The following is a 115343-nucleotide window of genomic DNA, read 5'->3' on the forward strand; positions in this document are numbered from 1 at the left end:
ACGGGCTGTTGCGCCCGCGCAGAAATACTTCAAAAGCTCGGCCTGAATGCTTACCGGAAGCCTGCTCCGGCGCCTGAACTTAACCATCTGACAAAAATAGCCTTTCCTAGCTATCTATGTCAGCCCCTAGTTGAATTTCCCATTAAGTCAACCTTCGGTCGCTGGGGTGCGGTTAGAACAGCGGATTCCGCCGCATGTGACGCAACCGTCCCAGGCCGGTGGGGCCGGTCCGCGCATTATCCCTGAGCTGAATTGATCAATGCGGCGATGCGGCACCGCATGAGGGCGGAGCAGAATGAAGTGCTGCCGCGGATTGCCCGGGGACGGCGCTCCTGTATGGTCTGGGTCTCACGCCAGCTGCAGGGTCTTTCTGCCGCGCGAAACAGTTCGGGAGACATCGTGAGTGATCTCGACGATGGCCATGTTCTCCCGGAGGTGCTGTGCTTCGATCAAGCTGCGTGCCAGAGCCCAGGCGGACTGGTCAAGACCGCTCAAGGCCTCGTCAAGGAGCAGGATTTCAGGATGGACCAGCAGAGCCCGGGCGAGCGCAACCCGCTGAGCCTGACCTTTGGACAGGCATCTGGCCGGAGTATTGGCCAAGGCGGCAATATCCAGCGCTGCCAGCAGAGCTTCAGCTTCGGAGGTGGAGCGGGGCGCAACAAAGCGCAGATTGTCCAGCACACTCAGGCCACCAATGAGCCGGGGCTCTGCGAACGCCATGCCAATGCGTTTGGGCCTGGTCATGATGCGGCCGGATGTCGGCCTGGTGACCCCGGCAATGACCCGCATCAGGCTTGTCTTGCCTGCACCGCTCGGGCCGGTGATATGCAGGCAATCTCCTGTCTCAATCGCCAATGATATGCAGCCGAAGGCTGGCGCAGGACGGCCGGGAAACTGCAGCCCGATCTTGTCGCAGGCAAAGAGACTCATGACTGGTGCCGTTTCTTGACGATCAATGAGAGCAGTGTTTCTGCGAGCCCGATCAGCAGGAGGATCACTATAACCAGTGCAAACAGGCGGTCCGTCTGCAGCCAGCTTTGCGCCCGCTGTACAGCCGCGCCGAGCCCTTCGGCGCCGGAAAGGAGTTCTGTCAGCAGGGTCACGCGCAGGGCATTGGCCACTGCAACCCGGAGCGCGGGGCCGAAGGCTGTCCACACGGCCGGCAGCACGATCCGCCGCAGCCGGGGCAGCAGTGGCACCTGGAATACGCGCGCCATTTCGGCCAGCTGCGGGTCGATGGCGGACATTCCCTCGGCCACTGCGATCTGGAACACCGGAAGCAGAAGGACGGATACGGTCAGAACAACCGTAACGGTGCCTCCGTCAAACCAGAGAATACTGAGAATGGCTAGGATGGGCGCAGGGATACCCATCAGCAGCAGGCGCAATGGGCCAAGGAAGGCGGAGACAAGCCCCCAGCGCCAGGCAAGAAGACCAAGTGGCACCCCTGCTGCCAGGGCCAGTGCCAGTCCGGCTGCAGCGCGGGCGAGACTGGGTAAAAAGGTGTCCCGCCAGAAGCCGGTGTCGGAGAAGAGGCCGCAGAGCGCCTGGAGAACTGCCAGCGGCCCAGGTAGAACTGCAGGCAGGGTTTCGCGCGCTGCAAGCGACCAGAGCAGCACCAGGGCCGCCAGTCCTGCCAGAAAGCCCAGCTGACGTGTCATTGGCCGTAGAAGTCCGGCTGTGGCAGAACAGCGCCGATGGCAGCAGGTTCAACTGACATTAACTCGGCGTAGAATGCCGCAAGCGCTGGCGCATGTTCCGGCATGGGCAGATCCCGCGCGATGATGCGGCTATAACCCTCCTGTGCCAGCCCAAGTTCGGGGAAGAAGCGGCTCAGCAACGCTGCGGCTGAGCCCGGGTCATCAGCCATACGTTTGAAAGCGTCCTGATAGGCGCGCCTGAGCTCTGGCCGTTTGACCAGCGCCGGGTTCATGGCGATCACGCCTGCAGTTGGGCAATCGGGCAATGCAGTTGCGTTCCGCCACAGCTGGCAAAGACCGACCAGACGGACGAGCCCTGCGTCCTGCGCGATGGCGAGGGACGCCATGGGCTCCGCAAGCAGTGCGGACTCCACCTTGCCTGCGAGCAGCAGCTGCATGCCTGCATTCAGGCTGCCTGTGTAGTATGGCTGCCAGCTTTCAGGCCCCGGCGCCTCGATCCGCCGCATCAGCAAGTCCGGAAGATAGCCCTTGAATGGCAATGCCAGGCTCGCTCCCTTGAGGTCTGCGAGCGAGCTGACTGGAGCGCCCCGGCCGACCACCGACAAGCTGCCCTCCGTCACAGTGGCTGACAGAAGCGTAAGGCGGATGCCATTGGCCTCAAACAGCGCTGCGGTTGGTGCTGGCATCACCGCCATGGCTGGCGCGTCGCCCTGCATCAGCTTGCGGAGGCCTTCCGGGCTCGTCCACGGGCGGAAGATGAAGGTCACTCCGGCAACGGGCTGTGTCTCGGAGAGGGCTACGAGCGGCGCGCTTTCCCAGATCGGGGGACCCGATAGTACGATCTCTTCAGCTTCCGATCTCAGCGGAACCAGGAAGGCCAGGGCAAGCAGACAGCCGGTCAGGAATGGGCGGCGGCTAGGCATGAGTGTCATTCTTGCGTGCTGCATCCAGCCGGAACCGGCCGAAAGGCGTGTCGTGTATGGAATGGCTGGCGCGGACAAGGCCTGCCGCTGCCATCGCCCCGGCGATCTCACCATCGGTAAAGGACACGTCTCCTTGCCGCAGGGCAGGGAGCAGCCGTCCCAGAACATGCTCTGGCGGGCTGGTCCGCCGATCCGTAAGAGCCTCGTGAAAGCTGACGAGCACGCCGCCAGGCTTCAGGCTCTGTGAGAGCCTGCCGATCAGTTCGGGAAGGCCTTGATCGTGGAAATAGAGCGACATCGAACACCAGATGATGTCGAATGTGCCCTCTGGTAGTGCCTGTGTGTAACTGCCCGGCCAAACGCGAAGGGGTAGACCGGCTGCCTCGGCCTCGATCCGCTGTGCCACCGGCGGCAGGTCGAAGAGCGTGATTTCAAGGTCCGGACGTTTTGCCAGTAAACGGCGCGCCAGAACCGCGGAACCTGCTCCGACCTCGAGAATATCCCGGGCAGTTCCCCATTCGGGCAGTCCGGTCAGGCATGCGACCATGCATTCGGCCGCCAGCGCCTGATGGAAGGCACTGAGCGCCCGATGGCTTGCATCCCAGTGTGCATCGTCGAACAGCCGCTTGTGGCCGGTTACGCTGCGGCCGGCTACAAGCGCTCCGAACTGATCCAGACCCGTGAGCCGTGTCTGGACCATGGAGCGCAACGTTTCGGCCATGTTGCGGCTGCTTCCGCTGGCAACGAAGGGCAGAATGTCCGCGGCGGTGCAAAATCCGTCCCCGCGCTGTTCCAGAAACCCGGCCGCCACTAATGCCCGCAGGACAAGACCCAACTGGCGCTCCGGCAGGTTCATGGAACGGCTGAGTTCTTCCTCTCTCACCGGGGTGCAGCAGCGGTTGAAGAGGTCCATGTCCAGCGCCCACATCAGCAGCGTGTGCCGCACAGGCCCTTCCAGGGTGGCGAGCAGGCGTCCGGCGCCTGTTTCCCGTTGTAGGTTTACCATGTCAGCCGCCAGGTCATGCCGATCTTGCGCGGACTGCCATCTTCTGCCACCACGCCGCGCGGTGTGCTTGCGGCCGCGCTGTAATAAGCCTCATCAAACAGGTTCTTTGCCCAGAGCGTCAGCTCACCGTTGCCGGTCTTGCGGGAAATTTCTGCATCAACGGTCATGTATCCCTTCTGCTTGATGCTGTTGCCCGGATCGAACCAGTAGCTGCCTGACCCGCTCAGGCTGACACGGCCACTCCAGACTTCGCCCCGGTGGGAGAGGGCGAGGCCCCAGGTTACATCCGGGGCTAGCGGCAGGGCGTTGTCCGACCAGTTGACCGGCATCAGCATACCGGTGGCAACATTGACCGACGTGGTTTGGAGCGATGTTGCGCGAGCCCGTTGCCAGCCAGCATTCGCAACCAGCTCGAAACCGTGGCCAAGCGGTGCAACGGCTTCTACCTCGATGCCGTAGATTCTGGCTTCGCCGGCATTTGAAATGAACTGTGCTGCACCAGGGATCGTTTCGGCGATCTGCTTGTCTTTCACCGTGGTGTGGAAAGCCGCGAGTGCCAGCGAGCCCCCGTTGCCGAGTTCATGTTTGATGCCTGCCTCGGTGGTCCAGCTATGCTCGGCGTTATAGCCAAAGCTCGCTTCGCTGTTGGCAAAGCCGTAATTGTAGCCGGCCGGCATGTATCCCCGCGCCAGGCTTGCATGCACCGTGGTTGCTCCGGTCACGTCATATGCAGCGGTCAGTTTCGGCAGGACTGCGGTCGAATGGTCGCTGCCGCTGTAGCGCAGCCTGGACCGCGGCGAGGTGAAACGCTGCCAGGCCCTTGAGGATACATGATCAATCCGCAGGCCTGAGCCCAGGCGGAACCGGTCGCTCAGTGCATATTCGGCAAAACCGAACAGGGCGGCACCCGTCTGGTCGATCTCCGTGTGCCGGTCTGTGCTCATGGAGCCGAGATTGAAGTCAGCCCTGGTCCATTGGCGGAAGCCGCTCACACCGAGAGTCCATTTCAAGGGCTCAGCGCCCGCTGAGGTGAGGCGGATTTCCTGCGACACTGTTCTGTCGCGCAGGTCCAGACTGGTTACACCCAGCCGCAGCGGCGAACCGTCGAAATCGAGCTGAAAGTCCCGGTCGAAAGTGGCAAGACCGGTGATCGCAGTGAGATCAAAAGTGTCGAAGACGGTCTGAAACTGCAGGGCCGAAACGGTGCTGCGCCGGTTCTCCGAGGAGGGGTCGGAATAGGCGCTTTGAAACCGCTCCGTCGCCAGCGGTCCGGCAACATAGCGGAACTGTTCCTTGTTAAACTTCTGGTCTTCGGCCATGGTTGTGAGGCGCAAATGGCCGCCGTCGCTCAGTTCCCACTCAAGCCCGCCGAAACCGGTGGCACGCCGGGACTTGCCGCCATCCTTCCTGCCGGTCAGCGGGTTGCTCACTACGCCCGGATCGTGTGCTGCTTCCAAGCCAAAGGCCAGTCCCGGGCCGTCCTCGATACGGCCTGACCAGATGGCTGATCCGTTGCCGCCCACAGGCGATGCTCCGGCATCCGAACCCTCGGCCCCGATGCGCACCGTGACACCTTCCCGTGTGCCCGGTCTGATCGTATCGAAAGAGAGAAGCCCGGCTTCAGAGTTGCGGCCGAAGGCCGTTCCCTGAGGCCCTTTGAGCAATGTGACTGTTTCGGCACCAAAGAAATGCGGCAGCTGGATCGTACCCATGGGGAGAGGCACGCCATTGACAAGATATCCGACCGGGTCCGACAAGGCATTGTCGAAGGCGGAGACACCCCGCACGACAAGGCGCGCCTGCGAATTGGCCCGCTGGAACACCGTGTTGGCCGACCGCTCTGCCACGGCATCAAGATCGGGTGTTGCCGGCCGGTCGAGGTCTCTGCCTGTCAGAATTGTGGCGGTGGTTGCCGATTTTGACGCCATCTCTTCCCAGTAGTTGGCAAAGATCGTGATGGCCTGCAAGTCTGTGACAGCTTCCTCTGCTTGCGGGCTTGCCGGTAGTGCGCTGCTGGCAAGCACTGTTGTCAATGTGAGGATGGCAGCTGGACGCAGCCGCGAGCGAAAGCGGGTATCAAGGGACATGGTCGGCCTCCTTTTCGGAGGGAACCTGTCATGCGTTCAGCATCAAGGCTTGTAGCTGGCGAAAAAGAACTTGCATCGGGCGAAAGTTTCAGAGTTTTTGCCTCATATTTTGCCGCCAGGCGCTTGCCGTTGAGCCGAAGCGCTTGCGGAAGGCATTGGATAAATGACTGGCATCGGAAAAGCCGCAGTCGCCCGCAATCTCCGTCAGGCTGCGGTCCGTGAGACGGACCATGCGTTCTGCAGCCTCCAGGCGCAAGGCGCGCAGCCGTTCGAAAACGGTCATCCCCGTTGCCTTGCGGAAGATCTGGTTCAGCGTGACATGGCTCAGCCCGGCTTCGCGTTCGATGTCTGCCATGGAGATGGTCTCTGCCAGCCGTTCGGCAAGAAGGGCCGTCAGGCGTTGTACCAGCAACGCTGTATCGCCTGTCACGCAGCCTGGCCGTGGGCACGCGGACAATTCCTCGATGGCATGGCCGATCAAGGCGAGACACTGTCCCTCCTTGCGCAGCATCGCGGCCGGAGTCGTGCGGCCATCCAGAAGGTGCTCGAGCGCCGATCCGCCCGGCACTGGCAGGCGCAGGCGGCGGAACGGTGCGCTCGGTGGCAGGGTCAGATCCAGCAGATGCAGCAGTTCCGGGGCAAGCATATGGACCGATTGTGAAATCACGAGGTTCGAGCAGCCAACATCCTTTTCCACAACCCGGTGCAGGCGGCGGCCGCCCGACCGGATGATCCAGCCTTCACCCCCGCTGATTTCATGGCGTGCGCCGTCGGGACCTGTAAGCACCATGCGGCCGCTGAGATTGAAGGCAAGGATCAATTGGTCTTCGGGCCGCCGGATCTCATCTTCGTGCCGCTGTGCCGGGGAGAAATGGCTGTGCGCCAGCACCAGCCCGCGGCCGATCCGCAAGACATCTACATGGGTGTCACGATGCAGGCCTGGCAAGGTGACGCTGGTGGTGCGGCCGTTTTCATGGGGGGTGAAACGATGTGGCTCGATCAGGCTCATGCAAGTATCCCCTGGCGGCAGCGCCAGCCGGTTCCGGCCGCGCGCAGTCCATCTGGCTGTCTCAACTGGTCTGGGAAAGCTGGCTCGTGGGCTTGCAGTTCCACCATCCGACATCTTGCATTCATTGACAAGTCACGCGCCACGGCCATGCCGCGCTCTCTCCGTGGTGGCCCCAGAGCACTTGCGATGAAGGCGGAGCCAGCGGAAGTGCTCCATCTATTGGTTTTCACGCAGTTCCGGACGTAAAACCGCTTCCCGCTTTTGCTAGGATTGCTCTCCTGTCCTACGTCTGGGCACTTGCTGCGGCAGAACTGGACTGTAGGACTACAGCCGCATTCTGCAGGATGCGGGTTCTGCTTGGATAGGAGGAAGATGGCCGGGAGAGGAACAAACCAGCGCCTCGGTCTCCTCGGCTGAAGCCGCTGATAACGGAGCGTCTCAAGGTGAACGTCAGGTTTCACCGGGAGGAGGCAGAACTACCCCGCTCAGGTCTTTTTTTGCAGATTACTCTTGCGTTGCAGCTGTGTGTTGCGCGTTCCGGCGAGGCACATCGTGCAGCCCTGGCTGGCATGCAGGCCCGGCGATGAACGGCACTGCATCTGCGACCTCTTTTTCGCCCTTCAACTCTTATATTTCCCGCCGCAGTGCATAGATACAAAAGGAGCGTGATTGCTTGCGGTATGACATCCATGCGGCGGAGCGGTTGCGCGAAATGTATTCCGGGCGCGTGAGCCAGAGGCTCGAGCGTAAAGTCACTGCAACTCGCAAAAGAGAACGTCCATATGCTCTATGTCGATATTCCAACGCACTCCGAGATCACCAAACTTGTTGCCGAGCGCGGGGAGGCTCTGGTCAGTATCTACGTAAAAACCACAGCTGAGACCCAGCACATTGACGCGGCACGGACACGTCTCAAGCAGCTGGCCGCAGATGCGGTTGCCCAGCTTGAGGCGGCAGGCGTTGCCAAGCGGACAATCTGGCCCATCGAAGAACAGCTGCATGATCTGATGGATGATGACGAATTCTGGCGCCTTCAGGCCAACAGCCTCGCGGTGTTTGTGACCCCGGACTGGTTGCGCAGCTACCGGCTGCCGAACCACTTGAGCGAAACCGTTCAGGTGGCTGACCGCTTTCATCTGAAGCCCCTTCTGCGCGCCGTCTCGCTGCCGCAGCATGCGTTCATTCTGGCGCTGGCCGAGAACGAGGTGCGCGTGATCGAACTGCTGGGTGACCAGCCCGCGCAGGAGATCCGTGTGCCCAATCTCCCGAAGGATGCCGCTTCGGTTGCCGGTACCGCCAATGTGAATTCCCGCAGCTATTCAGGCCGCTTGGGGGGAGGCGAGGGCCAGAAGCATCATCTGCGCCAGTATTGCCGCCAGATTGATGCCGCCCTCAGGGGCTTGCTGTCCGGACGGTCCGAGCCTCTGATCCTTGCCGCGACGCAGCCGCTGCTGTCGATCTACCGCTCGGTCAACAGCTACGGCCATCTCGCTGGCCCGGCGATCGAGACGAGCCCGGTCAATCTGCCGGCCCATGAGCTTGGAAGCCAGGCGCGCGCCATCATGGATGAACTGAATGCGGCGGCCATCGCCGGGTTCGGCACGCTCTTCAGTGAAAGAGGGGCGGAGAACCGGGCTGTCTCGGATGTGGGCCGCGCCGCGCGTGCGGCAACCTTTGGGGCGGTTGATACCCTTCTTGTGGACATGGACAGCGTGGTTCCGGGCCTTGTCGACGAGACAACCGGAGCTATCTCGCTCGAAAAGACGGACAGCGCCGCCAGCTACGATGTGATCGACGAAATTGCCGGACGCGTGCTTGCCAATGGCGGCCGGGTGCTGGCCGCCCGCAGGGAGGATATCCCGGAAGGGGGCGAACTGGCCGCAATCCTGCGCTATGCCATCTGACGCTGCCGCCTTGAGGCACCGGGCAAAATGAATGAACAGGCAGGGCCGGGGAAACTCCGGCCCTGCCGGTCTTCGGCAGGAACCGGGTGAGACCCTTGTGCTGCCAGAGCCTTTTCAAGGCTGATGCGCCTGCTGCCAGGCGCTCTGGTTTTGCCGGTCGTGGATTGCGGCCGGCAAAACCGGGGGCAGTCTGAGGGCATTGTTGCTGGGGCCGGCCCGTCCCGGTATGTTGCTGCGATGCAGCATGAGGATGACATGGGCAACACCAAGACTTGCAAGAAGATGAAACTGACGCCTCAGGGCAGGGGGCTTTAGGCCATGACGGGTATCCTTGTCATCCTGCTGACCCTCGCTGTCCTGATCTTTCTGGCCTATCGCGGGGTGAGCCTGCTGCTGCTGGCCCCGGCCATGGCGGTGCTGGCGGTGTTCCTTGCCGAGGGTGGCCCGCTCCTGGCCAGCTACACGCAGATCTTCATGCAGGCCACCGGCCGCTTCATCATCCAGTATTTCCCGTTGTTCCTGCTGGGCGCGGTGTTCGGCAAGCTGATGGAGGCCTCCGGCTCGGCGCGGGTTCTGGCCGATGGCATCATTCGCGGGCTGGGGCCAAGCCGGGCCATTCTGGCGGTGATCCTGTCCTGCGCCGCGATGACCTATGGCGGGGTGTCGCTGTTTGTCGTGGCCTTTGCCGTGTGGCCCATTGCCTCCGCGCTGTTCCGGGAGGCGAACCTGCCCAAGGTGCTGATCCCGGCGACCATCGCCCTCGGGGCGTTCACCTTCACCATGACGGCGCTGCCCGGCACGCCCGCCATCCAGAATGCGATCCCGATGCCCTATTTCGGCACCACGCCCTTTGCAGCGCCCGGACTGGGGCTGATCTGCGGGGCGCTGATGCTGGGGTTGGGCTGGGCCTGGCTGGAATACCGCACACGCGCCCTTGGCCCGGGGTACGGAGAGCCGGACAGCGAGGCGGGCGGGCCAGATGCGGGTGCCTCGCCCGCACTGCTGGTGGCCGCTGCGCCGCTGGTGCTCGTGCTGGCGCTCAATCTCGGATTCACCTTCTTCGTGATCCCGGCGATGGATACGGGCTATCTGGCGCAGCCCGAATTTGGCGCAACCGATGTGGGCGCCCTGCGCGGGGTCTGGTCGATCATCGCGGCGCTGACCCTTGCGTCGCTGGCTCTGGTGGCGCTGAACTGGCAGCGGCTCGTCAAGGGCCTGTCCGGGACGCTGGACGAGGGCGCCAAGGATGCGCTGATGCCGATCTTCAACACGGCAAGCCTCGTCGGCTTTGGCGCCGTGATCGCCTCGCTGCCGGCGTTCGGGCTGATCCGCGACTGGGTGGTCACGCTTGGCGGGGATAACCCGCTGATCTCGCTGGCGGCCGGTACAAGTCTTCTGGCGGGGATAACGGGGTCAGCCTCGGGCGGCATGTCGATTGCGCTTTCGACACTTGGGGAGACCTATCTGGCCATGGGGCAGGCGGCTGGAATATCTCCCGATCTTCTGCACCGGGTGACGGCGGTGGCGACAGGCGGACTGGATGCGCTGCCGCACAACGGCGCGGTCATCTCCCTGCTGACCATCTGCGGGCTGACGCACCGGGAAGCCTATCGGGACATTTTCATGGTCGCGGTCGCCATCCCCGTGCTGGCCCTGGTGGTGCTGGTGGCCATTGGCACGGTGTTCGGCAGTTTCTGACGGAGAGGCATGAGGGAAGCACTGTTGTGGCAGATGCTTCGTCCCTCAGCCTTTCAGGCTGGGCCAATCGTCCGCAGGACCTGCATGACATCCCGGTGGTGCCGGGTGGCGTCACACGGTTACCTGGAGGTCGAAACGATCCCGTCATTCGCTCCCTGCACCGCCGCGCGCAGCCAGCCGGTGCGATGCACCATGTGGATTTCGCAGAGGGACAGGCGGCTCATACGGCAGTTCAGGTTTGCTGTGCGGCGAGGCCTGCGGGTGAGATACGCAAGGCGCGGAGCGCGTTCAGGATGACGGCGACGTCTATCGCCTCCTGCAGCAGTGCTCCTTGCACCGGAGTGAGATAGCCGCAGGCGGCCGCAACCATGCCAAGGACCGACAGGCCGATGCCCGCGACAACGCTTTCCAGTGCAATGCGGCGCGACCGGCGGGCAATCTCGATCCCGGGGGCGATGCGGTCCACGCGGTCCACCAGCAGGACGGCATCGGCCGCCTCGGAACTGGCTGCTGCGCCACGCGCGCCCATGGCGATACCGACATCGGCGGCGGCAAGCGCTGGAGCATCGTTCACGCCGTCTCCCACCATCATCACGGGGCCGTTCTTGCGCTCGCTCAGGACCAGGAGCACTTTTTCATCGGGTGTCAGGCCCGCGCGGATGCCGTCAAGGCCAAGTCCATCCGTCACCCGTAGCGCGACCTCGGCCCGGTCGCCGGTGGCGAGCAGAATGCGCGCCACGCCCTGCCGCCGCAGGCCCGCCAGCATTGCGGCGGTACCTTCGCGCAAGGGGTCGGACATCACCAGATGTCCGGCCATGCGGCCATCGACGGCCACGGCCACCATGACCGATCCAGCCGCCAGTTCCGGGTGGTCACCCGATATCCGGCCCACGCGGCCTGCGACAAAGCCCTCACCCCCCACAATCACCTGGCGGCCCTCGATAAAGCCGATGACGCCTTCGCCCGGTATTTCGGCCACGTCCTCGGGGATTGGCAGGGGCATGCCCCTATCCTTTGCCGCCGCCACGATGGCTTGCGCGACGGGATGCTTCGACGCCTGATCGAGTGCTGCGGCAAAGCGCAGGATATCATCCGCGCCCATCCCGCCATGACTGTCGATGCTGACGATCTGCGGGCGCCCGTCGGTCAGGGTTCCGGTCTTGTCCAGGATCAGGGTGCGGATGCGGGCCATCGCCTCCAGCGGTTTTGCGCCCTTCACCAGCACCCCGAAATGCGCGGCGCGCGACAGGCCCGCCACCAGCGCCACCGGCACGGCGAGGATCAGCGGGCAGGGCGTGGCCACCACCAGTACCGCAACGGCGCGGATCGGGTCGCCCGTGAACCACCAGGCGGCGGAGCCGATGGCGATGGTGACAGCCAGAAATCCCAGCGACCAGCGGTCGGCGAGCCGCGCCATCGGCGCCTTGGATGCTTGCGCTTCCTCGACCAGCCGGACGATCCCGGCATAGGTGCTGTCCTTCGCCTCGTGCGTGGCCTCGAGGTCGAAGGCGTCGCCCGCGTTGGTCGATCCGCTCATCGCCTCGGCGCCGCGGTCCAGCCGGACGGGCAGGGACTCCCCCGTCAGCGCCGATGTGTCGAGGAAGGCCGAGGCAGACGCGATCCGCCCGTCCACCGGCACGACATCGCCCTGACGGATCAGCAGCCGGTCGCCGGGGACGATACCGGTGAGCGGCACCTCCTCCAGCCCGCCATTGCGGTGGCGCGCCGCGGTGCGTGGCACGCGGGACAAGAGGTCGCGCATCTCGCGGCGGGCGCGCCCCTCTGCAAAGCTTTCAAGGAAGGTGCCGCCCGAATACATGACGGCGACGACGGCAGCCGCCAGCGTCTCGCCAAAGGTCAGCGCCGCCGACATCGACAGGGCGGCCACGATATCGAGGCCCACCTCGCCGCGCGCAAGGCTGCGCAGGATTTCCAGCACAAGAGCCGCCAGAACCGGCACCACGCCTGCGAACCAGAGGGCCTGCGCAAGGTCTGCGCGTTTGCCGAAGTGCAACCCCAGCCCGGCCAGGAGACCCGCAAGGGCGATGCCAAGGAGAAGGCTCTTCAGCCGGTCTGTTCGTGCGTGATCCAAGGGGTCAATCTCCAAGGGCCGGGGCAGTGGCCGCAGCCTCGTCCGAAAAAAAGGCATCCAAAGCCAAGACTTTGCACGCCGCCTGCGTCATCGCGCATGAGGAACAGGGCGCCGAGGCTGAACGTCCGGGCGAGATCCGCACCCGCATCGGCACCCCTCACCATCAGCGCCGTCGCCCAGGCATCGGCCATGGCACAGGTGGGCGCGATCACGCTCACCGATGCGGGGGAGGCGAGAAGCGGTGTGCCGCGCCGTGGGTCCATGGTGTGTGACAGATTTCGGCCCTCGACCGTGACCCAGTGGCGATAGTCGCCGGAAGTGGCCACTGCCGCATTCTGAAGCGTCAGGATGGAATGAGGCGCACGGCGGTCGCGGTCCGGCGCCTCGACCGCGATGGTCCAGGGGGTACCGCCGGGGCGCAGACCCATGGCGCGCATCTCACCGTCGATGCCGGCCAGCGCATTGCGGATGCCGTGGTCATACAGAACCTCGGCCAGCCGGTCGACGCCATAGCCCTTGGCGATGCCGTTCAGGTCCAGCACGATGGGGGCAGTCTTCCGCAGCCTGTTACCGTCGACGTCCAGCACCTCATGGGCCGGGCGGCGGGGCGCCTGCATGGCGGTGCGGATCGCCTGCGGATCGGCCGTAGCGGGGCCGAAGCCCCAGGCCCGCACCGCGTCCCCCATCCCGATGTCGAAGGCCCCGCCCGAGGCGCGGCCGATCGCCAGACCCAGATCCAGCACCTGCGCCAGGTCGGAAGGGATGTCCTGCCATTCCCCAACGGGTGCTGCGTTCAGGCGCATCAGATCGCTGCCGGGCTTCCAGGTGGACATTTGCGCATCGACCAGCTCCACCGCCGCCTGAAGAGCGGCCCGCACCGGGGCGGGATCGAAGTCCGGCTCTGCAAAGAACAGCGCGCTCCACCTTGTGCCCATGACCGGGCCGTTCAGCGCGTGGCGGATCAGGTCAGTAGACATCTTCGACATAGCGCCCTCCTGCCTTCAGCATCGCGGGCGTCAGGCCCATCGGCGCAAGGATGTCCTCCAAAGCACCGTTAACGCCTTGCGCCATGTCACGCCCGCCACAGACCATGACCTTTGCGCCCTGCCGGATCGCATCCGCCACCTGCGCCGCCTCGGCCCGCAGCGCATCCTGCACATGGCGCGGCTGTGCTCCGCGCGAGACGGCCGTGGAGAGGCGTGACAGCCGCCCCTCGGCCTGCCACCCTGCCAGATCGTCACCATAGAGGAAATCGCTGTCCGGATTCCGCATGCCGAAGAACAGATGCACCGGGCGGCGGCCGGTGACGGCTCTGCCGGTGGCAGTCCTGCGCCGCCAGCAGGATGGAAGATGGTCATCGGCCATCCGTTCGCCGATGGCGTGATGCATCGGGAACAACGAGCGGCGGAACTTGAGAGCACGCGAAGATCAGCACCGGTGCCCACATCATGCCTGCATTTGTTGTGGCTGTGCGAGGATGACGCCAGACAAAAACTGCCCAAAGAGGGTGCTGGCCGGGGAAGCTGATGTCACTGAAAAGAGAAGGGTGGCAGGCCGAAGCCAACGAAACAGAGAACTACGCCTGCGCTATAGCCTCCAAATCTGAAGCAAGTGGCAGTGTTGCAATGGATGGAGACTGGTCGGGCAGCTTTCGGGATGAAACGCGGAGAGCTGCCGTCTGCGCGGCGTAGTTCACACTGCCGAAATACGAGTGGAACTGTCAAAGACGGCCACCGTCGTCCCGCACGGGATCACGTTTCGCGAGCGGGCGCCGACACCTGAGCAATCCTTCACAAGGCTCTGCTTGCTCGAAGCGTCTCCTTGAACAGTTCGAAGGCCGTCGTCCCCTTCCGGTCGGGGTAATAGAGGTGGTAGCCGGCGAATGGTTCGCACCATGGCTCCAGCAGGCGGGTGAGACGGCCATCGACCATCGGCGCCGCCACCAGATCCTCCAGGCTGTAGAGGATGCCGAAGCCCTCAATAGCGGCGGCCACCAGCAGGCCGCCGTCGTTGAATACCGGCCCGCGACCTGGTGTGACCGTCACCGCGCGGCCGTTACGCTCGAAGGACCACGGAGACAGGTCGCCCTGCGCGTTGCGGTAGGCGATACAGCGGTGCGCCGTGAGGTCGGCGGGCTCCATCGGCACCGGCTGATCGCTCAGATAGCGGGGAGCGGCCACCACCGCGATGCGAAGCGGAGGCCCGACCGGCAGCGCGATCATGTCCTTCTCCAATCGCTCGCCGAGCCGTATGCCCGCATCATGGCGCCCCGCCACGACGTCAGTCATCCCGTCCTCCACACACACCTCCACCTCGATGCCGGGGTGGCGGCGCATGAAGGGCGGGAGCATCGGCCACAGCACTGTGTCGGCGGCGTGTTTGCCCGCCGTGATCCGCACAGTGCCGGCCGCTGTCCCCCATGCCTGGGACAACGCCTCGATCTCGTCGTTCAACCCGGCCAGTGCCGGCGACAGTGTGGCGAGCAGGCGCTCGCCCGCAGCGGTCGGGGCGACGCTGCGCGTCGTGCGGGACAGCAGGCGGAACCCCAGCTGGCCCTCCAGCCGCTTCATGGTCTGGCTCAACGCCGACTGCGTGACGCCGAGCCGCCTCGCGGCACGCGTGAAGCTGCGGTCGGAGGCAATTGCCGCGAAGACGGCGAGGTCGCCGAGCTGATCCGGACGCATTGATGATCCCTGCTACTGGGGCCTATTACTGATTAGCCCATTATCTCAAATCATTAGCATGACTACCTAGTTAGAAGCAGTGAAAAGAACAGGGAGCAGGCTATGGGAAAGGTTTGGTTGGTGACGGGTGCAAGCCGGGGACTTGGGCGCGAGATTACCCGCGCGGCGCTCGATGAGGGCGAAACGGTCGTGGCAACGGCGCGGTACGCCGATGCGGTGCGCGAAGCTTGCGGAGGCGAACAGGATCGCCTGCACACCCTCGCGCTCGATATCACCGGCGCCGAAGCCGCGAAGTCGGTCGCCGCCGAGACCATCGAGCGGTTCGGTGCGATCGACGTGCTGGTCAACAATGCCGGCTATGCCGAATTGGGCTTCTTCGAGACCTTCATCGACGCGGAGGTTCGGCGCCAGTTCGAGGTCAACCTGTTCGGGACCATGAACGTCGCGCGCGCGGTCGCCCCCCACATGCGCGCGCGGCGCTCGGGTCTCATCGTTACCATCTCGTCGGTCAGCGGGCTGGTCTCCAACGCCGGAGGGGCGGTCTATTCGGCGTCGAAGTTCGCGGTCGAGGGATGGATGGAGGGCTTTGCACAGGAGCTGGCACCGCTGGGCGTCCGCTCGCTTCTCGTCGAGCCGGGGATGCTGCGCACCGGCTCGACGAGAAGCGAGCGGACGGCAAGTCGGCGAGCTTTGGCAGCCTCGGCATTCCGGACTATGCCGAGGCGGTCGCGCGTTATCGTGCGTTCGTTGACGGAGCCAACGGCAACCAGCCGGGCGATCCGAAGCAGCTCGCCGCGCGGATCGTTGCGCTTGCATCGCAGGCCGAGCCGCCATCGCGGCTCGTATTCGGCGGCGACGTCCGGCAGTGGGCTGGCGCGAAGGTCGACCAATTGCGGCAGGAGATCGCCCAGTCCGCCGATCGCGGCTGATACGGCAGACCAAGGCCGGCAAGGAAGTGATTGGCCAGCCCCGGCAGTGGCCTCCGGCGCTTCCCAAGAACGAACATCGATCAGGGCAACCAGGGCCAGACCGGAACACGCCCGGAACGGTGTAGGCTTTCTCAAGACCTGTCCCCGATTGCCATTTCCCGAAGTCGCAATCGGATGGAGCAATGCGTCTGTCTCCAGACGGACGAAACACCGCTACGGTGAGGACACCGGAGGACCCGGACGGCTGAGATGAGGTCGAAAGCTGCCGCCGCGGCTCTCACAAGACATCGGGCTCTAGCGTAGAACCGGCGGCTTACCATCCCACCCGGTGGAATACGGTAATCGGCGGCAATATCGTATCATGGAGGATAACCGGCGGTGTTTGGCAGGCCGAAGCCGACGAAACAGAGAGCTACATCTACGCCATAGCCCTCTAGATAGCTTGTCCACAACGGGGGCAGACCGCCTGCTTGTGCTCGTCTGGGGGAGCGCCGCTTGCCGTTGCTAGGCCAGAACTGCGTTCACGGGGCGGCGCGGCGAGAAAGGCAGCGTCGGGCCGTAGCCGAAGCGCATGATGATATCGGGCCGCATTCCGCGTTCCCCGATCTGCGCCGCCAATTCAGGCCGCAGCCGTGCGACCTCGACAGGCTGGTTGACGAAGGCGTGTTTGAGGCCGGAAGCGGTCGCGGCAAGCGCGAAACGCTGGCAGGCGCGACCGACCGCTATCCAGTGCGCTTTGTCCTCGTGCTCCGCCAGAAAGATCGCGATACCCGCCGAGGAGTCGATCTGACGTGCGTATTTGTCATTTTCGGCGCCGGCTGCGAAGAACGTGTCAAAGGCGAGACCACCCAGAAATTCGGGGAGCACGGGATTGCCGCTTGCGGCCGAGAACAGCCCGTCACCCGACGCCATGGCGCTGCGCGGATTGAACCGCAGCCAACGCTTCAACTCGGCCATGAAGGCCGCGTCAGCCATCTGCGCATCGTTGCCGGCAACGATCAGGTCCCGGACCTGATTGATCCGCGCACGGTCTGTAAGCAAGACGAGACGCACACCCGGCGTTTCGGCGGACTGCCGAAGCGCCTCGATATCTGCTGCAGACACCGAGCGCCCGTCATATTCCGCTCGGGTGGATTGCCGCCTGGGGATGGCGGCAAGCAGCGGATGCGGATGAGCTTCAGCTCTGGAGAAGGAATAGCGGATGCGCTCGCCTCCAGCGTTGGTTTCCAACTGCCCGGCTCGTCCGGTCGCGGTGGCGGCGATCAGCAGATTCTCGGCTGCACATCCGAGACTGACGAAGAGGTGATGATTGTCGGGATCGACGACCGGTGTGGCGCGGGAGAGGTCGGGCAGGATGTCGATCGTGCTTTCCCCCACGCGAAACCGCCAAGGCTGGGTGTTATGGCCGTTGGCGGCAAGCGTCGCGTATCGGATGAGGTCGGCGATGTTCGGGCCGGCGGGCATCGGGGCGCGAAGGCCGCTTGCATAGGAATCGAAGCCGCCCATCGACCCCACGGCCGACCGCCAACCGGCGGCGGCGCCACCAGCCAGCACGAGTGCACCGCCTGCGCCGATGAGTATGTCTCGCCTTCTCATGCCGACTCCCTTCATCGCTATTCTACGCAAGATGGCGCGCAAGCGGTTGACCTCGGTCAAAAGACCGATGGCTGACGTCGACGCCCTCATCAGCCGTACCCAGATGACGATACCCGCGCAGGAATATGCCCTTCAATGGCGTGAGCGGGGTGGCCGCTTGATAGTCAGCAACTGCGTCAGATCCCGCAGATCATCAGCGGTCGATACGCCGATCTTCAACCATTTCCCATCGCGGTATGCCGGGGTCGAATCATAAAGATCGGCCAGCTGCGAGCTCAGGCCTTTGCGCCGCGCCTCGAGTTTATCTCTTTCAGGGCGCCCCAGAACGACCACGACAGAGAACAGCTTGTATTCCGGCAGGAAAGTGCAGAAGGCCCGCGATTTCTTGTACCGCAGAGACCACCCATGCTTCTTTCCGCCATAAATCCACTCAGGAATGAAGGTCCCGGGGTATGTATTCTCGATCCAGTCTTGAAGAGCCTTCCAATGCGCAAAAGCGTCCAGCCCGGTCCAATCGCGAACGGTCTCGTCACTCGGTGGAGCGGACTTGTTCGTGAGACGATCTCCGACCTGGGGCGACTGATCCATGCCGCTTCTTTCCTTGATAGAGGGCCAGAATCGCAAATGCGCGTTCGACCAAAGGGCTGACCCTTAAAAATCCACCACCACCGACGGTGCACTCCGCTTCGCCTCGCCGTGGAAAACGGCCTCGATGTTGTTACCATCAGGGTCGAGCACGAAAGCCGCATAATATCCGGGATGATAGGCTCTCTCGCCGGGCACACCGTTGTCGCGCCCGCCATGGGTCAGCGCCGCGTTGTGGAAGGCATCCACTGTCGCGCGGTCCCTCGCCTGGAAGGCAAGGTGGTGTCGTCCTGTCAGCACACCCAGCGCCGCCGGACTTTCAGCCGAAGACACGACAAGTTCGTCAGCCCAGAAATATCCATCGGCGGTGTCGACAACAGGAATCTCCAGCACAGCCAGAATGGCTGTGTAGAAATCCCGGCTCGCCTTGAGATCCTGCACCACGAGCTGGATGTGGTCGATAAGCCGACCTCGATGCAATTGATGAATTTCGATGGTCACTCTCCTTGTGGAAGCTGGCTGACAAAGTTCATTGCTGAACATCAGTCCAGTCGATGACGGTCAGTCATTCCTGAGCCTGTGACAAAGCCGCCTTACTACCCTGAATAACGACTTATACCGACGCTCGATGAGCTTGACTCTTCGAGCGTCGGTTAAGCCCGTGCGCGCTTGAGCATTTTCAAGGCGTGATGCGTCAGCAACTCAGAGCCTTGGTATTATCCGGCACTCCATTGCGGCATAATGACTGTAACGAGGCCGCAAACTTCCTTTATCACGCTAAATCAGTTTGCGGCTCCGACCAAGATCCATCGTGCTGTAGAGTAGAAACGATGGTTCGCCAGTCCACATGGCTTTATGTGGCAATATCGCGCTGTCGCGTGCAATCGGCGGTGTTTGGCGGGACATGCGGGATAGTGATGAGAACTATATCTACTTCATACCCCTCCCAAATAGGCATACGGCGGCGGTAGAGCTGGTTGATGCCTATCAGATCTCTGCTTGGCACGCCCATCTTGGAGCTTCAGGTAACCGCAGCGGCGCCCGCGGCGGATCTCCGATCTAAGAATTACAGCCGGCTAGTTTGCGTGGGGAAATCATGGAATGCCCAACGTGCGGCTAAATTTTACTCCCGAAGCTAGATAGTATTCATTCTGAATTTCGGGTTGATGCGATTGGCTATTTGGAGACATCTCATTGTAAATAAACGGAGGAAATGGAATGTGGGTGTTCGGATATGGGTCGCTTATGTGGGACAACTGGCAAACAACGCATGGCGGCGCGAATGGGGTTTTGGCGGAGCTAAAAGGTTATGGACGATCTTTCAACAAAACGTCGCAAGTGAACTGGGGGACCAATACCACACCTGGTCCTACCTTAAACTTGGTCGAATAGGCTGACGGGACTTGCGTCGGCTATGCGTTTGAGTTTGACGGCTCGAAACAGACCGAAGTGTTCGCTGACCTTGAACAGCGTGAAGGCAAGAACTTTCCCCTACGAAAAATGAGGGTCAAACTGGCCGGTGGCCGCAACGTGGAGGCGTATTTACCAGTCTATGTTGGGAAAAACGTCATCACAGGAAAAAATCTCGACGTGTTGGTTGCGATGGCCATGGCAGCCGTTGGGAAGGATGGTAAGGCTTAGGACTACGTGCTCAATATTGCCAAAAAGCCCAACGCGTCTGGTGTTGAAGATTGTACCGTCTACGCGTTCGCAGCCGCTGTCAGGAAGGCTCAACAGTCTGACGGCTGGCCTGTTGCTGAAGAAATTGCTGATCGCAACCGACTCAACCCGGCGCGTAGTCGCGGCACGCCGAGTTTGCGCTAGGGATCGAATACTTGGATAAGAAGCCTGAACACAACAAGCGGAGTCGCGACCCAAAGCTGGCGTCTAAACCGGCCAAGGGTGCGTCTAGGGCCGGCTCCAACGCAGGACGCGGCTTTCGCTACCAAGACGCCGTGTCCGCTTGGTTGGCGGTGGAAATATGGGCCGGTCAGCGAGCGCCCGCCATCGTGATCCCGGAAGGTGGTGACGATATTGAGTTGCGTGGCGAAGCAACGAGCTTTGTTCAGGTCAAGAGCCGGCGGGAACACCTTGGGGACTATACAGAAGGCGAGACGGTCGGACACATTCAGGATCTGTGGAACCGGTCACTTGGCTCCGCACTGCGGCCGCAGCGACTGGAACTCGTTCTTGAGCGGGAGGTGGCGGGCCTCAGTCCCCTCGACGACCCCGCAGTCCGCCCAATCGAAGGTCCGATCGGCACCAGACTTGCAAAGTTCAGTGGGGCCTCTGATCTTCTCCCAAGAACATCGATTATCGTGGCGACCTCACCGCAGGAACGGGGGATCAGCCTAATCGTAGATCGGTTGAACTGCACCCCGATTGCGGCCCAGATGTGCTTTGCCGAACTGCTTGTTCGCGTGGGCTCTTTGGCAGACGCCAATGGCCGGTTGACTCCGAAGAATTATCGTGGCGTTTCGATCTCTGACACTGAAACGGCAATCCGAGATGTCTTGGCCGCTATCGACGTTGACGCGATCGAACGCGCCCTGATGGATGGCGTCTGTGAGCCGGTCGATTTCCTCACACCTCTCAACGATCCGAACTTCTATCTTGGGGTTGATGTGGAACCCGGTCACATCGCGGCAGGTTTGGTGGCTGAACGCCCCCGAAGCAGATCGGCGTTGGTGCAAGGTATTGAACAACGCCGGGCCGCGTTGATCGTCGGACCGTCAGGGGCCGGAAAATCCGCTTTAATGTGGGAGGCCGCCAACACATTGCGCCATACGGTGCGGTGGTTTCGTATCCGTCGTCTGAGTGCGGCGGATATTCCATCTCTGCGCCAGTTGGTCCGGACGTTTCGCGCTTCAGAAGACAGCCCCTTGGGTTTCGTCATGGATGATGTCGGCCGGAACGGACCGGAGAGCTGGGGCGCCTTGCTCAAACAGGTAATGTCTGGGCCCGGCGTCGTCCTGCTGGGCTCGGTCCGGGAAGAAGATGTCACGCTGATTGCCGAGCGAGCCCGGGCAGCCGAAATACGCGCCGATCCCGATGATGAACTCGCCGAACGGCTCTGGCGAGAACTGCACGACACTGAAAAGACGAACTGGGCGGGTTGGCGCGAGCCGTGGAAGATGAGCAATGGTCTTCTTCTTGAATATGTCCATATCCTGACACGCGGACAAAGGATGCACGATCTCCTCGCCGATCAAGTCGCGGCCAGAGTTTCAGATCCGAACCGTTCTCTTGAACTGGATATTCTGCGATCTGGCGCTTGGGCAGGCGTAGCGAGTGCCGAAGTCGATGCATCGCGTTTGGCGCGCGCGCTCTCGGTCAGTGAGGCCGATCTGTCACGCGCCTTACAGCGCCTCATCAAGGAACATCTGGTCCGCTCACCTGCTCCGGGCGCGGTCACCGGTCTGCACCAGCTTCGATCGGAAGAGTTGCTGCAGCTCACACACCAGACGACATTGCCGACCCTCGAAACGAGTTTCGAACGGACGATCGCAAGTGTGCACGCCACCGATCTCGGGGCCTTGGTCGCGGACACGCTATCTGCGCGGCGCTTACCTGTTTCGGCGGTGCTCAATGGCTTGATTGCCCGCTTGGAGGGCGAACAGGATGCGCGGGCGTTGGCTTCAGCGCTCCGGGGTCTGGGTTCGGGCCGCGTGTCTTCGGGCGTCGACGAATGGCTGGACACGCCTGAAGCGCGTGCGCTGCCGCGAACGCAAATCGGAAGCGCCGCAATGTTCGGGATCGCGGGTATTGATCTGAGTAGTCTCAGCATCATCCCGGAGGTCCAAGCTGCGGCGAATCGACTTTCGCAGATCAAAGGTTCGCCGGAAGATGACCCTCGCCGCCTGCTGATGGAGCGTATGTCACCCTCTGCCTTGTCTGCTCTAATCGAGACAGCGGACCTCACGAGCCTTGATGAGATTCTCTCGGCCTTGGTCGGAATGCCTTTACCAGCCATGGTACGGACCAGCCTCGTGCATGCTCCAGAAGAGCTGTTGAACGCCGATCTACATCTTGTGGGGTCGGTGATGGGGACACTCTCCGCCCTGGATCGTGAGATCGCCAGTCACTGGATCGCTGAGGTCGGGCAAGAGGCGTTGTTCGCACGGGTTCAGGCAGAGACGGCTTGGGCCGGCCCTGTAACAATCAAAAGCGCCGATGATGGAGTGATCGTCCGTTGCGATCTTTGGTACGTTGCGGGCTCCGTACAGGAAAATCCGCATGAAGCAGTTGTGAGTTTGTGCGAGTTAATCTTAGCCCTGTGTCCGTCGGCGGACATTGCGGAGGCCAACGCCATTACGGCAAGCGGCGAGTTGGCTGGCCTTGCCCAACTGCCGCTCGCAACAAAGCGGATTCCCCGAGAAAATCTTCCCCCACGCTCAGTTCCTCAGTGGAATCGGCGGTGGGGTGATCTGATTTCCCGCCGCGTCGCCGCTCCGAGCTATAGCGACTATCTTGCAAGAGGCGTGGCCATTCTCGAGGCGCTTGTGCCGACGTTGGAGAAGATCTTCGACGCGCATTTTCGAGGAAAGGATGCACTCGGCAATCTCGCCGACAGACTGAATGCGCTTAATGCTGAAACTGAAGCGCTGACACCCCCCGCTGTTTCGTCATTGGAAGCGTCGGGTGCGGGAAGCGGAGAGGCCAATACCGCCGTCACCAAATTTCAAAACCTCCTGCACAGCGCAAGCGTCAATCTTGTCAAGAGGTTTGCGATACTGCCCGACCAAGCTGGCGCATACATTGCCTGGCTGAGCGATCTCATCGCCGATGTCGACACTGCAATTGCCGAAGAGCCTTGGCAGCTCATCGCCGACGGTCCTCCGCCAATGCTTGCTCGTCTCAAGACGCTATTGGAGACGTTGCGACTTCTGGCGGGAGAAGCCCATGAAAGGAAGCAAGCGCCAGCGGTAACTTGGGCGGCACGAGGCAAAGGTGCGCGAGTAGGCAACTCCGTTCGGCTCGTATCCCTCTCTGCCAAAGCTGCCGGAGAAACACGACTAGCTCAGCGAAAGGCAGAAATTGAGCGCCTGGCAGAGGAAGCCGGGGTCGCCGCACAGTTCCATCTTCGCGTTAATGCCAAGGGTATTTTACCGTGGCCGCCAGTAGATGTTCTCTCGTTGTTACCCGCGTCCGACATTGCAGATGCGGTGGTCACGCTCGCTGAACAAGCCGAACTCGTGCGGTCGTTGGTGGACTCATCTATCCACCTGACGATCATGCCTAACATTGAGGGTGTCGCGTTCCCGGCGCTCGCAAAGTCTGGTTACCAGACCCTCCTTCCTGACGTGGAAGGCGCTGCCTTCTGGGCTGAACAACTCGGATTGCCACAAGCCCCATCTGCTATGGCAAGCATGTTTGGGGAGGTGCTGAACCTTGCCGGCGAACTTGGAGCAATGGATCAAAAATGCCTTGGCAATGAGACTCGTCCCGAAGAAGAGATTGTTGCCCGTCGGAGCTTGGAGGCCGCCTTCACAAGAAAGTACGAGGAACTGACCCGACGGCTCAATGCTTTTGACCAAGCCCTGCAATCGGATGTGTTCGAATTGACCGAGCATCTGCGAACTGGGGACGTTGACTTCGCCGCTGAAGCGCAGGCTGCGATTGGCGGGGCTTCAAGCAATATCGCCGAGGCGGCGGGATATGTGTCTCTGCTTTTGATGTCAGCCGAGATCGGCGAAATGTCCATCGACGGGCAAACTATCAAACGTGTTCACACGACCGAATCCGAGCAGATCGTCGATGACCAAGAGTAACAATAGGGACGACTTCACTCAGGCAACCAAGAATCGCCTTGCGAAGCAAGCCCGGTATCATTGTAGCAATCCTAGTTGCAGGAAGCTGACGTCAGCGCCGACCAGCGATGGCTCAAAGGAAATGAATATTGGAGTTGCCGCTCATATCTGCGCTGCAGCCCCCGGAGTTGGTGCACGCCGCTATCGCGCCGATATGACGCCCGACCAACGGAAATCGCATGAAAACGGGATTTGGCTTTGCCAAGACTGTGCAAAGGCAATTGATTCAGATGATCCCATTTTCACCGATGCATTTCTGCACTCTTGGAAGCAGAAGCACTCTGAGGACATGTGGCGCAGCGTTATCGACAAGCTGCTCTTCGGCCCGACCATGCCGCCGACGGTTGCGGAGATCAGTGCACGCTTTCAAAAAGCTGCCGCTGCAGATTTGGCCGTCTTTCGTCGAATACCCAAATGGCCGGGAACAAACGTGGCGCTCATGCTGACATTAAAGGTGAAGCATGTGGACGAGGCGCTTAGTACGCGCGCGCTTGCCAACGCGGTGACCACACTGGATGACCTCATCCTTGTCGCGGCACCCGGAATGGGAAAGACGACAACTCTTTTTCAGGTCGCCGACGGTCTGTTGGAAATCGGCAATGGCACGCCGCTTATCGTGCCGTTGGGAGATTGGGCCACCGAAGGCGACGCGTTGCTCGTATCCATCCTGAAGCGCCCTGCGTTCAACGGAATTTCCGAGCAGGATTTCCGCGCCGTCGCGACGCCCCCCGGCGTCGTGCTACTTCTTGACGGCTGGAACGAACTGGATCCCGCCTCACGCGAACGCGCGCGCGTGCAAATCACGGCCCTCAAGACTGAATTGCCGGAGCTTGGTCTTGTCATTTCCACGCGCAGGCAGGCTCTCGACATTCCTTTCGGTGGGACGCGGGTCGATTTGCTGCCGCTCGACGACGAGCAGCAAATGGAGATTGCGCGCGCCATGCGCGGCGAGGATGGCGCACAGCTCGTAGATCAAGCCTGGCGGACAGCGGGCGTCCGGGATCTTGTGACCATCCCTCTCTATCTCACGGCACTGCTGTTGCTGCCAGACGGCGCGCCTTTTCCGACCACAAAGGAAGAAGTGTTACGGCGCTTCGTTGCCGCGCACGAGCAGGAAGCCCGCCGTGCGGCGGCGCTTCATGCCGTGGCCCTCGGCTTCCAGCAGTACTATTTGGATGACCTCGCCGTGTTCGCCACGACAACGGCCAACACGGCGATCACGGACAGCAACGCGCGCAAATCGGTTGCCGAGACCGCGCGGGTCCTGATGACCGATGGGCAGATCACCATCACCACACAACCCGACACGCTGCTCGACACGCTTGTCAGCAATCACGTTCTGACGCGCTCCGGCGACACGCCGGGCTATTCGTTCCAGCACCAGCAATTTCAAGAATGGTACGCCTCGCACTACGTCGAGCGACTAATGCTACAGGCCGCCAACGACCCGGCAGAACGCGAGAAATTGAAGGCCGACGTGCTCGACCAGCGCCCGTGGGAAGAAGCTATCCTGTTCGCTGTCGAACGGAGCGCGCGCGGCGACGCCGCACATAAGGCCGCATGCAGCGCCGCCATCCGCGCAGCATTTGACGTCGATCCTGTCTTCGCGGGCGAGATGATCTTCCGCGCCACCGAGGAGGTATGGGCACCGATCGGCACCGAAATGCGGGATCTTGCTGAGCAGTGGCACGCGCCAGGCAAGGTGGATCGCGCCGTGCGTTTCATGATCGCGTCGGGCAGGCTGGAATTCGCCGATCTTCTTTGGCCGCTTATTTCGCACGCAAACACCCAAGTGCATCTGCCCGCCCTCCGGGCGGCGAAGCGATTCCGCCCATCCGTGCTTGGGAACGACGCGCCGGCGCGCATCGCAGCATTGCCACCGGAAATCCGCAAGAACGTACTGCATGAAATCGCATTGCATGGCGGGATCGACGGCCTCGACCTTGCGACCGCAATCGCGAAGACTGACAGCGATCCGGACGTGAAGGCGACAGTGGTCGATGCGCTCTCATTTCGACGGGCGGATCGCCACGTCGCCGACTTGCTCGCTGACGCGGGCGACGCGACCTACGACGTCCTCGCCGAAAAGGGTCACCTCGACGACATTGCAGTCGAAGCCGTCCAGCAGGAACTCCAGCGAGCGCGCGAACGGCGCAAGGTTGCTGGCATTTCGCACTTTCAGCGCCTGCGCACGCTCGTTCACGCGCCAGTCGGAGATGACCGCGATACCGAGGTCACTGAGATCATTGCCGAAATGGAGATCGACCGGAAACGCGATGGCGAAATACACCTGTTGTACGAAGTGCGAAAGCGATATCCGGAGGCTTTCGCTTACGGGCTGCTGCGACGCGTACGCGGGCACCGCGAACTCTTCTACGGCGCGGACAATATTCTCGCGGCCGCCGGGTTTGCCCTTGAGGACGACGCGCTGCTCGGGATCGCCCTCGAAGAAACAAGCCGCCATGACGATCGCGCCGAGGCCGCCGCTTCAGTGCTGGGACCAAACGCTGTTGGTCGGCTGATCGACGCGTATCTTGCCGCTGGGAAAGTCGTGCGCGACGCCAGCGGGAAGTACAACCAGGCGGCGGGTGATCGCTATCGCGATCTGCGCGCACGTATCGGCCACACGCCGGGCGCAAGTTTGGTGGCCGCCGTTCAGGCGCGGGCGGCAAACGCCGACAATGAGGAAACCGCGCAACTGGCCGAGCTGTTTTCACGCGAGACCTACGGCGACGAAGAGCAAGCGCGACCCTTTAATGAAGAAGGCTTGGCCGCAATCGGAGTGCTGGCGCGCGAATGGGCTGAGCGCATGCTCGCCGCTGGGGATGAGAAGCGCTGGCGAGTGGCTACCATCGCAACGATGATGAGCCACGCACCGTCCGTCGCGCATCTTCCACTCTTGAAGAGATTGCTCGACGATAACTTGCGTCGCTACCGGGCTTTCCGCGAAAGAGCGGCCGCGAGCGGCTGGAGGGATCGCGACGCTGTACACGAAGCGCAACACCCGCACATGCACGAGTATCAACGCGCGTTTTTTTCGATCAATGCGCCGGAGACCGCTGCGCTGATGCGCGAATACCTGACGGATGAGCATTTTGGCGAGTTGGCGGCGCGAGTGCTGCTCGTCCAGTGGATCAAGGCGAACGAGCCCGAGAACGACAAGAAGTTCCGCAGCAGCGTAGATTTCTCGGGCGTGCAACCCCGCCGCGAGGCTCGCGCGGCGGATCCCACCATGTCCTCGGCCGAGGCGGAAGCGATCTTCAGTGCAATCGACAAGTTGGTTGTCGAGGGTGCGACGGATGCGCAACTGAAGCTAGCGGTTGCGCTCGGCAGGGTCGGAGCACGTCTCCCGCACGGCCAGCGTGACCTGACGATCCAGAAACTCATTTCTCTCGCACCAAGACAGGCTCGCGCAGATTTGCTGTTGTCGATGGTCCTCTCAGGGGAGGACATCGACATCAAGCTCGTTGCCGACGGTATCGCTGAGACCTTCGAAGCGGCCAAGAAGGAGCCTTGGATTCTGACACAGAGCGACGCCTATCAGCTACGAGATTGGTTGCGTCTTTTGCCGTTTGGCACGCCAGTTACCGATCTGCCCGCCATCGTGCGCGGCATGCCGGACGCGCAGCGCGATCCACGAATGCTCGAAGAGATGGTCGGCGGACTCAGCAGTTCGTCCTCGGACGACGCAGAAGGCGTGACTTTCACGCTCGCAGAAGAAGACCCGCGTCTCTACCAGAACCATCAGTGGCGCGCGACCGCCTTGAGGTTCGGCACCGTATCCGCCGCGCGCCGCCTTGTTGATTTGACCCTCAGCGGTGCGCTCGACGGCAAGTCATACGATGGGTGGCGTTGGCAGCGCGAACTGGGCGGCTTAATTTCGGAGTTCCCAGAGGTGCGCGCCTACGTCTACGACCTCCTGAAGGATGGGCCGACAACGAAGCAACTTGCCTTGCTAGCCAGCGCAGTTGCCGAAGACCCTGGTACGGACGGCGTACTGATGCTGATCGATTTTGAGATAAAAACCGGACGCTCGTTCATGGCGTGGCAAGCGATCCAAAGCGCCGTCACGCAGCAGGTCCCGGCAGAGAACTGGGAAGGTGCTTACAATGTCGTGCCCGTCCCGGCTGTCGAGCTGCGCCGGAAGCTGCTGTCGATGACGGGCAGTGGCGGCAAGGATGACCCCGCCGCCCGCTGTCTCAACCTCATAGACAAGCTCCGGGACGAGTACGGTGCGCCAGAACCGGAACCACGCCATCCCGATCTTGCGTCAGGGCGCCCTTGGCCGATCTTGACGCCTGATCCCGACGCCGAGGACGGGAGCTGATTCGGTAGGCGAACGATCCGGGCGAAATGTCGGCCCGAAGGCAAGCGTGCGTCTGCATTCCGCCTCTCCTATCGCAAAGTCACCGTCCGTTCACGGCCCCAATCCGGTCATGCCGAGCAGAAGCGAAGCGCGCTATGGCGTATGATCGGCAGTTGTGACGAAGGGACATCCTGCATGGCAAGGCGTGCGCGAACCCCAGCCCGAAGCGCAATTGCTCAGAAAGGTGCTATCTATCTGATAACAAAAGATATGGTTGGATTATTTGTGCGGTAATTGGCGGTGTCTGGCGGAAGGGATGGGATTCGAACCCGCGAGACGCTTTTGTGATCCTGTTCCGCACTCTTCCCGGGAATGCGCTGGCCATGACGCAGGATGCGCCTGTCGAAGCCAGGCCCGAGCCGGATGGCATGTTTTCCGGAGCGAACGATGGGGCCGCACTTCCGTTCGCCGTCCGGACATGATGCGCCGTCACGCTCCGGTGTGCGGTTTTTCGTCCGGGCCCTCGAGTGCGGAGCGCAGCCGCCGGATCATGACGGCTCTCTGCTTCTCGCTCGGGCTTGCGGCCAATGCATCGTTGATATCAAGGATCAGGCGCGAGACGTCATTGTGCCAGTCCAGCCTTGCCACCTTTCCGGCCGGCAGCCGCGGATGGCCGGGGCTTGCGGCCCGGTGTGCGCCCGTGCCCGTCAGGTCGAAGGCTTCGTCCAGTTCGGGCTGCAGGATTCTGCCGGGGCTGACAATCCCGTTCAGGCCCGCTGCGAGGCTTTCGCGGGCCTCCGGCTCGCCATGGACAAGAAACAGCTCATGGGTCAGCGGCAGCCGCGCCTTGATCCAGTCCACCAGTTCCGTGCGGTCTGCGTGCCCGGAGTAGAGGTCAAGCGACCGGATCCGGGCATGTACACTGAATTCCTCGCCCTGGATGCGGACCACCTGTGCCCCGCTCTGTAGAATGCGCCCCAGCGTGCCTTCCGCCTGATAGCCGGTAAAGAGGACTGTTGCGGTGCTTCGCCAGAGCCAGTTCTTCAGCCGGTGGCGGATGCGCCCGGCCTCGCACATGCCGGAGGCGGCGATGATGATGTGAAAGCCCCGGACACCATCCAGCGCCATGCTTTCTTCGCGGGTTTCCGTGAAATGCAGGTTGGCGGCCCTCAGGCCGCGCATCAGGTCCGCCCCCTCCTCGAGTTCGCGGTGATGATTGGCAAATATCCGTGTTGCCTTGCTTGCAAGAGGGCTGTCCACAAAGACCGGAATGTCCGGAAGCTCGCCCTCGGCGATCAGCTGCCCGATGTCGCTGATGAGTTCCTGCGTGCGCTCCACGGCGAAGGAGGGGATCAGCAGTACCCCATCCGGATGCATTGCGGCACGCACCTCGTCCCGCAGCAGGAGGCGCCGGGACGCAGGTGTGGCTTCGGGCCGGTCTTCATCGCCATAGGTGGATTCGCAGATCAGGTAATCCACGCCTGCCGGCCCCTCCGGGTCGGCATGCATCAGCTTGCAATCCGGCCCGATATCGCCCGAGATCAGAATTTTCAGCGGCGGACTGCCATTGTCCCCGCTGATCTCGATCTCCACCGATGCCGAGCCGAGCAGATGTCCCGCATTCCATAATCTCGCACGCAGGCCGGAGATGACCGGGAACCATTCGTTCAATCGATGCGGCTGAAACAGGCGGAGGCATGCCTCGGCATCACTGGTGTCGTAAATCGGCTTGATCCGGCCCCGGTTCCGGCGTGCGGCCCTGCGATTGAATTGCTCGACCTCCATCTCCTGGATATGCGCACTGTCAGGCAGCATGACACCGGCGAGGCCGATCGTTGCAGGTGTTGCGTGGATGGGTCCGGTGAAGCCATGGCGCACCAGTTTCGGCAGCAGGCCCGAATGGTCGATATGGGCATGGCTGAGGATCACGGCTGCAATGCGGTCCGGAGCGAAAGGGAAAGGGCGGTAGTTCAGCTCCTTTTCCGTTTTTGATCCCTGAAACATGCCACAGTCGATCAGGATCTGGCCGTGGTCCGTTTCAAGCCGGAAGCACGATCCGGTGACGCTCCCGGCGGCACCGTGGAAGGTCAGGCGGGGAGGGTTCATCGGACGTTCCTTTCCTGCTCCTGCGGGCACTGTCACATCTGCAAGACATACCGGCCCGGTGCCGGGTCAAGCGGCGGCAGGCCATTTGCCGGTGCGCCGGTGGCAGGCGCCTGCCGTGAACCGCTGCTCTTTTCCCGCAGCCAGTCCTTCCATGCCGGCCACCATGAGCCATCCTGCGGGGAGGCACCGGCGATCCAGTCATCAGGCCCGGTGTAGAGGCCTCCGGCCGGACGGTGGGTCAGGCGGTAGTGACTGCGGCGGTCACTTGGCTCGTTGACAATGCCGCTGTTGTGGCCGCCGCTGGCCAGTACGAAGACCAGGTCGCAATCGGTGAACAGCTTAGTCTTGTAAACCGACCTCCAGGGCGCGATGTGGTCGGTCTCTGTCGCGACGGCAAACATCGGGGTGGAAATGTCCTTCAGGGCGATCACCCGGCCCTCGACAGCAAAGCGCCCGGCTGTCAGCCGGTTCTCCAGAAACAGGCCACGCAGATACTGCCCGTGCATCTTCGCAGGCATCCGTGTCGTGTCGGCCACCCAGACGCCCATGTCGGTGGGCAGTTCCTCCTGACCCAGGAAGTAGCGCCGCACGGCCCTCGACCAGATCAGGTCCTCGGAGCGGATGGTGGAAAAGGTCCGGGCCATCTGCGGCCGGTCGAGATAGCCCTGATCCCACATCATGTCCTCAAGGAAAGCCACCTGACTTTCATCCGCGAAGAGCAGCAGCTCGCCTGCCTCGGCGAAGTCGACCTGTGCGGCCATCAGTGTGATGCTTGCCAGCCGGTCATCGCCATTGCGGGCCATCGTTGCTGCGGCGATGGCCAGCATCGTTCCGCCCAGGCAGTAGCCGGCTGCATGGATCTTGCTGCCGGGCACGATCCGGCCCACGGCATCCAGCGCCGCCATGACACCCGCCGTACGGTAATCCTCAAGCGAAAGACCGGCCTGTTCTGCGGTCGGGTTGCACCACGAGATGATGAAGACGGTAAAGCCCTGCCGGACAAGATAGTTGACCATCGAATTGTGGGGCGACAGATCGAGGATGTAATATTTCATGATCCAGGCCGGCACGATCAGGATAGGCTCGGCCATTGTTTCTGCCGTCTGCGCGTCATACTGGATCAGTTCGAACAGATCATTGCGGAACACCACCTTGCCCGGGGTGCAGGCCAGATCCTCTCCGATCCGGAAACCTTCCGGTGCGGGATCATGGGTTTGTGTGAGGGTCTTCACCATGTCCTGCAAGAAATGCGCGGCGCCATCGGTCAGGTTGCGTCCCCCGCTGGCCAGAAAGGCCTCGATGATCTCCGGGTTCAGGGCCGGAAAATTCGACGGAGCCATTGTGTCCAGTATCTGACGGGCCATGAACCGGGTGCGGTCGGCATTTTCAGGCCGGAGGCCGCGCAGATGATCCGTCGCGTGGTCCCACCAGTCCTGAATGGCAAGGAAACCCTGCTGCCAGAGAAGGAACGGCGGAGCCTGCCATCCGGGATGCCTGAAGCGGTGATCGTAAGGCTTGGGGGCGAAGGGCAGCGGGCTGCCAAGACCCGCCTTGGATGCAAGGGTCATGAGCTTCATGGCGTTCTGCATGGCGCGTTCGGCCAGTTCCAGCTGCCGTCCCGGCGACTCGCTCATGTGAAACGCCCAGTCGGTGCTGGCCTCGATGAAGGCATGCAGCGAAACGCCTGCGCTCAGCCGGGCAAATGCGGCCCGCACGCCCCGGTCCAGGTTCTGATGCGGGTGCTCTGGCGTCCCGGCGCCATGCCGCAGGGCAGGGGCAGCAGCACGGGCACCCGGGGCAGGGTATGGCGGCATCGGTGCCAGGGATGCCGGTGGTGTTGATACAGGCCTATCGGTCATCAGGAAGCCATCCACGGGGATAATGAGCAATCCGCCCTCCCGCTGTGCAGTGACGTTCAGGTTTCGCTTCTGCGCGGGACGATCCGGCTCTGGTTCGAACAAGATAGCCCATGCTGTCTGTCCGGACGTTGATCCAGAGCAAAGGAGAGGCTGTCACCTGATTTGCGCAGGCTCCTGAAATCAGGATGTGCGAGGGCCGGCCGCGGCGGTGAGGCTCCGCAAGCCTGTCTGCAGTCTCACTGAAAGCTCGCCTGAAAGGCGGTTGCGGTCAGAGAGACATGGGCCTCAAGGGGCGGATGGAGTTCAAAGGCTTTAGGCTCGCGTGAGAAATTCCAAAGCCGCATCAGGCACCACTCGTCCCGCCGCTCATTGGCAACGTCCAGTTCGTTGCGGGAGATGTGGAAGGGCGTGCGCTCCCAGCCGTTGGTGGTCTTCACCTCGATCAGCCGCAGGCGGCCATCCGGCTGGAAACTGCCGATATCATAGCCTGCGCCGTCGCCATCCTCCTGAGAGGTCCAGCGTACTTTCCGCGCCAAATCAGTTCGTCCGGCGGCGCGCAGCGTGAAACGTTCATAGTCCAGAACGAATTCTTCCCCTGCCTTGCCGAGTGCCCGGTTCCGCTCGTCCCGTCCGGCCACGTCGAACTTGCGGGCGATGCGCAGCATCTGTTCCAGTTCCTGCGGGGGCGGCTGATTGCTCCGGGTGGGGGCGGGGCCGATCCACAGCGCGGAGGGTTCATGCAGGCCGCCGGTTGCAGCAGCATCGTCTTGCCTGCGCTCTGTCCAGTGTGGATTTCTGGCGAGCCACTCGGCCACAGCGTCTTCAAGCGAGGCCTGAAAGTTGAACGCTGGCTTGTAGCCTGAGATCCAGGTTTCCCCGAATCCCTTCAGGACGGCGCTGATGTTCTGGTGCTTGAATTCGACTGAGCCTTCGGTGCGTCCGTTCAGAAACGGCAGCAGCCCACGCCGGTGTTCAGCCTTGCTGTAGGGGCGCCCGGCACAATCGTCGGCAAGCATCGCGAAATAGTCCGCGACGATCAGCCTGTTCTCGTCCTCTGTCCAGTTTGCGCCCGCCATGACGCCAGGCTACAGAACCAAAAGGCCATTGTCATCATGAGGATGGGCGCAAGCTCTCAAGTCTGTGTTTAACAGATGGGCCTGAATTGTCTTCAAAGAAAGGGGGGTGGCGGAGAGGATGGGATTCGAACCCACGAGACGCTTTTGACGCCTACTCCCTTAGCAGGGGAGCGCCTTCGACCACTCGGCCACCTCTCCGGTGGAGACCCTGATAAAGGATCTTGCGCTGAATGCAAGTGATTTGCGCAAGGGGCTGTGGATTCTGGAAGGCGGTTCAGCGGGTTGGGGAAAACTCGTGTCTTGCGGGGGCAAGAGCGGCGGAAAAGGGCGGGCTGACGCGGAACTGGCGGTCAGCCCGTCACCTTGAACCTGAGTGATCATGCTTTGCCGGTGCGCCGGTCGCTTTGGCCGGAGGGCGCTGTCCGGTGCGCTGTGTCACTGCAGGCGCAGCCATTCGCGGGCGAGGCGCTGGGCCGTGGCGATGTCTGCGGCGGACATTTCGCCGGAGATTTCCTTCCGGTAGCGGGCAGCTTCCGTGTTGCCTTTCATGGCGGCGAGATTGAACCACTTGTGGGCGCTGACGAGATCGGCGGTGCCGGTGCGGCCGGCGGCGCAATCAAGGCCCATCTGGAAGAGGATGCTGGCCGGAGTGCAGGCGGTGGTGCAGGCGGCGGTGCCGCCCATGATGGCCATGTCGGCCTGATGCATTTCAAAACGTGCCATTTGCGGTCCCTGTCTTCAAACCCCGCCTTGCGGAGGTCCTGCCCTTGCAGTGTTTTGTCGTCGTCCCTGTTGATGACTTCGGCCCGGCGCTCTTTGAGGCTTCTGTGTGCCTTGGTCTGGAAGCGGCTCCGTCTTTGCGGAGATTGCCTGCTTCTTGAGGGAAATACTGCAGCGGGCGGCTGAAAGGGCCGTTAAAACTTTAACTTAATGCAATTCAAACAAGACTCTAACCAGATGTAAAATTCACCTCTGCTTAAGCAGGAATCGCCTGAAAACAGTTTGGAATCAGCCCCCGTTGCTTACACTTCTCCGGACCGTGGTGACGCTTTATTCACCACGGTGGAAGAAGGCGGCGGGGAAAGACATGAAAAGACTGGAAAACGCTTGGGGCAGATGTGCGGCCGGACGGTATCCGCTCAGCCGCGCGTGACCTCGAAAGGCGTGCCGAGCCAGTGCTCTTCCAGATTGGCGCTGCTGCCGATCCGGTCGATGACGGCAAAGAGGCCCGGGGCCTCCAGCGGTGTCAGCACCCCGTGCCATGTGCCGCGCAAAAGGTTGATGGCCTGACCGGGCTGCGTGAGGAAGGCACGGGGCGTACCGGGGCGGCCATTCTCGTCCTCTGCGGTGATGACGAGGAAGGACGTGAGGCTCATCGGCACAAAGGCCTGGCTGCCGTCCGGATGGCGCTCCAGCATCTCCAGCCGGTAGGGCAGGGTGCGCGGTTCGGCCTTGAAGAGGGAAAGTCCCGCCCGCCCGTCCGGTCCGAAATCTAGCCGCGCCCGGTCGTGAAAGCGGCCGCACAGGCCCTGATTGATCAGCCGGTCCGGCGCGCCCTCCGCCTCCAGCACATCGCCGAAAGGACGGAAGGCCTCTACCGTCAACGGCTCGGTGACGATCCGGGGCAGGGTGGCCCCGGATGCCGTTTCCATGGCCCGTGTCATCGGCCAAGCACTCCGGAGAGCTTGGCGTGGCGGTTCACGTCCTTGTAGAGCAGGTAGCGGAAACGGCCGGGCCCGCCCGCATAACAGGCCTGCGGGCAGAAGGCGCGCAGCCACATGAAGTCGCCCGCTTCCACTTCCACCCAGTCCTGATTGAGCTTGTAGACGGCCTTGCCCTCCAGCACATAGAGCCCGTGTTCCATGACATGGGTCTCTTCAAAGGGGATCAGCCCGCCCGGCTGGAAGGTGACCACATTGACATGCATGTCGTGGGAAAGGTCTGACGGATCGACAAAGCGGGTGGTCGCCCAGGCGTCATTGGTGCCGGGCATGGCGACGGGCTCGATCAGCTTTTCATTGGTGACGAAAGCCCTGGGCCGGGCAATGCCGGGGGCATCCTCATAGGCCTTGCGCACCCAGTGGAAATGGGCGGCCGTGCTGCCGGGGTTGGTCAGCGTCCAGCCGCTTTCCGGCGGCAGATAGGCAAAGCCGCCCGGCTCCATGATGTGGGTGGTGCCATCGACGGTGAGGCTGAGCGTGCCTTCGGTGACGAACAGCACGCCTTGCGCCTGCGCGTCCGGCTCCGGCGCGGAAGAGCCGCCGCCCGGCTGCAGTTCCATCACATACTGGCTGAAGGTCTCGGAAAAGCCGCTCATCGGCCGGGCAATGATCCAGCAACGCAAGCCCGTCCAGCCGGGCAGATAGGACGTGACGATGTCGGAAAACACGCCTTTGGGGATGACGGCATAGGCAGACGTGAAGAGGGCGCGGCCCGTGTGAAGGGTCGTCTGAGACGGAAGACCGCCCTGGGGCACATGATAACCGGACATGATGTCTCTCGAAGGTGGGTTTTATGAAAGATGGGCAGGCCCCTGGCGGGCCTTTCGCGCCACCTTAGACCGGAAAGCTGAAGGCTGGCGAGCCCCCGGCGCCTCATTCAAAGGCTGGTTCAGCGCAAAAAGGCGGCAGGCTGCCCAGCGGAAGGACGGGCTGGAGTGGCCTATGCGGCGGGCCTGTCTGCGGCAGGTTGAGCAGTCATTTGCACTCCCTGGATTTTTTGGGCCCGATCGGGTGATGGCGGTGGCAATCGGCACCGCGATTTGCCATCTTTCCGGCACGAGGCGGCGGCAGATTGCGCAGGCGGGGAAAACGGCCCGCAGCGAGGCCCGCAATGGGCGGCCGGGACGCCGGAGCAGGAAGAGATCGGACCCGATTCCGTCATGGATCATTCAGTGAAGGAAAACGTGCCCGTCACACAGGATGTGACCGGCCGTGTGCGCCGCCCGTTGATTACAGACATGGCCGCCGCACGGTGGCTGCTGCTGTTCGTGCTCGCGGCATCGATCTGGTTCTTCCACGGCTTCATTGTGCCGGTGCTGGCGGCAACCGTGATTGCCTTTGCCAGCTGGCCGCTGCTGCGGCTGATCGAGCGGCGCCTTGCTTGCGGGCGCATTCTGGCCGCAAGCCTGATGGTGCTGATGATCATCGGCTTCATCGTCGCGCCGGTCACTTATGCCATGGTCTATGCGGTGGGCGAATCCCAGTCCTGGATCAGCTGGGCCATCGCGGTGAACCAGCAGGGGGAGGCGGTGCCGGGCTGGATTGCCAACCTGCCGCAGGTGGGGCCCTGGCTCACCATCCAGTGGGACAAGTATATCGGTCATCCGGGCGCCATCGGTGAACTCATCCAGCTTGTCAGCGGTGCCAATATCGGCACCATCTACCGGGGCATTCTGACGGCCGGCACCATGGCGTTTCATCTGGCGCTGACGCTGGTTTTCATGCTGATCGCCCTCTTCATCCTCTACCGGGACGGGGAAAAGATCGCCGCGCAGATCGACCGGGTGGGCCAGCGCATCCTGCCGGAGCGCTGGGACCGGCTGTCCCGCGTTGTGCCCGCCACCATCAGTTCCACCGTCACCGGCATGACGCTGATCGCCATCGGCGAGGGCATCGTTCTCGGCATTGCCTATGCCATCGCCGGGGTGCCGTCACCGGTGACGCTTGGCGTCATCACCGGCTTCATGGCGCTCATCCCCGGAGGCGCGCCCTTGGCCTTCTCATTGGTCTCCGTCTATCTGGTGGCCAGCGGATCGACGGTTGCCGGCGTTGCCCTGTTCATCTGGGGCACGACGGAGCTTTTCATCGTCGACAAGACGATCCGCCCGCTGCTCGTCGGCGGCCCGGTGAAACTGCCGTTCCTGCCCACCTTCTTCGGCCTCATCGGCGGGGGGAAGACCATGGGCATCGTCGGCCTTTTCGTCGGGCCGGTGCTCATGGCCCTGCTGGTCGCCATGTGGCGCGAATGGCAGCGGGAGATCGATGTCTCCTCGCGGGTGAGGTGAGAGGGGCGGAGGTTGATGTCTTGCTGTCTTTCGGCGGAGCGCATCAGCCCCCTTTAGCTGGGCGTGGTACCGGAGCGAACTGGTGACCAACCGGTAACCTCACCTTCGTCATCCCGGCCAAGCGAAGCGCGAGCCGGGACCGGTGAGCCGGGTTGGGTGTTGGTTTAATGAATTCCAACTTATAGACTGTGACTCACCGGTACCGGATCTCCGCTTCGCTTCGTCCGGTATGACGATGGAAGGGGGATCAGGCGGTTGATCTCCCGGTCAGCCTGCCTCGTCAGGAACTGCAGTTTCCTTATACCAAGGCTTTCGATGCTGACGCATCATGCCTCGACATTGCTCGTGCGCCGCGCGGACTTGACCAGCTCCCGCAGTCAGGCTCATCGGGAGTTGGTGTTACTGCGGCCTTTTGATCTTTTCTGAAGCTTCCAGCACCAGCGGGCGCAGGCCTTCGCCGCCGGTGTCGATGATTTCGAAGAACTGGCGGCGCATGCGCGGTTCCCAGAAGTCATTGATATGCGACGCAACGCCCTCGACACCTTCGGCGTGGGGCTTGGTTTCCATGAATTTGGCGATCTGGTTGGCCATGTAGACGAGCTTGTCAGGCGACATGGGCGTCCTCTTGCAGCTTGATCCGGTCGGGATGGGTGAAAATCTCGAAACTGTCCGCCCGCACCAGCCCCACCAGCGTGATGCCGCAGCCTTCCGCGAGGTCCACGGCGGCAAGCGTCGGGGCGGAGACGGCGATGAGCACGGGCGCGCCGAAGCTCGCGCATTTCTGCACCATGTCGATGGAAATGCGCGAGGTGATGATGAAGGCTCCGGCGCGGCTCCGGCCGGCGTCCTGCCGCAGCAGCGCGCCGGTCAGCTTGTCGAGGGCATTGTGGCGGCCAACGTCCTCACGCGCAGCGATGATCTGTCCGCCCTGCCAGAAGGCGGCCGCGTGGACGGCGCGGGTCTCGTCCTGCAGCGGCTGATGGGCGGTGAGGCCGGCGGCGGCGGCAAGCACCTCCGCTTCGCTCATGGCGAACCTCGTGTCCGGCACCGGGGGCAGGGGGCGGCGGGCGGCCTTCAGGCTGTCGAGCCCGCAGAGCCCGCAACCCACCGGCCCGGTGACCGTGCGCCGCCGGTCAGTGTGGCGGGTGCCTGCGCTTTCGCTCAGCCAGATGCGCAGGTCGATGCCGTCTTCCGTTTCCGCAATCTCAAGCTCGCGGATTTCGTCCGGTTCCGCGATGCCTTCATTCAGCGAAAAGCCATAGGCGAAGTCTTCCAGATCCGCCGGGGTTGCCATCATCACGGCATGGGTGGAGCCATTGTAGGACAGGGCCACCGGCACTTCCGCCGGCAGCCTGCGCTCCCCCTTGCCGCCGCGGCCGCGCGAAATGCGCAGCCGCGGGATGCTGGCACTGGTCCTGCTCATTCGGCCGCCGGAAGAATGCGGCGGGACTGGGCAGCCTGCGCGGCGTAGTCCTCCTGCCAGGTGGAGGGGCCGTTGGACGGGCTGATCTGCACCGCCGTCACCTTGTACTCGGGGCAGTTGGTGGCCCAGTCCGAGAAGTCGGTGGTGATGACGTTGGCCTGCGTGTCCGGATGGTGGAATGTGGTGTAGACCACGCCCGGCGACACCCGGTCGGTGACCTTGGCGCGCAGGGTCGTCTCGCCCGAGCGGCTGGCAAGGCGCACCCAGTCGCCATCCTTGAGGCCCCGGTTTTCCGCATCATGCGGGTGGATCTCCAGGAGATCCTCCGCGTGCCAGACCGTGTTGGCGGTGCGCCGGGTCTGGGCACCCACGTTATACTGGCTGAGGATGCGGCCCGTGGTCAGCAGCAGCGGGAAGCGCGGGCCGGTGCGCTCGTCCGTTGCCACATATTCGGTGCGGATGAACTTGCCCTTGCCGCGCACGAAGCCGTCGATATGCATCAAGGGCGTGCCTTCCGGGGCCTTCTCGTTGCAGGGCCACTGCACCGAGCCAAGTTCCTCCAGCTTCTCGTAGGTGACGCCTGCGAAGGACGGTGTCGTCAGCGAGATTTCCGCCATGATCTGCGAGGGGTGGGTGTAGGTCCAGTTGGCGCCCATCGCATTGGCCAGCATCTGGGTGATTTCCCAGTCGGCATAGCCGTTCTTCGGGGCCATCACCTTGCGCACGCGGTTGATGCGGCGCTCGGCATTGGTGAAGGTGCCGTCCTTTTCCAGGAAGGTCGAGCCGGGCAGGAACACATGGGCGTAACTGGCCGTTTCGTTGAGAAACAGGTCATGCACGATGACGCAGTCCATGGCGGCAAGGCCTGCGGCCACGTGCTTGGTGTCCGGGTCGGACTGGAGAATGTCCTCGCCCTGGCAGTAGAGGCCCTTGAAGGTGCCGTCGACGGCGGCATCCAGCATGTTGGGAATGCGCAGGCCCGGCTCCTTGTCCAGCTCCACGCCCCACAGGCTCTCGAAGATCTCGCGCACGTGGTCGTTCTTCACATGGCGGTAGCCGGGCAGCTCATGCGGGAAGGAGCCCATGTCGCAGGAGCCCTGCACGTTGTTCTGCCCGCGCAGCGGGTTCACGCCCACGCCCTTGCGGCCGATGTTGCCGGTCATCATCGCAAGGTTGGCGATGCCGATGACCGTGGTGGAGCCCTGCGAGTGTTCGGTGACGCCGAGGCCGTAATAGATCGCCCCGTTGCCGCCGCGGGCATAAAGCCTTGCGGCAGCGCGCAGCTCCTCCGCCGGAACGCCGGTCAGGGCCGCCGTTGCCTCCGGGCTGTGGCGCGGATCGGAGATGAACTCGGCATAGTCCTGGAACTCGTCCCAGTCACAGCGCTCGCGGATGAAGGCCTCGTCGAACAGGCCTTCGGTGACGATGGTGTGGGCGATGGCCGAAACCACGGCCACGTTGGTGCCGGGCTTCAGCTGCAGGTGATGCGCGGCCTTGATATGCGGCGACTTCACCAGATCGATGCGGCGCGGATCGATGACGATCAGCTTTGCACCTTTGCGCAGGCGCTTCTTCAGGCGGCTGGCGAAGACCGGGTGTCCATCCGTCGGGTTGGCCCCCATGACGATGACCACATCCGTGTCCTCGACGCTGTCGAAGTCCTGCGTGCCTGCAGAGGTTCCGAACGTCTGGCCGAGGCCGTAGCCGGTGGGCGAATGGCAGACGCGGGCGCAGGTGTCCGTGTTGTTGTTGAGGAACACCGCGCGCGTCAGCTTCTGCACCAGATAGGTTTCCTCATTGGTGCAGCGGGAGGAGGTGATGACGCCGACAGACTGGCGGCCATGCTTGGCCTGGATCGCCTTCATCCGGTCAGCGGCAAAGCCCAGCGCCTCGTCCCAGGAGACTTCACGCCAGGGATCGCTGATCGCCTCGCGGATCATCGGCTTGAGGATGCGGTCCTGATGCTGGGCATAGCCCCAGGCAAAGCGGCCCTTGACGCAGCTGTGGCCGCGGTTGGCCTTGCCGTCCTTGTAGGGCACCATGCGCACCAGCTCGTCGCCGCGCATTTCCGCCTTGAAGGAGCAGCCGACGCCGCAATAGGCGCAGGTGGTGACCACGGCCCGCTCGGGCGTGCCGATCTCGATCACGCTCTTTTCCTGCAGCGTTGCCGTCGGGCAGGCCTGCACGCAGGCACCGCAGGAGACGCAGTCGGAAGAGAGGAACGTGTCGCTCATCATGCCGGCCGAGACGCGGCTGTCAAAGCCACGGCCCTCGATGGTCAGCGCGAAAGTACCCTGAACTTCCTCGCAGGCCCGCACGCAGCGGGAGCAGATGATGCATTTGGACGGATCATAGGTGAAATACGGGTTGCTCTCGTCCTTGGCCAGCCACTGCGGATTGACATCGCCCCCGGCACTGCGGGCGCGGAAATGGGTGTCCACGGCCTCATAGCGCACATCGCGCAGGCCCACGGCACCGGCCATGTCCTGCAGCTCGCAGTCGCCATTGGCCGCGCAGGTCAGGCAGTCGAGCGGGTGGTCGGAGATGTAAAGCTCCATCACCCCCTTGCGCAGGTCCTTCAGCTTGCCGGTCTGGGTGTGCACCACCATGCCCGGCGCCACCGGCGTGGTGCAGGAGGCCGGCGTTCCGGCGCGGCCCTCGATCTCCACAAGGCACAGGCGGCAGGAGCCGAAGGCATCCAGCATGTCGGTGGCGCAGAGCTTGGGCACGGAAATGCCCGCTTCGGATGCCGCACGCATGACGGAGGTGCCTTCCGGCACGCTGACCTCGAAGCCATCGACGGTCAGGGTGATCATCTTTTCGGACCGGGCGGCGGGGGTGCCGAAGTCACGGTCGAGCAAACGGGAGTCCTTCATTCCGCGGCCTCCTTCATCCTGTCAAAATCTGCGGGGAAATGGGTCAGGGCGCTCATGACCGGGTAGGGCGTGAAGCCACCCAGGGCGCAGAGCGACCCGGCCTTCATGGTGCTGCACAGGCTTTCGAGCAGCGGAATGGCGGCGGCATCGCCCCGGGCGATCCGGTCCACCGTCTCCACGCCGCGCACCGCGCCGATGCGGCAGGGGGTGCACTTGCCGCAGGATTCGATGGCGCAGAATTCCATGGCAAAGCGCGCCTGCGCCAGCATGTCCACCGTGTCATCGAAGACGACGATGCCCGCATGGCCGATGAGCCCACCGGCAGCGGCAAAGGCCTCGTAGTCGAAGATGGTGTCGAAGAGATCCTGCGGGAAATAGGCGCCAAGCGGGCCGCCCACCTGCACCGTCTTCACCGGGCGGCCGGTGATCGTGCCGCCGCCGATGTCATTCACCAGTTCGCCCAGCGTCAGGCCGAAGGCGGTCTCGTAAAGGCCGCCGTGCTTCAGGTTCCCGGCCAGCTGGATCGGGATGGTGCCATGGGAGCGGCCGACGCCGAAGTCGCGGTAGAACTGGGCGCCGCGGTCCATGATGACCGGGACCGAGGCGAGCGACATGACGTTGTTGACGACCGTCGGCTTACCGAACAGGCCCTCCAGCGCGGGCAGCGGCGGTTTGGCGCGGACGATGCCGCGCTTGCCTTCGAGGCTGTTCAGCAGCGAGGTTTCCTCGCCGCAGACATAAGCGCCCGCACCAACGCGCACTTCCATGTCGAAAGCATGCGGCGAGCCCAGCACAGATCCGCCCAGAATGCCCTCGCGCCGGGCAATCTCGATCGCCTCCTGCATCACCGCGATGGCATGCGGATATTCGGAGCGGGTGTAGATATAGCCCTTGGTCGCGCCCACTGCGATGGCGGCAATCGCCATGCCCTCGATCAGCACGAAGGGATCACCCTCCATGATCATCCGGTCGGCAAAGGTGCCGCTGTCGCCTTCGTCGGCGTTGCAGACGATGTATTTCTGGTCTGCCCTGGCGTCAGCAACGGTCTTCCATTTGATGCCGGTCGGAAAACCTGCGCCGCCGCGCCCGCGCAGGCCGCTGTCGGTAACCTGCTTCACGATCTCGGCAGGCGCCATGGCAACGGCCGCCTCAAGGCCCTTCAGGCCCTTGTAGTGGCGGTAGTCCTCCAGCGACAGCGGATCGGTGATGCCGCAGCGGGCGAAGGTGAGGCGTGTCTGGCTCTTGAGGAAGGGGATTTCCGAGGTGAAGCCATGGGCGAGCCGGTGGGCGCCGCCGGTCAGGAACCCGGCATCGAACAGGGACGGCACATCCGAGGCCTTCACCGGGCCATAGGCCATGCGGCCCTTTTCTGTTCGCACCTCGACCAGCACTTCCAGCCACAGCATGCCGCGCGAGCCGTTGCGGATGATGGTCACATCGAGATTGCGGGCAGCGGCTTCCCGTTCAATGGCGGCGGCGACCTTGTCCGCGCCAACAGCCAGCGCAGCTGCATCGCGGGGGACGAAAACGGTGACGCTCATTTGCCGATCCCTCCCAGCATTTCGTCAATGCCTTCGTCATCGAGCCGGGCAAACAGCTCGCCGTCCAGCATGGCTGCCGGGCTCTGGGCGCAAAGGCCGAGGCAGTAGACCGGCTCCAGCGTCACATCACCGTCCTTCGTGGTGCCGTGCCAGTCGATACCGAGCCTTTGTTTCAGCTTTTCGGCCAGTGCATCGGTGCCCATGGACTGGCAGGCCTCGGCCCGGCAGACCTTCAGCACGTGGCGGCCCGAAGGTTCCGGGCGGAAGTCGTGGTAAAAGCTCATCACGCCGTGAACTTCCGCACGCGACAGGTTGAGACTGTCCGCGATCACGGGCAGGGCGTCCTGGGGCACGTAGCCGAAGGCCTCCTGCACAGCATGGAGAATGGGTAAAAGCGGCCCTTCCAGAGCCTGGTGCGTCGTCACGATGTCCTGCGTCAGGGAACGAATCGTGGCGGCAGACAAATGTGCCGTCATGCGTTTCTCCTCTCAATTCCGCATGTTATGCGGAATTTCTCCCACTTCAATTCCGGCTATTCGTCAGCTGATTGAAACCTTCTATCGTTGCAGCCTCCTCCCAGAGCTGCATTGTACTTGCGGGCAAGATCGAGCAGAGCCGCCAGCATCGGCGTCAGCGGTTCGCGGTGCGCGATGACGAGGCCCACATCCTGCCCCGGCATTGTGTCTTCCGGCAGGTCTGCGGTGATGGGCACGGCGGCAAGGTCCTTGCGGTCCAGAAAATGCGCGGCGAGCTTTTCCGGCACCACCGAGACCCAGCGCCCGGTCATCACATGCGAGGCGAGCACGATGATGGAATTGGATTCCACCATCGGCATGGAGCTGATACCGGCCTCCTGCAGGTAACGGTCCACGATGCGCCGGTTCTGCATGTCGCCGGACAGAAGGCAAAGGGGCAGGGTGCCGACCTCCGCCCAGGTCAGCGAGCCCCGGCGCGCAACCTGTGAACTGGCGCGGCACAGCAGCCGGTAGGTCTCGCGGTAGAGCGGGGTCACCGTCAGGCGGCGGGCGGGCGGCGGGTCGAGATAGGTGATGCCGGCATCCAGTTCCAGCCGCTCCAGCTGTTCGAGGATTTCGGCAGAGGTGCGCGACAGGATGGAGACGCGCACATTGGGATGGCGCTCGGTGAAGGGCACGGACAGGTCCGTCACCATCGGCAGGGCCGTGGGGATGACGCCGATGCGCAGGTTGCCCGACAGGACCGATCGCGCCTGCCGCATGTCCGCCTTCAGCGCCCTGGCATCGGCGACGATGCGCAGCGCCCATTCCAATGCCTTTTCGCCTTCCGGCGTCAGCCCCTGATACCGGGAACCACGATGGATAAGCTGAACACCCAGCTGATCTTCCAGCTGCTTCATCGCAGATGAAAGGGTTGGCTGCGTCACGCCGATCACTTCGGCGGCGCGGCCAAAGTGCTGCTCGTTGGCAAGGGCGATGAACATTTCCAGCTTGTCGATCATGGGTCCGCTACCGGCAGGGTCACTGCAGTTCCATTTCCGGGAACCGGCCGGGCAGAGAGCGCCCAGCCAGCCTGTTCTAGCAGGAAAAAGCCTCAGCCGAAGAGGGCGGCAGTCTTTTCCAGCGTGATCCAGACGCCCCAGAGGATCGGGATGATCATCACGGCCCAGGCGAGTGCCGCCTTGGCGTCCAGCCCGCCCTTGCCGATGCCGAAGGAGCCATGGGTAATGCCGGAGTCCGCCGTACGGGCCTTGGCCTGCAGGGCCGCGACTTCCGCGTCGGACATGTACCATTTCTTGTCCAGCGGCCGGACGAGCGCATTGGCAATGAGGCCGATGAGCAGCATGCCACAGAGGATGTACATGGTGAAGTCATAGACCTGCGCCCGGGGGATGCCGGCATTGATCTGCGCTTCACGGATGTAGTTCACCACCACGGGGCCGAGGATGCCGGCCGTTGCCCAGGCCGTCAGCAGGCGGCCATGGATCGCGCCGACGAACTGGGTGCCGAAGATGTCGGCGAGATAGGCCGGCACGGTGGCAAAGCCGCCGCCATACATGGACAGGATCACCGCGAAGATGGCGACGAACAGCAGCTGGTTGCCAAGCTGCGCCGCCGTCGGGGCCAGGGCATAGAGCACGATGCCGAGCAGGAAGAAGGTGTAATAGGTGTTCTTCCGCCCGACCCGGTCCGACAGGGAGGCCCAGAAGAAGCGGCCTGCGATGTTGAACAGGGACAGCAGCCCGGTGAAGCCTGCGGCAATCGCCGCGATGGCGGCCTTCTGTTCACCCGACAGGTCGTTGAAGGTGAGTTCGGGCAGGCCGATCAGTTTGCCGGAGAAGATTTCCTGCAGCATGGGCGAGGCCATGCCGATCACGCCGATGCCGGCAGAGACATTCATGCAGAGCACGATCCAGATCATCCAGAACTGCGGCGTCTTGTGCGCGTTGTTCAGGTGCACATGGTGCTGGGTGATCATGGTGGTGGCCTTCGACTGCGGCGGGGTCCAGCCCTCCGGACGCCAGCCGGCCGGCGGCAGGCGGTAGCCGAAGGCGCCGCCCAGCATGAAGATGAAGTAGATCGCCGCCATGACGAGGAAGGTCTCCCACACGCCGACGCTGGTGGGCGTTGCGAAGTAGCTCATCAGCCGGTCGGCCAGCGGTGCGCCGATCATGGCGCCGCCGCCAAAGCCCATGATGGCCATGCCAGTCGCCATGCCGCGCCGGTCCGGGAACCACTTGATCAGGGTGGAGACCGGCGAAATATAGCCAAGTCCAAGGCCGATGCCGCCGATGACGCCTGCGCCCAGCCACATGAGCCAGAGCTGATGGGTCATCACGCCCACCGCCGCCACGGCAATGCCGCCGCACCAGCAGAAGGTGGAGACGACGCCCGCCTTGCGCGGCCCGGCCTTTTCCAGCCAGCCGCCCCAGATGGCCGCCGAGCAGCCGAGGAAGACGAAGAAGAGGGTGTAGATCCAGCCCAGATCCGCCACGCGCCAGTCGCAGGAGGCGGTGAAGAGCGCGGTGACGAGGCTCATGCCCTCGCAGGTGACGGATTGCTGGATGCCGATGGCGCGCGACAGCGGCAGCCAGAACACGCTGAAGCCATAGGCCATGCCGATGCACAGATGGATGGCAAGCGCTGCTGGCGGCACGAGCCAGCGGTTGAAGCCGGGTTTTGCAATGATGCGTTCCCGGTCGAGCAGTCCTCCTTCGGAGTACCCGCCCTCGACGCCGGTGGTTGTGGTCATTCCTGTCTCCTCCCGAGAGCCCCTTTCACAGGGGAACCTTGGAGGGCGCCTTCGCACGGCGGACCGGCAGCTTTTGCAAGCCATTCTCCGGACCTCAGCCCCGTTCCTCCCGAAGGCCGCCTCTCCCCGGCAAGTTACTTAGCCAGAAGCGTGCCAGTTGCCGGGGAAGGGAGGGAATTGAAGGGCAGACGGGGTTTGCATCAAGCGCGGGGGCGTTGGCGGTCGACGTGGCCTTCTGGTTAACTATCTGAAAAAAATATGACTAATTTGGCATCGGTGATGCTGTGGGGCGATCCGTCAGAATGTGCCGGTACGGGGGCCGCCCACCTTGCTCTCCAGCCCCCGCCGCAGCGTCTAGCTCCAGCCTCCGCCCGTCATGCCGGACAACTTGGGAAGCTCAAGGACAGCTTGTCCGGACAGCGGGTCTTGGGGGCGAATGGGACGCCTCACACCGCCTCCGGCAAGAAGATCGTGAACGCCGTGCCTTCGCCGGGGGTGCTCTGGACGGTGATGCGGCCGTTTTGGCGTTCGACGAGTTTCTGGCAGATGGACAGGCCAAGGCCGGAGCCGGTGGCGCTGGAACCGGAACTGGACCTGCTGCCGGAGGCAGAGCCGGGGGCAGGCCGGGTGGTGAAGAAGGGCTCGAAGATGCGGGCCTGCACCTCGGCGCTCATGCCGGTGCCGGTGTCTGCCACCGTGAAGCGCACGCCGGAATGGCCGGCTTCTTCCGCGTCCTCGCAGGCGAGGCGCAGCCGTCCGCCACCGGGCATGGCGTGCACGGCATTGACGATGAGATTGATCAGCACCTGCTGAAGCTCGGTGCGGTTGATCAGCACCTGCCGGGTGGAGAAGGGCTCCAGCGTGACGCTGACACCGGCCTTTTTCAGAAGATGCTGCACCAGCGGCAGGCAGCCTTCGAGGGCTTCGGCGGGGTCGGTGCGCTCGGTCCAGCCGGCGAATTCCTCCGGCCGTGCAAACTGCAGGAGGCGGGTGACGATGAGGTGGATGCGGTGGACCTGTTCGTCCAGCAGGCGGAACTCGGTGGCAGCTTCCACCACCCGGTCACCCATCACCTGCCGCAGCACATCGAGATTGCCCTGGATGACGGCGACCGGATTGTTGATCTCATGGGCGACGCCTGCGGTGATCTCGCCGATGGCGGCGAGTTTTTCCGAAACGATGAGCTGGCGGGTGGCGGCCTCCAGCTGCAGGTTGGACTGTTCCAGCTCGCGGGTGCGCTCGGCGACGCGGGCGTTGAGCTGTTCGTTCCACTGGCGCAGGGCCGCGTCCCGCTCCTGCACGAGATCCAGCAGGTGGTCGAGCAGATGCGCCACGCGGGTGATTTCGTCCTGACCGGCCCCGCCGCCCTGCGGCTGCTGGGCATGGGTGCGGGCGCCCATGTCGCCTGCCTCGACACGGGAAATGGTGCCGGCCATCTTCTCCAGCGGCCGGAAGATCGCCCGCGCCCAGCGCAGGAAGATGGGCACGGTGATGGTGCCGATGGCCAGAAGCGCAAGGACGACCAGCAGCACCGTCTGCTGCCGCGCCTGCGTGAAGGGCGTTTCCAGAAAGCCCACATAAAGCATGCCCACGCGCTGGCCCTCGCTGTCGAGGATCGGCTCATAGGCGGAGATGTACCAGTCGTTGACGACGAAGGCGCTGGCCCGCCAGGTGATGCCGTCATCCAGAACGGTCTTGCGCACGGCGTCCGACACCCGCGTGCCCAGCGCGCGCTTGCCCTCGAACAGGCGCACATTGGTGCTGATGCGCACGTCATCGAGAAACAGCGTCGCCGTGCCCTCGCTGCCCTCAGGCAGGCTGCCCTGCCGGTAGACGAGATCATTGATCGTGTCGATGAAGACGAGGTTCTGGTTGAGGAGCAGGCCTCCGGTGAGCGCAGCCTTGCGGCCATCGGCAAGCGTGACCGGGGTGGCGGCCAGAATGACCATGCCCCGGTCTTCGGTCTTGCGCGGGCTGGGGGCGGCGTTGGCGGTAGGGACGATGTCGAGCCTGGCACGCGCCGCAAGCTCCGGCGACAGCCGTTCAAGATCCGGGCCGGAGAGAATGGTGATGCCGGTGCGGGCGGTGCCTTCCAGCGCGCTGGCGATGACCGGGGAGGATTGCTCCGGCAAAAGCAGGTCCGGGCTGCTGGCGGCAATCAACGCGCCCGAAGCGTCGGTGAGATAGAGATAGTCGAGGCCGAGGCTGGTCTTTTCCTGCGCCAGCAGATCCGCCAGTGCCGGGCCAGAGGCGGCGCTCTGGAAGCGGGCGGACTGGGCGATGGCGGTCAGCCGCTCGCCGTTGGTTTCCATCAGCCTTGCGAGATACTGCCGGGCGATGGTGAGATCGGCGCTCACCTTGTTGATCAGGACCTCGCTGAACTTGGTGTTCCAGCGCAACATGATGCCGCCGGCCACCAGCGGCACGATGACCAGCATGGGCAGAAGCGCAATCGCCAGCAGGCGGAAACGGACGGAGCGGGACGGGCGGACGCGCTCCAGCGGCGCGGCTGGCTCAGACATTCCAGTCCCTGAGCCGCCGGTCGATGGTCTTGCGGGAAATGCCGAGAAGGCTTGCGGCTGCATCCCGGTCGCCGCCGCAGCGCTCCAGCGTGCCCAGAATATGGTTGCGCTCCATATCGGCCAGCGTCTGCGTGCCATCAGCCTGCGGTGCCGCATTGGCTTGCCCGCCGGCAATGGGCGTTGGCGCGGTGCGCAGGAAATCCGGCGGAAAGCGGCCAAGGATCAGGCTGCGCTCGATGAAATTGCGCAGCTCGCGCACATTGCCCGGCCAGTCATAGGCGGCAATCGCCCGGCGCACCTCTTCGGTGAGCAGCAGCGGAGGGGTGCCGAGCTGCAGCGACAGTTTCTGCATGAACAGATCCGCCAGATCGAGCGCATCGCGCCCGCGCTCCTTCAACGGCGGCATGTGCAGGCTGACGATGTTGATGCGGAAGAAGAGATCGGCCCGGAAGCGCCCTTCCGCCACCGCTTTCTCCAGATCCACATTGGTGGCAAAGACGAAACGCAGATCGACCGGCAGCTCGCGCTCGGCGCCGACGGGGCGCACCTTGCGGTCTTCCAGCACGCGCAGCAGCTTGCCCTGGGTCTGAAGGGGCAGGTCGCCGATTTCGTCCAGAAACAGCGTGCCGCCACGTGCATGCAGGAACAGCCCCTCACGCCCGTTCTGCGCGCCGGTGAAGGCACCCTTCACATGGCCGAAAAGCTCGCTCTCCACCATGTCGGAGGGCATGGCGGCGCAGTTGACCGGCACGAAGGGCTTGGCCGCCCGGTCGGACAGCTCGTGGATCATGCGCGCCGCCACTTCCTTGCCGGTGCCGGACTGGCCGGTCAGCAGCACGGAGGAGGGGAGCGGGGCAACGCGGGCGATGGTGGCGCGGATGTCCTCGATGGCGGGAGATTCGCCGATCAGCTTGTCGCGCAGGAGAATGAGGTCGGAGCTTGCCTTCAGCTCATGACGCAGCACCGTGTTCTCCCGCTGCAGCTGCATCCGGTCGAGGCAGCGGGCCACGGCGTTGAGGATCTGGTTGGAGCGGAAAGGCTTCAGCACGAAATCCGCCGCGCCCGCCTGCAGCGCCTGAATGGCCGTCTCAAGGTCGGCATAGGCGGTGATCAGGATGGCGGCGGGCAGAAAGCCGGTGTCACGCTGTTCGGCCAGCCAGTCCACGCCACGCTTGCCGCCCATGATATTGTCGAGAATGACGATATCGAAATGCGCTGCATCCAGCAGGCCAGTGGCCTCTTCGACGCTGGCGGCCAGATCCAGATGCCGGCAGCGCGGGCGCAGGGTCCGGTCGAGGAAGTTGCGCATGCCAGGCTCGTCATCGATGACGAGGATCGAGGCTTCCCTCAGAGCCTGATCAAAGCCCGTCTTCGGCGCAGCGCTGGCCAGTGCCGTGCTGGTGTTCATTCTCCCCTCCCATGCTGCCTGCCTGCGGTGTCTTGTCTGCACCTTGCGAGCGGCAGACCGTGACCCTCGCAAAACTGGCAGGCAAGGGCAAGGGTGGAGAGGGTCAATGCAGCCGGTCGAGTGGCAGGAACTCGACGCAGATCAGGATGAAGCCTGCGAGGAACACGGTTTCGGCCACCAGCAGCGCAATGGCGCGGCGGCCAACGCTCATGATGTTGGGCAGGGACGTCTTGACGCCGACCGCGCCGATGGCCGCCAGCAGCGCCCAGCGGGAAGCGGCATTGGCGCCTTCTGCGACGAAGGCCGGGATTTCGATGAGGGAATTGAGGATGGCCAGCGCCAGAAAGCCGAGGACGAACAGCGGCACCAGCGGCGGGCGCTTGGCATCGGAGGGCACGGAGCGGCGGAAGGCGAGGGCGATCAGCAGCACCACGGGCGCCAGCATGGTGACGCGGATCAGCTTCACCAGCACGGCCATGTCGCCAGTCGTTTCGGAGACGGAGAAGCCTGCGCCCACCACCTGCGCCACATCGTGGATCGTTGCGCCGAGGAAGACGCCGGTGACCGGATCGCTCATGCCCAGAGCGGAGGCGAGGATGGGGTAGCCGATCATGGCCAGCGTCGACAGCATGGTGACGCCGAAGACGGCGAACACCATGTCGCGCTCGGCCTCATGGGCAGACTTGCGCGGCAGCACGGCGGCGATGGCCATGGCGGCGGACGCCCCGCAGATGGCGACGGCACCGCCTGTGAGCAGGCCGAAGCGGCTTTCCTGCCCGAAGAGGCGCGAGACGGCCATGCCGAAGCCGATGGTCAGGGCAACGGCTGCGGCCAGCACCAGCAGCATGGGCAGGCCGAGATCGGCAAACATGCCGAGGCTGATCCTGAGGCCGAGCAGCGTGATCCCGGCGCGCAGGAGGTTCTTCGCTGCAAATTCCAGCCCCGGCAGCATGCGCGGGTCATCGGAGAGGAAATGCAGCGCAAGGCCGATGAGGATCGCCAGCAGCATGGCCGGTGCGCCGTAATGCTCCGACAGGAAGGCGGAGGCGAGCGCGATCAGCACGGCGATGGAAAGGCCGGGGAAGCGCAGGCGCATGCGCGCCGCAAGCGAAGTCTCTCCGTTTTTTTCGGCTGGAAAGGCCTGATCTGGAGTGGCGATGATGTGAACCTTCAGGATTGGGCGCAAAAGAGACGCACCGGATGTTCCGGTGCCTGTCTTGAGAGCCGTCGTTTTGCGGGGCAGAAATTTCGTTTCAGGGCAGGTGAAAGGATATCTTATCCGGGCCTGTTTGCGGTTGCGGTTTGTGGCTGGTATCTACGGCAAGGCGTTTCAGCCCCCTCCCTCTTGTGGGGCATTGTTTACAACGGACAGCCAGTCAGGCTCCCCGGTTACGGTTTGAGGAAAGGCTGCGTTCTGGTCATTCCTGCAAGGCGTTTCAGCCCCCCTCCCCCTCGTGGGGAGGGGTTAGGGGTGGGGGGAAGGCCTTTCCGGCTGGCAGAGTATCCGTTGATTGCAGATAGTCTCTCCTCTTCAGAAGACGTCCGGTTTTTGGGACCCTTGCAGGCTCAGTGCCCCCCACCCCTTACCCCTCCCCACGAGGGGGAGGGGGGCGGAAGCGCACTGCCATCATGCCAGACGCAGATCTGTGGGCTTCTCTCTGCAACTGATATGTAAGACCTGCCTCCTTCAGAGGAGAGGGCGCTCCAGCCACAGCTGAATGCATTCCCCAAAAGCAGGACGGAGCGGACCCCGTCCTGCAGGATCCACTATCAGTCGGCCGTTTCGGCGGCACGCTCGGCGTTGACCTGTTCTTCGGCCTCGGCCACGGCGGTGGTGAACATGGCGAAGACTTCCTCGCCGCCCGTGACCTTGGTCTTGAACCAGTCGAACACCGGCGTGACGGCCTCCTTGAAGGCGGCCTTTTCTTCAGCCGTCGGCACGTAGATCTCGCCGCCGGCTTTCAGGAAGTCCTGATAGGCGGCGATTTCCTTGCGCTTCGGGCTGGCGAAGGTGGCCTGCTGCAGCGCGGCGAAGCCATCGGCCACAATCGTGCGCTGTTCCGGCGTCAGCGACAGGAAGCGCTCGTTCGACATCCACCAGAAGGCGCCCATGTAGGAGTGGCCATCCAGCGTGATGTATTTCACGCCCGCGTCGGTGAACTTCATGTTCATGATGTCGGTGATGCCGTTGGCCGTGCCTTCGACAACGCCGGTCTGCAGGGCGGTGAAGAGTTCCGGCCACGGAACGGGCGTGGGAGACGCGCCGACGGCGGTGGCCACCTGCTGCGGCAGGTCGGCCGGGACGGTGCGCATCTTCAGGCCCTTGAGGTCTGCCGGGGTCTTCACCGTGGCCTTGGTGTTGGCATAGTTGCGCCAGCCGCCGGTGTTGCCGATGGTCATCAGGCGGATGGTGTTGCCGCTGTCGGCCAGTGCCTTGGCGCGCAGTTCGCGGGTGAAGGGGCCGGTCAGCACGGTTTCGGCCACCCGGTCATCGCTCATCAGATAGGGCAGGTCCAGCACCTGGATATAGGGGAAGAGGCCCGCCGCACCGCCGGAGGTGGAGATGTAGATATCGATGTTGCCGTCGGCGACGCCCTGAAGGCATTCCTCGCCGGTGGCGCAGAGCTGGGTGCCGATGAAGAGCTCCACGGCAATGGCGCCGTTCGAGGCATTCTCGACGTAATTCTTGAAGACGACGAGGCCGTCATAGTCCTCGTCATCCGTGTTGGAATTGGCGGTGGCGCGCAGGGTGATGTCTGCGGCCTGCGCCATGGTGGCCATGGACAGCGTGCTGGCCAGCAGCACGGTCTTCAGAAGTGCCTTGAGCATTCAGTTCCTCCCTTTCACTCAAGTCAGTTCACGAACCCCAGAAGGCGGGGGACGGTGAGGCAGATGGCGGGGAAATAGGTGATCAGGAAGATCACGGCCACTTCCGCCGCCAGGAACGGCAGCGTTGCCCGGGCAATGGTCTCCACCCTCAGGCCCGAGACGGACGAGGTGACGAAGAGTACGAGGCCCATGGGCGGGGTGAGCAGGCCAACGGTGAGGTTCACCGCCATGATGATGGCAAAATGGATCGGGTCCACGCCCATGGAGGTGAAGATGGGTCCTAGGATCGGCCCGAGGATGATGATGGCGGGCCCCGCATCGAGGAACATGCCGACGATGAACAGCAGCACGTTGATCAGGAACAGCAGCACCAGCGGGTTGTTGCTGAGGCCGAGGATGATATCGGCCAGCAGTTCCGGCGTGTGGGCAAGGCTCGCCACGGTCTTGAAGGCCATGGCGGCGCCCACCAGCAGCAATACCACGGCGGAGGTCATGCCGGCGCGGGTCAGCACGTCCGGGATCTCGCGCAGCTTCAGCGTGCGCATGACGAAGAGGCCGATGAAGAAGGCATAGCCCACCGCTACGGCCGAGGCTTCCGTCGGGGTGAAGACGCCGCCGAGAATACCGCCGAGGATGATCACCGGCGTCAGCAGCGGCCAGAAGGCCGAGAGACTGGCTTTGCCTCTATCTCCCCATGAGGCGCGAGCGGTGGCGGCGGGCAGGTTTTCCCGGTCCGCCTGCAGCCAGACGATGACCATCAGACTGAGACCAATGAGAATGCCCGGCACGATGCCCGCAAGGAACAGGGCGGCAACGCTCTGGTTCATCACATAGGCGTAGATGATCATGATGCCGGAGGGCGGAATGATCGGGCCGATGATGGAGGAGGCGGCTGTGACGGCGGCGGCAAAGCGCCGGGTGTAGCCCTGCTTTTCCATGGCCGGGATCAGCATGGAGCCCAGCGCCGAGACATCCGCCACTGCCGAGCCGGAAAGCCCGGAAAAGAGCATGGAGGACATGATGTTCACATGCGCCAGCCCGCCGCGCAGATGGCCGATCATGGCCTGCGCAAATTCCACAAGGCGCATGGTGATGCCGGCCCGGTTCATCAGCTCGCCCGCGAGCATGAAGAAGGGGATGGCCATCAGCGGGAAGCTGTCCATGCCGTTGTAGACATTGCGGTAGAGCAGGGCGATTTCGCGCTCCTGGCCATTGGCCCACAGCAGGGCGGCGGGTGCCATGATGAGGCCGAAGACCACGGGCAGGCCGAGGAACAGCAGCAGGAGGAAGAGCGGCAGGAAAAGGCTGAGCATCACTCCGCTCCCAGAGACTGAGTTTCGGTAATCGGTGCAAGCTGGCGTTCACCGCCCATGAGCGTGATGAGGCTGCGCAGGATCAGCTCGATGCAGACGGCGAACATCGCCGTGCAGCCAACCGCGAGCGAGGCCATCATCCACGCGCGGGGCACCTTCATCCATACGGACAGATCCCAGGACACCGGCACGGAAATCGCCGCCATTGCAAAGCGTCCGCCGATGCCGGTGACTTCCTTCCAGCCCAGCCGTGTGGCGTAGAACAGGAGGCCGGCAATCAGGAGGAGCAGAACGAGATTGAGCACTCCGGCCACGAGGCGCGGCAGCAGGATCACCAGCATGTCGATGCCGACGAAGCCGCCCCGGCGGAAAGCCGTGGGCACCATCAGGCCGGTCATCCAGAGCATGAGGAAACGTGCCGCCTCTTCCGTCCATGCGGGGGCGTCGTTGAGCACGTAACGGAAAAACACCTGGATCAGGATGATGATGACCATCAGCCCGACGCAGCCTGCCCCGATCCAGCGGCCTGCGGCCAGCGCCGCGCCGTTGACAAGGCTGAGGTATCTGGCAAGTGCCAGAATGAACGCCATCATTTTCCTCCCACCAGCCGCGGTCTCCCGGCGCGGCTGCCACACCCGAATGGCCTGGTCTCTCAGGTTATTCTGGCAAACCGTCCGAAAGCGCCCTGCGAGAAGCAAAGCGGTGCGCCATCGCGCTGTGCCACGCGTAGCACCCGCCCTATGACAATTGAATGGTCCCCGCCATCGTGCACGGCGTGCAGGGCACACTCGAAGCGGGCGAGGGTGCCGGGGATGACCGGCGCGCCTTCCGCATTGAACTGCCATGCCAGCCCGTCGAAGGCGGTGCCGCCCCGGGTGAAGCTGGTGCTGAGCCCGTCCTGCTCCTCACCCAGCACATGGATGGCGAAATGCGCGGCGGTGATGAAGCCGCCGTGCTTGGATGAGCTTTTTGCCGGCGACCAGAGCACCAGCGGCGGGTCCAGCGACAGCGAGGTGAAGCTGTTGGCCGTCATGCCCATGGGGCCCTGATCGCCCATCGCCGTCACCACGGTGACGCCCGTGGCGAAGGTGCCCAGCGCAGTGCGGAACTCGCGCGATGTCTCCGCGCCCGGCACGAACAGCCGCTCATCCCGTCCGGAGAGGTGTCCGTTTGCCGCCATCATCACGGAACATTCCTGCCGATGGCGAGGGTGTAGAGCTCGAACCAGGTCTGCCGGTCCATCTCCACCTTGGCTGCCTCGCCGATCTTGCTGATCCGCTCGATGTTGTTGGTGCCCATCACCGGGATGATCCGCGCCGGATGGCGCAGCAGCCAGGCGACCGCAACGGCGGTGGCATCAACGCCCTGCGCCGCGCCGATCCGCTCCAGTGCTGCCAGAAGCTGGCGGTTGTCCTCGCCGAAGAGCGAGCCGCCACCCAGCGGTGACCAGGCCATGGGCGCAATCGAGCGTTCCTGCAGATAGGCCAGATCGCCGTTGATGAAACACTCAGGCGCCACAAGGCTGATCTCGATCTGGTTGGTGACGAGCTTGCTGCTCATCGCCGACTGCAGCAGCGAGAAATCCCAGGGGCGGAAGTTGGAGACGCCGACGCTGCGCACCTTGCCTGATGCGATAAGGCCATCCAGCGCCTTGCCGGTTTCCTCGTGATCGATCAGCGGGTCGGGGCGGTGGATCAGCAGGAGGTCGATCCAGTCCGTGCCCATGTCGCGCAAGGAGGCTTCGACCGAGGCGGTGATGTGGCCTTCGGTGGTGTCGTAGTACTTCACCCGGCGGTCTGCATAGCGGCCAACCGGCGCGACAATGCCGCATTTGCTGACGAGTTCCACCTTGTCGCGCAGCTGCGGGGACGCCTTCAGCGCACCGCCGAGGATCGCCTCTGCCGTGTAGCCGCCGTAAATGTCGGCCTGATCCAGCGTGGTGATGCCCTGCGCCAGACAGCTTTCGATCTTGGCCTGAACATGCGCCGGGCTGGTGTTGCTGTCGTCGCCGATGCGCCACATGCCATAGACGATGCGGCTGAGGCTCAGGTCCTTGGTGAGGTCAATGCGGTTCATCAGCGGCGTTCTCCCACGCCCAGCGGAGTGGCGGGCGTTTCGCTTGGCACACGGCCATATTCATGGGGCAGGGAACAGGTCTTGAGCTGCGGCAGGACCTTGGTTCCGAAGTGACCGGCTTCCTCCAGATGCGGATAGCCGGAGAAGATAAAGGCACGGATGCCCATCTTCCGGTAGGATTCGATTTCCGACAGCACTTGATCGGTGGAGCCGACGAGCGCCGCCCCGCAGCCCGAGCGGGCCCGGCCAATGCCGGTCCACAGATGCGGCTCGATATACCCGAACTTGTCCGCCAGTTCGCGGGCGCGGGCCTGATGGGCAACGCCCAGCGAGATCGAGTCGTGGGCGCGGTCGCGGATCAGCTTGCCGTATTCGTCATCGAGCTTCGAGACGAGATGCTCGGCGTATTCGCGCGCTTCGGCTTCCGTGTCGCGGACGATCATGTGGACGCGCAGGCCATAGTCGAGGGTGCGGCCATGAGCGGCGGCGTGTTCATGCACGGCCTTCATCCGCTCTGCCAGCTGGTCCTTCGTCTCGGGCCACATCAGATAGACGTCGCACTGGGCGCCGCACAGCTCCAGCGCATCCGGCGAGTAGCCGCCGAAATAGAGCAGGGGGCCGCCGTTCTGCTGATAGGGCCGCGCCGGTTCCGTCGAAACGCCCTTGAACTGATAGACCTCGCCCTCATGGTCGATGGTCTCGCGCGTCCAGGCCTGCCGCAGGATCTGAACCACCTCGTGGCTGCGCTTGTAGCGGTAGGCGCTGTCGGCGACTTCGCCGGGGAAATCGGAGCTGATGACGTTGAGCGTCAGGCGGCCCTTCAGCATGTGGTCGAGCGTCGCCACCGTGCGGGCCAGCATGATGGGCTGCATCTCGCCGCAGCGGATGGCCGCCAGCATGTTGATGCGCTCCGTGATGGGCGCGCAGCCGGCCACGAAGCTCAGCGTGTCCTGCCCCACCTGATAGGACGAGGGGCACAGGATGTTGCGAAAGCCAAGGCTTTCCGCCTTCTGCACGATCGAGGAGCAGTGCTCCCAGCTGGAGCGCAGGCTGCCGTCCGGCACGCCGAGATAGGCGTAATCATCGGAACAAAGAGCCGCAAACCAGGACACTTCGGATGCGTCGAGATCGGCGGAGGTCACGGGAACAACGGTCATCATACTCCCCTTTTGAGCCGCAGTTTCCACTTGCGTAACACCTGCATTGATGTAAATCAATAGTGTATCAATTTTCTCGTGACCCACTCCTCGAACACCTCATTCCACGGCCGGAGCGTGATGACACAGAGCAAGGGCAGCCTGCCGATCTACATGCAGATCGCCGAATTGCTGGTGCGCGATATTGCTGCCGGACGGCTGATCGACGGCATGCGCCTGCCACCGGAACGGGACATGGCGGCGGAGATGGGCATTGCTGTCGGAACCCTGCGCAAAGCATTGGCAGAGTTGCAGAATCGCGGGCTGCTGGAGCGCGTTCAGGGCTCGGGGAACTACATCCGGGCGATGAGTGACCCGAAGAGCCTTTACGCCATGTTCCGGCTGGAACTGATCAAGGGCGGCGGCCTGCCGACCGCGGAGGTTCTGTCCGTCACCCGGCTGGCCAAGCCGGATTACCTGCCGCCTTTCGGGCAGGGCAGCGAAGGCCACCGCATCCGCCGCCTGCGCCGTCTTTCGGGGCAGATTGCAGCTGTCGAGGAGATCTGGCTCGACGGCTCCTATGTGCAGCACGTGACGGCAGAAGAGCTGTCGGAGTCGCTCTATCTCTTCTACCGCACCCGGCTCGGCCTGTGGATCGTCAAGGCCGAGGATCAGGTGGGGCTGGATCATGTGCCGGACTGGGCGCCTGCCAATTTCGGCCATGCGCCGGGTGCGCCGGTGCCGCACATCCTTCGCATCAGTCATGGACAGGACGGGCAGCGGGCGGAGGTTTCCCGCACCTGGTTCGATCATAACGTGGCGCGCTACGTGGCGCGTCTGAAATAGGGGGAAATACCTTGAGCCTGACGTATGGAATCATCGGCTGCGGCATGATGGGGCAGGAGCATCTGCGCAACATTGCCCTGCTGGAGGGGGCGTCTGTTGCAGCAATCTACGAGCCCGATGCAGACATGCGCGCCCGTGCCGCCGCAGCCGTGCCGGGCGCCCGGATGGTGGAGACGGTGGCGGATCTTCTGGAGGTGCCGCAGATCAACTGCCTGCTGATCGCCAGCCCCAACTTCCTGCATCTCAGCCAGCTTGAGGAAATTGCCTCCGTCCGGCCACTGCCGGTGATCGTGGAAAAGCCGCTGTTCACCGCGCCGGAAGATGCCCCGCGTCTTGCCGCCCTGCGTGCTGCCTATCCCGCGCCCATCTGGGTGGCGATGGAATACCGCTACATGCCCCCGGTCGCAAAGATGATCGAGGAAGCGGACAAGGTGACCGGCGGCATCCGCATGCTGACGATCCGCGAGCACCGCTTTCCGTTCCTCGAAAAGGTCGGCGACTGGAACCGCTTCAACCGCAACACCGGCGGCACGCTGGTGGAAAAGTGCTGCCACTTCTTCGATCTCATGCGGCATATCCTGAAGTCCGATCCGGTGCGGGTGATGGCCTCCGGCGGGCAGGCGGTGAACCATCTGGACGAGGTTTATGCGGGCGAGAGATCCGACATCTGGGATCATGCCTATGTGATCGTGGATTTCGCCTCCGGTGCCCGCGCCATGCTGGAGCTTTGCATGTTCGCGGAAGGCTCGCGCTATCAGGAGGAGATTTCCGCTGTCGGGCCGAAGGGCAAGATCGAATGCCTCGTTCCCGGGCCGGGCCGCTTCTGGCCGGAGCATCTGGGCGAACCGCCGGTGCCGCAGGTCATCGTCTCGCCGCGCCAGCCGCAGGGGCCCGTGGTGCTGGAAGTGCCGGTCGATCCGCAGCTGCTGGATGCCGGCGACCACAACGGCTCCACCTTCTACCAGCACCAGCGCTTCCAGAGGGCCGTCACCGCCGGTGCGCCGGTGGAAGTGGCGCTGAATGACGGCTGGTGGGCCGTCGCCATGGGCCTCGCCGCCCAGCAATCCGCCATGACCGGCAAGGCCGTGGACATTGCAAGCCTCGCTTATACTCCGGGGTGAAAGGTTGCGCGGTGGTCGCTTGCAGCCTTGGCTCCATGTCATCCCGGTTTGGCGCGGAGCGGCAAGACCGGGATCTAGTACCCCCTGCGTCACAGATGTGAACGCCGGGGCTACTGGATCCCCGCATGCGCGGGGATGACAAGATGAGAGGCCGCGGGCAGAACTGCTGGTCAGACAGAGTTCCCTTCTCACACCGCGTCCCCGTTGACCTCATCCCGCATCCGGCTAATCTGCCGCCCGCCCGCGCAGCTGTTCAGAGATTCCAATTCTGCGGGCAGGGAGGGTTTTCGTCATGCTCAAGGGCATTCATCCGCTCATCAGCCCGGAACTGCTGATGGTTCTGGCCGCCATGGGGCATGGCGACGAGATTGCCATCGTCGATGCCAATTTTCCGGCCGAATCGACCGCCCGCCGCACGGTGCATGGCGTGCCGCTGCGCATGGATTGCCCGGCAGTGAAAGCGGTGGAGGCCATTCTCACCCTGCTGCCGGTCGATACATTCGACGGCGATCCGGTCTTCACCATGCAGGTGGTGGGCGATGCTGCGGCCATTCCGCCGGTCGTGGCGGAAGCAAAGCCCCTGTTCGACGCGGAAAAAGCGTCCATGGCCTCGCTGGAGCGCTATGATTTCTACGCCCGTGCCAAGGAATGCTATGCCGTGGTCCTCACCACCGAACTGCGCGCCTATGGCAACTTCATCATCCGCAAGGGCGTGATTTTCGGATAGTTAACTAAGGCTGAGCGCATAGAGTGGGCCCTTGAGCTCACCTTTCGCCCATAACATTGCCGATGGTGAGCTCTCATTGCGCTGTCGGGCAAACCAGGCAGGTTAATTTATGTGAGAGGCAGATAATTTCATTGTTGCCCTTCTCCCTGTTAAGTAGGATTGCGGATAAACGGGTATAGGTAAGATTGGATCGAGTCTATGACGACACCGACAGCATTCAGTCAATATTTGCTTGAGTTGACCAATAGGGCACGTTTGGACCCGTTCGGCGAATACACGCGTCTGGTCGCCAATGCGCCGGCAAACGTGCAAAACGCAATAAACTTCTTCAAAGTCGACTTGGCGGTTCTGAAGCAGCAGTTTGATGCACTAGTGCCTGCAGCGCCGCTGGCTTGGAACGAGAAGTTGGCAAATGCCGCGACGGCTCATTCACAGGCGATGATCAATCAGGACGCACAAAGTCATCAGCTCCCGGGTGAGGCTTCTCTTGGCCAAAGAGTGCTGAGTGCAGGCTACAGCTTCAGGTATCTCGGAGAGAATGTTTACGCCTATGCTCAGGATCCGTTCCATGGTCATGCTGGGTTCTTTATCGACTGGGGGGTGTCACCAACAGGCATCCAGGCAGGCGCCGGACACCGCGTGAATATAATGGACCGCCAATTTACAGAAATTGGCATAGGGTATCTGATTGATAACGACGTCAGGACATCTGTCGGGCCACACGTTGTGACCCAGAATTTTGCTACACGCGGCGACTACAAGGCGCAGATCACAGGTGTGGTGATCAACGATTTTGATGGCGACAGATTTTACGATGTTGGTGAAGGGGTCGCAAATGTCACGATTTCTGCGACAGGTTCAGCTGGAACGTTTGTTACAAGCACGTGGGACGCTGGCGGTTACAATTTAGCACTTCCCGCAGGAACCTATCAAGTAACGTTCAAACATGGCAGCAAAGTGTGGACGTCAACCGCGTCTTTGGGCTCTGAGAATATAAAACTTGATGCCATTCTGGCGAACTTCCAGTCTGTCGTCTCCAATGGAAGTCAGGACAGCATCTATAATATTTCTCGATTCTATAATAAATCAACAGGATCACACTTCTATACTGCAAGTGATGCTGAGCGGGATGGGTTGATTTCTAGCAGTGATTTGTTTGTTTATGAAGGCAATGCCTTTGACTCAAATGCCAGCGCGGTCTCCGGTCTGGCTGTCTATCGTTTCTTTAATCAGCAGACCGGAACGCATTTTTATACAGCGAGTGAGCAGGAACGGCTGAGTGTGCAGGAAACACTGCCTCATTTTCGTGATGAGGGGCTGAGCTACTACGCATATGCAGAAGGAGGCAGTGGCCGACAGGGCTTACATAGGTTCTACAATATTGAAAATGGCACTCACTTTTATACAGCCAGTGATCAGGAGCAGCAGAGTGTCTCTTCTACGCTCCCGAATTATCGCTATGAAGGTATAGGTTACTACGTGGATATTGCCTGAGTAGCCGGATCCTGGATGAGTGCATGTGCTGGTGCAGTTCAGGCGTGCTGCCTGTATTTATGCCAGCGACAACTCCCCCGCCAGAACCTTCAACCGGTCCAGAACCTCGCTGATGCTGGCGCAAGGATCGCTGGCGGGGCGGCCGAGGTAAGGGCAGGTGAGGACGGCGATGGCGTCGCCGTCCGGGGCCAGCACGGGCACGGAAATATCCTGCACGCCGAGAAGCTGGCCGCTTTCGGCAATGCGGTAACCGGCTGACCGCACCCGTTCGAGTTCCTCTTCTACCTCATGCAGGCGGGCGGTCTGGGTGCTGCTGCCCCAGGTGGCGAGCGTTTCGGCACGCCGCTCCGGGTTCTGGAAGGCAAGCAGGGCGATGCCTGAGCCGGTGTCCAGAAGATCCAGCCTTGCGCCGATGCGCACGCGGAACTCCCAGCTGTCCATCGGGCTTGCCTGCGCCACGACAACGGCGGCAGCCCGTTCCGGCACGGCGAGATGGCAGGACTGGCGGCTGTCGCGGGCGAACAGATCCAACTTTGGCGTCGCCTGTGCCACAAGGCGGCGCACCGGCGGGTGCCGGTTGGCCAGCACGAACAGCTTCATCGACAGGGCGTAGCGGTCGCCGCCAAAGGAGCGCACCACATAGTCGCGCGCCACCAGCCGCTCCAGCATGCGGTAGATTTCCGAGGGGCTGCGGCCCATGGCCTTGACGATTTCCGCCCGCGTCATGCCGGCGGACTGCTCCGACAGCAATTCGAGAATATCGAGCCCCTTGTCCAGCGCAGGGGCGCGGTAGCGCTCAGAGCCAGTCTCCGTGTCGCTCATCTTTCAGTCCTCCCGGTCCTGCGCGGTATCTGACGCAGGGATATTCTGTTCTCTTGATCTACAGTCTTGCATATCAGTTCATTTGTGAATAGGGTGTTCGTATATGAACGGTCGCCACAAAGAGCGGCTGGTGGAGGAAAAGCCGGCGGCCGTCAGGCGGAGCCGGTATCTGGGAGGACTGCGATGCGCCTTGCAGGCAAGACTATTCTCGTGACGGCTGCCGGTCAGGGCATGGGCCGCGCTTCGGCTCTGGCATTGGCGGCAGAAGGCGCACGGGTGATTGCCACGGACCGTGATGCCTCTCTGCTAGGCGGCCTCGCCGGCCTTGAAACGCTGAAGCTGGATGTGACGGACCGGGCAGCCATCGATGCGCTGGCGCGGGACGTTGGGCCGCTGGATGGTCTGTTCAACTGCGCGGGCATGGTGCATAACGGCGCGGTGCTCGACATCACTGACGAGGACTGGGAACAGGCACTGGCGGTCAATGTAACCTCCATGATGCGCATGATCCGGGCTTTCCTGCCGGGGATGCTGGAACGGGCCGGCAAGACCGGCTCTGCATCCATTCTCAACATGGCTTCGATGGCCTCTTCCATCAAGGGATTTGTCAACCGCACCGCCTATGGCACCACCAAGGCGGCGGTGATCGGCCTGACCAAGGCCGTGGCGGCCGATTATGTGAAGCAGGGCATCCGCTGCAACGCCCTGTGCCCCGGCACGGTGGATACGCCCTCGCTGCGTGGCCGTATTGCTTCGGCGGCCGATCCGGTGCAGGCGGAGAAGGACTTCATTGCCCGCCAGCCCATGGGCCGTCTGGCAACCGTGGACGATATCACGCCGCTGGTGCTTTATCTTCTGAGCGACGAAAGCCGCTTCATGACCGGTCAGGCCGTTCTGGTGGACGGCGGCGTCACGATCTGAGCCTTGCGGGCCGGTCGAGGCCCGCAGCCATCACACGCGGACGGGAGGCCGCCGGATGGAACGAATTGATGCTCATTGCCATTTCTGGCGCCCGGCGCGCGGAGACTACGGCTGGCTGGAGGAGGGCGGTCCCGTCCTTGACCCGCTGCGCCGTGACTTCCTGCCTGCCGATCTCGCCAGCCTCAACGGCGGCCGCCGCGTTGTCGTGGTGCAGGCCGCGCCCTCCGAGGCGGAAACCCTGTTCCTGCTGGAGCTTGCCAAAGACGCGCCGCAGATCGCCGGCGTCGTCGGCTGGGTGGATCTGACCGATCCGCTGGCGGAAGACCGGCTTGCGCGCATGGCGGCGGACAAGCGTCTCAAGGGCATCCGCCCGATGCTGCAGGATATTGCCGATCCGGACTGGATCCTCACCGCGCCCGAGGCTTGCGTGATCGCAGCCATGGTGCGCCTTGGCCTGCGCTTCGATGCGCTGGTGAAGGAACCGCAGCTTGCCGCCATCACCCGCTTCGCCGCAGCCTACCCGGACCTGCCGCTGGTGGTCGACCATGCCGCCAAGCCGGCGGTGGCGGAAGGCCTGAGCGCCCACTGGAAGCACCACATGAAGGCGCTGGCGGCGGACACGCGCATCGTCTGCAAGCTGTCCGGCCTGCTGACCGAGATCCGCCCGTCCTGCCCGCAGGATGTGGAGGCTGCCGCCGCCCTGTTGCAGCCGGTGATGGATCATCTGCTTGAATGGTTCGGTCCTGAGCGGCTGATGTGGGGATCGGACTGGCCGGTGCTGACGCTGGCGGGCTCGCACGGCTTCTGGGAAGAGGTGACGGAGCGGCTGACCGGCGGCCTTTCGGCTGATGACCGTGCGGCCCTTTTGGGTGGCACCGCCATCCGCTTCTACGGTCTGGAGGAGGCTGGCGCATGAAGATCCTCGTGGAAATGCACCGCATCGACAAGCGCTTTCCCGGCGTCCATGCGCTGAAGGCCGTGAGCTTCGACCTTCAGGAGGGCGAGGTTCATGCGCTGATGGGGGAGAATGGCGCAGGCAAATCGACCCTCATGAAGATCCTCTCCGGCGTCTATCAGCCGGATTCGGGCCGTATTCTGGTGGAGGGCCGGGAAGTGACCCTGCCCAGCCCGCGCGTCGCACAGGATCAGGGCATCGGCATCATTCATCAGGAACTCGCTCTGATGAAGGATCTGACGGTCGCGCAGAACATCTTCATCGGCCGCGAGCCGCGCCTGTCCTTCGGCCGCGTCGATGATGCAAAGATGATCCGCGATGCGGAGGCGCTGTTCCGTGTCCTCAACATCAACATCGATCCGCGCCGCAAGGTGGATGGCCTGTCCATCGCCCGCCAGCAGATGGTGGAAATCGCCAAGGCCCTGTCGGCGCGCTCGCGCGTGCTGATCATGGACGAGCCGACGGCGGCGCTCACCGACAGCGAGATCAACGAGCTTTTTGCCATGATCGCCCGGCTGAAGGCCGATGGCGTGGGCATCGTCTACATCAGCCACAAGATGGACGAGATCCGCCGCATTTCCGACCGGGTGACCGTGATGCGTGACGGCGAATATGTCGGCACGGTGGGGGCGAAGGAAACGCCCATCTCGCAGATCATCTCCATGATGGTCGGGCGCACGCTGACGGATGAGGTGGTCTCGATCCCTGATCTGACCGGCGCAGAAGTTGCCCTCGAAGTGAAGGGCCTGAACCGGGGGCGTGAAATCCGTGATGTCAGCTTCTCGCTGAAGAAGGGCGAAGTGCTTGGCTTTGCCGGTCTGATGGGGGCCGGGCGCACGGAAGTCGCCCGCGCCATCTTCGGTGCCGATCCGCGTGACAGCGGCGAGATCACCGTGCATGGCCGCAAGGTGGAGATCCGCTCGCCGGTGGACGCGGTGCGGGCCGGGATCGGCTATCTGTCGGAGGACCGCAAGCACTTCGGCCTCGCCCTCGGCATGGACGTGGCCGACAACGTGGCGCTGGCCAGCATGCACCGTTTCACAGGCGGTCTCGGGCAGGTCAGGGATGAAGCCATGCGCAAGACGGCGCGGGATTTCATCAGGAGCCTCGGCATCCGCACCCCGTCCGAGCGGCAGGAAGTGCGGCTTCTGTCCGGCGGCAACCAGCAGAAGGTCGTCATTGCCAAATGGCTGTTGCGCAACTGCGATATTCTCATCTTCGATGAGCCGACGCGCGGCATCGACATTGGCGCCAAGTCGGAAATCTACAAGCTGCTGGCGGACCTTGCTGCGGAGGGCAAGGCCATCATCGTCATCAGTTCGGAACTGCCGGAAATCCTGCGTGTGTCACACCGCATCGCCGTCATGTGCGAAGGCCGGCTGACCGGCACGCTGCCCGGCGGGGCCGGCACCACCCAGGAAGACATCATGCACCTTGCCACAGCCCGGCAAGCCACGCGTCAGGAGGAACCCGCGTGACAGCACAAGACAAGTCCAAGGCCGCAGCGGGCGCAAGCTTCGTGCAGCAATCCGCATCTGCCCAGCAGAAGCTTCTGGCTTTCGCCAGCCTGATCATTCTCGTCATCGGCTTCAGCCTTGCCTCACCGAATTTCTTTCAGGTGAGCAACATCATGGCCATCCTGCAGGCCACGTCCGTCAATGGCGTGCTGGCCGTGGCGGCGACGATCATCATCCTGACGGGCGGCATCGACCTGTCCATCGGCATGCTGATGACCTTCTGCGCCGTCATCACCGGCGTGGTGCTGACATGGGGCGGCATGCCGCTGCCGCTGGGCATTCTGGCAGCCATCGGCACGGGCGCGCTCTGCGGCCTCGCCTCGGGCACCTTCGTGGCGCAGATGAAGATCCCGCCCTTCATTGCCACCCTGGGCATGATGCTGATGCTGAAGGGCCTGTCGCTGATCATCACCGGCGCCCGCCCGATCTATTTCAACGACACGCCGGGCTATACCGACATTTCGCAGGGCTCGCTGATCGGCATGGTGATCCCCGGATTGCCGATCCCCAACGGCGTGCTCGTGCTCTTTGCCGTGGCCGGCGGCATGGCCTGGGTGCTGTCGCGCACCGTGCTCGGCCGCTACACCTATGCGCTCGGCTCCAATGAGGAAGCGGTGCGCCTGTCCGGTGTCAACACCCGCGCCTGGAAGATGGCCGTCTATGCGCTGGCCGGCGGCATCTGCGGCATCGCGGGCATACTCATTTCCTCGCGTCTCAACTCGGCCCAGCCGGCCCTTGGCCTTGGCTACGAGCTGGACGCCATCGCCGCCGTCGTCATTGGCGGCACGTCGCTGGCAGGCGGCAGGGGCACGGTGCTTGGCACGCTGATCGGCGCGCTGATCATGGCCGTGCTCACCAACGGCCTGCGCATTCTTTCGGTCGCGCCCGAGTGGCAGACCGTTGTGACCGGCGGGATCATCATCCTTGCCGTCTATGCCGATCAACTGCGGAGGGAGCGCAGCTGAGGTCAGGAAAGAAGAGGGCGCAAATGCCCCGGTATCTTTGAAACCTTGAAAGTGGAGGAATGGAAATGATTACACGCCGTATGCTGCTGGGCACGCTCAGTGCCGCCGTCCTCGTTGCCTCGGCTTCCATGCCGATGGCACAGGAGAAGATGTATATCCCGCTGATTTCCAAGGGCTTCCAGCACCAGTTCTGGCAGGCCGTGAAGGCAGGCGCCGACAAGGCGGCCGCCGAGTTCAACGTGGAAGTGACTTTCGAAGGCCCGGACAACGAGACCATGGTCGACCGGCAGATCGACATGCTTTCCGCAGCCCTTGCCAAGAAGCCCTCTGCAATCGGCTTTGCCGCGCTGGATAGCCAGGCCGCCATTCCGCTGCTGAAGCAGGCGGAAGGAGCCGGTATCCCGGTTATCGCCTTCGACAGCGGCGTGGACAGCTCCATTCCGGTGACCACCGCTGCCACCGACAACAAGGCCGCAGCCGCACTGGCGGCCGAGAAGATGGCTGAACTGATCGGCGATGAAGGCGACGTGGCCCTGGTCGTGCATGACCAGACCAGCCGCACCGGCATCGACCGCCGCGACGGCTTCGTCGAGTGGCTGGCCATGAACAAGCCGAAGATCCAGGTCGTTGCCATCGAATACGGCGGCGGTGACCAGCTCAAGTCGACCGAGATCACCAAGGCCATCCTGCAGGGCAACCCGAACCTCAAGGGCATCTTCGGGGCCAATGAAGGCTCGGCCATCGGCGTCGTCAACGGCGCGCGCGAGATGGGCCGTCAGGTGGTCATCATCGGTTATGACTCGGGCACTGCCCAGAAGCAGGCGATCCGCGACGGCTTGATGGCGGGTGCCATCACCCAGAACCCGGTCGGCATCGGCTATGAAACCGTCAAGGCCGCCGTTGCCGCTGCCAAGGGCGAGCCGGTGGTGCCGAACATCGACACCGGCTTTTACTACTACGACAAGTCGAACATCGACGCGCCGGAAATTGCTGCCGTTCTCTACGACTGATTTCAAGGCGCTGAGGTGCTTGTGCAGACTCTGATGAGGCAAGTTCATCAGAGCCTGAACTGAGACTCAGCTTTGACAATCTGGGGCCGGGCGGATTGCCCGGTCCCTTTCATACCCACGGAGACTGACATGAAGTTGCTGCGTTACGGCCCGAATGGCCAGGAAAAGCCGGGCCTTCTCGACAAGGACGGCAAGGTGCGGGATCTGTCCGGCGTCATTGATGACGTTGCCGGCAGCCACCTGACGCCGGAAGGCCTTGCGCGTCTTGCTGCCATCGACCCGGCTTCGCTGCCGGTGGTGCCGGGCACCCCGCAGCAGGACCTGCGCCTTGGCGCCTGCGTGGGCCGCGTCGGCAAGTTCATCTGCATCGGCCTCAACTACGCCGACCATGCGGCTGAAACCGGGGCCGACATCCCGAAAGAGCCGATCGTCTTCAACAAGTGGACCTCGGCCATCTGCGGCCCTGATGATGCCATCGAAATCCCGCGCGGCTCGCAGAAGACCGACTGGGAAGTCGAACTGGGCATCGTCATCGGCAAGGGCGGCAAGTACATCGAGGAAAAGGACGCGCTGGACCATGTGGCCGGCTATTGCGTCGTCAACGATGTGTCCGAACGCGAATTCCAGATCGAGCGCGGCGGCACCTGGGATAAGGGCAAGGGCTGCGATACCTTCGGCCCGATCGGCCCCTGGCTGGTGACCCGCGACGAGATCGCCGATACGGGCAACCTGCACATGTGGCTGGAAGTCGATGGCAAGCGCTATCAGGACGGCTCCACCGCAACGATGATCTTCGGCGTCGCCCATATCATCTCCTACCTCAGCCGATTCATGTCGCTGCAGCCGGGTGACGTCATCTCTACCGGCACGCCTCCGGGCGTTGGCCTCGGCCAGAAGCCGCCGGTGTTCCTCAAGGGCGGCGAGACCATCCGCCTCGGCATCGCGGGCCTCGGCGAGCAGACCCAGAAGGTGGTGCGGGCATGACCAGGATCACCGGTCTGCGCACGGCGGACCTGCGTTTCCCCACGAGCCAGCATCTCGATGGTTCGGATGCGATGAACCCGGATCCGGACTACTCGGCAGCCTATGTGGTGCTGGAGACCGATGGGCCCCACGAGGGCCACGGTCTGACCTTCACCATCGGGCGCGGCAACGAGATCTGCGTTGCCGCCATCGAGGCCCTGCGTCCGCTGGTCGTGGGCCTCGACATGGCCTGGGTTGCCGAAGACATGGGCCGTTTCTGGCGGCACATCACCTCCGACAGCCAGCTGCGCTGGATTGGCCCCGACAAGGGCGCCATCCATCTGGCAACCGGCGCCGTCGTCAATGCGGTTTGGGACCTGTGGGCCAAGATCGAGGGCAAGCCGGTCTGGGCGCTCGTCGCTGACATGAGCCCGGAAGAGCTGGTGCGCTGCATCGACTTCCGCTACCTCACGGATTGCATCACGCCGGAATGGGCGCTGGAGTTCCTGACGAAACAGGCGGAAGGCAAGGCGGAGCGGCAGGCGAAGCTCGAAGCCTCCGGCTATCCCTGCTACACCACCTCGGCCGGCTGGCTCGGCTATGACGACGACAAGCTGCGGCGCCTGTGCCGCGAGGCGGTCGATGCCGGCTTCCGCCACATCAAGATGAAGGTGGGCCGCGATCTGGCCGACGACATCCGCCGTCTGACGATTGCCCGCGAAACGGTCGGCCCGGACATCAACCTGATGATCGACGCCAATCAGGTGTGGGAAGTCGATCAGGCGATCGGCTGGGTGAAGCAGCTTGCCTTTGCCCGTCCGTGGTTCATCGAGGAGCCGACCAGCCCCGATGATATCGAAGGCCACCGCAAGATCCGCGAAGCCGTCGCCCCCATTCAGGTGGCCACCGGCGAGATGTGCCAGAACCGCATCATCTTCAAGCAGCTGATCATGCGCGGCGCCATCGACGTGGTGCAGATTGACAGCTGCCGCCTTGGCGGCGTCAACGAGATCCTCGCCGTGATGCTGATGGCGGCCAAGCACGGCCTCAAGGTCTGCCCGCATGCGGGCGGCGTGGGGCTCTGCGAATATGTGCAGCATCTGTCGATGATCGACTATCTGTGCATCGCAGGCACCTATGAGGGCCGGGTGATCGAATATGTGGATCACCTGCATGAGCACTTCGTCGAGCCCTGCCTCATCCGTGATGCAGCCTACATGCCGCCGCAGCTGCCGGGCTTCTCCATCGAGATGAAACCGGCGTCCATCGCGGCCTACCGGTTCGGAGCAAACTGATGGATCTGGGGCTCAAGGGCAAGGTCATCATCGTCACGGGCGGCGCTTCGGGCATCGGGGCTGCTGTCACCGAAATTCTCGCCGAGGAGGGGGCCATTCCGGTCATCGCCACCCGGCGGGAACCGGAGGCGGCGTTCATGGCGCGGATCACCGCCCTGTCGCCTGAAGCCTCCTTCATTCAGGCGGAACTGTCGCGGGATGAGGATTGCGCGGCGGTGATCTCCACCTGCCGGGCGCGCTATGGCCGCATCGACGGGCTGGTCAACAATGCCGGCGCCAATGACAGCGTCGGCCTCGATGCCGGGCCCGAAGCCTTCCGCGCCTCGCTCGACCGCAATCTGGTGCATTACTACACGCTGATGCACCACGCCCTGGCTGACCTCAAGGCCTCGAAAGGGGCCGTGGTCAATGTCTCCTCCAAGACGGCGGTGACGGGGCAGGGCAACACGTCGGCCTATGTGGCGGCCAAGGCGGCGCAGCTGGGCCTGACGCGGGAATGGGCGGCGGAGCTTGCCAAGGACGGGGTGCGGGTCAATGCCGTGCTGCCGGCCGAGGTGATGACACCGCTCTACGAAAACTGGCTCAAGTCCTTCCCGGATCCGGAGGAGCGGCTTGCGGAAATCGAGGCGCGCATTCCCTTCGGGGCGCGCATGACGACGCCGCGGGAGCTTGCCGACACGGTGGTCTTCCTCCTGTCTGCCCGTTCGTCCCACACAACCGGCCAGTGGGTCTTCCCCGACGGCGGCTACACCCACCTCGACCGCGCCCTGCGCGGGTGAGGGGTCTGGAGCGTTGAGAGAAAGAAGCCGGGAACTGGTGGCAGTTTCCGGCTTTTTCATTCCGTGAAACTGCGGAAGTGTTGTTGAGTTGATTATTTTTACGAAAACAACCAATTTCGTCATGCCATGACTTGATCATGGCATCCACTCCATTGCTTCTCCGCTCGCTCGGGGCGTTGATTTGCTTGAGTGATATTAACCACCTCAAGCTTTGTGCAGGATCGGCATGGATGCCATGATCAAGTCATGGCATGACGAAGGTGGAGAGACTTTGCGGCGGTGGAACGTCTTTACGAAGATGGATAGTCTTTCGCAAAATCGGCGCCCCAGCGCTCGCAAATCCGCGCCCCTCACGCCTTCTGCTTTCCTGACCCTTCCTGCCTCTCCAGCACGGCCAGCGCCATTTCGCCGGTGGCATCGGGGGGGAGGGTGAAGTAGCTGGCGTCGCAGCGCATGGCGTCTTCGAGGAGCAGGCTGTAGTCCGCCTTGGGCACTTCGATGGTGCCGAAGCGTTCCAGATGGCTGGTGGTGAACTGGGTGTCGAGCAGGCGGTAGCCGCCCGCAATCAGCCGGGCCACCAGATGGGTGAGGCACACTTTGGAGGCGTCGCGCTCGCGGGCGAACATGCTTTCGCCGAAGAAGGCGCCGCCGATGCTGACCCCGTAGAGCCCGCCCACCAGCTTGCCCTCACGCCAGGCCTCCACCGTGTGGCAGTGGCCAAGCTCGAAGAGTTCGCCGTAGAGGCGGCGGATTTCCGTGTTGATCCAGGTGTTGTCCCGGCCCGGTGCCGGCTCGGCGCAGCCGTTGATGACGCCTTCAAAATCGCTGTCCACGCGGATCTCGAAATGGTCCGAGCGCACGGTGCGGGCAAGGCGGCGGGGCAGGTGGAAGCCGTCGAGGGGCAGGATGCCGCGCTGTTCCGGCTCGATCCAGAACAGATGCGGGTCGTCCGCTGATTCCGACATGGGGAAGATGCCGCAGGCATAGGCCTTCAGCAAAAGCTGCGGCGTGATTTCCAGAACGGCGTCGTCGTTGTTCTTGCGTGCCATCCCGAGGCCTGTACCGTCCGGTCTTGCGCCGGATCTGATCAGATGCAGTCTCCGCCCGGCCATGCGGGCGGAGAACTTTTCTGCGGTATCTTACTGCTCCTTGGCAGCCAGATACTTCTCCAGCCAGTGAATGTCATACTGGCCGTTGGCAATGTCCTGATTGTCCACCAGATCGCGGAACAGCGGAATGGTGGACTGGATGCCGTCGACCACGAATTCGTCCAGGCAACGGCGCAGGCGCATCATGCATTCCACGCGGTTGCGGCCATGGACGATCAGCTTGCCGATGAGGCTGTCGTAGTGCGGCGGGATCTTGTAGCCCTGATACACACCGGAATCGACGCGCACACCAAGGCCGCCGGGCGGGTGGTAATAGGTGATCGTGCCGGGCGAAGGCGCAAAGCTACGCGGGTTTTCCGCGTTGATGCGGCACTCGATGGCATGGCCTTCGAACAGCACGTCTTCCTGCTTGAGGCCGAGCGTGCCGCCCGCCGCAATGCGGATCTGCTCGTTCACGAGGTCGATGCCGGTGACCATTTCCGTCACCGGATGCTCCACCTGCAGGCGGGTGTTCATCTCGATGAAATAGAACTGGCCGTCCTCATAGAGGAACTCGACCGTGCCGACGCCGCGGTACTTCAGCTTGCGCATGGCATCGGCCACGATCTCGCCGATTTCCGCACGCTGGCTGGCGTTGAGCGCCGGGGAGGGAGCCTCTTCCAGCACCTTCTGGTGACGGCGCTGCAGCGAGCAGTCGCGCTCGCCCAGATGGATGGCGTTGCCCTGACCGTCACCCAGAACCTGGATTTCGATGTGGCGCGGCTTGGCGAGATACTTCTCCATGTAGAGAGCATCGTCACCGAAGGCAGCCTTGGCTTCGGAGCGGGCCGTGGAGAGGGCGTTGTCGAGATCGGCCTCAGTCAGCGCCACCTTCATGCCGCGTCCGCCGCCGCCAGCTGCCGCCTTGACGAGCACCGGATAACCGATCTCGCGGGCAATGGCGTGGGCATCGTCCTTCGGTGTCACGGCACCGTCAGAGCCCGGCACCACCGGAATGCCGAGGCGCTTGGCCGTCTGCTTGGCCTCGATCTTGTCACCCATGATGCGGATATGTTCCGACGTGGGGCCAATGAAGGTGATGTTGTGAGCCTCGAGAATTTCCGCAAAGCGGGCGTTCTCGGACAGGAAGCCGTAGCCCGGATGCACCGCATCGGCGCCGGTGATTTCACAGGCAGCCATGAGGGCCGGGATGTTGAGGTAGCTGTCACGGGCCGGAGCCGGGCCGATGCAGACGCTTTCATCGGCAAGGCGCACGTGCATGGCATCCGCGTCGGCGGTGGAATGCACCGCCACGGTGGAAATGCCCAGCTCCTTGCAGGCCCGCAGCACCCGGAGGGCAATTTCGCCGCGGTTTGCGATCAGGATCTTGGTGAACATGGGGGCGCCCCTTATTCGATGATGAAGAGCGGTTCGCCGTATTCCACCGGCTGCGCGTCGGTGACCAGCACCTGCTTCAGCACGCCGCTGCGCGGAGCGGGGATCTGGTTCATGGTCTTCATGGCCTCGACGATGAGAACCGTCTGGCCTTCCTTCACGGCGGCGCCGACTTCCACGAAGGCGCGGGCGCCCGGCTCGGGCGAAAGGTAGGCGGTGCCGACCATCGGCGAGGGCACCATGCCCGGATGCTTTGCGGGCTCTGCCGGTGCTGCGGCAGGGGCAGCTGCTGCCACGGGGGCGGCGGCCGGAGCCGGAGCATAATGAGAGGCAACGGAAGCCTGGATCGTCAGCTCGCGGGCAACGCGGATGCGGAAATCCTTCTGCTCCAGCTCGATCTCGGACAGGTTGGTCTCGTCGAGCAGGAGCGCCAGCTCACGGATCAGGTTTTTGTCGAAACCGTTGTTTTCTTTGGTCATCTCAAAGTGCTTTCTGTAGTCGTTCAGGCGCCGAGCTTGTGGGCCAGGGCCTCGATCGCCAGGTCATAGCCCTTGGCGCCGAAGCCGCAGATCACGCCGGCCGCAACCGGTGAGACATAGGAGTGGTGGCGGAAGGCCTCACGTGCATGGACGTTGGACAGATGGACTTCCACCGTAGGGAGCGCCACGGCACGGATCGCGTCATGAATGGCGACGGATGTGTGCGTGTAGGCGGCAGGATTGATGATGATCCCCACAGCGCCGGTGTCGGCAGCTTCGTGAATCCAGTCCACCAGCGTCCCTTCGCTGTTGGACTGGCGGAAGACGATGTCGTAGCCGAGCCGCGCGGCAGTTGCGCGTGCCTGGGCCTCGATATCGGCGAGGGTCGTACGGCCATAGGTCTCCGGCTCGCGCTTGCCGAGCCGGTTGAGATTGGGGCCGTTCAAAATGAAAAAGGTGGCGGGCATTCCTTCTCCGTCGCCGCGATTTCCGCATCCTTATAGGGATTTGCGCGCGGGAGGAAAAGCCCTGATTGGGGCAGCGCCATGGCCGCCCCCAGGGTCTTTGTGAATTTTACGGAAATGCCCGTGCTCTGCCGGATCCGCTCAGCAGGTCGCCTTGCCGCATTTGCGCACGGATTGAATGGCGGCTTTCAGCGTGTCGTAGCCATAGGCGCCCTTGATCACCGCATCGCCGATCACATAGGACGGCGTGCCGGAAATGCCGAGCTGGTCGGCCAGATCATAGACTTCTTCAACATTGGCGCGCACATCGTCCTTGGTGACCGCGCGGGCAAGATCGTCACGGGCAAGGCCCATCGCCTCTGCGACCTTCAGCGTACTGGCCTGATCGGCCTTGCCGCGCATGGTCAGCATGGCGACGTGGAATTCGCGGTATCTGTCCGGCGCCAGCGCATTCACGGCGATGGCAATCTGTGCGGCTTCGAAGGAGGGCTGGCCCAGAACCGGATATTCCTTCAGCACGACGCGCAGGTTCGGATCCTCATCCAGCAGACGTTCCATGTCGGCCATGGCGCGCTTGCAGTAGCCGCAGTTGTAGTCGAAGAATTCGACCATGGTGACATCGCCATCCGGATTGCCCAGCACCACCTGATGGCGGGAATTGAGCAGGGCGCCGTCCTTGTCCGCCAGCATTGCGCTGACGCGGGTGGCTTCGGCTTCCTTGTCGCGGCGGTCCAGTTCGACAAGAGCGTCGCGGATGACTTCGGGGTTCTGCAGCAGATAGTCCCGCACAATCTGCTCCACCTGCGCCTTGTCGAGGGCGGGGGACTGGGCCGAAGCCGTCACGGGAGCCAGGGTGCCAAGGGCAAGCGCCAGCACGGGCGCAGCGAGACAGCGGAAAAAGCGGTTCATTCAAAAAACTCCTGCGCGCATGCCGCGCGTGGTGCGGAAACGGATTGCTGCAGCTCAGCGATTCAGGACCGGCGGCGTGTAGGTCAGGATATCATCAGCCAGGATCCATGCAGGCGTTCCGGGCTTCAAATTCTTTTGAGCACGTGCGGCATATCGTTTCGCCGCCTGGAAGTCACCCGCCATCATCATGCCCTGGGCTGTGGAGACATCCGCCTCTGCCTGCTTGCCCTGGCGCCCCTGCGCAATGGCCAGCTGGCTGAAGGCGATGCCGGAATTGGGGTCGCGCTGGATGCCGTTCTTCAGGATGCGTTCCGCCTCAGCCAGAAGCGAGGGCTCGTTGGCACCGACCATGGCATAGCCGAGCCAGATCAGGAACTGGCCCTCATTGGGCCGCAACTGCACGGCGCGCTGGAAGGAGGGGATGGCCGCCTTCGGATTTCCGGATTCCAGCAGGGCCTGGCCCTTCAGCTCATGGAAATGCGGGTTGTCCGGCTGCTTGGCGATCAGCGCGTCAATGTCCTTCACCGCAGCCCGGCCGCTGCTGCGCATGGCCGCAACCGCGCGGGCATATTGAGCGGGCATGCTGGTGTCCGAGCGCGGATAGAGCCGGGCGACCGCGTTGGGATGACTGGTGAAGGCGGTCAGCTTGGCCCGCACCATGTCATGGCGTGCCTGAAGGGCAGGCGGGGCGGGCTTGTCGAAATACTTGCTCTTGCGGGCCTGCTCCTCAAGCGCATTGTATCGCTCGCGCGCCATCGGATGGCTCTGGGCATAAGGATCGGTGTATTTGGCCGAGAACAGCTGCTGGTCGGCAAAGCGCTCGAAGGTGCGCAGCATGCCTTTGGCGCTCTGGCCGGTCATTTCCAGATAGCGCAGGGCCGCCTTGTCGGCAGCGGCCTCTTCGCCGCGCTGATAGGCCAGCAGCGAGCGCTGGCCGATGCCCGGCGCGCCCATGGCAATGGCCGCACCGCCCCCTGTGGCTCCGGAGGAATTGCTGGAGACGCCTGCCGCCATGGCACCGGCACCCAGCACCATGCCGACAACGGTCATGATCTGCGCATTGGCAAGCGCGGTGCGCAGGCGCACCAGATGGCGGCCCGCGATATGGCCGGCCTCATGGGCGATCACGCCGATGACCTCGCCCGGTGTCTCGGCTTCCATCAGCACGCCCACATTGATGAACATGCGGCGCGCATCGGGAACGAAAGCGTTGAAGGTGTTCTCGTTGACGAGGATGATTTCCACCTGTCCCTGCGGCAGCCCGGCAGCCTTGAAGATCGGTGCCGCATAATCGCGCAAGAGCTCTTCGGTCTCGGCGTCTCGCACGACCGGAATCTTCCGCCCCTGGGCCGCCGATGGTGCGGTCAACGAGGGCAGGGCAATCGCCGCTGCCATGAACAGGGTGCCGGCCTTGCGCAGAATCCGGCCAAGGACAGGGGCGGCTGCCTTGCCGCCGCCGGGTTCCTGAACGGTGGAAATGTGTCGCACGGGTGCTTCCTCTTCTGCGTGTTGCTGGAGAAAGTAGGGGAGGCATCCGGGGCAGGTCAACAGGCCCGTCCGCCGCATCCGGTCACGCTCTGGTGTGCTGTGCGTTCTTAGCCCGCCAAAGCGGCGGCTGGCATATGACAGGGCAACGCTGTAAACCGCGTGGCAACAGCCATCGTGAGGATTTGCGCCGTGACCAGCCAGAAGACCATCCCTTCCGCCCGCAGTGCCGTGGACCCGTTCCTGGCCATGGATGTTCTGTCGGCGGCACGTGCGCTGGAAGCGGAAGGGCGGCATCTCATCCACATGGAAGTGGGCCAGCCTGGCGCACCGGCCCCGTCCACCGTTCTTGCCGCCGCCCGGCAGGCGCTGGAGGGCGGGCGCCTCGGTTATACGGAGGCGCGCGGCATCGCGCCCTTGCGCCAGCGCATCGCCCGCCACTACCGCGATGCCTATGGCGTCGAGGTGCCCGAAAGCCGCATCATGGTCACGACCGGGTCTTCGGCTGGCTTCAACCTGTCGTTCCTTGCCGCCTTCGATCCGGGTGACCGGATTGTTCTGACGGCGCCCGGTTATCCGGCCTACCGCAACATCATCAAGGCGCTGGGGCTGGTGCCGGTGGAAATCGAGGTGGGGCCGGACACCCGGTGGAGCCTGACGCCGGATCACATTGCTGCGGCGCTGAAGGATGGCCCGGTCAAGGGCGTTCTGGTGGCGAGCCCCGCTAACCCGACCGGCACGATGATGACGCCGGCGGCGCTCGCCGGTCTTGCCCGCTTCTGTGACGATGCGGGCATCTGGTTCATCTCGGACGAGATCTATCACGGGCTCATTTATGACGGGCAGCAGGCCTGCGCGCTGGAGACCTCGCAGAATGCCATCATCATCAACAGCTTCTCCAAATATTACTGCATGACGGGCTGGCGCATCGGCTGGATGGTGCTGCCGGAGAGCCTTGTGCGTCCGGCCGAGCGCATTGCCCAGAGCCTCTACATCTCCGCGCCCGAACTGTCACAGATTGCCGCGGCCGCCGCTTTTGACGCCACAGAAGAGCTGGAAGGGATCAAGGCCGGATATGCCGCCAACCGGGCGCTGCTGCTGGAGGCCTTGCCGAAGATCGGTTTCGACCGGCTGCTGCCGGTGGATGGGGCCTTCTACGTCTATGCCGACACCAGCCGCTTTGCCGAAAGCTCCCTCGATTTCACCCGTGCCATGCTGCAGGAAGCCGGTGTTGCGGCGACACCCGGAGCGGATTTCGATCCCGTTCACGGCGCCAGCTACACCCGCTTTTCGTTCGCCGGGTCCGGTGAGGATATTGCAGAGGCCGTGCGGCGTCTGGACGGATGGCTGAAAGGGCGCTGAGGGCGCAGGACTTCGCCGAAGAGAGAGAAAACAAAACCCCTCCGGAAGCATCCTTCCGGAGGGGTTCTTTTTTAGCGTCTGATCAGGGGATCAGAAGAAGGAGCGGCGCTGCCACCAGCCGGAGCGCTTGGGCTTGCCTTCGTCATCCGGGCCCTCGCCGTCACCGGCGGTCTGGCTGGTGACGACCGGCGTTGCCGGTGCCTTCGGGCGGGCCGGGGCTGCCGGTTCTGCGGGCGCTTCAACTTCAGGCGCCGGGGCAGCCTCTGCGGCGGCTTCGGCCGGAGCTTCAGCTGCTACGGTTTCCAGAACCGGGGCCTCTGCTGCCGGAGTTTCTGCTGCCGGGGCTTCCTGTGCTGCCTCGGGAGCGGCCGTTACGGCTTTCTCAGCCGTTTCGGCCACTGCCGGAGCTGCTTCCACCCGGGCAGGAGCGTCTGCGTCAGCCTCTGCAGCAGCGGGGGCTTCGGCTGCTTCGGGAAAGGAGCCGCCGTTTGCGGCTTCGTCCCCTTCAACGGCACCGGTCAGATCTTCCGAAGCAGCGGCTGCGTCTGCGTCTGCGTCCTCACCGGACGCATCCTCGTCGCCATCGCTGCCCTCTTCACCGTCCTCGCGCTCGCCATTGCGGCGGCCGCGGCGGCCACCACGGCGGCCACGGCGGCGCTTGCGCTTGGGCTCGTCGGAACCATCGCCCTGGGCGCTTTCACCCTGAGACGCTTCACCGTCTTCGCCTTCGCTGCCTTCTGCGTCATCGCCAGCATCCGCGTCCGAACCGTCTTCGTTCTGGCGCGGGCCGGGCTGGCGCTCGCTGCCCGGCTCGCCATTACGGCGGCGCTTGCGGCGGCGGCGCTTGCGGCGCTCGCTGTCTTCGGACTGCTCGCGGGCAGAGGGACGTGCCGAGGCTGCTTCCACTTCCTCCTCAACGTCATCCTCGTCCTCTTCCTCAGGCTCGACGATATCGTCGATCTCTTCGATCTCGACCATATGCGGCTGGATCTGCGGCGGGGCAGGGAGGGGGATCTTGTCCCGGTCGATCAGGGACGAGCGCTCCAGCACGTAATGCTGGCCATGGCCCACCTCATCCGCGACCACGGCAATCTCGAGGCCGAAACGGGCCTCAAGGTCACCCAGGTTGCGGCGCTTCTGGTTGAGGATATAAAGCGCCACGGAGGTGTTGGTGCGCACGATCAGATTGTGGGTGACGCCCTTCAGCAGGAAGTCCTCCAGCGAGCGCAGCACATGCAGGGCAACCGATTCGACCGAGCGGATCATGCCCGAGCCATGGCAATGCGGGCAGGGCGTGGTGGAACTTTCCAGAACGCCGGTGCGGATGCGCTGGCGCGACATTTCCATGAGGCCGAAATGCGAGATCCGGCCAACCTGGATGCGTGCGCGGTCGTTCTTCAGGCAGTCCTTGAGCTTGCGCTCCACCGTCCGGTTGTTCTTGTTCTCCTCCATATCGATGAAGTCGATGACGATGAGGCCGGCCAGATCGCGCAGGCGCAACTGACGGGCAACTTCCTCGGCGGCTTCAAGGTTCGTCTGGAGGGCGGTGTCCTCGATATTGTGCTCTCGGGTGGATTTGCCCGAGTTCACGTCGATGGAGACCAGAGCTTCCGTCTGGTTGATGACGATGTAGCCGCCCGAGCGCAGGGTTACCTGCGGGGAGAACATGGCATCGAGCTGCGGCTCCACCCCGAAGCGGGTGAAGATCGGCGAGGCCTCACGGTAGGGCTGGACGTTCTTGGCATGGCTCGGCATGAGCATGCGCATGAAGTCCTTGGCCTCGCGGTAGCCGTCTTCGCCGGCAACGAGAACCTCGTCGATGTCCTTGTTGTAGAGATCGCGGATCGAGCGCTTGATCAGGCTGCCTTCCTCATAGACGAGGCAGGGCGCGCTGGACTTCAGCGTCAGGTCGCGCACGTTCTCCCACAGGCGCATCAGATATTCGAAGTCGCGCTTGATCTCGGCCTTGGTGCGGCTGGCACCGGCGGTGCGCAGGATGACGCCCATGCCCTCCGGCACCTCCAGCTCGGAGGCGATCTTCTTCAGGCGCTTGCGGTCGGCAGGCTGGGTGATCTTGCGGGAAATGCCGCCGCCACGGCCCGTGTTCGGCATCAGCACCGAGTAACGGCCGGCGAGCGACAGATAGGTGGTCAGGGCAGCGCCCTTGTTGCCGCGCTCTTCCTTGACGACCTGGACCAGCAGCACCTGGCGGCGCTTGATGACTTCCTGGATCTTGTACTGCTTGCGCTGGCGGGTGCGGCGCTCCGGCACCTCTTCCATGGCATCTTCGGCGCCGACCGATTCAACATGGTCGGCATCATCGTCGCCGTCGGAGGACGGCTTGTCCGAATCCTCGTGATCGTCGTCGTCGTCGCTGTCGTCTCCGTCCTTGGCTGCTTCCGAGGCCGCAGCCTCGCGGGCGGCATGACGGGCGTTTTCGGCAGCTTCGCGCCGCTCTTCCTCGTGACGCTCGTCTTCGATCAGCGCCAGCCTGTCAGCGGCGGGGATCTGGTAATAGTCGGGATGGATTTCGCTGAAAGCGAGGAAACCATGCCGGTTTCCGCCGTATTCCACGAATGCGGCCTGGAGGGAGGGTTCGACCCGCGTCACCTTCGCCAGATAGATATTGCCGCGCAGTTGCTTCCGGTTAGCTGCCTCGAAGTCGAATTCTTCAACTCGATTGCCGCGCACCACGACGACCCGGGTTTCCTCCGGGTGCGCCGCGTCGATCAGCATCTTGTTTGCCATTGATGAAGGTCTCCACGGCAGCCGGACGCCCGGGGCGCGGCTGACGCGCTCCGTGGCTGAAGGTCCGGCAGACCGTTTTCTTGTCACTTGGATGGAAAGACGAAAGAGCTGGCGTGCGCGCGTCTATGCCTGCGGACCGGCTGTCCCGCAAAATCGGGGACACCGTTTGTGTCATTTCCGCCTGCATCGCGCTGTGCTTCAAGGCAACGCCTGCCCTTGATTAAACTGTTGTCACCGCGAAGTGCTGCCGCAAGAGGCCCGATGGCCGCCTGCGAGGCGCTTCTGTTTTCACGGATGGGGCATGCAGCCCGGCCTTGGAGCCTGACACCATGACAGGTCACTCTGGTCACCCTTCGGGCGGAGCGCGCAGGATTGAAGCCTGCTCACTGCCTTCTGGTCCGGCCAATTCCAGACTGTCCAGGGACAGCCCGCACCCGTCACACCTAATACCGCCCAATGCTTCGCCGTCTCTTAACGCCGGGCGCCGCGGCCGGGGCAAATGGCCTCCACTCCGCTCCGCGCGTCCGGCAAAGCCGCCAAGACATGTGGAAAGACTGTTCTTCCCATCATCTGAGGCAGTATCGGCTGCAAACCGAAATCCGTATTCTTCTTTTACGGGTCAGCAAGCGCCTTGGCAAGCAATGGAAATCATCTCTGCCAGCTTGCAAGCGGCGGCAAGGCCCGTTAGCACGGAGTTAACCATCCACCGGCAGGGTCATTGCATCAGGATCCGTCCTTTGACGGCACGCCACCGGAGGGATTAAAGAGCGCGGCAGGTGCCGCATCCGAGCCCGCAAACAGGACCGGAGTAAAGGATTGCCAGTCAGATTGCAGCAGAGTTTGCCTGTTTTTCTGCCAGGCCGCGAGCGGAACGCGCCCGTGGCCCGCAGAGGTTTGCGCGATCTTGTATTGCCTGCGCTGCGCCGTGTCGCGGCGAGGGGGATGCTTGCGGCCGCTCTGGCGGTACCTGCCGTGGCCGCAAGCGCTCCGGTTCGGGCGGAGACCTTGCCGGTTGCCTCGGACCTGTCTTCCGCTGCCACGGATGCCCGGATTGCCGGGGACGAGGCCCGGACCCGATTCGTTCTGGACCTGCAGGGGCAGGTGCCTTTCATCGTTTCAAATCTCGCCGATCCCTACCGGGTTATCATTGATCTGCCTTCCATGGAGTTCAAGCTGCCCGAAGGTTCGGGCACGGATGGGCGCGGTCTGATCCGGAGCTGGCGCTATGGTCTGTTGTTCGCCAGGGGAAACGCACGGATCGTGCTGGACCTCACCGAGCCGGCCAAGGTGGACAAGAGCTTCGTTCTGGAAGCCATTGAAGACCAGCCGGCCCGGCTTGTTGTCGATCTTGTGAAGACCAGCCGTGAGGAATTTCTCGCCGAGGCCGAGCGCACCCATCAGCCGCTCAGCGCCCTGGTGACGGATGGCCAGCAGGCCGCGCCCAAGGCAAACAAGCTGACCTCGTCGGCGGGCAAGACCAAGCCTGTCGTTGTGCTGGACCCTGGCCATGGCGGCATTGATACGGGCGCCATCGGCGTGCATGGCACGCTGGAAAAGGCAGTGGTTCTGAGTTTTGCGCAGGTTCTGAAAAAGAAACTGGAAGACACGGGCCATTACACGGTCTTCATGACCCGTGAGGACGACACTTTCGTGCCGCTGCGCAAGCGGGTGCAGTTTGCCCGCGGCCACAATGCCGATCTCTTCGTCTCGATCCATGCGGACTCGGTGCGCAGTTACAAGGAAGAGGTGCGCGGCGCCACGGTCTACACGCTCTCCGAAAAGGCGTCGGATACGCTCGCGGCCCAGATTGCCGCCTCGGAAAACCATTCGGATGTGCTGGCCGGGGTGGAGCTGAGTGAGGAGCCCGCTGAAGTCGCCGATATTCTGGTCGATCTCGCCCGGCGGGAGACCAAGATCTTTTCAAGCCATTTCTCGAAGATCCTCGTGGAAGAGCTGAGAAGCGCGGTGAAGCTGATCAACAATCCGCAGCGTTCCGCCGGTTTCATGGTGCTCAGAGCCCATGACGTGCCGTCCGTGCTGGTGGAGCTTGGCTATCTCTCCAACGAGCAGGACGAGAAGCTGCTGATTTCGCCGGAGTGGCGTGAGCGCACGGCAACCGCTGTTGCGGACGCGATCGAGGCCTTCTTCCAGCCGCGCTTTGCGATGGACAAGGGGGCGGCTGGAGAGACTGCGGCGGGGACAAAGGTCAAGTAATTGCGCCGCAAGGCCTGCCTGCGCTTGCCGGTGCCTCAGCATCGCCATATTGCTCGACGACTAAGGTCCCGAGGTAAACCCGGATTTCTGTCTGCTCCTGTGTCCAGCCTGCCCGGAATGTGGTAGGGGACCGGCATCAGCACTCTGGCCGGGAAGAAGCGAGCCCAAGGCATGAAATTTCTGATCAAGTTCTTCGGTTATCTGTTCGGCATCGGTACGGTGCTGGGACTGCTGGTCGCGGCCGGCGTCTGGATCTATCTGGAGAAGCTGGGCGAAGACCTGCCGGACTATACGGCGCTGAAGAACTACGAACCGCCGGTGATGACCCGCGTGCATGCCGCCGACGGCAGCCTGATGGCCGAATATGCCAAGCAGCGGCGCCTCTTCCTGCCGATCCAGGCCATGCCGGACATCCTGAAGGAAGCCTACATCTCGGCGGAAGACAAGAATTTCTACAGCCACGTGGGTATCGACCCGGAGGGCATTGCCCGTGCCGTGGTGCGTTTCGTGCAGAATTTCGGCTCCGGCCGCCGCCCTGAAGGCGCTTCGACGATCACGCAGCAGGTTGCCAAGAACTTCCTGCTGACCAACGAACTGTCGGTCGACCGCAAGATCAAGGAAGCGATCCTGTCGCTGCGCATCGAGCAGGCCTACACCAAGGACGAGATCCTTGAGCTTTATCTCAACGAGATCTACCTTGGCCTCGGCGCCTATGGTGTGGCGGCGGCTTCGCTCGTCTATTTCGACAAGTCGGTGCATGAGCTGAGCCTTGAGGAAGTCGCCTATCTGGCGGCTTTGCCGAAGGCACCGAACAACTATCATCCCTTCCGTGGCCGCGAGCGCGCCATCGAACGCCGCAACTGGGTGATCGACCGTATGGTCGAGAACGGCTATGTGAGCGCGGCCGATGCCGAGGCTGCCAAGGCAAAGCCCCTGACGGTGAAGCCGCGTGAAACCGGTTCCCAGCTGTTTGCTGCCGAATACTTCACGGAAGAGGTCCGGCGTCAGGTCGCATCGATCTACGGCGAGAACAGCCTCTACGAAGGCGGTCTCTCGGTCCGCTCCTCGCTGGACCCGAAGATGCAGGCGACAGCCCGCAAGGTGCTGATGAACGGCCTTCTGGATTTCGACCAGAAGCGCGGCGGCGGCTGGCGCGGGCCGGTGACGACGATCCCCGTCGCAGGCGACTGGGGTGTTGAGCTTGGCAAGGTGGAAGCCCTTTCGGATCTGCCGGAGTGGCGTCTTGCTGTTGTGCTGGAGGCTGGTCAGAACACGGCGCAGGTTGGCCTGCAGCCGCGCAGGCTTGTCAGCGGCGCCCTTGAGCCGGAGCGCGAGACGGCAACGCTGCAGCTGGACGACATGAAGTGGGCACGCGTGTCCGGCCGTGCCCCCAATTCGGCCAATGACGTGCTCAATCCGGGTGACGTGGTCTATGTCGAGGCCCCGAAGAACGGCGGCCGCTACCAGCTGCGTCAGGTTCCGCGTGTTTCGGGGGCGCTGGTCGCGATGGACCCGTTCACGGGCCGCGTGCTGGCGCTGGTTGGCGGCTTCAGCTTTGCCCAGAGCGAGTTCAACCGCGCGACACAGGCCTGGCGCCAGCCCGGTTCGTCCTTCAAGCCCTTCGTCTATGCCGCCGCACTCGACAATGGCTACACCCCGTCCAGCGTGGTTCTGGATGCGCCCATCGAGCTGGCGCAGGCCGGGCAGGCAACCTGGCGCCCGCAGAACTATGGCGGCAAGTTCTATGGCCCCTCGACCCTGCGCACGGGTATCGAGCTGTCGCGTAACCTCATGACCATCCGCCTTGCGCAGGACATGGGCATGCCGCTGGTGGCCGAATATGCCAAGCGTTTCGGCATCTACGACAACATGATGCCGGTTCTCTCCATGTCGCTGGGTGCAGGCGAGACCACCGTGCTGCGCATGGTCACGGCCTATTCGATCCTCGCCAATGGCGGCCGCAAGGTGACGCCGACGCTGATCGACCGCATCCAGGACCGTTACGGTCGCACCATCTACAAGCATGACAGCCGCATTTGCGAAACCTGTGATGCCAATGACTGGACCGGTCAGGCCGAGCCTGAGCTGATCGACGAGCGCGAGCAGGTGCTCGACCCGATGACGGCCTATCAGATTACCTCGATGATGGAAGGTGTGGTTCAGCGGGGCACCGCCACCAGCGTGCGCGCGGTCGGCCGCCCGGTTGCCGGCAAGACCGGTACCACCAACGAGGAGAAGGACGCCTGGTTCGTTGGCTATACGCCGGATCTCGCGGTCGGCGTCTTCATCGGCTACGACCAGCCGCGGCCAATGGGACGCGGTGCGACGGGCGGCCTTGTCGCTGCGCCGATCTTCACCGAGTTCATGAAGGAAGCGCTGGCGGGCAGCCCGCCGGTCGAGTTCCGCGTGCCGAAGGGCCTGCAGCTGATCCCGATCAACCGGCACACCGGCATGCGTGCCGTCGCCGGGGCCGAAGGTACCATTCTGGAATCCTTCAAGCCGGGCACCGCCCCGCCGGACACTTACTCGGTCATCGGCTTCGAGGACGAGATGGGCGTGCCGCGCACCGTTTCGCCGGAGGCAGGTGCTGCCGTGATGACCGGCACTGGCGGGCTTTATTGACCCTTCCGGAGATCTGCCTGCGCGGCTAGCTGTTTACATGGCTTGCCTGCGCCGTTAGTCTCCGCCCCGATTTGCGGCCACTGCCCCGGCAACGAGGCGGTGGCCGCGACATTCCTGAACCAGCTTTGAGAGGTATCCGATGCGCGCCGAGATGGAAGGCATCGTCGACGAAATCAAGCAGGCCATAAGCCTGCTGAGGAGGCATCTTTGACTGGGATCACGCTCTGGTCCGTCTGGATGAACTGAACGCCCTGTCTGAAGACCCCGCGATGTGGAATGATCCGTCCAAGGCGCAGAAGCTCATGCGTGAGCGTCAGCAGCTGGAAGATGGCATTACCGGCGTGCGCCGCCTCGAATCGGAACTTGCCGACAACATCGAGCTGATCGAGCTTGGCAGTGCCGATGGCGACAAGGACGTGGTCGAGGAAGCCGAAGCGGCAATGCGCGGCCTCAAGGCCGAGGTGATGAAGCTGCAGATGGCATCGCTGCTGTCCGGTGAAGCCGATGGCAACGACACCTACATGGAAATCAACTCGGGCGCGGGCGGCACGGAAAGCCAGGACTGGGCCAGCATGCTCCTGCGCATGTACCGCCGCTGGGCGGAACGCAGCGGCTTCAAGGTCGAGCTTCTCGAATACCATGATGGCGAAGAAGCCGGCATCAAGTCAGCGACGCTGCTCATCAAGGGCGAGAATGCCTATGGCAAGCTGAAGACCGAATCGGGCGTGCACCGTCTGGTGCGCATTTCGCCCTATGACAGTCAGGCGCGCCGCCACACCAGCTTTGCCAGCGCCTGGGTCTATCCGGTGATCGATGACTCGATCGATATCGAGGTCAACGAAAGCGACTGCCGCATCGACACCTACCGCGCCTCCGGTGCCGGTGGCCAGCACGTCAACACCACCGACTCGGCCGTGCGCATCACGCATATCCCGACCGGCATCGTCGTGCAGTGCCAGAACGACCGCTCTCAGCACAAGAACCGCGCAACCGCCTGGTCGATGCTGAAGGCGCGCCTCTATGAGGCCGAGTTGCAGAAGCGCGAAGAGGCGGCCAACGCCGAGGCGTCTTCCAAGACCTCGATTGGCTGGGGCCACCAGATCCGCTCCTACGTTCTGCAGCCCTACCAGATGGTGAAGGACCTGCGCACGGGCGTGGAAAGCTCCTCGCCGCAGGACGTGCTCGACGGCAAGATCGATGACTTCATCGAAGCCGCCCTCGCGCAGCGCGTCTTCGGCGGCAAGGATGCCGAGGTCTCGGACATCGACTGAGCCGATCCATACGGACTGCAAGACTGCAAAAACCCCGCCGGAATGTTCCGGCGGGGTTTTTTGCTGGCATCTCAAAGGAATGGCGATCAGCGTTTCAGCAGCTTGGAGACCCTGTCTCCGGTGCGGACGAAGGTCATGGGGTCCAGTGCCTCATCGTCCCGCCGCACTTCGTAATGGAGATGCGGACCGGTGGAGCGGCCGGTGTTGCCGAGACGGCCGACCTGATCGCCGGCGCGCACCTCATCCCCCACGGCGACGGAGATGGCACTCATGTGGGCGTAGCGGGTCAGATGCCCGTCCGGATGCTCGATTTCCACCAGACGGCCATAGCCGCCCTGATAGGAGGCGGTGATCACCGTGCCAGGCGCCGTGGCGCGCACGGGCGTGCCGTAAGGGGCGCGGAAATCGATGCCGGTGTGCATGGCAAGGCCGCCCAGGAACGGATCGATGCGGGGGCCGAAATCACTGGTGATCTGCGCTGCGGCGATCGGGCGGGCGAGGGGGATAGCGCCGACAGACTTGCGGACCTTGTTGCGCAGATCAAGAGCTGCTTCGGCGCGCTCGATCTTGTCGTCCAGGGTGGCCGTGGCAAGCGGCACATAGGGGCCGCCGGTGGCTTCCATGCTGCCTGCAAGATCGCTGACGCGGTAGCCCAGAGGGCGGACGGCAGAGGCCAGCTGGCTGGTTTCATGCTCGGCCGCAAGCGTCACGGCATCCAGCGCGGCATTGCTTTCTTCGCTGATCTTGTCCAATGCGGCGCCGATGCCCAGCAGATCGTCACGCGGGGCTTCCGGCTCCGGCAGAGGTTTGGCCGTCAGGCTGTCCTGTGCTGCGGGCAGGGGGGCAAAGGCGGAAAGAGGGCTGTCCATCAGGACGTTTTCGCTGCTGCCGCGCAGGCCGAGAGCCGCGAAGGGATTGTCCAGCGGGGCTTCCGGGCCGCCAATGGCCAGGAGGCTGCTGGAGGCGCCGGCATCCGAGAACTGTTCCGGCTTGGCCGCAGGAATGGCAGGGCCGGAGACCACATCAAGCCCGCTGCGGGCGGCCTTGTCGAGAATGGCAGCGACCTTGCCATGCTGATCCAGAAGCTCGTTCTGCCGCTGCAGCAATGTGTCGATCATGCCTTCGACGGAGCGGCGCTCATACATCTGGCTGCTGGTCAGGCGGTCGATTTCGGCACGCAGATAGGCGATGCGGTTCTCGTAGACGGCAGCTTCCTGGGTGCGCTGGGTCAGGCGGCTTTCGATCAGGTCGTCGCGCATCACGAAATAGGCGGCCGCCGCCATATAGCCGGTGATGAAAAGGCCGAGGGTCAGGCAGGTGCCTGCGGCGAGCCAGGGACGGATGGTGAAAGTCCGGGTGCGTTCGCCGGTCGTGATGGTGACCTGATGCAGTGCCTTGCGCTTGCCGAACCCCTGACGGGCTCTTGAAGGAAAGTCTGACATGCCGTTTTCCATGCGTCCGGAAGGGGCGAGTTCTGCCCCGGTCAGGAATCATTAGAAACGGTTAAGGTTAACAAACACCTTTCCTGCCGTTCATACTTTGCCGTCAGGACAGTTTTCCTCAAGGCGCGAGCTTGACGAGGGGGCGGTAAAAGCCCGGCGTCAGACCAGCTTCGGAGCGGGCCCGGTCGTTGAAGGGCGGCTTCAGCGGGCCTCTGAAATGGGTGCGCACCAGTTCATGGAAGCGCGGTTCGGGCCGTTCGCCGTGGCGGTCGCACAGGAAGCGGAACCACTTGGCACCGAAGGCCACGTGATTCTTTTCATCCCGGTAGATGATTCCGAGGATGCGGGCGGTTGCATGATCGCCAAGGGCGGCAGCCTTCTCGATCATCGGCGGGGTGATGTCGAGGCCGCGCGCCTCCAGCACCAGCGGAATGACGGCAAGCCGTGCGGTCAGGTCGTGCCCGGTGGCCTGTGCGGCCTGCCACAGCCCGTCATGGGCGGGCAGGCTGCCATAGGCAGCGCCGAGTTCCTGCAGCCGCTCCTCCAGCATGCTGAAGTGCTTGGCCTCCTCAAGCCCGACGCGCACCCAGTCGTCATAGTAGGAGCGGGGCATCGGCACATGCACGAAGCGGCCGATGATGTCCCAGGTCAGGTCCACTGCATTGAGTTCGATATGGGCCAGCGAGTGCAGCAGGGCGATTCTGCCTGCTTCGCCGCCAATGCTGCGCTTGGGCATGTCGCGCGGGGCCAGAAGCACCGGACGCTCCGGCCGGCCGGGCCGGTCCGGCATCTGGGCGGACGCAGATGGCGAGCCGAGGGCAAGGCTGCGCGCATACCAGAGCTTGGCGGTCTCATAGGCAAGGCGGACCTTTTCGGAAAGATCCGGCGTGCGCACGATGGCATTGGCGCGCCCGGCCAGCGTCTCCAGCGCGGAGGATGGAAATATGCCGCTCATGCCCGAAAAAGCCCTTTCAGCATCCGCAAGAGGCGGGGGGCGCCGGACGTGCCGCCCCCGTGCCTTGCGTTCAGAGCCCGCGCACTGCCTCAAGCACGGCGTCGACGTGGCCCTTGACCTTCACCTTGCGCCAGATCTGGGCGATCTTGCCGTCGGCTGCAACAAGGAAGGTGCTGCGCTCCACACCCATGTAGGTCTTGCCATACATGGACTTTTCCACCCACACGCCAAAGGCCTGGCAGACGGCTGTGTCCGGATCGGAGGCGATGTCGACGGTGAGGCCGTGCTTGCCCTTGAACCTGGCGTTCTTGGCAACCGGGTCCGGCGAAATGCCGATGACCTTTGCGCCAAGCGCTTCGAACTGGGCCCGCGCCTGGCTGAAGGCGATGCACTCTTCGGTGCAGGCGGGCGTGTCGGCCTTGGGGTAGAAATAGATCACCACGGGGCTGCCCTGGAGGCTGGAAAGCTTCACTTTCTCATCATCGCCGAGCAGCAGGTCCACGTCCGGTGCGGGGGCTGAAATTGTCAAATCGGTCATGCTGCCTTCCTCTTGTCATAGTCGGTGGATTTATCCGGAACGGTATTCAGTTGTCCGTGCTTGAGGCGCGCCTCGCGGCTGGCTTTGTTGCATAATGAAGTATCACAGCGGATCGGGGGATTCGCAGTCCCGGGACGAAAAAATGAAAAGGCTCTGAACGCTGTCTCCGCCGCAAGAACCGCAGAAAGCTCCTGTCATACGGAAAGAGCGCCGGTCTGGATTGGGCCGGAAGCTCACGCGCGTCTGCGGCTTCCTCTGCATTCTGGTGCTGGTGGCCGTTGCCGGGCTGACCGGGCGGCTCTATTGGGGGCCCGTTACAATTCCTTTTGCCCGGGAACTGGTGGAAGCCCGCGTCCGGGTTGTCAATGCCGATGTGTCCGTGGGCTCGGTGCGGCTGGACCTGTTTGCAGCCAGCGGCCCGCAGGTGGTCATTGATGATGCCGGTGTTACGGTCGGAGGGGATGTCGAAAGCCGCATTCTCCTGCCGCGCACCGAAGCCGTTCTGCAGTTTGCGCCGCTGCTCACCGGCGAGGTGAAATTCCGCAGCCTCGATATCGAGCGCCCGCGTATCACGCTGGAAGGCGGAGACGGGCCCGCCTTGATGCCGGAAATGAACAGCCTGATGGAAGCCGTTGACCGGATTGCGCTTCTGGTCGATGAGGAACTGAGCCGCCGAAATCTTGACGTGATCCGCGTCCGCGATGGTCGTCTGGAGATTTCCGGGCCGACCCCGCGCCTTATCGACAACATCGACGCTTCGCTGGGGCGGGATGCAACGGGTGCCGTCTATGCCGAAAGCACGGTCGAGGGGCGTATGGGCACCTGGCAGCTGGCCCTGCGGCGCGGCACGGATGCGGCAACCGGCGCCCGGGAACTCGGGCTCTACATCAAGGATGTGTCGCTAGCCGAACTCTTTCCGCTGAACGAGCAGGTGCGCTCCGGCCGTGGCCTTGGCCTGCCGCTGGAGTTGCAGTTCGCGGCAAGGCTGGACAAGGACGGGGTGTTTGACCGGGCAACCCTTGTGGGCCGTGCCGTGGACGGGTGGTTCCAGATCGGCACGACGACGATCCGCTATGATGAAGTGGCGGTTGGCCTTGCCTGGGAGGGCGAGGACCCGCGCATTCAGGTGATGCCGTCCCATGTGGTGCGGGGCAATACACGCATCAGCTTTGACGGCGTGGTGACGCCGCCTGCGGCCGGGCAGCCTGACTGGAAGATCCTGATCGGCGCGGACAATCCGGTGTTCGGTTCTGCCGATGTGCAGGAAGACCCGATCATGGCCGAGCGGGTGCACCTGAAGGCGCATTATGATCCGTCCGCACACAGCCTCTATATCGACAGGGCGCAGGTGCAATCCGGTCCGGCAAGCCTCAGCGCGGTTGGCACTGTGGACCTGAAGGATGATGGCCCCTATCTGGCGCTGGCGGTCGAGGTCAACGCCATGCCGGTGGCTCTGCTGAAACAGATCTGGCCCATCACCCTGACGCCCCCTGCAAGGGCCTGGATCAGCAAGCACATGCTGTCGGGCCTCATCCGCGAGGCCAGCATCGACGTTTCGATTCGTCCCCCTGCCTTTGACGAGCACCATCCGGATCCGGGCTGGGGGGCTGACGATGTGCGGCTCGATCTGACGTTCGAAGACGTGGATGTGGCCCCGCTCGACACCTTGCCGCCCATCACCGGGCTTGACGGGACGATCACCATCGACAACGAGGTCCTGACCGTCTCCGGCCGGAACGGCAGGATTGTCGAGGGCGTTGCCAAGCCTGTTGCCGTTCAGGAAGGCACCTTCACGATCCAGCAGCTGGCGCTGCGCAGCATCAAACCAGCAGATATTTCGCTGAAATTTGCAGGTGAGGCACAGGATCTCGGCACCCTGATCAACCGGCCGCCGTTCCGCGCGCTCGACAAGGCGCAGATGGGCGGCGGAACCTTTGGCGGCACCGGAGAGCTCGATGTGACGGCGCATTTTCCGCTGCGACTGTCCATTGCGGTTGCCGATGTGGACTGGAAGGCTGCGGCCCGGCTGAGCGGATTTTCCTCCACCCAGCCGGTGCGCGGGCACAAGATTTCCGGCGCGGACGTTGCCATTGAAGCCGGTCCAAGGGAGGTGGCGGTCAAGGGCAAGGGCCGTATCGACGGGCTGGAGGCCAACATTGACCTTCTGGTTCCGGTGGAGGACGGGCAGGGCGAGCGCCGTCAGGATGTGGAGCTGAAAGTCTCCGCGGAAGAACTCGGCAAACGCGGCATTGATCTGGGCTCTCTGGTCAGCGGGCAGATGGTGCTGAAGCTGGCCGAAACACCGGGCGGCCAGTCCTTTGACATCGACCTGACGGATACCTCGGTCAAGCTGGAGCAGATCGGCTGGGAAAAGGGGCCGGGTGTGCCGGCCAAAGCCAGGTTCATCTTGAGTGAGCAGGGCGACACCCGGCGGCTGAAGGAGTTTCAGCTGACCTCCGATGGTGTGGCCATCGGCGGCGAGGTGGTTCTTGGCAAGGACGGCGGCTTCCGGGAGGCCGATTTCGCCGGCTTCCAGATCAGGCCCGGTGATTCTGCCTCGCTCAAGATCACCCAGCAGCGCCGCAACCAGTACAAGGTGGTTTTCAACGGAGCCCAGTTCGACGCGCGCGGGCTGATCAAGACGTTGCTCGAAAAAAAGGGCGGGGCAGGGGGCAAGGACAAGACCGTCTACGACATAGCCATCAAGGCCGGCCGGCTGCAGGGCTTCAACGGCGTTGTGGCGACGGATGTGGACGGCAAGGTGACCGGTGGGCCGGAGGGCATCGGAACCCTGGCGCTGAAGGGCGCCACCAACAACCGTGGTGCCTTTCATTTCGAGATCAGCGGCAAGGGCGACACGCGCGCTGCCAGCGGCGATTTCGCCGATACGGGCGCTATCCTGCGTTTTCTGGACGTCTATCCGCGCATGCGCGGGGGGACCGGTACCTTGCTGATTTCCATGCCGGAGGAGACCCAATGGTTCGGCACATTCGGCGTGCGCAATCTGTCGATCACGGAAGATCCGGCGATCCGGAAGCTGGCCGAACTGCCCGTCGCCGCGCGCAGTGACACCGGGGCCGTGGTGGTCACCCAGTCGGTGCGTGCCGGGGAAGCCTCGTTTGACCGGCTGGACCTGCGGTTTTCGCGCAAGGGCGAAATCATCACAGTCGAGGAAGGCCTGATGCAGGGGGCTGTCGTCGGCGGCACGGTGACGGGCGAGGTCGATCTCGGCCAGCGGACACTGGCGTTGACGGGGACCTATGTGCCGGTCTTTGCGCTCAACAACCTGTTCAGCAAGATCCCGCTGCTCGGCTTTGCCCTCGGTGGCGGTTCGGACGAAGGGCTTTTTGGCGTGACCTACCGTCTCGCTGGCCCCATCAGCGCGCCGCAGCTCACGGTCAATCCGGTCTCGGCCATTGCACCGGGCATTTTCCGCAAGATGTTCGAGTTCCGCTGAGGAGCGGGCCGCCAGGCAGGTTCCGGCACACTGGCCGCGCATAAACAGAAGGCCCGGACCTTGCGGGCCGGGCCTTCTGGATTGCCATGTGGTAGCAGATCAGGCCGGGCGCAGCAGCACGTGCTTCTTCTTGCCCATGGAGAGCTTGATCACGCCTTCGCCGGTGATGTCGGCCACGGACAGGCTGCGCTTGTCGTCGGTGACGGTCTCGTCATTCACCTTCAGCGCGCCGCCGGTGATGTTGCGCCGGGCTTCGCCGTTGGAGGCACAAAGGCCTGCACGCACGAAGGCGGCAAGAACACCGAGGCCAGCCTCCAGCTCGGCCTGCGGCAGTTCGACGGTCGGCAGGCCCTCGGCCGTCTGGCCTTCCTCAAAGGCGCGGCGGGCGGTTTCGGCAGCGGCCTCAGCAGCCTCGCGGCCATGGATCATGGCGGTGGCTTCGGTGGCGAGGATCTTCTTGGCTTCGTTGATCTCCGCGCCCTGCAGCGCTGCAAGGCGGGCGATCTCGTCCAGCGGCAGCACGGTGAAGAGCTTCATGAAGCGCTCCACATCCGCGTCCTCGGTGTTACGCCAGTACTGCCAGTAGTCATAGGGCGACAGCTGGTCGGCATTGAGCCAGACAGCGCCTGCGGCGGTCTTGCCCATCTTGGCGCCGGAGGCGGTGGTCAGCAGCGGGGCGGTGAGGGCGAAGGCCTCCACGCCTGCCTTGCGGCGCACCAGATCGACGCCGGAGAGAATATTGGACCACTGGTCGGAGCCGCCCATCTGCAGGCGGCAGCCGGTCTGCTGGTAGATCTCCAGATAGTCGTAGCCCTGCAGCAGCATGTAGTTGAATTCCAGGAAGGACAGGTGCTGCTCGCGCTCCAGCCGCAGACGCACGCTGTCGCGCTGGATCATCTGGTTGACCGAGAAATGGCGCCCGATATCGCGCAGGAACTCCACATAGTTCAGCTTCATCAGCCAGTCGGCATTGTCCAGCATGATGGCATCCTTCGGGCCGTCACCGAAGGTGAGCAGCTTGTCGAAGATCTTGCGGATACCGGCCTTGTTCGTCTCGATGTCCTCGTCGGACAGGATCTTGCGGCTTTCGTCCTTGCCGGTCGGGTCGCCGACGCGGGTGGTGCCAGACCCCATCAGCGCGATCGGCCGGTGACCTGTCTGCTGCAGCCAGTAGAGCATCATGATGGTGACGAGCGAACCGGCATGAAGGCTCGGCGCCGTGCAGTCAAAGCCGATATAGGCGGTCACGGTCTCGGTCGAGAGCAGCTTGTCGAGGCCCTCTGCGTCGGACATCTGGTGAATGAAGCCGCGCTCGTTGAGGACCTTCAGAAAACCGGACTTGTACTCGCTCATGTAACGTTTCCACGCGCTGGATGTTCGGGAGGTGACTTGGTGTGTCTGGCTCTATACCGGCAGGCAGCCGTTGTAAATCGTATCAGGTTGCCGGACGCGGCCTGACGGGTGCCGAAGGGCCTGAAACGAGAAAGCCGGGCGCGAGGCCCGGCTTTCCGCATCTGCTGCCTGAAAGGCTTATGCAGAGTAGTACATGTCGAACTCGACCGGATGCGGAGTCATTTCGTAGCGCATGTTCTCTTCCATCTTCAGCTCGATGTAGCTGTCGATGAAGTCGTCGTCGAACACGCCGCCGGCCTTGAGGAACTCGCGGTCGGCATCCAGCGACTGCAGGGCTTCACGCAGCGAGCCGCAGACGGTCGGGATCTCGGCCAGCTCTTCCGGCGGCAGGTCGTACAGGTTCTTGTCCATGGCGTCGCCCGGATGGATCTTGTTCTTGATGCCATCGAGACCGGCCATCAGCTGCGCAGCGAAGGCGAGGTAGGGGTTCGCGGTCGGATCCGGGAAGCGGACTTCGATGCGCTTTGCCTTCGGCGAAGAGGTGTACGGGATGCGGCAGGAGGCCGAACGGTTGCCCGAGGAATAGGCGAGCAGAACCGGAGCTTCGTAGCCCGGGACCAGACGCTTGTAGGAGTTGGTCGACGGGTTGGTGAAGGCGTTCAGGGCCTTGGCGTGCTTCAGGATGCCGCCGATGTAGTACAGGCACATTTCGCTGAGGTCAGCGTAGAGGTTGCCGGCGAACAGCGGCTTGCCATCGCGCCAGATGGACTGGTGGCAGTGCATGCCCGAACCGTTGTCACCGAAGATCGGCTTCGGCATGAAGGTTGCGGTCTTGCCGTAAGCGTTGGCGACCTGGTGAACCACATACTTGTAGATCTGCATGTGGTCGGCGCAGGTGGTCATGGTGTTGAACTTCACGCCCAGCTCGTGCTGTGCAGCAGCCACTTCGTGGTGGTGCTTTTCAACGGACACGCCCATCTCGGCCATGACGGTCAGCATCTCGGAACGCATGTCCTGGCAGCTGTCGATCGGCGGGACCGGGAAGTAGCCGCCCTTGACGCGCGGACGGTGGCCGAGGTTGCCGGCTTCATATTCGGTGTCGAGGTTGCTCGGCAGCTCGTTGCTGTCCAGCTTGAAGCCCGTGTTGTACGGCTCGGAGGCGAAACGCACGTCGTCGAAGATGAAGAATTCAGCTTCCGGGCCAAAGAAGATGGTGTCGCCGAAGCCGCCGGTCTTGACGTAGGCTTCTGCCTTCTTGGCGATGGAGCGCGGATCGCGGTTGTAGGTCTCGCCGGTGCGCGGGTCGACGATGTCACACAGGATGACAAGGGTCGGCTGCGCGAAGAACGGGTCGATGTGCGCCGAGGACGGGTCCAGCACCAGGGTCATGTCGGAGGCGTCGATCGCCTTCCAGCCGGCGATGGAAGAGCCGTCGAAGGCAACGCCTTCAGCGAACATGTCTTCGTCAACGAGGCCAACGTCCATGGTGACGTGCTGCAGCTTGCCGCGCGGGTCGGTGAAGCGCAGGTCGACGAACTTGATGTCCTTGTCCTTGATTTCCTTAAGGATATCAGCAGCGGTGGTCATTATTCACTTCCCTATGTGTTCTGTTTTCACGTGGGCTATTCTCGCAACCTGAGGGCCTGCGCCACGGGCGCAGCGGCTTTGCGGATGCGAAACTCGGGAGCGGGGTATCCCCGCGAAACGGATTGAGAGGCTTCAGATGGCGTCCACGCCGGACTCGCCGGTGCGGATGCGGACGGCTTCCTCGATATTGGAGACGAAGATCTTGCCGTCGCCGATGCGCCCGGTCTGGGCTGCATTGCGAATCGCGTCAACGGCCTTTTCCACCATCTCGTCGGCGAGGACGATTTCGACCTTCACCTTCGGCAGGAAGTCGACGACATATTCTGCGCCGCGGTACAGTTCGGTGTGGCCCTTCTGGCGGCCGAAGCCCTTGGCCTCGGTCACGGTGATGCCCTGAAGACCCACTTCCTGCAGCGCTTCCTTCACCTCGTCGAGCTTGAAGGGTTTGATGATCGCCTCGATCTTTTTCATCGTCTTGCGTCTCTCTCCGTTTCGGTGGCCATTGGCTGGCACGTTTCTGCGGCGGGGTCCGGATCGCGCGATCGGGGAGGCCCGTTGTTGCCCCCTCTCTTGCACGACGCGTGCCAACTTTTCTCACCACCCGAAAGCGCCAAAAAAAGGGGCATTGCGGACACTGTGGCCGATCCTGATGGTTCCGCCAAGCGGATTTGCTGCCCGTTTTTTGCTCAAGTTGATGCCTTATTGTGCAGTCAGCCATTTCTTGTGCTGGTGCCGGGCTGGAAAGGGCGGATTGGTGGGTGGCAAAGGGGCTTGCGTGTGCGGCTTCTATTGGCAACTCTGGCGCCCGTCAGGGAAGGCGGATGGGGATATGTCATGGTGCCGGGTGTTGAATTGCTCACTCCGCAGGAAATGCGCCGCGCAGACGCGCTGACGATCGAGGCGGGAACGCCGGGGATCGAACTGATGGAGCGCGCCGGGCGCGGTGTGGCCGATGCGGCACGGGCCATGCTGGCACCGGGGCAGGGCGTGCTGGTGCTCTGCGGGCCCGGCAACAATGGCGGCGACGGCTTCGTTGCCGCCCGGCTTCTGGCGCTTGAGGGGGTGCCGGTGATGCTGCTTCTGTGCGGGCAGCCGGAGCAGCTTTCGGGCGATGCCTGGAGTGCCTGGCGCCGCATGGGCGAAGAAGCGGCCGATGGCATCCGGTTTCTGGAGGCAGGTGCCAATCCCTTTCATGAGAGTGCAGGAACAGGCGCTCCGCTGGTGATCGATGCGCTCTTTGGCGCAGGGCTTTCCCGTCCTGTCAGTGGATATGAACTGGAACTGGTCAACGGCCTCAATGCCTCGGGCCTGCCGGTGCTGAGCGTTGATGTGCCGAGCGGACTTGATGGCGCGACGGGGGAGGTGAGGGGCGTTGCCGTCAAGGCCGCGCGCACTGTCACCTTCTGCCGGATGAAGCCCGGGCATCTGCTGCTGCCGGGCCGTGTTCTGTGTGGTGAGGTCGAGGTTTGCGATATCGGCATTGCCAATGAAACGGTTCTGACGGCAGGCGGGCCGGGATGCTGGCGCAATGGGCCGGATGTATGGGGTGCTCTTGTGCCAAGGCCGCGGGTGGACGGGCACAAGTTCTCCCGTGGCCATGCGGTGGCCCTCTCCGGTCCGGCTCATGCCACCGGCGCCATACGCCTGTCGGCCATGGCGGCGCTGCGCAGCGGGGCGGGGCTGGTGACGGTTGCCTGCGAGCCTTCCGCCACGATGGTTCTGGCGAACCATCTGACCACCGTCATGCTGCACCCCTTGCGCGGGGACGAGGCGCTGACCGGACTTCTGTCGGACAGCCGCATCACGTCGCTTGTCTATGGTCCCGGCGCAGGGCTTGGGGCGGAGACGCAGGCGCTGGTGCTGGATCTTGTGGCCTCCGGCAAGGGGCTGGTGCTGGATGCCGATGCGCTTTCGAGTTTTGCAGGAACGGAAACACCTCTTTTCGTTACCATTGAAAAAAGGGTGCGCGGCGGTGCGCAGCCGCCAGTGCTGACGCCGCATGCGGGCGAATTCGGCCGGCTTTTCCCGGATTTGCCGCCGCCCGTGTCCGGTCTCGGCAAGCTGGATGCGGCCCGTGCCGCGGCGCAGCGCAGCCGCTCTGTCATTATATACAAGGGTGCCGATACGGTGATTGCCGCGCCGGACGGGCGGGCGGTCATCAATGCCAATGGCACGCCCTGGCTGGCGACGGCAGGCTCCGGCGATGTGCTGGCGGGGATCGTGACCGGGCTCCTGGCGCAAGGCCTGCCTGCCTTCGAGGCGGCTGCCATGGGGGTGTGGATGCACGGCCGCGCGGCGGAGATTGCCGGGGCCGGGCTGATCGCCGACGACCTTTTGCCGGCTCTGAAGGATGTGGTGCAGGAGCTTTCCGCGTAGAAATGGCCGCTGCCGCCATTTTTGCTTTGATGCGGCAGGGACGGGTGCTATAGAGGCCCCGCCTTGGCTACGGGCGCTGTTGAGCGTTTTTTGCGGCGGGAAGTGACCTGCCGTCCGGAAAGCGTTCCAGACTCAATGCCCCGGGCATGATCCTGCCGTTCCGGCTCGCAAGGCCTGACTGCATCATGTTCAGGGCCGTCGCGGGCGTGGTGGAACTGGTAGACACGCCAGATTTAGGTTCTGGTGGCGTAAGCCGTGGGGGTTCAAGTCCCTCCGCCCGCACCAAGTCATGGGTCTTGAGGAGTGCCGGCCGCAGGCAGCCGATCTGGGCAACCGGTCCAGAGATGAACTGGTCCAGAGCGTAGCGGCCCCCCTTTCAAAGAGGCCCGTCATGGGCTGATCGAAAACACGAAGATGGAACGCTGGTTCCATACCGAGGACGAAGCATACTACCATGCAGGTGACCGAAACCCTTTCCGAGGGCCTCAAGCGCGAACTGAAAGTCGTTATTCCGGCGACCGAACTGGCGGCCAAGCTTGACACGTACCTCGACGAACTGAAGTCCAAGGTGCGCATCAACGGCTTCCGTCCGGGCAAGGTCCCGGCCGCGCATCTGAAGCGCATGTACGGCCGTCAGGCCATGGCCGAGATCCTGAGCAACACGATTCAGGAAACGAGCCAGAAGGCCATTGAAGAGCGCAACGAGCGCCCGGCCCTGCAGCCCGAGATCGATCTGCCGGACAACGAGGCAGAGGCGATCCTGGAAGGCAATGCCGACCTCGCCTTCAAGATGAGCTACGACCTGCTGCCGCAGTTCGACATCATCGACTTCTCCGGCATCGAGATCGAGCGTCCGGTCGTCGAGATCTCCGAAGAAGGCGTGATGGAGCAGGTCTCCTCGATCGCCGAGAGCAACCGTCCGTTCGAAAGCAAGGGCGAAGGCGCCGTTGCCGAAAACGGCGACCGCGTCACCATGTCCTACCTCGGCAAGCTCGACGGCGTTCCCTTCGACGGCGGCGCTGACGAGAACGGCCAGCTGGTGCTTGGCTCCGGCCAGTTCATCCCCGGCTTCGAGGAAGGCGTCCTCGGCATGAAGCAGGGTGAGGAAAAGGTCATCTCCGTGACCTTCCCGGAAGACTACCCGGCCGCGCAGCTCGCCGGCAAGGAAGTCACCTTCGACATCGTCCTGAAGGACGTTGCCGCTCCCGGTGACGTGAAGATCGACGAAGACTTCGCCAAGAGCCTCGGCCTTGAGTCGCTGGACAGCCTGAAGGGCATCATCCGCGGCCAGATCGAGAGCCAGTTCGGCGCCATGACCCGTCAGCGCATCAAGCGCCAGCTGCTGGACAAGATGGACGAAGCCTATTCGTTCGAACTGCCGTCCAAGCTGCTCGAGACCGAATTCCAGAACATCTGGAATCAGGTCGAGGCCGACATGAAGCGCAACGGCAAGACCTTCGAAGAGGAAGGCACCACGGAAGAGGCCGCCAAGGCTGACTACCGCAAGATTGCCGAGCGCCGCGTGCGCCTGGGTCTGGTGCTCTCCGAGATCGGCGAGAAGAACAAGATCGAAGTGACGGACGAGGAAGTCCAGCGCGCGCTCTATGACCGCGTGCGCCAGTTCCCCGGCCAGGAGCGTCAGGTGTTCGAGTTCTACAAGAGCAATCCGCAGGCTCTCGCCTCGCTGCGCGCTCCGATCTATGAGGAAAAGGTCGTCGACTTCATCCTCTCCCTCGCCAAGGTGACCGACAAGACCGTCACCAAGGAAGAGCTGGAGAAGCTCGTCGCCGAGGACGAGGACGAGGCTGCCTCGAACTGATCCCATAGGGACTTGGCGATGCGGCGTGGGGGCTTTAACCTTGCCTTCACGCCGCATCTGCAACAGTCTTGAGTTGCTGGCGGCATCCCCTATGTATGGGTGTCGCTTTTTTCGACTCAAAGGGCCGCGCAACGGTGCGGTGCCTGACTGACGAAGATGCGTTTCAACGCTGTCTGCCCGCGCCCCGGTGGCCTGCGGGCGGCAAAGCCAGAAGATGGATGAGGTATGCAGGATCCTGTCGAATTCTACACGAACACGCTCGTGCCGATGGTCGTCGAGCAGACCAGCCGCGGCGAACGGGCCTTCGACATCTACTCGCGCCTCCTGAAGGAACGCATCATTTTCCTCACCGGCCCGGTCGAGGATCATATGGCGACGCTGATCTGCGCGCAGCTGCTGTTCCTTGAGTCGGAAAACCCGACGAAGGAAATCTCGATCTACATCAATTCGCCCGGCGGCCTCGTGACGGCCGGCCTTGCGATCTATGACACCATGCAGTTCATCCGGCCGGAAGTGTCGACGCTCTGCATCGGCCAGGCCGCCTCGATGGGCTCGCTGCTGCTGGCAGCCGGCCACAAGGGTTCCCGCTTTGCGCTGCCGAACGCGCGCGTCATGGTGCACCAGCCGTCCGGCGGGTTCCGTGGCCAGGCGTCCGACATCATGCTGCATGCGAAGGAAATCCTGAGCCTGAAGCGCCGCCTGAATGAAATCTACGTGAAGCACACGGGCCAGACCCTCGACCAGGTGGAAGAGGCTCTTGAGCGCGACAACTTCATGACGGCGGAAACGGCAAAGGAATTCGGCATCATCGACAATGTGATTGCCGACCGCAACAGCCTCTCTGGCGGCGAAAGCGCCTGAGGGGTATGAGGGAAGGGAGCTTTGCCGGCTCCTCTTCCTTCAACAGGTCATTGTTTGGATGACCGGCTTAAACGAATGTTGATCTTTACGGGCGAAGCATGGAGCATGTTTGTTCGTAAAGGCCGGAAATGCGGTCTCGGACCGGAACCGGAGCGGCTGGACGGGCCAGCTTCGGGAGACAGAAAGGAAGGGGCGTGCCCCTTCCGGAACCTGCGGGGTTGAATAGATGACGAAGGCCAGCGGCAGCGACTCCAAGAATACGCTCTACTGCTCGTTCTGCGGCAAGAGCCAGCATGAAGTTCGCAAGCTGATCGCCGGTCCGACTGTTTTCATCTGCGATGAATGTGTCGAGCTGTGCATGGACATCATACGCGAGGAGAACAAGTCCTCGCTGGTGAAATCGCGCGACGGGATTCCGACGCCGCAAGAGATTCGCCGTGTCCTCGATGACTACGTGATCGGGCAGAACAGCGCCAAGAAGGTGCTGTCCGTGGCGGTTCACAACCACTACAAGCGCCTGAATCACGCCAGCAAGAACAACGACGTCGAACTGGCCAAGTCCAACATCCTGCTTTGCGGCCCCACCGGCTGCGGCAAGACGCTGCTGGCCCAGACGCTCGCGCGCATCCTGGATGTGCCCTTCACCATGGCCGATGCCACCACGCTGACGGAAGCCGGCTACGTGGGCGAGGACGTGGAGAACATCATCCTCAAGCTGCTTCAGGCCGCCGACTACAATGTCGAGCGGGCGCAGCGCGGCATCGTCTACATCGACGAGGTGGACAAGATCAGCCGCAAGGCCGACAACCCGTCCATCACCCGCGACGTGTCGGGCGAAGGCGTGCAGCAGGCCCTGCTGAAGATCATGGAAGGCACCGTGGCTTCCGTTCCGCCGCAGGGCGGGCGCAAGCATCCCCAGCAGGAATTCCTGCAGGTGGACACGACCAACATCCTGTTCATCTGCGGCGGCGCCTTTGCCGGTCTCGACAAGATCATCTCCGACCGCGGCCGCAAGTCCACCATCGGCTTCAAGGCCAATGTGGTGGGCCCGGAAGACCGCCGCATCGGCGAGCTGTTCTCCGAGCTGGAGCCCGAGGATCTGCTGAAGTTCGGCCTGATCCCGGAATTCGTCGGCCGTCTGCCGGTCATCGCCACGCTGGAAGACCTCGATGAGGAAGCGCTGGTGACGATCCTGACCGAGCCGAAGAACGCTCTGGTCAAGCAGTACCAGCGCCTGTTCGAGATGGAGAACGTGGAACTGACCTTCCACGACGAGGCTCTCAAGGCGATTTCCCGCCGCGCCATCGAGCGCAAGACGGGTGCCCGCGGCCTGCGCTCCATCCTGGAGGCCATCCTGCTCGACACCATGTACGAGCTGCCCGGCCTCAAGGGCGTCAAGGAAGTTGTCATCTCGCCGGAAGTGGTGGATGGCAAGGCCCGTCCGCTCTACATCTACGAGGACCGCGCCGAGACCACGGCAACGAGCGCCTGAGCCTTCCGGCCTTGCGTTCACGCAGTTCTGAAATGCCGCCTCGGGGCGGCATTTCTGTTTCGTCCGGGGCGCGGAATGACGGTTTTTCGCTGCGTCTGGCGGGGGAGGGCGGATTGCGGCCCGGTCGTCAACAGGCAAGCTGAAGGGATATTGCTGCCTTGCCTTGACACCCATGGTGCGGGTGTCCACCTAATAGACCATGACGATGGTTTGGCGGCTGACATTCGTGCTCATGTGAGGCGGGATCAGCCGGCCCTCATCCGGACCACCCCGGGACCGGAGGGCCATCCCAAAAGCGCTGCATGCGGTCCCCCCTCCCGGGACACAGGCGTGCGGCAAGAAAGGAATGGACATGAGCGAATCTGAAACGCGCTCCCTCAACGAGGCGGAAAAGACGGTTTATCCCGTGCTGCCGCTGCGCGACATTGTCGTGTTTCCGCACATGATCGTGCCCCTGTTTGTCGGCCGGGAAAAATCGATCCGCGCCCTCGAAGAGGTCATGACGTCCGACAAGCACATTCTTCTGGCCACCCAGATCAACGCGGCGGATGATGATCCGGCCACGGATCAGATCTATGAGGTCGGCACGCTGGCGACGGTGCTGCAGCTGCTGAAGCTGCCCGACAACACCGTCAAGGTGCTGGTCGAAGGCGGTGCCCGCGCCAAGATCACCAATTACACCGGCCGCGAGGACTTCTACGAGGCCGAGGCTGTCGTGCTGCCCGAGAAGGACGGCGAGAACATCGAGATCGAAGCTCTGGCGCGCTCCGTCGTTGCCGAGTTCGAGAACTATGTGAAGCTGAACAAGAAGGTCTCGCCGGAGGTTCTGGGCACCATCAACCAGATCGAGGACTACTCGAAGCTGGCCGATACCATTGCCTCGCATCTGGCCATCAAGATCCCGGAGAAGCAGGACATTCTCGCCATCGTTTCGGTGGCCGAGCGTCTGGAGCGCGTGCTGGGGCTGATGGAGAGCGAGATCTCCGTCCTGCAGGTGGAAAAGCGCATTCGCTCGCGCGTCAAGCGCCAGATGGAAAAGACCCAGCGCGAGTACTATCTCAACGAGCAGATGAAGGCGATCCAGAAGGAGCTTGGCGACGGCGAGGATGGCCGTGACGAGCTGGCCGAACTGGAAGAGCGCATCAAGAAGACCAAGCTCAGCAAGGAAGCGCGCGAGCGTGCCCAGGCCGAAGTCAAGAAGCTGAAGCAGATGAGCCCCATGTCGGCGGAAGCCACCGTGGTGCGCAACTATCTGGACTGGATTCTCGGCATTCCCTGGGGCAAGAAGAGCAAGGTCAAGCACGATCTGTCACTGGCTGAAAAGGTGCTGGACACCGATCACTTCGGTCTCGACAAGGTCAAGGAGCGCATCGTCGAGTATCTCGCCGTGCAGGCCCGCGCCAACAAGCTGAAGGGGCCGATCCTCTGCCTCGTCGGCCCTCCGGGCGTCGGCAAGACCTCGCTCGGCAAGTCCATCGCCAAGGCAACGGGACGCGAATTCGTGCGCATCTCGCTGGGCGGCGTGCGCGACGAAGCCGAGATTCGCGGCCACCGCCGCACCTACATCGGCTCGATGCCCGGCAAGGTCATCCAGTCGATGAAGAAGGCCAAGCGCTCCAACCCGCTCTTCTTGCTCGACGAAATCGACAAGATGGGCATGGACTTCCGTGGCGACCCGTCTTCGGCGCTGCTGGAAGTGCTGGATCCTGAGCAGAACAGCACCTTCATGGACCACTATCTGGAGGTCGAATATGACCTTTCGGACGTGATGTTCGTGACGACGGCCAACACGCTGAATATCCCCGGCCCGCTGATGGACCGTATGGAGATCATCCGCATCGCCGGTTACACGGAAGATGAGAAGCTGGAGATCGCCCGCCGCCACCTGCTGCCGAAGTCCGAAAAGGACCATGGCCTGAAGGACGGAGAGTTCTCCGTCAGCGAAGAGGCCCTGCGTTTCGTGATTCGCCGCTACACCCGTGAGGCGGGCGTGCGTAATCTTGAGCGCGAACTGGCAACGCTGGCCCGTAAGGCGGTGAAGGACATCCTCATGACCGGCGTGAAGACGGTCGCCGTGGATGAGGAACTGGTCGAGAAGTATCTCGGCGTGCCGCGCTACCGCTATGGCCAGGCAGAGCTCGAGGATCAGGTCGGTGTGGTCACCGGGCTTGCTTGGACGGAAGTCGGCGGCGAACTGCTCACCATCGAAGGCGTCATGATGCCCGGCAAGGGCAAGATGACGGTGACGGGCAACCTGCGCGACGTGATGAAGGAGTCCATCTCCGCCGCTGCGTCTTATGTGCGCTCGCGTGCCGTCGACTTCGGCATTCAGCCGCCGCTGTTCGACAAGCGCGACATCCACGTGCACGTGCCGGAAGGCGCGACGCCGAAGGATGGCCCGTCTGCGGGCATCGCCATGGCCACCGCCGTCATTTCGGTCATGACCGGCATTCCGGTCCGCCGTGATGTGGCGATGACGGGCGAGATCACCCTGCGCGGCCGCATCCTGCCGATCGGCGGGCTGAAGGAGAAGCTTCTGGCCGCGCTGCGCGGCGGCATCAAGACCGTCATGATCCCGGAAGACAACGCCAAGGATCTGGCGGATATTCCGGACAGCGTGAAGAACGGGATGGAAATCATCCCGGTTTCCAGCATGGAGCAGGTCCTGAAGACGGCCCTGTTGCGCATGCCGGAGGCGATCGAATGGGATGAGGCGGCCCAGGCGGCTGCAACTTCTGATCAGCGTTCCAGCGACGATGATGCATCCGGTTTGATTGCCCATTGAAGCGTGAATGCATGAAATAATGGGAGCCCCGGCCTGTGCCGGGGCTTTTTTCTTGGAGAATCGGGTGAAAACGGCGGTTTTCTGCGAAAAAATGGCTTGCTTTGCCGTCTGTTTCGCACGAATTTCCGGCCAGCGGCTTTGGCGAGAATCGCCTGCTTTCCGCCGTTTTGTAGAAAGGGACTGCTATGAACAAGAACGATCTGATCGCGGCCGTGGCTGAGAAGACTGGCCTGACCAAGGCTCAGGCCGGTGAAGCCGTCGACGCCACGTTCGACGCCGTGACCCAGGCGCTCAAGGGCGGTGACGAAGTCCGCATCATCGGCTTTGGCAACTTCTCGGTTTCCGAGCGTGCAGCCACCGAAGGCCGCAACCCGCGCACTGGCGAAACGATCCAGATCCCGGCTTCCAAGACGCCGAAGTTCAAGGCCGGCAAGGGCCTCAAGGACGCCGTGAACGCCTAAGGCAGTTCCGGAGCCTTTACCGGGCCGCCTTCGGGCGGCACGGTAAAGCCCGTGCGGCGCTGAGCCGCCGCGTCCCGGCAGCATCTGCATCCGGAGCCTGGTGCTCAACCCGCCCGAAAACCCGCGTATGGTCTCCATACGCGGGTTTTTCCGTTCCGCCGGGCAAGAGGGAAGCGGGCAGGGGAGAGGCGGGTACCTGCGGCTGGCACCGGTGGCTGTAAAGCCAGGTCTTGCGATGCCGGCGTATCCCGCCCTGAAAATGCTCCAACGCCGCAAGGGCTTGAGCAGGCCGCAATCAGGAAAGCTCATTGCGGGAAGGTGTGAAACCTCGGTTTTCCGCCATCTGAAGCGCGTCTGCCGCGCCGCCATCAACAGGTTATCCAGAGCCCTCAGGAAAAGCGCTTGAAGGTCCCTTGGCCCTTGCCAAGCCGGATCATTGCCCCTAAAAGACGGGCTTCCGGATCGCCCTGATCCGGCTGGCCATCAGTGCCGGGCGGTTAGCTCAGTTGGTAGAGCGCCTCGTTTACACCGAGGATGTCGGGAGTTCGAGTCTCTCACCGCCCACCATTTCAAGCCTTTGAAATGATTGAATATTCTGGAATTGCTGGAGTTCTGACCGCCTGACTGGTACACAGCGGTGGTACACAATGAGCCTTTTGATGCCCTCTCCAGCCCTTATCGGCAGACGCTACTATCTTCGCATCCGCGTCCCTTCGCATCTGGCAAAGCAGGTGCGGGGGCGAACAGCTTTCCTCCCTGTTGCGGGAACGTGGAAGGCCGTGAAGATCAGCGACACCGTGAAGCTATCCCTCGACACGGCAGACGCAGCTACAGCCAAGGCCCGCTTCGGGGAAGCCTATGCCGTCCTCCAGAGCGTATTGCAGGCGCTCTCATCGCCACCCGTGGTGCTGAGCCATAAGCAACTGCTTGCACTTGCTGGTGAGGTTCGGAGCGCCTTTGTTGAGGCGTTTGATGACGAACCGGGGAACGCATCGACATGGGCGGCTGTCATCGAATGGAACACAAAAGCACGAGCAGGGCGCGTTCATCCTCTCAAGATCGCTTCCGATGAGACGAAGCTTGCGGATATGGAGAACCGCTTCGGGCAATTTGCAGATGTGAAGCTGGCCCAGCGCGGCCTTTCTGTAAGCCCTCAACAGCGGTGGAAACTCATTGAGCTGGCAGCAGCAGCCCTTGATGAGGCTGCGGGCGTCAACCTCAGGAAGGCCCTAGGCGACTATTCCGACACAGGCGAGACTAACCGTTACCCTGAGTTTGTGCCCCCTGCTGCCGTTGCTGCCTCAACTCCGAAGCAGAGCGAGACGGGGAACGCCCTCACTCTTGAGGCGGTTATCTCAGAGGAAGTCCGCAGGCGCTCTGCGGGGCGTGACGCGGTGGCCCTCCGGGGGGCAACTGTGAAGAAGTTCCAGATAGCCGCTGCCGGGTTCTGCGAGTTCCGGGGCAGTCCTGATGCTGCAAACATCACAGCAAGGGAAGCCGATGCTTGGAAGCGGGACATGCTGGAAAAGGGGGAGCTATCGAACAACACCATCAAGCAGCGGTTACAGAACCTGCGCACTGTGGTCGAGTGGGCGCGGCAGCATAGCCTAGGGGAGCTTTATCCATCCGGGAACCCGCTTGCCATCGTCAAAGCGCCAGCCTTCCAGACAGTGGCGAGTGATGCCCGTACCTTCACCATGGAAGAAGCGGCCCGCGTCCTCACGGCAGCACGGCTGGAGAGTTCCCCGGACCTGCGCTGGCTTCCTTGGATGACCGCTTATTCAGGTGCCCGCATCAATGAACTTGCCCAATTGACGCCGGGGGATTTCTTCCATGTCGGGCAGGACTTTTTCTACCGGCTGACAACCGCAGGGGGGAAGACCCTCAAGACCAGAGCAAGCGAGCGGGTTGTTCCTGTCCATCCTGAGGTGATCAGGGAGGGACTGGTGGATTTCATCGCCAGCCTCTCCGGGCGGCCTGCGCTGCGCATTTTCCCCACACGCGCACAAGCCAATATTGCGGAGTGGGTACGGGACAAGCTGCGCATTGTACGTGCCGAACTTGCGCCCAATCACGGATGGCGGCACCTGTTTGAGGACCAGTGCATGAACGGGGGTGTTACCGATGCCGCCCGGATGTACATCACGGGACGCGCTTCTGGAAAATCCAGTGAGGGATATGGCAAGAGCCAAGCAATGCTGCCCGGTCTTGCAAGGGAAATTCGGAAGGTTCCGGCAATTCCGCTGATGATCAAGGAAAGCGCATAAGGAGCCCCACGGTGGGCTCATGAACAGCATCCGGTTTTCCTGTCTCTTCCACAGGCGGGGCCATCGCTATGCCTTCGTGCGTCCCCTTGGGGGCTTCCATGCCCCATTCCTCAACAGCAGTTTTGATTGGAACATCCTATGCACTTCTTCGCAGCCGCAGCCCGTGACCTTGCCTTGAACATCCGGGACGGCATCACCCACCGCTTCGGCTTTGCCGGGCACGGCCTCTTTCTCCACCTGCCGTTCACCAGCCGCAGCCTGTGGATTGAATGGCGGGAAACTGCCGTGGGCTTTGGCATGGACAGGACGGATGCAATGAACGTCGAGTTCTATGCAGGCCGCATTCAGGGCGTCCTTTCGGTTGAGGGGGCGCGGTAATGGTTCTTGCCGTTCTCGCTGGTATTGGAACCTACATTGCAGTCAATGCGGCGTTTGGCGCGGTCCACGCGATACTCTGCTCCTCCAGCCAGTTCATGAACATGCTGCTGCGCGTCTCATACTTTGCCTTCCCGATCAGGGTAGCATGCTGGGCGGCTGCGGCTTGGGTGGGCTGGAGTGTCGGCGCGTCGATGGCCTAGGGATGCCCACGGACTGACAAGGGCTTCACCTCTGGAAATGTAAAAGGGCCACGGTGTCGCTTACCGTGACCCTGATTTTCACCCTCTAGCAAAGGGGGCTCGTGGCCTTTCGGCTCCGGCCAAGGAATAGCTTAGGGCGTTTCTGGTGGCCCTGCAAGAGCGCCTGCCGTATCTGACGGGGGCGGTTTAGTAGCCCTTAAATTTGAGTGCTACCTCTCCAACACCGTTCGCGTAGTCGAGATCGACGGCCAGCCGTGGTTCGTTGCGGCTGACGTGTGCCGCATCCTTGGTCTTTCCCAAGTGACGAACGCGCTCAGGAACATCGGACGTGACGAAATAACCCTTACTCAGATTAAGGGTTTCCGTGGCAGTCACGTCAACACCGTCTCCGAAAGCGGCCTCTACAAGCTCATCATGCGCTCCGACAAACCGGAGGCCCGCAAGTTCCAGGATTGGGTCACCCGCGAAGTCCTCCCGTCTATTCGTAAGACGGGCGGCTACCTGCTGAACGAAGAGGCACGCGAGACGGCACCGGGCCAGCGCGGCGTCAATTACGGCCCACCTTAGAACGCCTCACAACGCGGCGATTTTCCACAGATTTCTAAGGACACCTCAAAAATGCAGCAGAACCCCGCCGTCCGCACGGCATTCGACTTCTTCATGTCCAAGGGCTACTCCCATGCCCAAGCGGCGGGCATCGTCGGCAACCTCATGGGCGAAAGCTCCTTCCGCACGGATGCAGTGGGTGACGGCGGGAAGGCCAAGGGCATTGCCCAGTGGCACCCCGACCGGTGGGAACCTCTGACCGCATGGGCGAAGGCGCAGGGCAAAGACCCGTATGACCTGACCACTCAGCTTGAGATGGTGGACCTTGAGCTTCGCACGAAGGAGACCAAGGCGTTCAATGCCCTGATGAATGCCAAGACTGTGGACGAGGCAACAGCGGCCTTCATCGGCTTTGAGCGTCCCCAAGGCTGGACCCCGAACACACCCCGGAACGGGCATAACTATTCCGGGCGGCTCCAGTTCGCCAACACCGCGTTCGGGCTCATGACCGGCGTAACGCCTCCTCCGGTGACCACCTTGGGCATCGGCGGTGGGTCTTCGGAATACCGGGTGGGCTCCTCAGGGAATGCCGTGAATGCCATGGACGCCTCCGCTCCGGTGGTGCCCTTCACTGAGGCGGAGCTTCGTGCTCAGGCGCAGGAGCGTGAGGACGCTGCCGGAGATGTCAACCTGTGGCAGGCCACCAAGGACGCCGTATACACCCAATGGTCCCTTGCGCAGCTCTGGCAGGATAAGCCCGAGTGGGCACCGGACCCGAAGTTCCGGCTGGACATGGACACCATGGAAAAGCTCACCGATGGCATCCCGGAGCGATACTGGGACCGCTTCTCCGGTGCGTACTCCATGAAGCAGGCGGAAGGCATCCGGGCATCTCTGGAGAAGACCCTAGCCGCTGAGCAGCGTCTGGCAGGGATGGGCTGGGGCGGCACGGCTCTTTCTGTAGCCGCTGGCCTGACTGACCCGCTCGCATGGGCTGCGGCTGCGGGCGTCTCTGCTGCATCCTTCGGCGTAGGTGCCCCGGCTGCTATCGGTGCCCGGTTTGGCAAGGCCGGAATGGCTGGCCTCACCGCAGCGGAAGCAGGGGCAGGCACGGCCCTTTCTGAGGCGGTCATGGCCGCGAACAAGCCGACCTATGAGGACAGTGAGTTTTACTGGGCGGTAGGTGTTGGCATGGGCTTGGGTGGTGCCTTCGGGACGCTGCGGAAGAACCCGCACACACAAGCCGAAGCAGACCGTCTGGAGGCCATCGGGAAGCAGTTGCGGGACGCCGCCACCGGCAGGCATCAAGGGGGTTCCACGGCAGGTGCTGCGCAGGTTAGCTCCGTGCAGCCTCTCCGTGGGGATACCTCGGAAATCGTGCGGGATGCAGTGAAGCCGGATGTCTTCCATGCGCCCCGCTATGACGTTTCATATTCACTGAAAAGTTCTGACAACAGCCTCACGGCCATGATCGGTGACCAGCTCGTGGAGGATGCTGCCCGGAACAAGTCGGGCATCACGCCCATAGGCGCGTCCGAAGTCCAGCAGTGGATTGAGATCACCAGCAGCGCCAAGTGGGCATCCCGCAGCGCCGCCAACTTCCGTGACTTCAAGAAGCGGAACCCCGGTGCCTCCATGCAGCAGTTCCATGAAGAGGTGACCCAGTTCACGCGGGACCGGAACCTCTTTCAGGAATATGACCCCGCTGTGAAGGCACAGGGCGCGGTGCAGCGGGAAATCTTGGGGGACTTTGCCGAGATGGCAGCGAACCCCGGCGTTCTGGATGGCCGTCAGCTCCGCCCCCTTCGCGGCTTCGAGGGCAAGGGCCGGAATGACTTCTACGTCCCCCGAATGTTCGATCTGGGGGCGGTCCACAACGCCCTCAGCAAGTTCGGACATGCCACGCTGGTGAAGTTCATGGCCCGTGGTGTGATGGCTGTGAACAAGGAAATCTCCGAGGAAGCCGCCGAGAAGTTCATGCGGGGCTACCTTCGGAAGCTCCACGGGATGTCCGCAGGTGAAGTTCAGGGCGCACATAGGGCGTTCTCGGGTGAAGACCTTGACGGGCTTAAGGCTCACCTCATGGACGGCACGGACCTTTCCGAGCTGGAGATTGATCAGATGATCGCCCACATGAAGCCGCAGCCGGGGGACGGCGCAAGCCGCCATGGGAAGCAGCGTGCCTTCTATGATGAGCAGTTCTCGGAAGTCCTCCCCACACGCAACGGGGGCCGGGAAGCATTCCGCATCTCTGACCTGTTCATCAATGACGCTGACCAGCTCATGCGGAGTTACATGCGCACTATGTCGGGCCGCATCGCCATGGCCCGGCTCCAGATCAGGAACCCCAAGTGGACACCGGGGGACGCTGCGGATGAGTTCTTCGTCAACGGCATCACCTCAGATGGAGAGTGGAAGACGCTCATGGACAAGGTGATTGCCGTGGGTGACGAGATGGGGATCAAAGCGGCAAAGAACGTCAAGGACGTGGAGCGCATGAACTGGGCCTATGACACCATCGTCGGGCGCAGGCATGACAAGAACAGCGCATGGAACCACGCCCTCCGCATGGCCCGTGATTACAACTTCCTTCGTGTCATGGGGCAGGTGGGCTGGGCTCAGATATCGGAGTTCAAGAACACGGTTGGTCATCTGGGCGTCAAGGCAGCTTTCACCAACATGCCTTCGTTCCGTTCCATGTGGCGCAATGCCAGGACGGGAAAGCTTGATGATGGCCTCGCTGATGAGATCGAGAACATCATGGGCGTAGGCACGGACTGGGTAAGGCACACCAGTCACCGCAGGATGGATACCTTCGAGAACCCCATGGATGATTTCGCTAACCCTTGGCTCAAGGGCGTGGATGACTTCCAGCAGGGGGCCAAGCGCGTGGTCTCCGCAGCCTCCGGGATGGCTCCTATCAACACCTTGCTCCAGCGCTGGACGGGCAGGGCCATCTACAACCACTTCGCCATGCTGGCCCAAGGACGCATCAAGGTGAACCCGAGGCGGCTTGAGGCTCTTGGCCTTGATGCTGAGATGGCGGAGCGCATCTCCGAAAGCATCCGGCAGCATGCGAAGTTCGAGGGGAAGAACGTCCGCTCCATGAACCTCGACAAGTGGGCAGACCAGGAGGCCGTCTCTGCCTTCAAGCTTGGTGCCTTCCGGCTCTCCCGGACCATCATTCAGGAGAACGACATTGGAGGCATGGCCATGTGGATGAGCAAGCCGCTTGCCCGCACCTTCCTCCAGTTCCGCTCCTTCATGCTCCAAGCGTACACCAAGCAGTTCCTACAGGGGATCAACTTCCGGGACACGGGAACGGCTGTGTCCTTCATCGGGAGCACCGTGGCCGCTGCTATGGTCTATGTCGCCCGCACACATGCCAACTCGATTGGCCGCAGTGACCGGGAGGAGTACCTTAAGAAGCGGCTGACGCTTGGGAACATTGTCACGGCAGGCATCCAGAACTCGACATGGGCCAGCATCTTTCCGCCCCTGATCGACCTTGCGGCCTCTGCCTTCACGCCCGAGGGCACGCCCCTGTTTGATGCCCGGAATACCCAGCTCTCGGGCGGGCTGTTCTGGGGGAACCCCACGGCAGACCTGGGGGACAGCGTCATCACGTCCTATCAGACAGCCGGGCAACTGGCACGGGGCAAGCGTCTTTCTCAGGAGGATGCCCGGACCTTCGCCCGCATGCTGCCTTTCCAGAACCTCCACGGGATTGCGCAGCTCTACTCCGGGATGGTTCGGAGCCTGCCCGAGTGGACGCCGAAGAAATAACCCGGAATACCCGAAACCCTAACCCGGCCCCCGTCATTGCCAAGTCCAGCAGTGGCGGGGGCTTTGTCATTTCTTATGCCCAGCATCGAAAGGATAGCCATGGAAACGAACAGCGAAGCAGACCTGCGCACTGTCACCGCAGGAAGGCATTACGTGATCACAGTGGACGGTTCATGTCTGGGCAACCCCGGAGCGGGTGGCTGGGGCATCGTCAAGCAGTTGAAGCAGGGCGGCAAAGTCCTGCGGCAGGCGGCTTATGCAGCTCACTCGGAAGAGCTGAGCACCACGAATAACCGCATGGAGCTTACGGCTGCTGCCATTGCTGCCGAGAGGATGATGGAGACGGATACGCCCGCCATCCTGCGTACGGATGCAGCCTACGTCATGAAAGGCATGACCGAGTGGTTACCGAAGTGGAAGCAGAACGGCTGGCGCACTGCGGACAGGGGGTGGGTGCTAAGTCATGACCTGTGGGAGCGGCTGGACGCGGCCTGTGATGGAAAGACCATCCTGTGGGAGAAGGTGAAGGGACACTCCGGCGATACCCTCAACGAGCTTGCGGACATGCTGGCCCGGAACGCTGCGGGCGGGATGTACAGGAAGCGGTCTGTCAAGACGCTTCACCCGGAGCTGTTCCTGTCTGGTGAGATTGCAAGGGTGGCCAATAACGCGCCTTGATTGCGGCCCACCTTAGGAGGAGAGGGGGACCGAAGACCACCTAGGTCAAACCTAGGATTTCTATTCATAGGATATGTATCAGAGGTAAAACCTAGGTCTTACCTAAGTCCCGCCTCTGCTGCCCTCCTATCCACCTCCGGCGCTCACCGGCTGACGCCTACTCACACCCAAAGCATCGCGCCAACAGGACCAGTCACCTTCCCCGTCTCAACCGGGGGAGGGCCTTGGTCATGCGCACCTGACAGATAGGAAATGCGAAAATGAACCAGATCACGAACATCACCGCAGCAGCCGCAGCAGCAACCGAAGCCCTCACCATGTCCAGCCGGGAGATCGCCAAGCTCACCGGGAAGCGCCACGATCACGTGATGCGGGACATTGCTGCAATGCTGACTGAACTGCATGGTGCCGGGGGTCTCCCCAGATTTGGGGACACCTACCGCAACAAGCAGAACGGCCAGACATATCCGTGCTTCAAGCTCCCCAAGCGTGAAACCCTCATTCTCATCTCCGGGTATTCGACGCGCATCCGTGCCCGCATCATCGACCGCTGGATTGAGCTGGAGGCAGAGGCTCAGAAGAAGGCCGCTCCCCCCAGCATCCCTGCGCGGGACGTAATCTACGATGGACGGGTGGCTCACTATATCGAGCTGATGCAGGAGCATGTGGTCGCTCCTCTGGTCCAGCTTGTGGCTGACCTTGTGCGGACTGCGGGCAACACGAAGGAGCCCGAGGCGAAGAAGGATGGGCGTCTCATCTCCGCACGGGAGGCCCGTGCTGAGTTTGGTCTTTCGCAGTCCGCCAGTGAGATTGGCATCCGGTCCACCTAATACTGCCAGGCTCACGGTGTCCGCTACTACCAGCGCCGCAGTGATCAGGGCGTCAACAAGTACCCGGCATGGGTGATCAGAGAGGTGTTCGTCTCCGCCTGACATCAAGCCAGGGCCTCACTGTCCTAGGCAGGGCCGCCGTTCTGGAGGGGGATTGATCTAGGTTTTCCTAGGTAATGCCGCAGCGCGAGGGCGGGCTTCTCAACCAGACGCCATGAGAGGTAAGCGATAGGTATCACTACCAAGGCTGACACCAATGCGTTGGTGATCCCGCCCTGCCCTGGCCACCAGACTAACTGCTGGATCGGCCACGCGTAGATGTAGACGCCATACGAGACATCCCCAAACCTATCCAAGTCCACATGCGGAGTGCGATACGCCAGATAGAAGA

The 115343-nt window shown here is 63.0% G+C and carries 85 protein-coding genes, 3 tRNA genes and 3 pseudogenes (1 of these 91 running past the window's edge); 39 read left to right on the plus strand and 52 right to left on the minus strand.

Going from position 1 to position 115343, the window contains the following annotated elements:
• Positions 1-348: 348 nt before the first annotated feature.
• From IF10I1_RS13400 to IF10I1_RS13425, 6 genes are all read right to left on the minus strand, one after another.
• The gene (locus IF10I1_RS13400) at positions 349-930 is read right to left on the minus strand and encodes an ATP-binding cassette domain-containing protein (protein ID WP_186393223.1); all 582 of its coding nucleotides are present in this window, start codon (positions 928-930) and stop codon (positions 349-351) included.
• On the minus strand, positions 927-1661 hold the full coding sequence (locus IF10I1_RS13405) for an ABC transporter permease (RefSeq protein WP_186393224.1): 735 nt from the start codon (positions 1659-1661) through the stop codon (positions 927-929). The genes IF10I1_RS13400 and IF10I1_RS13405 overlap by 4 nt, the downstream gene beginning before the upstream one ends.
• The gene (locus IF10I1_RS13410) at positions 1658-2593 is read right to left on the minus strand and encodes an ABC transporter substrate-binding protein (RefSeq protein WP_244284716.1); all 936 of its coding nucleotides are present in this window, start codon (positions 2591-2593) and stop codon (positions 1658-1660) included. The genes IF10I1_RS13405 and IF10I1_RS13410 overlap by 4 nt, the downstream gene beginning before the upstream one ends.
• Positions 2577-3590 carry a trans-aconitate 2-methyltransferase gene (locus IF10I1_RS13415; RefSeq protein WP_186415546.1) on the minus strand — a complete coding sequence of 338 codons (1014 nt, stop codon included), beginning with the start codon at positions 3588-3590 and terminating at the stop codon, positions 2577-2579. The genes IF10I1_RS13410 and IF10I1_RS13415 overlap by 17 nt, the downstream gene beginning before the upstream one ends.
• Complete coding sequence (locus IF10I1_RS13420; RefSeq protein ID WP_186393226.1) at positions 3584-5677, minus strand: TonB-dependent receptor; 2094 nt, start codon at positions 5675-5677, stop codon at positions 3584-3586. Before IF10I1_RS13420 ends, IF10I1_RS13415 begins: the two co-directional genes overlap by 7 nt.
• Positions 5678-5765: 88 nt before the next feature.
• Positions 5766-6686 (minus strand): AraC family transcriptional regulator, encoded by a 921-nt coding sequence (locus IF10I1_RS13425; protein WP_186393227.1) that lies wholly within the window; start codon positions 6684-6686, stop codon positions 5766-5768.
• Positions 6687-7468: 782 nt separating this feature from the next.
• Between IF10I1_RS13425 and IF10I1_RS13430 the strand changes: the two genes are divergently transcribed.
• Positions 7469-8590, plus strand: a complete 1122-nt coding sequence (locus IF10I1_RS13430; RefSeq protein WP_186393228.1) for a hypothetical protein — start codon at positions 7469-7471, stop codon at positions 8588-8590.
• Positions 8591-8908: 318 nt separating this feature from the next.
• Positions 8909-10288: a GntP family permease gene (locus tag IF10I1_RS13435; protein WP_186393229.1), complete on the plus strand. Its 1380-nt coding sequence runs from the start codon at positions 8909-8911 to the stop codon at positions 10286-10288.
• A 125-nt stretch (positions 10289-10413) separates the two neighbouring features.
• On the opposite strand, the pseudogene IF10I1_RS13440 reads toward IF10I1_RS13435, so the two are convergent.
• The 5 genes and pseudogenes from IF10I1_RS13440 to IF10I1_RS13460 form a co-directional block, all read right to left on the minus strand.
• Positions 10414-10512: pseudogene (locus IF10I1_RS13440) on the minus strand (VIT family protein); the annotation flags it as partial.
• 8 nt (positions 10513-10520) lie between these two features.
• On the minus strand, positions 10521-12380 hold the full coding sequence (locus IF10I1_RS13445) for a heavy metal translocating P-type ATPase (protein ID WP_186393230.1): 1860 nt from the start codon (positions 12378-12380) through the stop codon (positions 10521-10523).
• A complete protein-coding gene (locus IF10I1_RS13450) occupies positions 12353-13366 on the minus strand; it encodes an FAD:protein FMN transferase (RefSeq protein WP_186393231.1) in 1014 nt (337 codons plus the stop codon). The genes IF10I1_RS13445 and IF10I1_RS13450 overlap by 28 nt, the downstream gene beginning before the upstream one ends.
• A pseudogene (locus IF10I1_RS13455) lies at positions 13347-13694 on the minus strand (hypothetical protein); the annotation flags it as partial. The pseudogene IF10I1_RS13455 and the gene IF10I1_RS13450, both read right to left, overlap by 20 nt.
• A gap of 476 nt (positions 13695-14170) precedes the next feature.
• Complete coding sequence (locus IF10I1_RS13460) at positions 14171-15064, minus strand: LysR family transcriptional regulator (protein ID WP_186393233.1); 894 nt, start codon at positions 15062-15064, stop codon at positions 14171-14173.
• A gap of 102 nt (positions 15065-15166) precedes the next feature.
• Between IF10I1_RS13460 and IF10I1_RS13465 the strand changes: the two genes are divergently transcribed.
• Entirely contained in the window at positions 15167-16246 is a 1080-nt protein-coding gene (locus IF10I1_RS13465; protein WP_244293753.1) for an SDR family oxidoreductase, read from the plus strand.
• Positions 16247-16497: 251 nt separating this feature from the next.
• On the opposite strand, the gene IF10I1_RS13470 is transcribed toward IF10I1_RS13465, so the two are convergent.
• The 3 genes from IF10I1_RS13470 to IF10I1_RS13480 all read right to left on the minus strand — a co-directional run bounded on the left by IF10I1_RS13470 (position 16498) and on the right by IF10I1_RS13480 (position 18669).
• Positions 16498-17679 (minus strand): Tat pathway signal protein, encoded by a 1182-nt coding sequence (locus tag IF10I1_RS13470; RefSeq protein WP_371341223.1) that lies wholly within the window; start codon positions 17677-17679, stop codon positions 16498-16500.
• Positions 17680-17721: 42 nt separating this feature from the next.
• Positions 17722-18177: a DUF3788 domain-containing protein gene (locus IF10I1_RS13475; RefSeq protein ID WP_186393234.1), complete on the minus strand. Its 456-nt coding sequence runs from the start codon at positions 18175-18177 to the stop codon at positions 17722-17724.
• A 63-nt stretch (positions 18178-18240) separates the two neighbouring features.
• Entirely contained in the window at positions 18241-18669 is a 429-nt protein-coding gene (locus IF10I1_RS13480; protein ID WP_050472907.1) for a VOC family protein, read from the minus strand.
• 723 nt (positions 18670-19392) lie between these two features.
• Here IF10I1_RS13480 and IF10I1_RS23155 point away from each other — a divergent pair.
• The 4 genes from IF10I1_RS23155 (at position 19393) to IF10I1_RS13500 (ending at position 28311) form a co-directional block, all read left to right on the plus strand.
• Positions 19393-19566 (plus strand): gamma-glutamylcyclotransferase, encoded by a 174-nt coding sequence (locus tag IF10I1_RS23155; RefSeq protein ID WP_186393235.1) that lies wholly within the window; start codon positions 19393-19395, stop codon positions 19564-19566.
• Positions 19567-19623: 57 nt separating this feature from the next.
• Complete coding sequence (locus tag IF10I1_RS13490) at positions 19624-19815, plus strand: hypothetical protein (protein WP_186393236.1); 192 nt, start codon at positions 19624-19626, stop codon at positions 19813-19815.
• A gap of 194 nt (positions 19816-20009) precedes the next feature.
• Positions 20010-23945 carry a hypothetical protein gene (locus IF10I1_RS13495; RefSeq protein WP_186415541.1) on the plus strand — a complete coding sequence of 1312 codons (3936 nt, stop codon included), beginning with the start codon at positions 20010-20012 and terminating at the stop codon, positions 23943-23945.
• Positions 23932-28311, plus strand: coding sequence for an NACHT domain-containing NTPase (locus tag IF10I1_RS13500; protein ID WP_186393238.1), 4380 nt, complete (start codon positions 23932-23934; stop codon positions 28309-28311). Before IF10I1_RS13495 ends, IF10I1_RS13500 begins: the two co-directional genes overlap by 14 nt.
• A gap of 468 nt (positions 28312-28779) precedes the next feature.
• Here the strand turns inward: IF10I1_RS13500 and IF10I1_RS13505 are convergent, their stop codons facing one another.
• From IF10I1_RS13505 to IF10I1_RS13535, 7 genes are all read right to left on the minus strand, one after another.
• Positions 28780-30396 carry an MBL fold metallo-hydrolase gene (locus IF10I1_RS13505; RefSeq protein ID WP_186393239.1) on the minus strand — a complete coding sequence of 539 codons (1617 nt, stop codon included), beginning with the start codon at positions 30394-30396 and terminating at the stop codon, positions 28780-28782.
• Between the two features lie 32 nt (positions 30397-30428).
• Positions 30429-32210: an alpha/beta hydrolase gene (locus IF10I1_RS13510; RefSeq protein WP_256387624.1), complete on the minus strand. Its 1782-nt coding sequence runs from the start codon at positions 32208-32210 to the stop codon at positions 30429-30431.
• Between the two features lie 281 nt (positions 32211-32491).
• Complete coding sequence (locus IF10I1_RS13515) at positions 32492-33331, minus strand: DUF3883 domain-containing protein (protein ID WP_186393240.1); 840 nt, start codon at positions 33329-33331, stop codon at positions 32492-32494.
• Positions 33332-33438: 107 nt separating this feature from the next.
• Positions 33439-33529 (minus strand) — tRNA-Ser (locus tag IF10I1_RS13520).
• A 237-nt stretch (positions 33530-33766) separates the two neighbouring features.
• On the minus strand, positions 33767-34054 hold the full coding sequence (locus IF10I1_RS13525) for a sel1 repeat family protein (protein WP_208977455.1): 288 nt from the start codon (positions 34052-34054) through the stop codon (positions 33767-33769).
• Between the two features lie 416 nt (positions 34055-34470).
• On the minus strand, positions 34471-34983 hold the full coding sequence (locus IF10I1_RS13530) for an ureidoglycolate lyase (RefSeq protein ID WP_208977454.1): 513 nt from the start codon (positions 34981-34983) through the stop codon (positions 34471-34473).
• A gap of 8 nt (positions 34984-34991) precedes the next feature.
• On the minus strand, positions 34992-35822 hold the full coding sequence (locus IF10I1_RS13535; protein ID WP_058899663.1) for a bifunctional allantoicase/(S)-ureidoglycine aminohydrolase: 831 nt from the start codon (positions 35820-35822) through the stop codon (positions 34992-34994).
• A 390-nt stretch (positions 35823-36212) separates the two neighbouring features.
• On the opposite strand from IF10I1_RS13535, the gene IF10I1_RS13540 reads away from it, so the two are divergent.
• A complete protein-coding gene (locus IF10I1_RS13540) occupies positions 36213-37337 on the plus strand; it encodes an AI-2E family transporter (RefSeq protein WP_186393241.1) in 1125 nt (374 codons plus the stop codon).
• A 399-nt stretch (positions 37338-37736) separates the two neighbouring features.
• Here IF10I1_RS13540 and IF10I1_RS13545 read toward each other — a convergent pair whose 3' ends face one another.
• The 16 genes from IF10I1_RS13545 to IF10I1_RS13620 all read right to left on the minus strand — a co-directional run bounded on the left by IF10I1_RS13545 (position 37737) and on the right by IF10I1_RS13620 (position 57710).
• Entirely contained in the window at positions 37737-37952 is a 216-nt protein-coding gene (locus IF10I1_RS13545) for a formate dehydrogenase subunit delta (RefSeq protein WP_058899664.1), read from the minus strand.
• Positions 37942-38760, minus strand: a complete 819-nt coding sequence (gene fdhD, locus IF10I1_RS13550; RefSeq protein ID WP_186393242.1) for a formate dehydrogenase accessory sulfurtransferase FdhD — start codon at positions 38758-38760, stop codon at positions 37942-37944. Before fdhD ends, IF10I1_RS13545 begins: the two co-directional genes overlap by 11 nt.
• Positions 38757-41636, minus strand: coding sequence for a formate dehydrogenase subunit alpha (fdhF, locus tag IF10I1_RS13555; RefSeq protein WP_186393243.1), 2880 nt, complete (start codon positions 41634-41636; stop codon positions 38757-38759). The genes fdhD and fdhF overlap by 4 nt, the downstream gene beginning before the upstream one ends.
• Entirely contained in the window at positions 41633-43177 is a 1545-nt protein-coding gene (locus tag IF10I1_RS13560; protein WP_186393244.1) for an NADH-quinone oxidoreductase subunit NuoF, read from the minus strand. Before IF10I1_RS13560 ends, fdhF begins: the two co-directional genes overlap by 4 nt.
• The gene (locus IF10I1_RS13565; RefSeq protein ID WP_186424536.1) at positions 43174-43653 is read right to left on the minus strand and encodes a formate dehydrogenase subunit gamma; all 480 of its coding nucleotides are present in this window, start codon (positions 43651-43653) and stop codon (positions 43174-43176) included. The genes IF10I1_RS13560 and IF10I1_RS13565 overlap by 4 nt, the downstream gene beginning before the upstream one ends.
• A gap of 56 nt (positions 43654-43709) precedes the next feature.
• Entirely contained in the window at positions 43710-44654 is a 945-nt protein-coding gene (locus IF10I1_RS13570; RefSeq protein ID WP_186424537.1) for a LysR family transcriptional regulator, read from the minus strand.
• A gap of 92 nt (positions 44655-44746) precedes the next feature.
• On the minus strand, positions 44747-46405 hold the full coding sequence (locus IF10I1_RS13575) for an OFA family MFS transporter (RefSeq protein ID WP_186424538.1): 1659 nt from the start codon (positions 46403-46405) through the stop codon (positions 44747-44749).
• 446 nt (positions 46406-46851) lie between these two features.
• A complete protein-coding gene (locus tag IF10I1_RS13580; RefSeq protein WP_186424539.1) occupies positions 46852-48927 on the minus strand; it encodes a cache domain-containing protein in 2076 nt (691 codons plus the stop codon).
• Positions 48920-50335 carry a sigma-54 dependent transcriptional regulator gene (locus IF10I1_RS13585; RefSeq protein WP_186424540.1) on the minus strand — a complete coding sequence of 472 codons (1416 nt, stop codon included), beginning with the start codon at positions 50333-50335 and terminating at the stop codon, positions 48920-48922. The genes IF10I1_RS13580 and IF10I1_RS13585 overlap by 8 nt, the downstream gene beginning before the upstream one ends.
• A gap of 103 nt (positions 50336-50438) precedes the next feature.
• Positions 50439-51431 carry a putative sulfate exporter family transporter gene (locus IF10I1_RS13590; RefSeq protein ID WP_208994286.1) on the minus strand — a complete coding sequence of 331 codons (993 nt, stop codon included), beginning with the start codon at positions 51429-51431 and terminating at the stop codon, positions 50439-50441.
• A 674-nt stretch (positions 51432-52105) separates the two neighbouring features.
• Complete coding sequence (gene dctP, locus IF10I1_RS13595; RefSeq protein WP_186393250.1) at positions 52106-53164, minus strand: TRAP transporter substrate-binding protein DctP; 1059 nt, start codon at positions 53162-53164, stop codon at positions 52106-52108.
• Positions 53165-53187: 23 nt separating this feature from the next.
• Positions 53188-54477, minus strand: a complete 1290-nt coding sequence (locus IF10I1_RS13600) for a TRAP transporter large permease (RefSeq protein ID WP_186393251.1) — start codon at positions 54475-54477, stop codon at positions 53188-53190.
• Positions 54477-55067 carry a TRAP transporter small permease gene (locus tag IF10I1_RS13605; RefSeq protein WP_208977453.1) on the minus strand — a complete coding sequence of 197 codons (591 nt, stop codon included), beginning with the start codon at positions 55065-55067 and terminating at the stop codon, positions 54477-54479. The genes IF10I1_RS13600 and IF10I1_RS13605 overlap by 1 nt, the downstream gene beginning before the upstream one ends.
• 62 nt (positions 55068-55129) lie before the next feature.
• On the minus strand, positions 55130-55660 hold the full coding sequence (locus IF10I1_RS13610) for a flavin reductase family protein (protein ID WP_123194449.1): 531 nt from the start codon (positions 55658-55660) through the stop codon (positions 55130-55132).
• On the minus strand, positions 55660-56553 hold the full coding sequence (locus IF10I1_RS13615) for an aldo/keto reductase family oxidoreductase (RefSeq protein WP_186393252.1): 894 nt from the start codon (positions 56551-56553) through the stop codon (positions 55660-55662). The genes IF10I1_RS13610 and IF10I1_RS13615 overlap by 1 nt, the downstream gene beginning before the upstream one ends.
• The gene (locus IF10I1_RS13620) at positions 56553-57710 is read right to left on the minus strand and encodes an LLM class flavin-dependent oxidoreductase (protein WP_058900790.1); all 1158 of its coding nucleotides are present in this window, start codon (positions 57708-57710) and stop codon (positions 56553-56555) included. Before IF10I1_RS13620 ends, IF10I1_RS13615 begins: the two co-directional genes overlap by 1 nt.
• Positions 57711-57830: 120 nt before the next feature.
• On the opposite strand from IF10I1_RS13620, the gene IF10I1_RS13625 reads away from it, so the two are divergent.
• The 4 genes from IF10I1_RS13625 (at position 57831) to IF10I1_RS13640 (ending at position 61877) form a co-directional block, all read left to right on the plus strand.
• Complete coding sequence (locus IF10I1_RS13625; RefSeq protein WP_186393253.1) at positions 57831-58535, plus strand: GntR family transcriptional regulator; 705 nt, start codon at positions 57831-57833, stop codon at positions 58533-58535.
• Positions 58536-58546: 11 nt separating this feature from the next.
• Positions 58547-59656 (plus strand): Gfo/Idh/MocA family protein, encoded by a 1110-nt coding sequence (locus IF10I1_RS13630; protein ID WP_186393254.1) that lies wholly within the window; start codon positions 58547-58549, stop codon positions 59654-59656.
• A 292-nt stretch (positions 59657-59948) separates the two neighbouring features.
• Complete coding sequence (locus IF10I1_RS13635) at positions 59949-60383, plus strand: RbsD/FucU family protein (RefSeq protein WP_186393255.1); 435 nt, start codon at positions 59949-59951, stop codon at positions 60381-60383.
• Between the two features lie 198 nt (positions 60384-60581).
• Entirely contained in the window at positions 60582-61877 is a 1296-nt protein-coding gene (locus IF10I1_RS13640) for a CAP domain-containing protein (protein WP_186393256.1), read from the plus strand.
• A gap of 57 nt (positions 61878-61934) precedes the next feature.
• Here IF10I1_RS13640 and IF10I1_RS13645 read toward each other — a convergent pair whose 3' ends face one another.
• Positions 61935-62699: an IclR family transcriptional regulator gene (locus IF10I1_RS13645; RefSeq protein WP_058899679.1), complete on the minus strand. Its 765-nt coding sequence runs from the start codon at positions 62697-62699 to the stop codon at positions 61935-61937.
• A gap of 183 nt (positions 62700-62882) precedes the next feature.
• Here IF10I1_RS13645 and IF10I1_RS13650 point away from each other — a divergent pair, with 183 nt between their 5' ends.
• The 8 genes from IF10I1_RS13650 to IF10I1_RS13685 all read left to right on the plus strand — a co-directional run bounded on the left by IF10I1_RS13650 (position 62883) and on the right by IF10I1_RS13685 (position 71104).
• Entirely contained in the window at positions 62883-63620 is a 738-nt protein-coding gene (locus tag IF10I1_RS13650; RefSeq protein WP_058899680.1) for an SDR family oxidoreductase, read from the plus strand.
• 55 nt (positions 63621-63675) lie between these two features.
• A complete protein-coding gene (locus tag IF10I1_RS13655) occupies positions 63676-64536 on the plus strand; it encodes an amidohydrolase (protein WP_186393257.1) in 861 nt (286 codons plus the stop codon).
• A complete protein-coding gene (locus IF10I1_RS13660) occupies positions 64533-66053 on the plus strand; it encodes a sugar ABC transporter ATP-binding protein (RefSeq protein ID WP_186393258.1) in 1521 nt (506 codons plus the stop codon). Before IF10I1_RS13655 ends, IF10I1_RS13660 begins: the two co-directional genes overlap by 4 nt.
• Positions 66050-67057 carry an ABC transporter permease gene (locus IF10I1_RS13665; RefSeq protein WP_050473174.1) on the plus strand — a complete coding sequence of 336 codons (1008 nt, stop codon included), beginning with the start codon at positions 66050-66052 and terminating at the stop codon, positions 67055-67057. The genes IF10I1_RS13660 and IF10I1_RS13665 overlap by 4 nt, the downstream gene beginning before the upstream one ends.
• Before the next feature lie 65 nt (positions 67058-67122).
• Positions 67123-68067, plus strand: a complete 945-nt coding sequence (locus tag IF10I1_RS13670) for an ABC transporter substrate-binding protein (protein ID WP_122521346.1) — start codon at positions 67123-67125, stop codon at positions 68065-68067.
• A gap of 129 nt (positions 68068-68196) precedes the next feature.
• Complete coding sequence (locus IF10I1_RS13675; protein WP_186393259.1) at positions 68197-69051, plus strand: ureidoglycolate lyase; 855 nt, start codon at positions 68197-68199, stop codon at positions 69049-69051.
• Positions 69048-70325, plus strand: a complete 1278-nt coding sequence (locus tag IF10I1_RS13680; RefSeq protein WP_186393260.1) for an L-fuconate dehydratase — start codon at positions 69048-69050, stop codon at positions 70323-70325. Before IF10I1_RS13675 ends, IF10I1_RS13680 begins: the two co-directional genes overlap by 4 nt.
• Positions 70325-71104: an SDR family oxidoreductase gene (locus tag IF10I1_RS13685; protein ID WP_186393261.1), complete on the plus strand. Its 780-nt coding sequence runs from the start codon at positions 70325-70327 to the stop codon at positions 71102-71104. The genes IF10I1_RS13680 and IF10I1_RS13685 overlap by 1 nt, the downstream gene beginning before the upstream one ends.
• A 350-nt stretch (positions 71105-71454) precedes the next feature.
• Here the strand turns inward: IF10I1_RS13685 and aat are convergent, their stop codons facing one another.
• From aat to IF10I1_RS13715, 6 genes are all read right to left on the minus strand, one after another.
• Positions 71455-72153, minus strand: a complete 699-nt coding sequence (gene aat, locus IF10I1_RS13690) for a leucyl/phenylalanyl-tRNA--protein transferase (protein WP_186393262.1) — start codon at positions 72151-72153, stop codon at positions 71455-71457.
• Between the two features lie 90 nt (positions 72154-72243).
• Positions 72244-73590, minus strand: a complete 1347-nt coding sequence (gene accC, locus IF10I1_RS13695; protein WP_050473179.1) for an acetyl-CoA carboxylase biotin carboxylase subunit — start codon at positions 73588-73590, stop codon at positions 72244-72246.
• Positions 73591-73601: 11 nt separating this feature from the next.
• Entirely contained in the window at positions 73602-74066 is a 465-nt protein-coding gene (accB, locus tag IF10I1_RS13700; protein WP_019964709.1) for an acetyl-CoA carboxylase biotin carboxyl carrier protein, read from the minus strand.
• 23 nt (positions 74067-74089) lie between these two features.
• Positions 74090-74533: a type II 3-dehydroquinate dehydratase gene (gene aroQ / locus IF10I1_RS13705; protein ID WP_186393263.1), complete on the minus strand. Its 444-nt coding sequence runs from the start codon at positions 74531-74533 to the stop codon at positions 74090-74092.
• Positions 74534-74671: 138 nt separating this feature from the next.
• Entirely contained in the window at positions 74672-75439 is a 768-nt protein-coding gene (locus IF10I1_RS13710; RefSeq protein WP_186393264.1) for a DsbA family protein, read from the minus strand.
• Positions 75440-75493: 54 nt separating this feature from the next.
• The gene (locus tag IF10I1_RS13715; protein WP_186393265.1) at positions 75494-76927 is read right to left on the minus strand and encodes a M48 family metalloprotease; all 1434 of its coding nucleotides are present in this window, start codon (positions 76925-76927) and stop codon (positions 75494-75496) included.
• Positions 76928-77173: 246 nt separating this feature from the next.
• Here IF10I1_RS13715 and IF10I1_RS13720 point away from each other — a divergent pair, with 246 nt between their 5' ends.
• Positions 77174-78286 (plus strand): aminotransferase class I/II-fold pyridoxal phosphate-dependent enzyme, encoded by a 1113-nt coding sequence (locus IF10I1_RS13720; RefSeq protein WP_208994287.1) that lies wholly within the window; start codon positions 77174-77176, stop codon positions 78284-78286.
• A gap of 90 nt (positions 78287-78376) precedes the next feature.
• Here the strand turns inward: IF10I1_RS13720 and IF10I1_RS13725 are convergent, their stop codons facing one another.
• The gene (locus IF10I1_RS13725; protein WP_186424542.1) at positions 78377-81034 is read right to left on the minus strand and encodes a ribonuclease E/G; all 2658 of its coding nucleotides are present in this window, start codon (positions 81032-81034) and stop codon (positions 78377-78379) included.
• Positions 81035-81913: 879 nt separating this feature from the next.
• Between IF10I1_RS13725 and IF10I1_RS13730 the strand changes: the two genes are divergently transcribed.
• The 3 genes from IF10I1_RS13730 (at position 81914) to prfB (ending at position 87141) form a co-directional block, all read left to right on the plus strand.
• Positions 81914-83248, plus strand: a complete 1335-nt coding sequence (locus tag IF10I1_RS13730; protein WP_244293754.1) for an N-acetylmuramoyl-L-alanine amidase — start codon at positions 81914-81916, stop codon at positions 83246-83248.
• Between the two features lie 171 nt (positions 83249-83419).
• A complete protein-coding gene (locus IF10I1_RS13735; RefSeq protein WP_050473184.1) occupies positions 83420-85870 on the plus strand; it encodes a penicillin-binding protein 1A in 2451 nt (816 codons plus the stop codon).
• A 139-nt stretch (positions 85871-86009) separates the two neighbouring features.
• Positions 86010-87141 (plus strand): peptide chain release factor 2 gene (gene prfB, locus IF10I1_RS13740; protein WP_186393269.1). Its coding sequence is split into 2 segments (ribosomal slippage): positions 86010-86078 and positions 86080-87141, totalling 1131 coding nucleotides; the frame shifts between segments, so codons are not numbered across the junction.
• Between the two features lie 86 nt (positions 87142-87227).
• Here the strand turns inward: prfB and IF10I1_RS13745 are convergent.
• From IF10I1_RS13745 to bcp, 3 genes are all read right to left on the minus strand, one after another.
• Positions 87228-88583, minus strand: a complete 1356-nt coding sequence (locus IF10I1_RS13745) for a M23 family metallopeptidase (protein ID WP_186393270.1) — start codon at positions 88581-88583, stop codon at positions 87228-87230.
• Positions 88584-88701: 118 nt separating this feature from the next.
• Positions 88702-89538 carry a ferritin-like domain-containing protein gene (locus IF10I1_RS13750; RefSeq protein ID WP_186415536.1) on the minus strand — a complete coding sequence of 279 codons (837 nt, stop codon included), beginning with the start codon at positions 89536-89538 and terminating at the stop codon, positions 88702-88704.
• Between the two features lie 70 nt (positions 89539-89608).
• Entirely contained in the window at positions 89609-90076 is a 468-nt protein-coding gene (gene bcp / locus IF10I1_RS13755; protein WP_186393271.1) for a thioredoxin-dependent thiol peroxidase, read from the minus strand.
• 220 nt (positions 90077-90296) lie between these two features.
• Here bcp and IF10I1_RS13760 point away from each other — a divergent pair, with 220 nt between their 5' ends.
• Positions 90297-93533, plus strand: coding sequence for an AsmA-like C-terminal region-containing protein (locus IF10I1_RS13760; RefSeq protein WP_186393272.1), 3237 nt, complete (start codon positions 90297-90299; stop codon positions 93531-93533).
• A gap of 99 nt (positions 93534-93632) precedes the next feature.
• On the opposite strand, the gene tyrS is transcribed toward IF10I1_RS13760, so the two are convergent.
• The 3 genes from tyrS to IF10I1_RS13775 form a co-directional block, all read right to left on the minus strand.
• Entirely contained in the window at positions 93633-94886 is a 1254-nt protein-coding gene (gene tyrS / locus IF10I1_RS13765; protein ID WP_186393273.1) for a tyrosine--tRNA ligase, read from the minus strand.
• Positions 94887-95063: 177 nt separating this feature from the next.
• Entirely contained in the window at positions 95064-96473 is a 1410-nt protein-coding gene (gene glnA, locus IF10I1_RS13770; protein WP_094461854.1) for a type I glutamate--ammonia ligase, read from the minus strand.
• A 132-nt stretch (positions 96474-96605) separates the two neighbouring features.
• Positions 96606-96944 carry a P-II family nitrogen regulator gene (locus IF10I1_RS13775; RefSeq protein ID WP_019964692.1) on the minus strand — a complete coding sequence of 113 codons (339 nt, stop codon included), beginning with the start codon at positions 96942-96944 and terminating at the stop codon, positions 96606-96608.
• Between the two features lie 363 nt (positions 96945-97307).
• Between IF10I1_RS13775 and IF10I1_RS13780 the strand changes: the two genes are divergently transcribed.
• The 14 genes and pseudogenes from IF10I1_RS13780 to IF10I1_RS13845 all read left to right on the plus strand — a co-directional run bounded on the left by IF10I1_RS13780 (position 97308) and on the right by IF10I1_RS13845 (position 114952).
• A complete protein-coding gene (locus IF10I1_RS13780; RefSeq protein ID WP_208977452.1) occupies positions 97308-98849 on the plus strand; it encodes an NAD(P)H-hydrate dehydratase in 1542 nt (513 codons plus the stop codon).
• 200 nt (positions 98850-99049) lie between these two features.
• Positions 99050-99134, plus strand: a tRNA-Leu gene (locus tag IF10I1_RS13785).
• A gap of 169 nt (positions 99135-99303) precedes the next feature.
• The gene (gene tig / locus IF10I1_RS13790) at positions 99304-100668 is read left to right on the plus strand and encodes a trigger factor (protein ID WP_050473193.1); all 1365 of its coding nucleotides are present in this window, start codon (positions 99304-99306) and stop codon (positions 100666-100668) included.
• Between the two features lie 225 nt (positions 100669-100893).
• On the plus strand, positions 100894-101529 hold the full coding sequence (clpP, locus tag IF10I1_RS13795; protein WP_122520236.1) for an ATP-dependent Clp endopeptidase proteolytic subunit ClpP: 636 nt from the start codon (positions 100894-100896) through the stop codon (positions 101527-101529).
• Positions 101530-101755: 226 nt separating this feature from the next.
• A complete protein-coding gene (gene clpX, locus IF10I1_RS13800) occupies positions 101756-103021 on the plus strand; it encodes an ATP-dependent Clp protease ATP-binding subunit ClpX (protein ID WP_019964688.1) in 1266 nt (421 codons plus the stop codon).
• A gap of 346 nt (positions 103022-103367) precedes the next feature.
• Positions 103368-105806, plus strand: a complete 2439-nt coding sequence (gene lon, locus IF10I1_RS13805; protein ID WP_371328622.1) for an endopeptidase La — start codon at positions 103368-103370, stop codon at positions 105804-105806.
• A gap of 185 nt (positions 105807-105991) precedes the next feature.
• Positions 105992-106267: an HU family DNA-binding protein gene (locus IF10I1_RS13810; protein WP_019964686.1), complete on the plus strand. Its 276-nt coding sequence runs from the start codon at positions 105992-105994 to the stop codon at positions 106265-106267.
• Positions 106268-106758: 491 nt separating this feature from the next.
• Positions 106759-106834: transfer RNA gene (locus IF10I1_RS13815), tRNA-Val, on the plus strand.
• A 212-nt stretch (positions 106835-107046) separates the two neighbouring features.
• On the plus strand, positions 107047-108534 hold the full coding sequence (locus IF10I1_RS13820) for an integrase (protein ID WP_186393274.1): 1488 nt from the start codon (positions 107047-107049) through the stop codon (positions 108532-108534).
• 138 nt (positions 108535-108672) lie between these two features.
• Positions 108673-108912, plus strand: coding sequence for a hypothetical protein (locus IF10I1_RS13825; RefSeq protein WP_186393275.1), 240 nt, complete (start codon positions 108673-108675; stop codon positions 108910-108912).
• A gap of 437 nt (positions 108913-109349) precedes the next feature.
• A pseudogene (locus IF10I1_RS13830) lies at positions 109350-109679 on the plus strand (Bro-N domain-containing protein); the annotation flags it as partial.
• Between the two features lie 51 nt (positions 109680-109730).
• Positions 109731-113444, plus strand: coding sequence for a phage tail tip lysozyme (locus IF10I1_RS13835; protein WP_186393276.1), 3714 nt, complete (start codon positions 109731-109733; stop codon positions 113442-113444).
• A 99-nt stretch (positions 113445-113543) separates the two neighbouring features.
• A complete protein-coding gene (locus IF10I1_RS13840; protein ID WP_186393277.1) occupies positions 113544-114122 on the plus strand; it encodes a ribonuclease H in 579 nt (192 codons plus the stop codon).
• Positions 114123-114382: 260 nt separating this feature from the next.
• Positions 114383-114952, plus strand: a complete 570-nt coding sequence (locus tag IF10I1_RS13845; RefSeq protein ID WP_186393278.1) for a Rha family transcriptional regulator — start codon at positions 114383-114385, stop codon at positions 114950-114952.
• A gap of 125 nt (positions 114953-115077) precedes the next feature.
• On the opposite strand, the gene IF10I1_RS13850 is transcribed toward IF10I1_RS13845, so the two are convergent.
• Positions 115078-115343 carry the 3' portion of an acyltransferase gene (locus IF10I1_RS13850; protein WP_186393279.1) on the minus strand. It continues 793 nt past the right edge of the window, so 266 of the gene's 1059 nt are visible here — the last part of the coding sequence; its start codon lies off the right edge, out of view; the stop codon is at positions 115078-115080.

Origin of the sequence: Pannonibacter sp. I15F10I1, from assembly GCF_900185665.1 — a bacterium.
Taxonomy (GTDB): Bacteria; Pseudomonadota; Alphaproteobacteria; order Rhizobiales; family Stappiaceae; genus Pannonibacter; species Pannonibacter indicus.

What these genes read in the sequence shown, in the direction of transcription:
- IF10I1_RS13400 (WP_186393223.1), bottom strand. Translation starts at nt 930, where the DNA reads ATGAGTCTCTTTGCCTGCGACAAGATCGGGCTGCAGTTTCCCGGCCGT.
- IF10I1_RS13405 (WP_186393224.1), bottom strand. Translation starts at nt 1,661, where the DNA reads ATGACACGTCAGCTGGGCTTTCTGGCAGGACTGGCGGCCCTGGTGCTG.
- IF10I1_RS13410 (WP_244284716.1), bottom strand. Translation starts at nt 2,593, where the DNA reads ATGACACTCATGCCTAGCCGCCGCCCATTCCTGACCGGCTGTCTGCTT.
- IF10I1_RS13415 (WP_186415546.1), bottom strand. Translation starts at nt 3,590, where the DNA reads ATGGTAAACCTACAACGGGAAACAGGCGCCGGACGCCTGCTCGCCACC.
- IF10I1_RS13420 (WP_186393226.1), bottom strand. Translation starts at nt 5,677, where the DNA reads ATGTCCCTTGATACCCGCTTTCGCTCGCGGCTGCGTCCAGCTGCCATC.
- IF10I1_RS13425 (WP_186393227.1), bottom strand. Translation starts at nt 6,686, where the DNA reads ATGAGCCTGATCGAGCCACATCGTTTCACCCCCCATGAAAACGGCCGC.
- IF10I1_RS13430 (WP_186393228.1), top strand. Translation starts at nt 7,469, where the DNA reads ATGCTCTATGTCGATATTCCAACGCACTCCGAGATCACCAAACTTGTT.
- IF10I1_RS13435 (WP_186393229.1), top strand. Translation starts at nt 8,909, where the DNA reads ATGACGGGTATCCTTGTCATCCTGCTGACCCTCGCTGTCCTGATCTTT.
- IF10I1_RS13450 (WP_186393231.1), bottom strand. Translation starts at nt 13,366, where the DNA reads ATGTCGAAGATGTCTACTGACCTGATCCGCCACGCGCTGAACGGCCCG.
- IF10I1_RS13460 (WP_186393233.1), bottom strand. Translation starts at nt 15,064, where the DNA reads ATGCGTCCGGATCAGCTCGGCGACCTCGCCGTCTTCGCGGCAATTGCC.
- IF10I1_RS13465 (WP_244293753.1), top strand. Translation starts at nt 15,167, where the DNA reads ATGGGAAAGGTTTGGTTGGTGACGGGTGCAAGCCGGGGACTTGGGCGC.
- IF10I1_RS13470 (WP_371341223.1), bottom strand. Translation starts at nt 17,679, where the DNA reads ATGAGGGCGTCGACGTCAGCCATCGGTCTTTTGACCGAGGTCAACCGC.
- IF10I1_RS13475 (WP_186393234.1), bottom strand. Translation starts at nt 18,177, where the DNA reads ATGGATCAGTCGCCCCAGGTCGGAGATCGTCTCACGAACAAGTCCGCT.
- IF10I1_RS23155 (WP_186393235.1), top strand. Translation starts at nt 19,393, where the DNA reads ATGTGGGTGTTCGGATATGGGTCGCTTATGTGGGACAACTGGCAAACA.
- IF10I1_RS13500 (WP_186393238.1), top strand. Translation starts at nt 23,932, where the DNA reads ATGACCAAGAGTAACAATAGGGACGACTTCACTCAGGCAACCAAGAAT.
- IF10I1_RS13505 (WP_186393239.1), bottom strand. Translation starts at nt 30,396, where the DNA reads ATGAACCCTCCCCGCCTGACCTTCCACGGTGCCGCCGGGAGCGTCACC.
- IF10I1_RS13510 (WP_256387624.1), bottom strand. Translation starts at nt 32,210, where the DNA reads ATGCCGCCATACCCTGCCCCGGGTGCCCGTGCTGCTGCCCCTGCCCTG.
- IF10I1_RS13515 (WP_186393240.1), bottom strand. Translation starts at nt 33,331, where the DNA reads ATGGCGGGCGCAAACTGGACAGAGGACGAGAACAGGCTGATCGTCGCG.
- IF10I1_RS13525 (WP_208977455.1), bottom strand. Translation starts at nt 34,054, where the DNA reads ATGGCACGTTTTGAAATGCATCAGGCCGACATGGCCATCATGGGCGGC.
- IF10I1_RS13530 (WP_208977454.1), bottom strand. Translation starts at nt 34,983, where the DNA reads ATGGAAACGGCATCCGGGGCCACCCTGCCCCGGATCGTCACCGAGCCG.
- IF10I1_RS13535 (WP_058899663.1), bottom strand. Translation starts at nt 35,822, where the DNA reads ATGTCCGGTTATCATGTGCCCCAGGGCGGTCTTCCGTCTCAGACGACC.
- IF10I1_RS13540 (WP_186393241.1), top strand. Translation starts at nt 36,213, where the DNA reads ATGGATCATTCAGTGAAGGAAAACGTGCCCGTCACACAGGATGTGACC.
- IF10I1_RS13545 (WP_058899664.1), bottom strand. Translation starts at nt 37,952, where the DNA reads ATGTCGCCTGACAAGCTCGTCTACATGGCCAACCAGATCGCCAAATTC.
- fdhD (WP_186393242.1), bottom strand. Translation starts at nt 38,760, where the DNA reads ATGAGCAGGACCAGTGCCAGCATCCCGCGGCTGCGCATTTCGCGCGGC.
- fdhF (WP_186393243.1), bottom strand. Translation starts at nt 41,636, where the DNA reads ATGAAGGACTCCCGTTTGCTCGACCGTGACTTCGGCACCCCCGCCGCC.
- IF10I1_RS13560 (WP_186393244.1), bottom strand. Translation starts at nt 43,177, where the DNA reads ATGAGCGTCACCGTTTTCGTCCCCCGCGATGCAGCTGCGCTGGCTGTT.
- IF10I1_RS13565 (WP_186424536.1), bottom strand. Translation starts at nt 43,653, where the DNA reads ATGACGGCACATTTGTCTGCCGCCACGATTCGTTCCCTGACGCAGGAC.
- IF10I1_RS13570 (WP_186424537.1), bottom strand. Translation starts at nt 44,654, where the DNA reads ATGATCGACAAGCTGGAAATGTTCATCGCCCTTGCCAACGAGCAGCAC.
- IF10I1_RS13575 (WP_186424538.1), bottom strand. Translation starts at nt 46,405, where the DNA reads ATGACCACAACCACCGGCGTCGAGGGCGGGTACTCCGAAGGAGGACTG.
- IF10I1_RS13580 (WP_186424539.1), bottom strand. Translation starts at nt 48,927, where the DNA reads ATGTCTGAGCCAGCCGCGCCGCTGGAGCGCGTCCGCCCGTCCCGCTCC.
- IF10I1_RS13585 (WP_186424540.1), bottom strand. Translation starts at nt 50,335, where the DNA reads ATGAACACCAGCACGGCACTGGCCAGCGCTGCGCCGAAGACGGGCTTT.
- IF10I1_RS13590 (WP_208994286.1), bottom strand. Translation starts at nt 51,431, where the DNA reads ATGCGCCTGCGCTTCCCCGGCCTTTCCATCGCCGTGCTGATCGCGCTC.
- dctP (WP_186393250.1), bottom strand. Translation starts at nt 53,164, where the DNA reads ATGCTCAAGGCACTTCTGAAGACCGTGCTGCTGGCCAGCACGCTGTCC.
- IF10I1_RS13600 (WP_186393251.1), bottom strand. Translation starts at nt 54,477, where the DNA reads ATGCTCAGCCTTTTCCTGCCGCTCTTCCTCCTGCTGCTGTTCCTCGGC.
- IF10I1_RS13605 (WP_208977453.1), bottom strand. Translation starts at nt 55,067, where the DNA reads ATGGCGTTCATTCTGGCACTTGCCAGATACCTCAGCCTTGTCAACGGC.
- IF10I1_RS13610 (WP_123194449.1), bottom strand. Translation starts at nt 55,660, where the DNA reads ATGATGGCGGCAAACGGACACCTCTCCGGACGGGATGAGCGGCTGTTC.
- IF10I1_RS13615 (WP_186393252.1), bottom strand. Translation starts at nt 56,553, where the DNA reads ATGAACCGCATTGACCTCACCAAGGACCTGAGCCTCAGCCGCATCGTC.
- IF10I1_RS13620 (WP_058900790.1), bottom strand. Translation starts at nt 57,710, where the DNA reads ATGACCGTTGTTCCCGTGACCTCCGCCGATCTCGACGCATCCGAAGTG.
- IF10I1_RS13625 (WP_186393253.1), top strand. Translation starts at nt 57,831, where the DNA reads ATGACACAGAGCAAGGGCAGCCTGCCGATCTACATGCAGATCGCCGAA.
- IF10I1_RS13635 (WP_186393255.1), top strand. Translation starts at nt 59,949, where the DNA reads ATGCTCAAGGGCATTCATCCGCTCATCAGCCCGGAACTGCTGATGGTT.
- IF10I1_RS13640 (WP_186393256.1), top strand. Translation starts at nt 60,582, where the DNA reads ATGACGACACCGACAGCATTCAGTCAATATTTGCTTGAGTTGACCAAT.
- IF10I1_RS13645 (WP_058899679.1), bottom strand. Translation starts at nt 62,699, where the DNA reads ATGAGCGACACGGAGACTGGCTCTGAGCGCTACCGCGCCCCTGCGCTG.
- IF10I1_RS13650 (WP_058899680.1), top strand. Translation starts at nt 62,883, where the DNA reads ATGCGCCTTGCAGGCAAGACTATTCTCGTGACGGCTGCCGGTCAGGGC.
- IF10I1_RS13655 (WP_186393257.1), top strand. Translation starts at nt 63,676, where the DNA reads ATGGAACGAATTGATGCTCATTGCCATTTCTGGCGCCCGGCGCGCGGA.
- IF10I1_RS13660 (WP_186393258.1), top strand. Translation starts at nt 64,533, where the DNA reads ATGAAGATCCTCGTGGAAATGCACCGCATCGACAAGCGCTTTCCCGGC.
- IF10I1_RS13670 (WP_122521346.1), top strand. Translation starts at nt 67,123, where the DNA reads ATGATTACACGCCGTATGCTGCTGGGCACGCTCAGTGCCGCCGTCCTC.
- IF10I1_RS13675 (WP_186393259.1), top strand. Translation starts at nt 68,197, where the DNA reads ATGAAGTTGCTGCGTTACGGCCCGAATGGCCAGGAAAAGCCGGGCCTT.
- IF10I1_RS13680 (WP_186393260.1), top strand. Translation starts at nt 69,048, where the DNA reads ATGACCAGGATCACCGGTCTGCGCACGGCGGACCTGCGTTTCCCCACG.
- IF10I1_RS13685 (WP_186393261.1), top strand. Translation starts at nt 70,325, where the DNA reads ATGGATCTGGGGCTCAAGGGCAAGGTCATCATCGTCACGGGCGGCGCT.
- aat (WP_186393262.1), bottom strand. Translation starts at nt 72,153, where the DNA reads ATGGCACGCAAGAACAACGACGACGCCGTTCTGGAAATCACGCCGCAG.
- accC (WP_050473179.1), bottom strand. Translation starts at nt 73,590, where the DNA reads ATGTTCACCAAGATCCTGATCGCAAACCGCGGCGAAATTGCCCTCCGG.
- accB (WP_019964709.1), bottom strand. Translation starts at nt 74,066, where the DNA reads ATGACCAAAGAAAACAACGGTTTCGACAAAAACCTGATCCGTGAGCTG.
- aroQ (WP_186393263.1), bottom strand. Translation starts at nt 74,533, where the DNA reads ATGCCCGCCACCTTTTTCATTTTGAACGGCCCCAATCTCAACCGGCTC.
- IF10I1_RS13710 (WP_186393264.1), bottom strand. Translation starts at nt 75,439, where the DNA reads ATGAACCGCTTTTTCCGCTGTCTCGCTGCGCCCGTGCTGGCGCTTGCC.
- IF10I1_RS13720 (WP_208994287.1), top strand. Translation starts at nt 77,174, where the DNA reads ATGGATGTTCTGTCGGCGGCACGTGCGCTGGAAGCGGAAGGGCGGCAT.
- IF10I1_RS13725 (WP_186424542.1), bottom strand. Translation starts at nt 81,034, where the DNA reads ATGGCAAACAAGATGCTGATCGACGCGGCGCACCCGGAGGAAACCCGG.
- IF10I1_RS13735 (WP_050473184.1), top strand. Translation starts at nt 83,420, where the DNA reads ATGAAATTTCTGATCAAGTTCTTCGGTTATCTGTTCGGCATCGGTACG.
- IF10I1_RS13745 (WP_186393270.1), bottom strand. Translation starts at nt 88,583, where the DNA reads ATGTCAGACTTTCCTTCAAGAGCCCGTCAGGGGTTCGGCAAGCGCAAG.
- IF10I1_RS13750 (WP_186415536.1), bottom strand. Translation starts at nt 89,538, where the DNA reads ATGAGCGGCATATTTCCATCCTCCGCGCTGGAGACGCTGGCCGGGCGC.
- bcp (WP_186393271.1), bottom strand. Translation starts at nt 90,076, where the DNA reads ATGACCGATTTGACAATTTCAGCCCCCGCACCGGACGTGGACCTGCTG.
- tyrS (WP_186393273.1), bottom strand. Translation starts at nt 94,886, where the DNA reads ATGAGCGAGTACAAGTCCGGTTTTCTGAAGGTCCTCAACGAGCGCGGC.
- glnA (WP_094461854.1), bottom strand. Translation starts at nt 96,473, where the DNA reads ATGACCACCGCTGCTGATATCCTTAAGGAAATCAAGGACAAGGACATC.
- IF10I1_RS13775 (WP_019964692.1), bottom strand. Translation starts at nt 96,944, where the DNA reads ATGAAAAAGATCGAGGCGATCATCAAACCCTTCAAGCTCGACGAGGTG.
- IF10I1_RS13780 (WP_208977452.1), top strand. Translation starts at nt 97,308, where the DNA reads ATGGTGCCGGGTGTTGAATTGCTCACTCCGCAGGAAATGCGCCGCGCA.
- tig (WP_050473193.1), top strand. Translation starts at nt 99,304, where the DNA reads ATGCAGGTGACCGAAACCCTTTCCGAGGGCCTCAAGCGCGAACTGAAA.
- clpP (WP_122520236.1), top strand. Translation starts at nt 100,894, where the DNA reads ATGCAGGATCCTGTCGAATTCTACACGAACACGCTCGTGCCGATGGTC.
- clpX (WP_019964688.1), top strand. Translation starts at nt 101,756, where the DNA reads ATGACGAAGGCCAGCGGCAGCGACTCCAAGAATACGCTCTACTGCTCG.
- lon (WP_371328622.1), top strand. Translation starts at nt 103,368, where the DNA reads ATGGACATGAGCGAATCTGAAACGCGCTCCCTCAACGAGGCGGAAAAG.
- IF10I1_RS13810 (WP_019964686.1), top strand. Translation starts at nt 105,992, where the DNA reads ATGAACAAGAACGATCTGATCGCGGCCGTGGCTGAGAAGACTGGCCTG.
- IF10I1_RS13825 (WP_186393275.1), top strand. Translation starts at nt 108,673, where the DNA reads ATGCACTTCTTCGCAGCCGCAGCCCGTGACCTTGCCTTGAACATCCGG.
- IF10I1_RS13835 (WP_186393276.1), top strand. Translation starts at nt 109,731, where the DNA reads ATGCAGCAGAACCCCGCCGTCCGCACGGCATTCGACTTCTTCATGTCC.
- IF10I1_RS13840 (WP_186393277.1), top strand. Translation starts at nt 113,544, where the DNA reads ATGGAAACGAACAGCGAAGCAGACCTGCGCACTGTCACCGCAGGAAGG.
- IF10I1_RS13845 (WP_186393278.1), top strand. Translation starts at nt 114,383, where the DNA reads ATGAACCAGATCACGAACATCACCGCAGCAGCCGCAGCAGCAACCGAA.